103 protein-coding genes, 1 tRNA gene and 1 riboswitch (2 of these 105 cut by a window edge) are annotated in these 114598 nt (G+C 70.5%); of the genes, 44 read left to right on the plus strand and 60 right to left on the minus strand.

The annotated features are described in order from the left end of the window. Positions 1 to 1821: the 5' portion of an ABC transporter ATP-binding protein gene (locus tag ACTVCO_RS08725; protein WP_443728035.1), read on the minus strand. The gene continues 81 nt to the left of window position 1, outside the view; only the first 1821 of its 1902 coding nucleotides appear in the window; the start codon lies at positions 1819 to 1821; the stop codon falls past the left edge of the window. Positions 1822 to 1939: 118 nt separating this feature from the next. On the opposite strand from ACTVCO_RS08725, the gene coaE reads away from it, so the two are divergent. The 3 genes from coaE to ACTVCO_RS08740 all read left to right on the plus strand — a co-directional run bounded on the left by coaE (position 1940) and on the right by ACTVCO_RS08740 (position 6133). Further along, positions 1940 to 2578: a dephospho-CoA kinase gene (gene coaE / locus ACTVCO_RS08730; protein WP_443728036.1), complete on the plus strand. Its 639-nt coding sequence runs from the start codon at positions 1940 to 1942 to the stop codon at positions 2576 to 2578. Between the two features lie 162 nt (positions 2579 to 2740). Continuing rightward, positions 2741 to 4819 carry an excinuclease ABC subunit UvrB gene (gene uvrB / locus ACTVCO_RS08735; RefSeq protein ID WP_443728037.1) on the plus strand — a complete coding sequence of 693 codons (2079 nt, stop codon included), beginning with the start codon at positions 2741 to 2743 and terminating at the stop codon, positions 4817 to 4819. A 213-nt stretch (positions 4820 to 5032) separates the two neighbouring features. Then, the gene (locus ACTVCO_RS08740; protein ID WP_443728038.1) at positions 5033 to 6133 is read left to right on the plus strand and encodes a TerC family protein; all 1101 of its coding nucleotides are present in this window, start codon (positions 5033 to 5035) and stop codon (positions 6131 to 6133) included. A gap of 134 nt (positions 6134 to 6267) precedes the next feature. Here ACTVCO_RS08740 and ACTVCO_RS08745 read toward each other — a convergent pair whose 3' ends face one another. Continuing rightward, positions 6268 to 6552: a YciI family protein gene (locus ACTVCO_RS08745; RefSeq protein WP_443728039.1), complete on the minus strand. Its 285-nt coding sequence runs from the start codon at positions 6550 to 6552 to the stop codon at positions 6268 to 6270. A gap of 106 nt (positions 6553 to 6658) precedes the next feature. Here ACTVCO_RS08745 and uvrA point away from each other — a divergent pair, with 106 nt between their 5' ends. The 10 genes from uvrA to ACTVCO_RS08795 all read left to right on the plus strand — a co-directional run bounded on the left by uvrA (position 6659) and on the right by ACTVCO_RS08795 (position 18854). Further along, positions 6659 to 9718 carry an excinuclease ABC subunit UvrA gene (gene uvrA, locus ACTVCO_RS08750; protein WP_443728040.1) on the plus strand — a complete coding sequence of 1020 codons (3060 nt, stop codon included), beginning with the start codon at positions 6659 to 6661 and terminating at the stop codon, positions 9716 to 9718. 6 nt (positions 9719 to 9724) lie between these two features. Continuing rightward, positions 9725 to 11752, plus strand: a complete 2028-nt coding sequence (uvrC, locus tag ACTVCO_RS08755) for an excinuclease ABC subunit UvrC (RefSeq protein WP_443728041.1) — start codon at positions 9725 to 9727, stop codon at positions 11750 to 11752. A 34-nt stretch (positions 11753 to 11786) separates the two neighbouring features. Continuing rightward, positions 11787 to 12749, plus strand: a complete 963-nt coding sequence (gene rapZ, locus ACTVCO_RS08760) for an RNase adapter RapZ (protein ID WP_443728042.1) — start codon at positions 11787 to 11789, stop codon at positions 12747 to 12749. Continuing rightward, complete coding sequence (locus ACTVCO_RS08765; protein WP_443728043.1) at positions 12730 to 13731, plus strand: gluconeogenesis factor YvcK family protein; 1002 nt, start codon at positions 12730 to 12732, stop codon at positions 13729 to 13731. Before rapZ ends, ACTVCO_RS08765 begins: the two co-directional genes overlap by 20 nt. Positions 13732 to 13811: 80 nt before the next feature. Continuing rightward, positions 13812 to 14792 carry a DNA-binding protein WhiA gene (gene whiA / locus ACTVCO_RS08770; RefSeq protein WP_443728044.1) on the plus strand — a complete coding sequence of 327 codons (981 nt, stop codon included), beginning with the start codon at positions 13812 to 13814 and terminating at the stop codon, positions 14790 to 14792. 197 nt (positions 14793 to 14989) lie between these two features. Then, the gene (gene gap / locus ACTVCO_RS08775) at positions 14990 to 15994 is read left to right on the plus strand and encodes a type I glyceraldehyde-3-phosphate dehydrogenase (protein WP_443728045.1); all 1005 of its coding nucleotides are present in this window, start codon (positions 14990 to 14992) and stop codon (positions 15992 to 15994) included. Positions 15995 to 16080: 86 nt separating this feature from the next. Further along, positions 16081 to 17280 carry a phosphoglycerate kinase gene (locus ACTVCO_RS08780; RefSeq protein ID WP_443728046.1) on the plus strand — a complete coding sequence of 400 codons (1200 nt, stop codon included), beginning with the start codon at positions 16081 to 16083 and terminating at the stop codon, positions 17278 to 17280. A gap of 14 nt (positions 17281 to 17294) precedes the next feature. Beyond that, positions 17295 to 18080 carry a triose-phosphate isomerase gene (gene tpiA, locus ACTVCO_RS08785; RefSeq protein ID WP_443728301.1) on the plus strand — a complete coding sequence of 262 codons (786 nt, stop codon included), beginning with the start codon at positions 17295 to 17297 and terminating at the stop codon, positions 18078 to 18080. Between the two features lie 132 nt (positions 18081 to 18212). Further along, entirely contained in the window at positions 18213 to 18452 is a 240-nt protein-coding gene (secG, locus tag ACTVCO_RS08790; RefSeq protein ID WP_443728047.1) for a preprotein translocase subunit SecG, read from the plus strand. A 54-nt stretch (positions 18453 to 18506) separates the two neighbouring features. After that, on the plus strand, positions 18507 to 18854 hold the full coding sequence (locus ACTVCO_RS08795) for an RNA polymerase-binding protein RbpA (protein ID WP_443728048.1): 348 nt from the start codon (positions 18507 to 18509) through the stop codon (positions 18852 to 18854). A gap of 95 nt (positions 18855 to 18949) precedes the next feature. Here ACTVCO_RS08795 and pgl read toward each other — a convergent pair whose 3' ends face one another. The 5 genes from pgl to tkt form a co-directional block, all read right to left on the minus strand. Continuing rightward, on the minus strand, positions 18950 to 19729 hold the full coding sequence (gene pgl, locus ACTVCO_RS08800; RefSeq protein WP_443728049.1) for a 6-phosphogluconolactonase: 780 nt from the start codon (positions 19727 to 19729) through the stop codon (positions 18950 to 18952). Next, positions 19726 to 20637, minus strand: coding sequence for a glucose-6-phosphate dehydrogenase assembly protein OpcA (locus ACTVCO_RS08805; protein WP_443728050.1), 912 nt, complete (start codon positions 20635 to 20637; stop codon positions 19726 to 19728). Before ACTVCO_RS08805 ends, pgl begins: the two co-directional genes overlap by 4 nt. 61 nt (positions 20638 to 20698) lie before the next feature. After that, entirely contained in the window at positions 20699 to 22255 is a 1557-nt protein-coding gene (gene zwf, locus ACTVCO_RS08810; protein ID WP_443728051.1) for a glucose-6-phosphate dehydrogenase, read from the minus strand. Further along, a complete protein-coding gene (gene tal, locus ACTVCO_RS08815; RefSeq protein WP_443728052.1) occupies positions 22252 to 23391 on the minus strand; it encodes a transaldolase in 1140 nt (379 codons plus the stop codon). The genes zwf and tal overlap by 4 nt, the downstream gene beginning before the upstream one ends. A 152-nt stretch (positions 23392 to 23543) precedes the next feature. Further along, positions 23544 to 25658, minus strand: a complete 2115-nt coding sequence (gene tkt, locus ACTVCO_RS08820; RefSeq protein ID WP_443728053.1) for a transketolase — start codon at positions 25656 to 25658, stop codon at positions 23544 to 23546. A 224-nt stretch (positions 25659 to 25882) separates the two neighbouring features. Here tkt and ACTVCO_RS08825 point away from each other — a divergent pair, with 224 nt between their 5' ends. From ACTVCO_RS08825 to der, 9 genes are all read left to right on the plus strand, one after another. Then, positions 25883 to 26908: a heme o synthase gene (locus ACTVCO_RS08825; protein ID WP_443728054.1), complete on the plus strand. Its 1026-nt coding sequence runs from the start codon at positions 25883 to 25885 to the stop codon at positions 26906 to 26908. A gap of 34 nt (positions 26909 to 26942) precedes the next feature. After that, on the plus strand, positions 26943 to 27926 hold the full coding sequence (locus ACTVCO_RS08830; protein ID WP_443728055.1) for a tyrosine recombinase: 984 nt from the start codon (positions 26943 to 26945) through the stop codon (positions 27924 to 27926). A gap of 150 nt (positions 27927 to 28076) precedes the next feature. After that, positions 28077 to 28892: a ParA family protein gene (locus ACTVCO_RS08835; protein ID WP_443728302.1), complete on the plus strand. Its 816-nt coding sequence runs from the start codon at positions 28077 to 28079 to the stop codon at positions 28890 to 28892. A 5-nt stretch (positions 28893 to 28897) separates the two neighbouring features. Further along, on the plus strand, positions 28898 to 29893 hold the full coding sequence (locus ACTVCO_RS08840; protein ID WP_443728056.1) for a segregation and condensation protein A: 996 nt from the start codon (positions 28898 to 28900) through the stop codon (positions 29891 to 29893). A gap of 2 nt (positions 29894 to 29895) precedes the next feature. Next, positions 29896 to 30579: an SMC-Scp complex subunit ScpB gene (gene scpB / locus ACTVCO_RS08845; protein WP_443728303.1), complete on the plus strand. Its 684-nt coding sequence runs from the start codon at positions 29896 to 29898 to the stop codon at positions 30577 to 30579. Further along, complete coding sequence (locus tag ACTVCO_RS08850) at positions 30576 to 31730, plus strand: pseudouridine synthase (RefSeq protein ID WP_443728057.1); 1155 nt, start codon at positions 30576 to 30578, stop codon at positions 31728 to 31730. The genes scpB and ACTVCO_RS08850 overlap by 4 nt, the downstream gene beginning before the upstream one ends. A 62-nt stretch (positions 31731 to 31792) precedes the next feature. After that, positions 31793 to 32509, plus strand: a complete 717-nt coding sequence (gene cmk, locus ACTVCO_RS08855) for a (d)CMP kinase (protein WP_443728058.1) — start codon at positions 31793 to 31795, stop codon at positions 32507 to 32509. A gap of 20 nt (positions 32510 to 32529) precedes the next feature. After that, positions 32530 to 33216: a lysophospholipid acyltransferase family protein gene (locus ACTVCO_RS08860; RefSeq protein WP_443728059.1), complete on the plus strand. Its 687-nt coding sequence runs from the start codon at positions 32530 to 32532 to the stop codon at positions 33214 to 33216. A gap of 78 nt (positions 33217 to 33294) precedes the next feature. Next, complete coding sequence (gene der, locus ACTVCO_RS08865) at positions 33295 to 34818, plus strand: ribosome biogenesis GTPase Der (RefSeq protein WP_443728060.1); 1524 nt, start codon at positions 33295 to 33297, stop codon at positions 34816 to 34818. A gap of 113 nt (positions 34819 to 34931) precedes the next feature. Here der and ACTVCO_RS08870 read toward each other — a convergent pair whose 3' ends face one another. After that, on the minus strand, positions 34932 to 36161 hold the full coding sequence (locus tag ACTVCO_RS08870; RefSeq protein WP_443728061.1) for an NAD(P)/FAD-dependent oxidoreductase: 1230 nt from the start codon (positions 36159 to 36161) through the stop codon (positions 34932 to 34934). Between the two features lie 125 nt (positions 36162 to 36286). On the opposite strand from ACTVCO_RS08870, the gene ACTVCO_RS08875 reads away from it, so the two are divergent. Both ACTVCO_RS08875 and ACTVCO_RS08880 read left to right on the plus strand, forming a co-directional pair. Then, entirely contained in the window at positions 36287 to 37624 is a 1338-nt protein-coding gene (locus ACTVCO_RS08875) for an MFS transporter (protein WP_443728062.1), read from the plus strand. An 88-nt stretch (positions 37625 to 37712) separates the two neighbouring features. Then, a tRNA-Pro gene (locus ACTVCO_RS08880) sits at positions 37713 to 37786 on the plus strand. Between the two features lie 46 nt (positions 37787 to 37832). Here the strand turns inward: ACTVCO_RS08880 and ACTVCO_RS08885 are convergent. From ACTVCO_RS08885 to ACTVCO_RS08900, 4 genes are all read right to left on the minus strand, one after another. After that, positions 37833 to 38003 (minus strand): hypothetical protein, encoded by a 171-nt coding sequence (locus ACTVCO_RS08885; protein WP_443728063.1) that lies wholly within the window; start codon positions 38001 to 38003, stop codon positions 37833 to 37835. A 71-nt stretch (positions 38004 to 38074) separates the two neighbouring features. Then, complete coding sequence (locus ACTVCO_RS08890) at positions 38075 to 39763, minus strand: lipase family protein (RefSeq protein ID WP_443728064.1); 1689 nt, start codon at positions 39761 to 39763, stop codon at positions 38075 to 38077. A gap of 131 nt (positions 39764 to 39894) precedes the next feature. Beyond that, positions 39895 to 41031: a hypothetical protein gene (locus tag ACTVCO_RS08895; RefSeq protein ID WP_443728065.1), complete on the minus strand. Its 1137-nt coding sequence runs from the start codon at positions 41029 to 41031 to the stop codon at positions 39895 to 39897. A gap of 3 nt (positions 41032 to 41034) precedes the next feature. Beyond that, on the minus strand, positions 41035 to 42156 hold the full coding sequence (locus ACTVCO_RS08900; protein WP_443728066.1) for an SPFH domain-containing protein: 1122 nt from the start codon (positions 42154 to 42156) through the stop codon (positions 41035 to 41037). Between the two features lie 188 nt (positions 42157 to 42344). Between ACTVCO_RS08900 and ACTVCO_RS08905 the strand changes: the two genes are divergently transcribed. The 3 genes from ACTVCO_RS08905 to ACTVCO_RS08915 are packed head-to-tail and all read left to right on the plus strand — an operon-like array spanning position 42345 to position 44856. Then, on the plus strand, positions 42345 to 43262 hold the full coding sequence (locus ACTVCO_RS08905; RefSeq protein WP_443728304.1) for a metal ABC transporter solute-binding protein, Zn/Mn family: 918 nt from the start codon (positions 42345 to 42347) through the stop codon (positions 43260 to 43262). Then, positions 43259 to 44005 carry a metal ABC transporter ATP-binding protein gene (locus ACTVCO_RS08910; RefSeq protein ID WP_443728067.1) on the plus strand — a complete coding sequence of 249 codons (747 nt, stop codon included), beginning with the start codon at positions 43259 to 43261 and terminating at the stop codon, positions 44003 to 44005. Before ACTVCO_RS08905 ends, ACTVCO_RS08910 begins: the two co-directional genes overlap by 4 nt. Next, entirely contained in the window at positions 44002 to 44856 is an 855-nt protein-coding gene (locus ACTVCO_RS08915) for a metal ABC transporter permease (protein WP_443728068.1), read from the plus strand. Before ACTVCO_RS08910 ends, ACTVCO_RS08915 begins: the two co-directional genes overlap by 4 nt. A gap of 72 nt (positions 44857 to 44928) precedes the next feature. Here the strand turns inward: ACTVCO_RS08915 and ACTVCO_RS08920 are convergent, their stop codons facing one another. From ACTVCO_RS08920 to ACTVCO_RS08940, 5 genes are all read right to left on the minus strand, one after another. Continuing rightward, positions 44929 to 45144, minus strand: coding sequence for a hypothetical protein (locus ACTVCO_RS08920; RefSeq protein ID WP_443728069.1), 216 nt, complete (start codon positions 45142 to 45144; stop codon positions 44929 to 44931). A gap of 102 nt (positions 45145 to 45246) precedes the next feature. After that, entirely contained in the window at positions 45247 to 45867 is a 621-nt protein-coding gene (locus ACTVCO_RS08925) for an FMN reductase (protein ID WP_443728070.1), read from the minus strand. Next, on the minus strand, positions 45864 to 46385 hold the full coding sequence (locus ACTVCO_RS08930; protein ID WP_443728071.1) for a MarR family winged helix-turn-helix transcriptional regulator: 522 nt from the start codon (positions 46383 to 46385) through the stop codon (positions 45864 to 45866). The genes ACTVCO_RS08925 and ACTVCO_RS08930 overlap by 4 nt, the downstream gene beginning before the upstream one ends. Continuing rightward, positions 46382 to 47530, minus strand: coding sequence for an LLM class flavin-dependent oxidoreductase (locus tag ACTVCO_RS08935; protein ID WP_443728305.1), 1149 nt, complete (start codon positions 47528 to 47530; stop codon positions 46382 to 46384). The genes ACTVCO_RS08930 and ACTVCO_RS08935 overlap by 4 nt, the downstream gene beginning before the upstream one ends. Before the next feature lie 233 nt (positions 47531 to 47763). Further along, positions 47764 to 50232 carry a glycogen/starch/alpha-glucan phosphorylase gene (locus ACTVCO_RS08940; protein ID WP_443728072.1) on the minus strand — a complete coding sequence of 823 codons (2469 nt, stop codon included), beginning with the start codon at positions 50230 to 50232 and terminating at the stop codon, positions 47764 to 47766. A gap of 276 nt (positions 50233 to 50508) precedes the next feature. Between ACTVCO_RS08940 and ACTVCO_RS08945 the strand changes: the two genes are divergently transcribed. After that, positions 50509 to 50892, plus strand: a complete 384-nt coding sequence (locus tag ACTVCO_RS08945) for a hypothetical protein (protein ID WP_443728073.1) — start codon at positions 50509 to 50511, stop codon at positions 50890 to 50892. On the opposite strand, the gene ACTVCO_RS08950 is transcribed toward ACTVCO_RS08945, so the two are convergent. From ACTVCO_RS08950 to ACTVCO_RS08975, 6 genes are all read right to left on the minus strand, one after another. Then, positions 50867 to 51346: a hypothetical protein gene (locus tag ACTVCO_RS08950; RefSeq protein ID WP_443728074.1), complete on the minus strand. Its 480-nt coding sequence runs from the start codon at positions 51344 to 51346 to the stop codon at positions 50867 to 50869. The genes ACTVCO_RS08945 and ACTVCO_RS08950 overlap by 26 nt on opposite strands. Positions 51347 to 51444: 98 nt before the next feature. Continuing rightward, the gene (locus ACTVCO_RS08955; protein WP_443728075.1) at positions 51445 to 52752 is read right to left on the minus strand and encodes a DUF58 domain-containing protein; all 1308 of its coding nucleotides are present in this window, start codon (positions 52750 to 52752) and stop codon (positions 51445 to 51447) included. Beyond that, a complete protein-coding gene (locus tag ACTVCO_RS08960; RefSeq protein ID WP_443728076.1) occupies positions 52749 to 53744 on the minus strand; it encodes an AAA family ATPase in 996 nt (331 codons plus the stop codon). The genes ACTVCO_RS08955 and ACTVCO_RS08960 overlap by 4 nt, the downstream gene beginning before the upstream one ends. Then, positions 53741 to 54268, minus strand: a complete 528-nt coding sequence (locus tag ACTVCO_RS08965; RefSeq protein WP_443728077.1) for a hypothetical protein — start codon at positions 54266 to 54268, stop codon at positions 53741 to 53743. The genes ACTVCO_RS08960 and ACTVCO_RS08965 overlap by 4 nt, the downstream gene beginning before the upstream one ends. Next, positions 54265 to 55005: a DUF4129 domain-containing protein gene (locus ACTVCO_RS08970; RefSeq protein WP_443728078.1), complete on the minus strand. Its 741-nt coding sequence runs from the start codon at positions 55003 to 55005 to the stop codon at positions 54265 to 54267. Before ACTVCO_RS08970 ends, ACTVCO_RS08965 begins: the two co-directional genes overlap by 4 nt. 19 nt (positions 55006 to 55024) lie before the next feature. After that, positions 55025 to 56158: a DUF3866 family protein gene (locus ACTVCO_RS08975; RefSeq protein WP_443728079.1), complete on the minus strand. Its 1134-nt coding sequence runs from the start codon at positions 56156 to 56158 to the stop codon at positions 55025 to 55027. A 32-nt stretch (positions 56159 to 56190) separates the two neighbouring features. On the opposite strand from ACTVCO_RS08975, the gene ACTVCO_RS08980 reads away from it, so the two are divergent. From ACTVCO_RS08980 to ACTVCO_RS09025, 10 genes are all read left to right on the plus strand, one after another. Next, a complete protein-coding gene (locus ACTVCO_RS08980; RefSeq protein ID WP_443728080.1) occupies positions 56191 to 57210 on the plus strand; it encodes a helix-turn-helix transcriptional regulator in 1020 nt (339 codons plus the stop codon). After that, the gene (locus ACTVCO_RS08985; protein WP_443728081.1) at positions 57203 to 58192 is read left to right on the plus strand and encodes a helix-turn-helix transcriptional regulator; all 990 of its coding nucleotides are present in this window, start codon (positions 57203 to 57205) and stop codon (positions 58190 to 58192) included. Before ACTVCO_RS08980 ends, ACTVCO_RS08985 begins: the two co-directional genes overlap by 8 nt. Positions 58193 to 58201: 9 nt before the next feature. Continuing rightward, on the plus strand, positions 58202 to 58522 hold the full coding sequence (locus ACTVCO_RS08990) for a hypothetical protein (RefSeq protein ID WP_443728082.1): 321 nt from the start codon (positions 58202 to 58204) through the stop codon (positions 58520 to 58522). Between the two features lie 74 nt (positions 58523 to 58596). After that, positions 58597 to 58839 (plus strand): twin-arginine translocase TatA/TatE family subunit, encoded by a 243-nt coding sequence (locus tag ACTVCO_RS08995; protein WP_443728083.1) that lies wholly within the window; start codon positions 58597 to 58599, stop codon positions 58837 to 58839. Positions 58840 to 58842: 3 nt separating this feature from the next. Continuing rightward, on the plus strand, positions 58843 to 59628 hold the full coding sequence (gene tatC / locus ACTVCO_RS09000) for a twin-arginine translocase subunit TatC (protein ID WP_443728084.1): 786 nt from the start codon (positions 58843 to 58845) through the stop codon (positions 59626 to 59628). Beyond that, positions 59625 to 60566 (plus strand): diacylglycerol/lipid kinase family protein, encoded by a 942-nt coding sequence (locus ACTVCO_RS09005; RefSeq protein ID WP_443728085.1) that lies wholly within the window; start codon positions 59625 to 59627, stop codon positions 60564 to 60566. The genes tatC and ACTVCO_RS09005 overlap by 4 nt, the downstream gene beginning before the upstream one ends. Before the next feature lie 21 nt (positions 60567 to 60587). Further along, positions 60588 to 63413, plus strand: coding sequence for a DEAD/DEAH box helicase (locus ACTVCO_RS09010; protein ID WP_443728086.1), 2826 nt, complete (start codon positions 60588 to 60590; stop codon positions 63411 to 63413). Positions 63414 to 63464: 51 nt separating this feature from the next. Then, on the plus strand, positions 63465 to 65081 hold the full coding sequence (locus ACTVCO_RS09015; protein ID WP_443728087.1) for an amidohydrolase: 1617 nt from the start codon (positions 63465 to 63467) through the stop codon (positions 65079 to 65081). Then, the gene (lnt, locus tag ACTVCO_RS09020) at positions 65078 to 66727 is read left to right on the plus strand and encodes an apolipoprotein N-acyltransferase (RefSeq protein ID WP_443728088.1); all 1650 of its coding nucleotides are present in this window, start codon (positions 65078 to 65080) and stop codon (positions 66725 to 66727) included. The genes ACTVCO_RS09015 and lnt overlap by 4 nt, the downstream gene beginning before the upstream one ends. 2 nt (positions 66728 to 66729) lie before the next feature. After that, positions 66730 to 67542, plus strand: a complete 813-nt coding sequence (locus tag ACTVCO_RS09025; protein WP_443728089.1) for a polyprenol monophosphomannose synthase — start codon at positions 66730 to 66732, stop codon at positions 67540 to 67542. Positions 67543 to 67728: 186 nt separating this feature from the next. On the opposite strand, the gene ACTVCO_RS09030 is transcribed toward ACTVCO_RS09025, so the two are convergent. Further along, the gene (locus tag ACTVCO_RS09030) at positions 67729 to 68073 is read right to left on the minus strand and encodes an RNA polymerase-binding protein RbpA (protein WP_443728090.1); all 345 of its coding nucleotides are present in this window, start codon (positions 68071 to 68073) and stop codon (positions 67729 to 67731) included. 406 nt (positions 68074 to 68479) lie between these two features. Here ACTVCO_RS09030 and ACTVCO_RS09035 point away from each other — a divergent pair, with 406 nt between their 5' ends. The 4 genes from ACTVCO_RS09035 (at position 68480) to ACTVCO_RS09050 (ending at position 74357) form a co-directional block, all read left to right on the plus strand. Continuing rightward, a complete protein-coding gene (locus ACTVCO_RS09035) occupies positions 68480 to 70840 on the plus strand; it encodes an ATP-binding cassette domain-containing protein (RefSeq protein WP_443728091.1) in 2361 nt (786 codons plus the stop codon). Between the two features lie 175 nt (positions 70841 to 71015). Continuing rightward, positions 71016 to 71714, plus strand: a complete 699-nt coding sequence (locus tag ACTVCO_RS09040) for a hypothetical protein (protein ID WP_443728092.1) — start codon at positions 71016 to 71018, stop codon at positions 71712 to 71714. Positions 71715 to 71801: 87 nt separating this feature from the next. Then, positions 71802 to 73106, plus strand: coding sequence for an MFS transporter (locus ACTVCO_RS09045; RefSeq protein ID WP_443728093.1), 1305 nt, complete (start codon positions 71802 to 71804; stop codon positions 73104 to 73106). A gap of 9 nt (positions 73107 to 73115) precedes the next feature. Next, a complete protein-coding gene (locus ACTVCO_RS09050; protein ID WP_443728094.1) occupies positions 73116 to 74357 on the plus strand; it encodes a phospholipase D-like domain-containing protein in 1242 nt (413 codons plus the stop codon). A 60-nt stretch (positions 74358 to 74417) separates the two neighbouring features. On the opposite strand, the gene ACTVCO_RS09055 is transcribed toward ACTVCO_RS09050, so the two are convergent. The 7 genes from ACTVCO_RS09055 to ACTVCO_RS09085 all read right to left on the minus strand — a co-directional run bounded on the left by ACTVCO_RS09055 (position 74418) and on the right by ACTVCO_RS09085 (position 78717). Next, positions 74418 to 74567: a hypothetical protein gene (locus tag ACTVCO_RS09055; RefSeq protein ID WP_443728095.1), complete on the minus strand. Its 150-nt coding sequence runs from the start codon at positions 74565 to 74567 to the stop codon at positions 74418 to 74420. 3 nt (positions 74568 to 74570) lie between these two features. Beyond that, the gene (locus tag ACTVCO_RS09060) at positions 74571 to 75155 is read right to left on the minus strand and encodes a MerR family transcriptional regulator (protein WP_443728096.1); all 585 of its coding nucleotides are present in this window, start codon (positions 75153 to 75155) and stop codon (positions 74571 to 74573) included. A gap of 175 nt (positions 75156 to 75330) precedes the next feature. After that, the gene (gene ftsR / locus ACTVCO_RS09065) at positions 75331 to 76107 is read right to left on the minus strand and encodes a transcriptional regulator FtsR (RefSeq protein ID WP_443728097.1); all 777 of its coding nucleotides are present in this window, start codon (positions 76105 to 76107) and stop codon (positions 75331 to 75333) included. Next, complete coding sequence (locus ACTVCO_RS09070) at positions 76104 to 76574, minus strand: FHA domain-containing protein (protein WP_443728098.1); 471 nt, start codon at positions 76572 to 76574, stop codon at positions 76104 to 76106. The genes ftsR and ACTVCO_RS09070 overlap by 4 nt, the downstream gene beginning before the upstream one ends. Positions 76575 to 76668: 94 nt before the next feature. Further along, positions 76669 to 77475 carry a DUF881 domain-containing protein gene (locus tag ACTVCO_RS09075; protein ID WP_443728099.1) on the minus strand — a complete coding sequence of 269 codons (807 nt, stop codon included), beginning with the start codon at positions 77473 to 77475 and terminating at the stop codon, positions 76669 to 76671. A 2-nt stretch (positions 77476 to 77477) separates the two neighbouring features. Then, positions 77478 to 77810: a small basic family protein gene (locus ACTVCO_RS09080; protein ID WP_443728100.1), complete on the minus strand. Its 333-nt coding sequence runs from the start codon at positions 77808 to 77810 to the stop codon at positions 77478 to 77480. A gap of 16 nt (positions 77811 to 77826) precedes the next feature. Then, a complete protein-coding gene (locus ACTVCO_RS09085) occupies positions 77827 to 78717 on the minus strand; it encodes a DUF881 domain-containing protein (RefSeq protein WP_443728101.1) in 891 nt (296 codons plus the stop codon). 83 nt (positions 78718 to 78800) lie between these two features. Between ACTVCO_RS09085 and ACTVCO_RS09090 the strand changes: the two genes are divergently transcribed. Further along, positions 78801 to 79388, plus strand: coding sequence for a DUF4126 domain-containing protein (locus ACTVCO_RS09090; protein WP_443728102.1), 588 nt, complete (start codon positions 78801 to 78803; stop codon positions 79386 to 79388). A 226-nt stretch (positions 79389 to 79614) separates the two neighbouring features. Next, entirely contained in the window at positions 79615 to 81516 is a 1902-nt protein-coding gene (locus tag ACTVCO_RS09095) for a DEAD/DEAH box helicase (RefSeq protein WP_443728103.1), read from the plus strand. A gap of 124 nt (positions 81517 to 81640) precedes the next feature. Here the strand turns inward: ACTVCO_RS09095 and ACTVCO_RS09100 are convergent, their stop codons facing one another. The 29 genes from ACTVCO_RS09100 to ACTVCO_RS09240 form a co-directional block, all read right to left on the minus strand. Further along, positions 81641 to 82108 (minus strand): PH domain-containing protein, encoded by a 468-nt coding sequence (locus tag ACTVCO_RS09100; protein ID WP_443728104.1) that lies wholly within the window; start codon positions 82106 to 82108, stop codon positions 81641 to 81643. 5 nt (positions 82109 to 82113) lie between these two features. Next, entirely contained in the window at positions 82114 to 82965 is an 852-nt protein-coding gene (gene hisG / locus ACTVCO_RS09105; RefSeq protein WP_443728105.1) for an ATP phosphoribosyltransferase, read from the minus strand. Between the two features lie 93 nt (positions 82966 to 83058). Continuing rightward, a complete protein-coding gene (locus ACTVCO_RS09110; RefSeq protein ID WP_443728106.1) occupies positions 83059 to 83322 on the minus strand; it encodes a phosphoribosyl-ATP diphosphatase in 264 nt (87 codons plus the stop codon). A 95-nt stretch (positions 83323 to 83417) separates the two neighbouring features. Further along, a complete protein-coding gene (ribH, locus tag ACTVCO_RS09115) occupies positions 83418 to 83885 on the minus strand; it encodes a 6,7-dimethyl-8-ribityllumazine synthase (RefSeq protein WP_443728107.1) in 468 nt (155 codons plus the stop codon). Further along, complete coding sequence (gene ribB / locus ACTVCO_RS09120) at positions 83882 to 85174, minus strand: 3,4-dihydroxy-2-butanone-4-phosphate synthase (protein ID WP_443728108.1); 1293 nt, start codon at positions 85172 to 85174, stop codon at positions 83882 to 83884. Before ribB ends, ribH begins: the two co-directional genes overlap by 4 nt. Beyond that, positions 85171 to 85770 carry a riboflavin synthase gene (locus ACTVCO_RS09125; protein WP_443728109.1) on the minus strand — a complete coding sequence of 200 codons (600 nt, stop codon included), beginning with the start codon at positions 85768 to 85770 and terminating at the stop codon, positions 85171 to 85173. The genes ribB and ACTVCO_RS09125 overlap by 4 nt, the downstream gene beginning before the upstream one ends. Next, positions 85770 to 86912: a bifunctional diaminohydroxyphosphoribosylaminopyrimidine deaminase/5-amino-6-(5-phosphoribosylamino)uracil reductase RibD gene (gene ribD / locus ACTVCO_RS09130; protein WP_443728110.1), complete on the minus strand. Its 1143-nt coding sequence runs from the start codon at positions 86910 to 86912 to the stop codon at positions 85770 to 85772. Before ribD ends, ACTVCO_RS09125 begins: the two co-directional genes overlap by 1 nt. A gap of 100 nt (positions 86913 to 87012) precedes the next feature. Then, a riboswitch (FMN riboswitch) is annotated at positions 87013 to 87154 on the minus strand. Between the two features lie 79 nt (positions 87155 to 87233). Further along, a complete protein-coding gene (rpe, locus tag ACTVCO_RS09135; RefSeq protein WP_443728111.1) occupies positions 87234 to 87899 on the minus strand; it encodes a ribulose-phosphate 3-epimerase in 666 nt (221 codons plus the stop codon). Between the two features lie 39 nt (positions 87900 to 87938). Beyond that, positions 87939 to 89459, minus strand: coding sequence for an RsmB/NOP family class I SAM-dependent RNA methyltransferase (locus ACTVCO_RS09140; protein ID WP_443728112.1), 1521 nt, complete (start codon positions 89457 to 89459; stop codon positions 87939 to 87941). Beyond that, positions 89456 to 90406, minus strand: coding sequence for a methionyl-tRNA formyltransferase (gene fmt / locus ACTVCO_RS09145; protein ID WP_443728113.1), 951 nt, complete (start codon positions 90404 to 90406; stop codon positions 89456 to 89458). The genes ACTVCO_RS09140 and fmt overlap by 4 nt, the downstream gene beginning before the upstream one ends. A gap of 73 nt (positions 90407 to 90479) precedes the next feature. Further along, on the minus strand, positions 90480 to 92285 hold the full coding sequence (locus ACTVCO_RS09150; RefSeq protein ID WP_443728114.1) for a hypothetical protein: 1806 nt from the start codon (positions 92283 to 92285) through the stop codon (positions 90480 to 90482). Positions 92286 to 92516: 231 nt separating this feature from the next. Next, on the minus strand, positions 92517 to 94670 hold the full coding sequence (locus tag ACTVCO_RS09155; protein WP_443728115.1) for an acyltransferase family protein: 2154 nt from the start codon (positions 94668 to 94670) through the stop codon (positions 92517 to 92519). A gap of 138 nt (positions 94671 to 94808) precedes the next feature. Further along, positions 94809 to 97016 (minus strand): primosomal protein N', encoded by a 2208-nt coding sequence (locus tag ACTVCO_RS09160; protein ID WP_443728116.1) that lies wholly within the window; start codon positions 97014 to 97016, stop codon positions 94809 to 94811. 2 nt (positions 97017 to 97018) lie between these two features. Continuing rightward, positions 97019 to 98221 (minus strand): methionine adenosyltransferase, encoded by a 1203-nt coding sequence (metK, locus tag ACTVCO_RS09165; protein ID WP_443728117.1) that lies wholly within the window; start codon positions 98219 to 98221, stop codon positions 97019 to 97021. Between the two features lie 30 nt (positions 98222 to 98251). Continuing rightward, entirely contained in the window at positions 98252 to 99004 is a 753-nt protein-coding gene (locus tag ACTVCO_RS09170; protein ID WP_443728118.1) for a 4'-phosphopantetheinyl transferase family protein, read from the minus strand. Then, positions 99001 to 100194 carry a bifunctional phosphopantothenoylcysteine decarboxylase/phosphopantothenate--cysteine ligase CoaBC gene (gene coaBC / locus ACTVCO_RS09175; protein WP_443728119.1) on the minus strand — a complete coding sequence of 398 codons (1194 nt, stop codon included), beginning with the start codon at positions 100192 to 100194 and terminating at the stop codon, positions 99001 to 99003. Before coaBC ends, ACTVCO_RS09170 begins: the two co-directional genes overlap by 4 nt. A gap of 32 nt (positions 100195 to 100226) precedes the next feature. Next, complete coding sequence (gene rpoZ, locus ACTVCO_RS09180; RefSeq protein ID WP_443728306.1) at positions 100227 to 100499, minus strand: DNA-directed RNA polymerase subunit omega; 273 nt, start codon at positions 100497 to 100499, stop codon at positions 100227 to 100229. A 70-nt stretch (positions 100500 to 100569) separates the two neighbouring features. Next, positions 100570 to 101205, minus strand: a complete 636-nt coding sequence (gene gmk / locus ACTVCO_RS09185; RefSeq protein ID WP_443728120.1) for a guanylate kinase — start codon at positions 101203 to 101205, stop codon at positions 100570 to 100572. Beyond that, positions 101198 to 101509 carry an integration host factor, actinobacterial type gene (gene mihF, locus ACTVCO_RS09190; RefSeq protein ID WP_443728121.1) on the minus strand — a complete coding sequence of 104 codons (312 nt, stop codon included), beginning with the start codon at positions 101507 to 101509 and terminating at the stop codon, positions 101198 to 101200. The genes gmk and mihF overlap by 8 nt, the downstream gene beginning before the upstream one ends. Positions 101510 to 101668: 159 nt before the next feature. Beyond that, positions 101669 to 102529, minus strand: a complete 861-nt coding sequence (pyrF, locus tag ACTVCO_RS09195) for an orotidine-5'-phosphate decarboxylase (protein ID WP_443728122.1) — start codon at positions 102527 to 102529, stop codon at positions 101669 to 101671. Further along, the gene (gene carB / locus ACTVCO_RS09200; RefSeq protein ID WP_443728123.1) at positions 102526 to 105870 is read right to left on the minus strand and encodes a carbamoyl-phosphate synthase large subunit; all 3345 of its coding nucleotides are present in this window, start codon (positions 105868 to 105870) and stop codon (positions 102526 to 102528) included. The genes pyrF and carB overlap by 4 nt, the downstream gene beginning before the upstream one ends. Before the next feature lie 3 nt (positions 105871 to 105873). Next, on the minus strand, positions 105874 to 107148 hold the full coding sequence (gene carA / locus ACTVCO_RS09205; RefSeq protein ID WP_443728124.1) for a glutamine-hydrolyzing carbamoyl-phosphate synthase small subunit: 1275 nt from the start codon (positions 107146 to 107148) through the stop codon (positions 105874 to 105876). After that, on the minus strand, positions 107145 to 107687 hold the full coding sequence (locus ACTVCO_RS09210) for a PH-like domain-containing protein (RefSeq protein ID WP_443728125.1): 543 nt from the start codon (positions 107685 to 107687) through the stop codon (positions 107145 to 107147). The genes carA and ACTVCO_RS09210 overlap by 4 nt, the downstream gene beginning before the upstream one ends. After that, the gene (locus tag ACTVCO_RS09215) at positions 107684 to 109033 is read right to left on the minus strand and encodes a dihydroorotase (protein WP_443728126.1); all 1350 of its coding nucleotides are present in this window, start codon (positions 109031 to 109033) and stop codon (positions 107684 to 107686) included. The genes ACTVCO_RS09210 and ACTVCO_RS09215 overlap by 4 nt, the downstream gene beginning before the upstream one ends. Beyond that, positions 109030 to 110049 (minus strand): aspartate carbamoyltransferase catalytic subunit, encoded by a 1020-nt coding sequence (locus ACTVCO_RS09220; RefSeq protein WP_443728127.1) that lies wholly within the window; start codon positions 110047 to 110049, stop codon positions 109030 to 109032. The genes ACTVCO_RS09215 and ACTVCO_RS09220 overlap by 4 nt, the downstream gene beginning before the upstream one ends. After that, positions 110046 to 110609, minus strand: a complete 564-nt coding sequence (gene pyrR, locus ACTVCO_RS09225; RefSeq protein ID WP_443728307.1) for a bifunctional pyr operon transcriptional regulator/uracil phosphoribosyltransferase PyrR — start codon at positions 110607 to 110609, stop codon at positions 110046 to 110048. Before pyrR ends, ACTVCO_RS09220 begins: the two co-directional genes overlap by 4 nt. Before the next feature lie 289 nt (positions 110610 to 110898). Next, positions 110899 to 111321 (minus strand): class Ib ribonucleoside-diphosphate reductase assembly flavoprotein NrdI, encoded by a 423-nt coding sequence (nrdI, locus tag ACTVCO_RS09230; protein ID WP_443728128.1) that lies wholly within the window; start codon positions 111319 to 111321, stop codon positions 110899 to 110901. 369 nt (positions 111322 to 111690) lie between these two features. Next, positions 111691 to 112557, minus strand: coding sequence for a DUF559 domain-containing protein (locus tag ACTVCO_RS09235; protein WP_443728129.1), 867 nt, complete (start codon positions 112555 to 112557; stop codon positions 111691 to 111693). A gap of 357 nt (positions 112558 to 112914) precedes the next feature. Next, on the minus strand, positions 112915 to 114598 hold the 3' portion of the coding sequence (locus ACTVCO_RS09240; RefSeq protein ID WP_443728130.1) for an AMP-binding protein. Its footprint extends 56 nt past the window's final position; the window shows 1684 of its 1740 coding nt (coding positions 57-1740); its start codon lies beyond the right edge, outside the window; the stop codon is at positions 112915 to 112917.

Raw genomic sequence — 114598 nt, forward strand, 5'->3', positions numbered from 1 at the left:
GGCGTGGGTGCCGTGAGCAACGATGTGCCCGGCGTCCACGACGAGGATGGCGTCGGCGTCACGCACCGTCGAGAGGCGGTGAGCGATGACCAGCGCGGTCCGGCCTTCGAGAGCGCGGTCGAAGGCCCGCTGGACGGCAGCTTCCGACTCGGAGTCGAGGTGTGCCGTCGCCTCGTCGAGAATGACGACGGCGGGTGCCTTGAGCAGGAGCCGAGCGATGGCGAGGCGTTGGCGTTCGCCACCCGAGAGCCGGTAGCCACGGTCGCCGACGACGGTGTGGATCCCGTCGGGCAGGGACTCGACGAGGTCGAGGACGTGGGCAGCCCGGAGTGCGTCGATGATCTGTGCGTCTGTCGCTCCCGGCCGTGCGTAGCGGAGGTTGCCCGCGATCGTGTCGTGGAACATGTGGGAGTCCTGAGGGACTGTTCCGACGGCGGCGCGGAGCGAGGCCAGGCTCACGTCGCGCAGGTCCTCGCCCGCGATGCGCACGGCGCCTCGCGTCGGGTCGTACATGCGGGTGACGAGGTGCGTGAGGGTGGTCTTGCCTGCGCCCGACGGCCCGACGATCGCAACGGTCTGGCCTGGCTCGACCCGGAACGTCATGTCCGTGAGGGTGTCGGCCTCGGGGTCGTTCGTCAGCGTCGCGACGGACTCGAGCGAGGCGAGCGAGACCTCGGACGCTGTCGGGTACCGGAACGTGACGCCGTCAAGCTCGACCGAGGCGCCGTGGGTCGCGAGCGAGGCGGCGAGATCTCGTGGGTTCTCCGAGTCGCGCACGCTCGGCTCGAGGTCGAGGACCTCGAGCACGCGCTCAAAGCTCACGAGAGCGGTGAGCACGTCGACCTGGACGTTCGACAGCGAGGTGAGCGGCCCGTAGAGGCGTGTGAGGTAGCTCGTGAGGGCGACGAGGACTCCCACCGTGAGGGAGCCTGAGATCGTGGCGAGGCCGCCGGCCGCGTAGACGACGGCGACCGCGACGGCCGCGACGGTGACGAGCGAGACGCGGAAGATCGTGTTGTACATCGCGAGCCGCACACCGATGTCGCGCACCCGTGACGCCTGCTCGCGGTACGTGCGCGACTCGTCGTCGGGCCGGCCGTAGATCTTGGCGAGCTGTGCACCCGCGACGTTGAAGCGTTCCGTCATCGTCTGGGCGGCGTCCGCGTTGAGGGCGTACGACTCGCGGGTGATACGCGCGATGCGCGGGCCGATCCACCGCGCGGGCACGATGAAGGCCGGAAGGAGGGCGAGCGAGACGAGCGTGAGCTGCCACGACATCGTCAACATCGCCGCGAGGACGAAGACGACGGTGAGCACGTTGGAGACGACGTTCTGAAGCGTCGACGTGAAGGCCTGCTGCGCGCCGAGGACGTCGCCGTTGAGTCGTTGCACGAGCGCGCCGGTGCGGGTCCGTGAGAAGAAGGCGAGCGGCATCGACTGGACGTGGTCGAAGACTGCTGACCGGAGGTCGAGGATGAGCCCCTCTCCGATGCTCGAGGAGAGCCAGCGCTGGACGAGGACGAGGGCTCCGGAGAGGAGGGCGACGACGCCTACTCCCGCGGAGAACCAGATGACCAGGTCGCGGCGTCCCGGTGTGATGCCGTCGTCGATGATCGCCCGGTAGAGGAGCGGTGTGAGGGCGCCAAGCGCTGCGTCGACCGCGATGATGCCGAGGAAGATGGCGAGCCGTCCCCGGTAGGGGCGCGCGAACGCGAGGATCCTGCGGAACGTACCCCTGTGCAGCTTGACCCTGCGGACCGAGTCGTCCTGCCGGAACGAGCGGAACTGGCCGCCTCCCATCCCTGGGTGCATCCCTGCCATGACGCCTCCTGTTCGTGCGAGCGCTGTCGGCCCACGTGTCTGACCCTAGTCCCGGGACCTGCCCGCGCCGTGCACGGTGGCGGTTGCCGCCCGGTGCCCGCGGGGGCAGGATGTCGGCATGACACGCATCGGACTCACGGGCGGTATCGCAGCGGGCAAGTCGGTTGTCGCAGCCCGCCTGCGGGAGCACGGCGCCGTCGTCATCGACCACGATGTCATCGCGCGGCGCGTCGTCGAGCCCGGGACCGTGGGGCTCGCAGCGGTCGTCGACCGCTTCGGCGAGGACGTCCTTGACGCCGAGGGCGCGTTGGACCGCGGCGCACTGGGCCACATCGTGTTCAACGATCCTGGGGCGCGCGCCGATCTCGAGTCGATCCTTCACCCTGAGATCGCGCGCGTGGCGGCAGAGGACGAGGCTCGTGCGATGACCGCCGACCATAGCGCGGTCATCGTGCACGACGTCCCGCTTCTCGTCGAGACCGGGCAGGCCGAGGACTTCCATGTGCTCGTCGTTGTCCATGCGCCCGCGGACCTGCGGATCGCGCGGCTCGTCGAGGGCCGCGGGGCCACTCTTCCGGAGGCGCGGCGCCGCCTCGCGGCTCAGGCGTCCGACGAGACGCGGCTCGCCGCGGCCGACGTCGTGCTTGACGGGTCGGGCAGCATCGCGAACTTGCGCGAGCAGGTCGATGCGCTGTGGGAGCGGCTCCGCGCCCAGGCGGTCGACGAGGAGGAGTCCGAGCGCGTCAGCACCGACTGACGAGCATGCGCGGGGCGCCGGCCGACGGGACCGCGTGAGACATCCGACGCGACGCGCGTCGTCGGTCCGCCCTCGGGGAAGCCGAGTCTGGGACCGCGGCCCGAGCCTTCAGTGCCATTGCCACCGAGCGGGAATGTCGGTGCCTCGGCGTACCGTACACGTATGCGCCCCGACACCGACCTCATCAGGACCGCGGCTCCGTTCGAGGTGATCTCTGAGTACACGCCCGCGGGTGACCAGCCCACCGCGATCGCCGAGCTCACCGCGCGCCTGGGGGCAGGTGAGAAGGACATCGTCCTGCTCGGTGCGACCGGAACAGGCAAGAGCGCCACGACGGCGTGGCTCATCGAGCAGGTGCAGCGGCCCACGCTCGTCATGGCGCCCAACAAGACGCTCGCGGCGCAGCTCGCCACGGAGTTCCGGGAGCTCCTGCCCAACAATGCGGTCGAGTATTTCGTGTCGTATTACGACTACTACCAGCCTGAGGCGTACATCGCTCAGACGGACACCTACATCGAGAAGGACTCCGCGATCAATGACGAGGTCGAGCGGCTGCGCCACTCGGCCACGAACAGCCTGCTCACGCGACGCGACGTCGTTGTCGTCGCATCCGTGTCCTGCATCTACGGTCTCGGCACCCCGCAGGAGTATGTCGACCGCATGCAACGGCTCGACATCGGCGACCAGGTCGACCGAGACAGCCTGCTGCGCCGCTTCGTCGAGATGCAGTACACGCGTAACGACCTCGCGTTCACGCGCGGGACCTTCCGGGTACGCGGCGACACCGTCGAGATCATCCCCGTGTATGAGGAGCTCGCGATCCGCATCGAGTTCTTCGGTGACGAGATCGAGGCGCTGCATACCCTGCACCCACTCACGGGCGACATCGTCTCGACCGTGACCTCGATCCACATCTTCCCCGCGACCCACTACGTGGCCGGGCCAGAGCGCATGGAGCGCGCGATCACGGGGATCGAGGCGGAGCTTGAGGCTCGGCTCGCCGACCTCGAAAGGCAGGGAAAGCTGCTCGAGGCGCAGCGACTTCGCATGCGCACGACATATGACGTCGAGATGATGCGACAGGTCGGGAGCTGCTCGGGCATCGAGAACTACTCGCGTCACATCGATGGCCGCGAACCGGGAACGCCTCCTCACACGCTGCTCGACTACTTCCCGGACGACTTCCTCCTCGTCATCGACGAGTCGCACGTCACTGTTCCGCAGATCGGCGCGATGTATGAGGGCGACATGTCGCGCAAGCGCAACCTCGTCGACTTCGGGTTCCGCCTTCCGAGTGCGATGGACAACCGCCCGCTGCGGTGGGAGGAGTTCGTCGAGCGCATCGGGCAGACCGTCTACCTCTCGGCCACGCCGGGGGACTACGAGCTCGGGTTGTCGGACGGCACGGTCGAGCAGATCATCCGGCCGACGGGGCTCATCGACCCCGAAGTGATCGTCAAGCCCACGAAGGGCCAGATCGACGACCTCCTCGAAGAGATCCGGACGCGCGTCGAAAAGCAGGAGCGCGTCCTCGTGACAACCCTGACCAAGAAGATGTCAGAGGACCTCACGGACTACTTCCTCGACAAGGGCGTCCGCGTGCGCTACCTCCACTCGGAGGTCGACACGCTCGCGCGGGTCGAGCTGCTGCGCGACCTGCGGCTCGGCGTCTATGACGTCCTCGTCGGCATCAACCTCCTGCGTGAGGGCCTCGACCTGCCCGAGGTCTCGCTCGTCGCGATCCTCGACGCCGACAAGGAGGGCTTCCTCAGGTCGGCCAAGTCGCTCATCCAGACCATCGGTCGCGCGGCCCGTAACGTCTCCGGACAGGTCCACATGTACGCGGACAAGGTGACGGCCGCGATGCAGACGGCGCTCGACGAGACCGAGCGTCGCCGCGAGAAGCAGATCGCCTACAACACGGAGCGCGGGATCGACCCCCAGCCTCTGCGCAAGAAGATCGCCGACGTGACCGACATGCTCGCACGCGAGGACCTCGACACCGCCGAGCTGCTCGCCGGCGGCTACCGCAAGACACCCGCGGGACGGTCGGGCAGGGCCCCGGCGGGGGAGCGGGCCGTCGTCGCAGCAGCGGGTGATCTCGCAGAGCTCGTGCAAGAGCTGACGGACCAGATGCACGCTGCCGCGGCGGAGCTCCAGTTCGAGCTCGCGGGGCGGCTCCGTGACGAGATCTCAGGGCTCAAGAAGGAGCTGCGCCAGATGCGGGCGGCCACGGAGTGAGGCGCGCCACGCGGGCCACGGGCTGCTTGCTGCCGCGCGCACGGCACATCTCCGGTTAGCATGGGACGGTTGGAGGGGAGTATCCCCATCACGATGGTGTCGTCATCACGGCGGGCTCCGTAGCCTTCCCGGTGCCATCGGTCCGGCCTCGCGTGACGCGACGGGCGGGAGAGACCTCCGGTACACCATGCTCTGTACCGGAGGGAATACTCGGTGCTCGACATTCACTTGTCCGTGTGGCTCATCTCAGCCGCAGCGGTCCTCGGACTCATCATCTTCGACTTCTACGCGCACGTGCGGACGCCGCATGCGCCTACGTTCAAGGAGTCGGCGATCTGGTCGGCGGTCTACATCGCCCTCGCGATCGTCTTCGGCGTCGTCTTCATGATCGCGGTGGGCCCAGCCCACGGCGGCGAGTTCTTCGCCGGGTACATCACCGAGAAGAGCCTGTCGGTCGACAACCTCTTCGTCTTCCTCCTCATCATGACCTCCTTCCGCGTGCCGCGAGAGAACCAGCAGAAGGTTCTGCTCGTCGGCGTGGCGATCGCGCTCATCATGCGCACGATCTTCATCCTGCTCGGCGCCGCGGCGCTCAACGCGTGGTCGTGGGTCTTCTACCTCTTCGGTGCGATTCTCCTGTGGACCGCGTGGAAGCAGGTCCAGCCCGAGTCCGAGCACGAGGACAAGGTCCCCGGCGGCGCGATCGTCGCGCTGTTCAAGAAGATGGTCCCGACCGTCGACGAGTACAACTCCGACAAGCTCACGGTGAAGAAGAACGGCAAGCGCTTCCTCACGCCGATGTTCCTCGTCATGCTGGCGATCGGGTTCACCGACCTGCTCTTCGCGCTCGACTCGATCCCCGCGATCTACGGCCTCACTCAGGAGCCGTACGTCGTCTTCATGGCGAACGCGCTCGCCCTGCTCGGCCTGCGCCAGCTCTACTTCCTCATCGGCGGCCTGCTGGACCGGCTCGTCTACCTGGCCCAGGGCCTCGGCGTCATCCTCGCCTTCATCGGCTTCAAGCTCATCTTCCACGCGATGCACGTCAACGAGCTGTCGTTCGTCAACGGCGGCAAGGCCATCGAGTGGGCACCTGAGATCGGGATCGCGACGTCGCTCTCCGTCATCATCGGGACCCTCGTCATCGTGACGATCGCAAGCCTCTGGAAGACGCGTCGTGACGCAGCCAGGGCGGGCGACGCACCTGACGACCAACCGCACCTGCCCGAGCCCGTCCGCGAGGAGGAGCTCGAGCCGCTCACGACGGAGGCCGGAACGCCCAACAGCGTCGACGGCGAGCGCTCGGGCCAGTAGCCCGGCGCACGCATTGCGGGACGCTCCCGCACAACGGAGGGGCAGCGGCGACGAGCCGCTGCCCCTCCGTCGTCGTTCTCGACGCGCCCTGGGCGCAAGTGACAGGCCTGTGCCCTGGGCGCGAGCGACGACCCTCAGACGAGCGCAGCCCAGGGGCCGATGACGGGCTTCCACTCGGCGACGTCGACCGTCTTGAGCACGCCGGCCGCGGCGAACGGGTCGCCGCCGAGGAGCACGTCGAGCTCGGGTCGACCCTCGACGTTGAGGAGGAGGAGCGCGCGCCCGCCCTCGAGGGGTCCTGAGGCGAGCAAGGTGCCTGCCTCGAGCCGTGAACGCAGGTACGCCCGGTGCTCGGGGCGGACGGCGTCGAGCGTCGCGGTGTCGTCGGTGTACGTGTACTGCACGGAGTAGACGGTCATGGTCCCATCGTGGCAGGACGCGCTGCGGCGCGTCGGGACGGTCCACGCCATGTCGACACGTCGAACACATGTGCGAAGGGGTGCTGGTCTGCACTACGATGACCGGGTGAGTGATCGACTCGTTATCCAGGGCGCCCGTGAGCACAATCTTCGGGGCGTCGACCTTGACCTACCTCGCGACCGCCTCATCGTCTTCACAGGCTTGTCGGGGTCCGGCAAGTCGTCCCTTGCGTTCGACACCATCTTCGCGGAAGGGCAGCGGCGCTACGTCGAGTCGCTGTCCGCATACGCGCGCCAGTTCCTCGGGCAGATGGACAAGCCTGACGTCGACTTCATCGAAGGGCTCTCGCCCGCGGTGTCGATCGACCAGAAGTCGACCAACCGCAACCCGCGCTCGACGGTCGGCACGATCACCGAGGTCTACGACTACCTCCGTCTGCTGTTCGCCCGGGCAGGCACGCAGCACTGCCCCGTCTGCGGCGAGCGGGTCGCCTCGCAGACACCCCAGCAGATCGTCGACCGGCTCCTCGAGCTTCCGGAGGGTACCCGGTATCAGGTCCTCGCCCCCGTAGTGCGCGGGCGCAAGGGGGAGTACGCAGAGCTCTTCAAGGAGCTGCAAACCAAGGGCTTCGCACGCGCGCGCGTCGACAACGAGGTCGTGCAGCTCGCAGATCCGCCGCAGCTTGAGAAGAAGCTCAAGCACTCGATCGAGGTCGTCGTCGACCGCCTCGTCTCGCGCGAGGGTGTCCAGCGTCGCCTCACGGACTCGATCGAGACGGCGCTCGGTCTCGCAGGCGGTCTCGTCGTCGTCGAGCTGGTCGACCTTCCTGAGGACGACCCCGAGCGTGAACGACGGTTCTCCGAGCACAGGGCCTGCCCCAACGATCACGTCCTCACGCTCGACGAGATCGAGCCTCGGACCTTTTCGTTCAATGCGCCGTACGGCGCCTGCCCGGAGTGCACCGGCATCGGGGTCCGCCTGGAGACCGACCCTGAGCTCGTCGTGCCAGACGAGGAGCGCACGCTCCGCGAGGGCGCGGTCGCGCCGTGGTCCCAGACGTCCTCGGAGTACTTCGAACGAGTGCTCACGGCTCTTGCCGAGGAGCTCGGGTTCTCGATGGACGTCCCGTGGCGCGCCCTCCCCGAGCGCGCCCGCGAGGCGATCCTGCACGGACGCAACCACAACGTGCACGTCCGCTACAAGAACCGCTGGGGTCGCGAGCGGCAGTACTCCACAGGCTTCGAAGGGGTCATGACGTTCCTCGAACGTCGGCACTCCGAGACCGAGTCCGAGTGGTCGAAGGAGAAGTACGAGGCCTACATGCGCGAGGTCCCGTGCCCTACGTGCGCGGGCACGCGGCTCAAGCCTGAGGTCCTCGCAGTCAAGGTCGACGGGCGCTCGATCGCCGAGGTGTGCTCGATGTCCTTGCGCGAGGCGCACGCATTCCTTTCGCACCTCGAGCTCGGCCAGCGCGAACGGGTCATCGCGGGGCAGGTCCTCAAGGAGATCGACGCGCGTCTCGGCTTCCTGCTCGACGTCGGTCTCGACTACCTCACCCTCGCCCGGGCCGCCGGCTCGCTCTCGGGTGGTGAGGCCCAGCGCATCCGGCTCGCGACCCAGATCGGCTCCGGTCTCGTCGGCGTGCTCTACGTCCTCGACGAGCCCAGCATCGGACTGCACCAGCGCGACAACCGTCGCCTCATCGAGACCCTCACGCGACTGCGTGACCTCGGCAACACGCTCATCGTCGTCGAGCACGACGAGGACACGATCCGCATGGCGGACTGGATCGTCGACATCGGCCCGGGTGCCGGCGAGCACGGCGGACGGGTCGTTCACTCGGGTGACTATGCGGGCCTGCTCGCTTCACCCGAGTCCGTCACCGGTGCCTACCTCTCTGGCCGACGGAGCATCCCCATGCCCGCGACCCGGCGGCGCACCGACACCGACCGGCAGCTCACGGTCGTCGGCGCGCGCGAGAACAACCTGCGCAACATCGACGTCACTTTCCCCCTCGGTGTGCTCACGGCCGTGACGGGTGTCTCGGGTTCCGGCAAGTCGACGCTCGTCAACGCGATCCTCCACACGGTGCTGGCCAACGAGCTCAACGGCGCGCGTCGCGTCGCCGGCTACCACACGCGAGTCACGGGGCTCGAGCACCTCGACAAGGTCGTCCACGTCGACCAGGCGCCGATCGGCCGCACGCCGCGGTCCAACCCCGCGACCTACACGGGTGTCTGGGACCACGTCCGGAAGCTCTTTGCGCAGACGACCGAGGCCAAGGTCCGCGGCTACGGACCGGGTCGCTTCTCCTTCAACGTCAAGGGCGGGCGCTGCGAGGCGTGCTCGGGCGACGGGACGCTCAAGATCGAGATGAACTTCCTGCCCGACGTCTATGTCCCGTGCGAGGTGTGCGGCGGGTCGCGCTACAACCGGGAGACGCTCGAGGTCCGCTACAAGAACCGCACTGTCGCCGAGGTGCTCGACATGCCTATCGAGGAGGCCGCGGAGTTCTTCGCCGCCGTCCCCGCGATCGCACGCCACCTCACGACCCTCGTCTCGGTCGGTCTCGGCTACGTCCGGCTCGGGCAGCCCGCGACGACGCTCTCGGGTGGCGAGGCGCAGCGCGTCAAGCTCGCCACCGAGCTTCAGCGTCGTTCGACCGGTCGCACGATCTACGTGCTCGACGAGCCGACGACGGGACTCCACTTCGAGGACATCCGTCGACTTCTCGCAGTGCTGCAGTCGCTCGTCGACAAGGGCAACACCGTTCTTGTCATCGAGCACAACCTCGACGTCATCAAGAACGCCGACTGGGTCATCGACATGGGTCCCGAGGGCGGCTCAGGCGGCGGGCTCGTCATCGCCGAGGGCACGCCCGAGGCGATCGCGGGCGCGCCCGAGAGCCACACCGGCCGGTTCCTCGCCGAGGTGCTCGGGGAGGGCGTGCCGCTGGCACCCGTTCCTGCTCCCGCCAAGGCGGCGACCGCAACGAAGGGGACGACGAAGAAGGCCGCAGCGAAGAAGACGCCCGCGAAGAAGACGCCCGCGAAGTCCGCTGCGTCGCGGTCGACGACGCCGCGCGTGGACGCTGGCGCGACACCTTCTGCGTCCGATCCGGGACTCGCGACCGGAACGACGTCGACCACGACGCCCGAGGTCTAGCGCATCGTGGCTGATCCGTCGAGCTACCGACCGCGACCGGGGGAGATCCCGACCGAGCCTGGTGTCTACCGGTTCCGTGACGAGCACGGACGCGTCATCTATGTCGGTAAGGCCAAGAACCTCCGGCAGCGGCTCGCCAACTATTTCCAGCCGCTCCCGTCGCTCCACCCGCGGACGCAGCAGATGGTGACGACGGCCTCGAGCGTGCAGTGGACCGTCGTGCGCACCGAGGTCGAGGCGCTCGCGCTCGAGTACTCGTGGATCAAGGAGTTCGACCCGCGCTTCAACGTCAAGTACCGGGACGACAAGTCCTACCCCTATCTCGCGGTCACGCTCGGTGAGGCGGTACCGCGAGCCCAGGTGCTCCGCGGTGCCAAGCGGCCCGGCACTCGGTACTTCGGGCCGTTCGGCCACGCGTGGGCCATTCGCGAGACACTCGATCTGCTGCTGCGGGTCTTTCCCGTGCGGACGTGCTCGGCCGGTGTCTACCGGCGGGCCGAGCAGTCGGGTCGGCCGTGCTTGCTCGGCTACATCGACAAGTGTGCCGCTCCGTGCGTCGGCCGGATCAGCCAGGCGGACCACCACGAGCTCGCCGAGGACCTCTGCGCCTTCATGGCGGGTGACGCGGCGCGGTTCATCGTCCCGCTCACCGAGGAGATGCACGCTGCCTCCGCCGCGCTCGAGTATGAGCGTGCGGCGCGCCTGCGTGACGACATCGCGGCGCTCGAAAAGGTCGTCGAGCGCAATGCGGTCGTCCTCGACGACGGCACGGACGCTGACATCTTTGCCTTGGCGGGTGACGAGCTCGAGGCTGCGGTCCAAGTGTTCCACGTGCGCGGCGGACGCATCCGCGGTCAGCGCGGGTGGGTGGTCGAGAAGGTCGAGGAGATCAGCGACACAGGGCTCGTCGCGCAGCTGCTCGCGCAGGTCTACGGCGAGGCGGCTGAGGTCGACGACCGCGAGGTGCGACGCGCGGCAGTCCCGCGCGAGGTGCTCGTGCCGGTACTGCCCGACGGAGCCGGCGAGCTCGCTCAGTGGCTCACGGAACTGCGCGGGGCGAAGGTCGAGATCCGGGTTCCGAGGCGGGGGGACAAGGCAACGCTCGCCGAGACGGTCCTCAAGAATGCCGAGCACGCCCTCGTCCTGCACCGCACGCGCCGCACGGGAGACCTCACGACGCGGTCGCAGGCCCTCCGCGAGATCCAGGAGGCGCTCGAGCTCGACTCGGCGCCCCTGCGCATCGAGTGCTTCGACATCTCGACGACCATGGGAACTCACCAGGTGGCGTCCATGGTCGTGTTCGAGGACGGCCTTGCCCGCAAGAGCGAGTACCGCACCTTCGCGATCAAGGGCCCCGACGGCAACGGCGTGCCCGACGATACGGCAGCGATGTACGAGGCGATCACGCGTCGGTTCCGGCGCTACCTCGCCGATCGCGCTCGGATGAGCGAGCCCGAGCTCGCGACGGGGTCGCTCGACGACGACGAGCTCGCCCCCACGGACGAGCACAAGCGCTTCGCCTACCCCCCGAACCTCGTCGTCGTCGACGGCGGGCAACCTCAGGTGGCGGCCGCGCGGCGGGCGCTCGACGACCTCGGCGTCACCGACGTCGCGCTGTGTGGCCTCGCCAAGCGGCTCGAGGAGGTGTGGCTGCCCGACGACAGCTACCCCGTCATCATGGAGCGGACGTCCGAGGGTCTGTACCTCCTGCAGCGGGTCCGCGACGAGGCGCACCGGTTCGCGATCACCGCGCACCGCCGCCGACGGGGACGGGCCATGACGGCGTCCGTCCTCGACGACGTGCCCGGGGTCGGCCCGGCCCGTGCGGCCAAGCTCCTCACGCACTTCGGCTCGGTCAAACGGCTCCGAGCCGCAAGCGTCGAGGAGATCGCGACGGTCCCGGGCATGGGCCCGCGGACCGCAGAAGCCGTCGTCGCAGCGCTCCTCGCGAGCGCACCCGCCCGATCGGCTGAGGCAGCGCCCGTCGAGAGCCCTGGCTCCGGCCCAGCGACAACCGGTGAGGCGGGTTCGTGACGTCGTCGTGATCACCGACTGGCATGCTGGGGGCATGAGCACCGACGGTCACGACACGCCCGCCGACACGACAACCCCGCTGAGCGTCCCCGAGGACGTCCCAGCGCTCGAGGCGTCCGCGCACGCGCCCCGGCTCGAGCAGACCCAGGTCGTCATCATCACGGGGATGTCGGGGGCTGGTCGTTCCCGGGCGGCAGCTGAGCTCGAGGACCTCGGCTGGTACGTCGTCGACAACATGCCGCCGCAGATGCTCCGGCCCCTCATCGAGATGTCCGCGCACGCGGGTGACACGCTCTCGCGCTTCGCCGCCGTCGTCGATGTGCGCGGGCGCCAGTTCTTCGATCATCTCGAGGCCTTCCTCACCGACGTGAAGAAGCTCGACGTCGACTACCGCGTGATGTTCCTCGACGCGTCCGACGAGGTCCTCGTGCGCCGTTACGAGTCTGTGCGGCGGCCCCACCCGGTCCAGGGCGACGGCAGGCTCACCGACGGCATCGCGCAGGAGCGCGAGATGCTGCGCTCCCTGCGCGCGGACGCCGACATCGTCATCGACACGAGCGAGCTCTCCGTCCATGACCTGGGGCGCGAGGTGCGGCAGGCCATTCACGTCGGCGTCGAGCATCAGCTGCGCATTCACATCGTCTCGTTCGGCTTCAAGTACGGACTTCCTCTCGACGCCGACCAGGTGGTCGACATGCGCTTCCTCCCCAATCCGTTCTGGGTGACGGAGCTGCGCTCGCTCACGGGCCGCGACGCGCCCGTGCGCGACTACGTCCTCACCCAGCCGGCCGCCGAGACATTCATCGAACGCTACGTCTCGGCGCTCGAGCCCGTCCTTGCCGGATACCTCGGTGAGGAGAAGACCTACGCGACGATCGCTGTCGGGTGCACGGGTGGCAAGCACCGCTCGGTCGCCGTGTCGGAGGAGATCGGGCGTCGTCTGCGTCAGGCGGGGCACAGGGTGGTGGTGACGGCTCGTGACCTCGGCAAGGAGTGAGGGACGGTCCCGTTCCACGCGCACCCCGCACGGCCCTCGCATCGTCGCCCTGGGTGGCGGGCACGGTCTGTCGGCAAGCCTCGGCGCGCTGCGCCTCATGTCCGAGGAGCTCACGGCGGTCGTCACGGTCGCGGACGATGGCGGCTCGTCGGGCAGGCTGCGGCACGAGCTAGGTGTCCTGCCACCCGGTGACCTGCGCATGGCTCTCGCGGCGCTCTGCGACGAGTCCGAGTGGGGACGCACGTGGCGCGACGTTCTCCAGCACCGGTTCGTCTCTGCGGGCGACCTCGACCGCCACGCGGTGGGCAACCTGCTCATCGCCGCGGTGTGGGACATCCTCGGTGACACGGTTGATGGCCTCGACTGGGTCGGGCGTCTTCTCGGCGCCCGGGGGCGAGTGCTCCCCATGGCGTCGGTGCCGCTCGCGATCGAGGCCGACGTGAGGCGGCCGGACGGCGACCTCGAGCTCGTCTCGGGGCAGTCGCACGTCGCGGTTGCTCCGGGCCGCATCGAACAGGTGCGTCTCGCACCGCCTGACCCGCCCGCGTGCCCCGAGGCCGTTGCTGCTGTGCACGCGGCCGACTGGGTCGTGCTCGGACCGGGCTCCTGGTTCACGTCAGTCATGCCGCACCTGCTCGTGCCGGAGCTCTCCGAAGCGCTCCACACGACGAACGCCCGACGCTGCGTGACCCTCAACCTTGCGGCGGAGGCGGGGGAGACCGAAGGCCTCACCGCGACCGACCACCTCACCGTCCTCCACCAGCATGCGCCCGACCTCCGTGTCGACGTCGTGCTCGCTGACCCGTCGTCGGTCGAGGACGTCGCGCAGCTGACTGCGGTCGCGGGGGCTATGGGTGCCCGCACGGTCATGCGCCAGGTGCGCGTGGGTGACGGCAGCCCTCATCACGACACGCTGCGGCTTGCGGCGGCCTACCGCGACGTGTTCGACGACGTCCTGGGTGATGTGCCGCTGCGTCCCTGAGTCCTGACTCTCTGCCTGCCCCGTTGTCGTGCTCGCGGCACCCGGTCCATGGAGCGTGCGGCAGATGGCAGGATGGGCGCATGGCACTGACCGCACAGGTGAAGGACGAGCTCGCGCGGCTCCGGGTCGACAAGACGACGTGCCGCAAGGCCGAGGTGTCGTCATTGCTCCGGTTCGCGGGCGGGCTCCACATCGTCTCGGGGCGCATCGTCGTCGAGGCTGAGATCGACACGGGGGTCGTGGCCCGGCGCCTCAAGACCTCGATCGCCGAGGTCTACGGCCACCAGAGCGAGGTCGTCGTCATCGCCCCCGGCGGCTTGCGACGGAGTCAGCGCTACGTCGTCCGCGTCGTGCGCGAGGGTGAGTCGCTCGCGCGGCAGGCAGGGCTGCTCGACAACCGGGGTCGCCCGGTGCGCGGGCTGCCTCCCCAGGTCGTTGCTGGCGGCACCGAGGAGTCCGCGGCCGCATGGCGCGGGGCCTTCCTTGCGCACGGCTCGCTCACCGAGCCTGGACGGTCGTCGTCGCTCGAGATCACGTGCCCCGGTCCCGAGGCCGCGCTTGCGCTCGTCGGGGCGGCACGGCGGCTGGGCGTGCAGTCCAAGGCGCGCGAGGTGCGCGGCGTCGACCGGGTCGTCGTGCGCGATGGCGAGGCGATCTCGCAGCTCCTTGTCGCCATGGGCGCTCCCGAGACAGCACGGGTGTGGGACGAGCGGCGCGCGCGACGCGAGGTGCGAGGGACGGCCAACCGTCTCGCGAACTTCGACGATGCGAACCTGCGCCGTTCGGCGCGGGCCGCGGTCGCTGCAGGGGCACGCGTCGAGCGTGCGTTCGAGATCCTGGCCGAGGACCTGCCCGAGCATCTGCGTGAGGCCGGCGAGCTGCGTCTGGCTCACAAGCAGGCGTCGCTCGAGGAGCTGGGCCAGCTTGCGGACCCGCCGCTCACGAAGGACGCCGTGGCCGGTCGGATCCGGCGGCTGCTCGCGACCGCCGACAAGCGGGCTCAGGACCTCGGCATTCCCGACACCGAGGCGGGGCTTGCCCCGGAGCTGCTCGATCCGTGAGGGCACGCGTGTCCGCTCGGACGTTCGTCCCATCGAAGGACCACCGAACGGTATAGGCTAGACCCGTTCGGTGATGCGGTCCGTGTGCCTCGACCACGAGGTGCCTGGTTCGTGTCTCATCGCGTACATCGACGTACGTACAGTTCGTCAACAACCGTGTGCGTCGGTGTCAGCCGACGCGCCCCGAGGAGGGCAACGTGACCATCCGCGTCGGCATTAACGGCTTCGGCCGCATCGGCCGCAACTTTTTCCGCGCCATCATCGAGTCGGGCGCAGACATCGAGATCGTCGGTGTCAACGACCTGACTGACAACCACACCCTGGCGCACCTGCTCAAGTACGACACCGTGCTGGGCCGTTTCCCGCTGTCGGTCGACTACTCCGACGACGCCATCATCGTTGACGGCAAGGCCATCCGTGCCCTTGCTGAGCGCGACCCGAAGAACCTCCCGTGGGGCGAGCTCGGTGCCGACATCGTCATCGAGTCGACCGGCTTCTTCACGGACGCCACGAAGGCCGCTGCGCACATCGAGGCCGGCGCCAAGAAGGTCATCATCTCCGCTCCGGCGAAGAACGAGGACGCGACGTTCGTCGTGGGTGTCAACCACGAGCAGTACGACCCCGCCGCGCACCACATCATCTCGAACGCGTCGTGCACCACGAACTGCCTCGCCCCGATGGCCAAGGCCCTCAACGACGCAGTCGGCATCGAGCGTGGCCTCATGACGACGATCCACGCCTACACGGGTGACCAGAACCTCCAGGACGGCCCCCACAAGGACCTCCGCCGCGCCCGCGCCGCCGCGCAGAACATCGTTCCGACGTCGACCGGTGCAGCCAAGGCTGTTGCGCTCGTCCTCCCGGAGCTCAAGGGCAAGCTCGACGGTTTCGCCATGCGCGTGCCGACGATCACCGGCTCGGCCACGGACCTCACGTTCACCGCTTCGCGCGAGGTCACGGTCGACGAGGTCAACGCCGCGGTCAAGGCCGCTGCTGAGGGCCCGCTCAAGGGTGTTCTCAAGTACGTCGAGGACGACATCGTCTCCTCCGACATCATCACCGACCCGCACACGTCGATCTTCGACTCGAAGCTCACCAAGGTGAGCGGCGACCTCGTCAAGGTCGTGGCGTGGTACGACAACGAGTGGGGCTACTCGAGCTCGCTCGTCTCCCTCACGCAGTACGTGGGCGCGCGTCTCTGACGCTCGCTGCGCACGCGGACGTTCTTGTTGGGCGGCCCTGCGTGCAGTCCGGTACATCTCCATCCAGCACGAATCAGGAGCCCCTGGTGAAGACCATCGCTGACCTCGGCGACCTGCGCGGCAAGCGCGTCCTCGTCCGTTCCGACTTCAACGTGCCGCTCGACGGCACGACCATCACCGACGACGGGCGCATTCGCGCCGCGCTGCCGACTCTCCAGCGTCTCGTCGACGCCGGCGCGAAGGTCGTCGTCACGGCCCACCTCGGTCGCCCCAAGGGTGCACCCGAGGACAAGTACTCGCTCGCGCCCGTCGCCGCCCGCCTGGGTGAGCTTCTTGGCGCGAAGGTGACGCTCGCGTCCGACACTGTCGGCGAGGGCGCGAAGGCAGCCGTCGCCGCCCTCGCCGAGGGCGAGGTCGTTCTCCTCGAGAACATCCGCTTCGACGCTCGCGAGACCTCGAAGGTCGACGCGGAGCGCCAGGCGCTCGCCGCGGACCTTGCTGAGCTCGCGGACGCGTACGTGTCCGACGGCTTCGGCGTCGTGCACCGCAAGCAGGCCTCGGTCTACGACATCGCGCAGGTTCTTCCGGCAACGGTGGGCGAGCTCGTCCTCAAGGAGGTCGACTCCCTCAAGAAGGCGACCGAGGACCCCGCTCGTCCGTACGCGGTCGTGCTCGGCGGCTCGAAGGTCTCCGACAAGCTCGGTGTCATCGCGAACCTCCTCGAGAAGGCGGACCGCCTGCTCATCGGTGGCGGCATGGTCTTCACGTTCCTCGCGGCCCAGGGCCACTCCGTCGGCAAGTCGCTCCTCGAGGCCGACCAGATCGACACCGTCAAGGGCTACCTCGCGACTGCCGCCGAGCGCGGCGTCGAGATCGTCCTCCCCGTTGACATCATCGCGGCCGACGGCTTCGCCGCCGACGCCCCGCACGACGTCGTCGCGGCTGATGCGATCCCGGACGAGCGCATGGGCCTCGACATCGGCCCCGAGTCGCAGAAGCTCTTCGCCTCGAAGCTCGCTGACGCGAAGACGATCGTCTGGAACGGCCCCATGGGCGTGTTCGAGTTCGACGCATTCGCCGGAGGCACGCGTGCCGTCGCCCAGGCGATGGTCGACGCGACCGCGACGGGCGCGTTCTCGATCGTCGGCGGCGGCGACTCTGCCGCGGCCGTCCGCATCCTCGGCTTCGACGAGGCCGGTTTCTCCCACATCTCGACCGGTGGTGGCGCGAGCCTCGAGTTCCTCGAGGGCAAGTCACTTCCCGGTATCGCCGTTCTCGACGCCTGACCACAAGGAGACACATCGTGGCTACCCGTACCCCGCTCATCGCGGGCAACTGGAAGATGAACAAGGACCACCTCGAGGGAATCGACCTGGTCCAGAAGCTCGACTGGCACCTCAAGGACGGTAAGCACGACTTCGCCGCAGCCGAGGTCACCGTGCTCGTCCCGTTCACGGACCTGCGCTCTGTCCAGACCTTCGTCGACGCTGAGAAGTCGGGCCTCACGTATGGCGCCCAGGACGTCTCCGCGCACGTCTCGGGCGCCTACACGGGCGAGATCTCGCCCGTGTTCCTCGCTCGCCTCGGCGTGACGTACGTGGCGATCGGGCACTCCGAGCGTCGTCAGTTCCACGGCGAGGACGACGCCCTCGTCAACGCCAAGACGAAGAACGCGCTCGCGCACGGCCTCGTGCCGATCGTGTGCGTCGGTGAGGGCCTCGACGTCCGCAAGGCCGGCGAGCAGGTGTCCTACACGCTCGCACAGGTCGATGGCGCGTTCGCCGGGCTCTCGGCCGAGGACGCCGCGAAGGTCGTCGTCGCGTACGAGCCCGTGTGGGCCATCGGCACGGGCGAGGTTGCGACCCCGGCTGACGCCCAGGAGGTCAACGGCGCGATCCGTGCTCGTCTCGCCGAGCTGTACTCGGCCGAGGTCGCTGACGCTGTCCGCGTCCTCTACGGCGGTTCGGTAAAGTCGAGCTCGATCGTCGAGCTCATGGCTGAGAAGGACGTCGACGGCGCGCTCGTCGGAGGCGCCTCGCTCGACCCCGAAGAGTTCGCGAAGATCGCACGCTTCCAGCAGCTCTGAGCTGTGGCCCAAGGACGCCAGCGTCCCGCCCTGCGGCGGGGCGTTGGCGTCCTTGGGACCCGCTGGCCTACTCTTGTCCTCGGTGGCAGACGTCACCGGACTGCCGCATCGATGAACAGGAACATCCCGCTCGTGGACACTCTCAAGATCATTCTCCAGGTTCTCCTGGTCATCACGAGCCTCGCGAACGTCATGCTCGTCCTCATGCACAAGGGCAAGGGCGGCGGACTCTCCGACATGTTCGGTGGCGGGATGTCAGCGAACGTCGGCAGCTCCGGGGTTGCTGAGCGCAACCTCAACCGCCTCACGGTCGGGTTCGTCGTCGTCTGGGTTCTGACGATCGTCGCGCTCGGCCTGCTGGCCACGATCTGATCCGAGCCGTCCACTGGGGCGGCGGGCAGCACCACGACGACAGGGGAGTCACACGTGGCAAGTGGAAGTGCGATTCGCGGATCGCGCGTCGGCGCAGGGCCGATGGGCGAAGCCGAACGGGGAGATTTCGCTGATCGACGGACCGTGACGTACTGGTGTGCCAACGGGCACCAGACGCGCGCGACGTTCGCCGTCACCCCGACCTCCGAGGCACCTGCGCAGTGGGACTGCCCGAAGTGCGGGTTCCCCGCGGGTCTCGATGCTGACGCGCCCCCGGCGCCTGTGCGGCACGAGCCCTATAAGACGCATCTGGCGTACGTGAAGGAACGGCGGAGCGACGAGGACGGTAGCGCCCTTCTCGACGAGGCGCTTGCCGCTCTGCGCGCACGTCGCGGCCGCTAGAGCTTTCGCACACGACGAAGGCCGGTTCCCTCTTGCGAGAGGGAACCGGCCTTCGTCGTCGGGAGGGAGCCGCGGTGCGCGCTCGACGTGGGCGCCTATGCGCCCGCAGCGGCTCCGGGGGCGAGGCCGACGCCGGAGGCAGCGGCCGCGGCGTCGATGAGCCAGAGGGTGCGCTCGGTCCCGTGGACGTGCGCCGCGGACGAGACCGGGTCGTTCGCAAGGCTCGCCGCGACGGCGTCGGCCTTCTCCGCGCCCGCGGCCACGACCCACACCTCACGCGCCCGGTTGATCGCGTCGAACGTGAGCGAGACTCGCAGGGGCGGGGGCTTGGGGGAGTCGTGGACTCCGACCGTGGCGACGCCCGCGGTGTCGCGTGCCGGGTGGCCCGGGAAGAGCGAGGCCACGTGCATGTCGGGTCCCATGCCGAGCAGCACGACGTCGAACTCGGGCGTCGAGGCTCCCGCAGGGGCGAAGCGCGCGAGCTCGGCGGCATGCTCGGACGCGGCCTCGTCAGGCCCGAACGCGGGCGCGTCGCCTCGTGCGGCGGGCATCTCGTGGATGTTCGCCTCGGGAAGCGGGAGGGCGTCGAGGAGCGCCTCCCGTGCCTGACGTGCGTTCCGGTCGCCGTCGAACGCGTCGACGAAGCGTTCGTCGCCCCACCAGACGTGCACGCCCGCCCAGTCGACCAGGTCGCGCACGGGGTTGGCTGCGGCCTCGGCGAGCAGCTGGATGCCGACGGTGCCGCCCGTGAGAACGACGTGAACGGGGCTGCGGACGGCTTGCGCGTCAACGATGTGCAGGAGCAGCCGCGCTCCCGTCGTCATGGCGAGCGCTCGCGCATCGGGGTGCACCACGACGGTGCGTGTGGCGGTCATCGCGCCACCCGTGCCAGACCCCGCGTGAGAACCTCGCCGTACATCTCGTCCTCGTCGAGGCGGCGCAGCTCTTCTGCGATGCACTCGTGCAGCTGACGGACGGGCAGCGCGATGCGGTGATCGGGCTGGTCGGGCTGAGAGAGCACCGCGACCTTGCCCGAGGGGCGGGCGAGCGTGACGTCACCCGAGGGTCGCGTGAGCGTCACTGACGTGACCGCCTGGGCGCCCGGGGTCCGCACGACGTCAACCTCGCAGTCGAGCTCCTCGCCCAGCCAGGCGCCGAGCAGGTCGAGCGAGCTGTGGTCGTCCTGGCCCGCGACCGTGACTCGCGTGACGGGCTCGAAGGGTGGCTGATCGAGCGTCGAGGCGAGAAGGCCGCGCCAGATCGTCGTGCGAGTCCACGCGAGGTCCGTGTCGCCCGCACGGTAGCTCTCGGCGAGCGCTCGGATGGCCGTGCGCGGGTCGGCTGACCGGTAGGAGTCGGTGATGCGACGGTGGGCCATCGCGCCGATGACGTCCGCGCCCGGGTTGGCTGGGGCCTCACGGGGCCACCACGCGACGATCGGCGCATCCGGCAGCAGGAGCGGCATGACGAGCGTGTCCGCGTGCGCGAACGCCTCTGGGGGCGCGGTGAGGATGATGACCTCGCTCGCACCCGCGTCGCCGCCGATGCGGATCTCTGCGTCGACACCGTGGTTGGTCTGGCCCGTCGCGAGCACGATGATGCGGCACGGGTGCTCGCGGGAGGCGACGTTCGCGGCGTCGATCGCCTCGGTCGTGGAGTTCGTGTCCGTGACGATGACGAGCGTGAGGACACGACCGAGCGCGACGGCTCCGCCTTCCTGACGCAGCTTGATGAGCTTCTTGGCGACGGCGGTCGTCGTCGTCGCCGGCAGGTCGATGATCACGCGGTGCGCTCCTCGGTCGGGGCGCACCCGGCGCCCGGGGTCATGGGGGTGATCACGAGGGTCATGGACGCCTCCAGACGCGCCCGTCGCGGGCGAGCATCTCGTCGGCCGAGGCGGGGCCCCACGTGCCCGAACGGTAGGCCTCGGGGCTGCCCTCTGCGGCCCAGCGCGCCGTGATGGGGTCGAGGATCCGCCAGGACAACTCGACCTCCTCGTGCCGGGGGAACAGCGGCGGCTCGCCGAGCAGAACCGAGAGGATGAGGCGCTCGTACGCCTCGGGGGAGGACTGCGTGAAGGCGTGGCCGTAGCCGAAGTCCATCGTCACGTCGCGCACCTCCATCGCGGTTCCGGGGACCTTGGCTCCGAAGCGGATCGTCACGCCCTCGTCGGGCTGGACGCGGATGACGATCGCGTTGTTGCCGAGGTCGCTCGTCTCGCTCGAGTCGAAGGGCAGGTGCGGGGCCGCCTTGAAGACCACGGCGATCTCGGTGACGCGTCGTCCCAGCCGCTTGCCGGCACGAAGATAGAAGGGCACACCAGCCCAGCGACGGTTGTCGATGTCGACGCGGATCGCCGCGTACGTCTCCGTCGTCGAGGCCGGGTCGGTTCCGTCCTCGTCGAGGTAGCCCTTGACCTCCTCGCCCGCCTGCGAGCCGGCCGCGTACTGACCACGTGCGGTGTGCGCGTCGAGGTCCTCGGGCACCCGGCACGCCGAGAGCACCTTGATCTTCTCGGCGACGAGGTCGTCCGCGGCGAACGACGCGGGCTCTTCCATCGCGGTGAGCGCGAGCAGCTGGAGCAGGTGGTTCTGGATGACGTCGCGTGCAGCGCCGATGCCGTCGTAGTAGCCGGCGCGGCCGCCGATGCCGATGTCCTCGGCCATCGTGATCTGGACGTGGTCGACGTAGTGGTTGTTCCAGATGGGCTCGTACATCTGGTTGGCGAAGCGCAGGGCGAGGAGGTTGAGAACCGTCTCCTTGCCGAGGTAGTGGTCGATGCGGAACACCGACGACTGGTCGAAGACCTCGGAGACCACCTCGTTGAGCTCACGAGCCGACGTGAGGTCGTGGCCGAACGGCTTCTCGATGACGACGCGCCGCCACGGCTTGATCTCCTCGCTCGTGTCCTGCGACCGCGAGAGACCGGACTTGGCAAGCTGGCGACACACGGTCGGGAAGGCGCTCGGCGGCACCGAGAGGTAGAACGCGTGGTTGCCGCGGGTCCCTCGCTCGACGTCGAGCTCGCTCACCGTGCGTGCGAGCTCCTCGAACGCAGACTCGTCGTCGAAGGATCCCTGGACGAAGCGGATGCCCTCGGCGAGCTGCTGCCACGCCTCTTCGCGGAACGGCGTGCGTGCGTACTGCTTGACGGCGTCGTGGACGACCTGCGTGAAGTCCTGGTCGTCCCAGTCGCGGCGGGCGAAGCCCGTGAGAGCGAAGCCGGGCGGAAGGAGGCCGCGGTTCGAGAGGTCGTACACGGCAGGCATGAGCTTCTTGCGGGCAAGGTCGCCCGTGACGCCGAAGATGACGAGGCTGCACGGACCAGCGATGTGAGGCAGGCGCAGGTCGCGGCTGTCGCGCAGCGGGTTGTGCTCGGCGGTGACCTCGGTCGGGCTCACTGGGGGTCCTCCTGGGATGGTGCGGTACGGGAGAGCTGAGCCGCGACGGTCTCGAGCAGGTCGTCCCAGCTCGCGACGAACTTGGCGACGCCCTCGGCCTCGAGGGTGGCGGTGACGTGGTCGAGGTCGATCCCGATCTCACGCAGGAGCGCGAGGCGATCGAGAGCGTCGCCGATGGCTGGGGTGATCGTGTCGGTCGTGCCGCTCGCGGTCGTGCCGTGGTCGGCGACCGCGTCGAGCGTTGCGCGCGGCATCGTGTTGACGGTTCCCTCGGCGACGAGCGCGTCGACATAGAGAGTGTCGGGCAGCGCGGGGTCCTTGACGCCCGTCGAGGCCCACAGCGGCCGCTGCGGGTGCGCGCCTGAGGCTGCGAGCGCGGTCCACCGCTCGGACGCGAGCGTGTCGAGGTGCACCTGGTAGGCATGACGCGCATTGGCGAGCGCGATCGTGCCGCGCAGGCCTGCGGCGCGCGGGTCGTCGCTCGCGTCGAGCAGCGGGTCGACCGCGGAGTCGACGCGGGAGACGAAGAAGGACGCGACCGAGCGGATCTCGGCGAGATCGTGACCTGCCTCGCGGGCCTTCTCGAGTCCCGTGAGGTACGCATCGATGACGGCGCGGTAGCGCTCGATCGAGAAGATCAGGGTGACGTTGACGGAGATGCCGGCCGCGATGGTTGCCTCGATGGCAGCGAGGCCTTCGACCGTCGCCGGGATCTTGACGAGCAGGCCGCGCCGGTCGACGGTTGCGGAGAGCTCGGCGGCCTGGGCGATCGTCTGGGCGGTGTCGCGTGCAAGACGCGGGTCGACCTCGATCGAGACGCGCCCGTCGCGGCCGCCCGTGCTCTCGAGCACGGGCGCGAAGACGTCGAGAGCAGAGCGCACGTCGTCGGTCGTGAGCTTGGTGATCGCGGCCTCGGCGCCCGTGCCTGCGGCCGCGAGCGTCGCGAGGTCGGCCGCGTAGGCCTCGGACCCGGAGATCGCGCCGGCGAAGATCGTGGGGTTGGTCGTCACACCGACGACGGAGCGTTCGCTCACGAGGTCGGCGAGGCCGCCGCTGGTGAGGAGTGGGCGCGAGAGGTCATCGAGCCAGATGGCGACGCCGGACGCGGACAAGTGGTGGAGAGGGGATGCGCTCATGGCTGCTCCTCGAAAGTTGCGACGTGTACCCGACGTCGCGGGTCGGCCTGGGCGCAGCGGCCGGGTCTGCGTGGCACGCTCCGCGTCGCGGAGGTGCTGAGACCCGGTGCGCGACCGTGGGGGTCGCGCACCGGGCTGGGGTGGTGCAGGTGTCAGCGCGTGGCTGCCGCGATCGACTCGCGTGCCTTGGCGACGACGTTCTCCGCGGTGAAGCCGAACTCCTCGAAGAGCTTCTCGGCGGAGGCCGAGGCCCCGTAGTGCTCGAGCGAGACCGCGCGCCCGGCATCGCCGAGGTAGCGGTACCAGCTGAGGGCGATGCCGGCCTCGACCGAGACGCGGGCGCGCACGGCAGCGGGGAGAACCGACTCGCGGTACGCCTCGTCCTGCTCGTCGAACCACTCGAGGCAGGGTGCCGAGACGACACGCGTCGGCGTGCCCTCGGCTTCGAGAATCTCGCGAGCGGCGACGGCGAGGTGAACCTCGGAGCCGGTTGCGAGAAGCACGACCTCGGGTGCGCCCCCCGTCGCGTCGCGGAGCGTGTACGCGCCTCGTGCGAGCCCGTCGGCCGGAGCGAAGCCGTCGGTCCCGCGGGGGAACGTCGGGACGTTCTGGCGCGTGAGGATGAGGCCGACCGGCCCGTTGTCACGCTCGAGGATCGCCTGCCATGCGGCAGCGGTCTCGTTGGCGTCCGCGGGGCGGACGATCGAGAGGCCCGGGATGGCGCGGGTTGCGGCAAGGTGCTCGACGGGCTGGTGCGTCGGGCCGTCCTCGCCGAGACCGATCGAGTCGTGCGTCCACACGTACGTGGGGGAGCACTGCGCCATCGTTCCCATGAGGGACGCCAGGCGCACCGCGCCACGCATGTAGTCGGAGAACTGGAAGAACGTTCCGCCGTAGGGACGCGTGAGGCCGTAGAGGGAGATGCCCGCGAGGATCGCACCCATGCCGTGCTCACGGATGCCGAAGTGCAGCGTGCGCCCGTAGGAGTCGCCCGCGAACTCGTGGCTCGAGCGGTGGGCCGGGAGGAACGACGACTCGCCAGACATCGTCGTGTTGTTCGAGCCCGCGAGGTCGGCCGAGCCGCCCCAGAGCTCGGGCAGCACGCCAGCGAGCGCGGTGAGAACCTTGCCCGATGCGGCGCGGGTCGCGACGCTCGTGCCGGCCTCGAAGACCGGGAGCGACGTGGCCCAGTCCTCAGGGAGCACGCGTGAGGACAGGCGGTCGAGAAGGGCCGCGCGGTCGGGGTTGGCAGCGCGCCACTCGGCGAGCTGCGCGTCCCAGGCAGCGTGGTCCTCGGCTCCGCGCGCGCGCAGGGCGCGCGAGTGCTCGATGACCTCGGCCTCGACGTCGAAGGCACGCTCGGTCGGGAAGCCCAGGAGCTCCTTGAGCGAGGCGATCTCGGCCGTGCCGAGCTTTGAACCGTGCGAGGCGTGGTCGCCCTGCTTGGTCGGAGACGGCCACGCGATGATCGTGCGCAGACGGATGAACGACGGGCGCGTCGTCTCGGCAACCGCGGCAGCGATCGCAGCATTGAGCGCGTCGACGTCCTCGCGGTACTCGCCTCCGGCGGTCCAGTCGACGTCCTGCACGTGCCAGCCGTAGGCCTCGTAGCGCGCTGCGACGTCCTCGGTGAACGCGATCGACGTGTCGCCCTCGATCGAGATCCGGTTGTCGTCCCAGACGACGACGAGGTTGCCGAGCTCCTGCGTGCCCGCGATCGAGCTCGCCTCGCTCGTCACACCCTCCTGGAGGTCGCCGTCCGAGGCGATGACGAAGACGCGCTGGTCGAAGAGGCTCTCACCCGGGGCAGCCTCGGGGTCGAGGAGACCCCGGACGCGGCGCTGGGCCATGGCCATGCCGACCGCGGACGCGAGGCCCTGGCCGAGCGGCCCGGTCGTGATCTCGACGCCCTTCGTGTGGCCGACCTCGGGGTGGCCCGGCGTGAGGGAGCCCCACGTGCGGAGCGACTCGAGGTCCTCGATCTCGAGGCCGAAGCCGCCGAGGTAGAGCTGGATGTACTGCGTGAGGCTCGAGTGACCGGCCGAGAGCACGAAGCGGTCGCGGCCGAGCCAGGTCGTGTCTGCGGGGTCGTGACGCAGCCAGTTCTGGTAGAGCAGATAGGCGACCGGGGCGAGCGAGATGGCGGTGCCGGGGTGCCCGTTGCCGACCTTCTCGACCGCGTCGGCGGCGAGGACGCGCGCCGTGTCGACGGCGCGTCGGTCAAGGTCGTTCCACGCGAAGGGGTGGGCGGGGGTGAACGCGTTCACCGGACCTCTTTCCTGTGGCACGCGTGAGCGCGCCACATCATCGTGACGGTGGTGGTCTTGGGCTCGACGTGTCCAGCCTAGTTCCCTCGAGCGCGTCGGGCGGTCGATGATCCGTACCGTGGGCACCTGCGTCGTGCCGGGCGGACGCCCACGGGGCGCGGTTGCCGCGCTGTGGCGCATCTGACGTGGGTGGGCACCACCCAGCGAGGCTGCTCGGGACTAGCATGGGGGCCACCACCGACACCGGGACCATCGGCCCCGCGATCCCGCGACTGCCCCTCGGTGTGGACGACGACGAACGGACTCGATCCCGCGTGCACTCCCCGACCCCGGCCACCACCGCCGTTCCTGCGACGTCGCAGGGGACCTGGCGCGGAACGGTCGGCGCGTACGTCGCACTGACGAAGCCGCGGATCATCGAGCTCCTCCTCGTCACGACGATCCCGACGCTCTTCTTGGCGCAGCGCGGTGTCCCGGACCTGCTGCTCGCGTTCAACACCCTCTTCGGCGGAACGCTCGCTGCTGCGAGCGCGAACGTCTACAACTGCATCATCGACCGCGACATCGACGCGGTCATGACGCGGACGAAGAAGCGTCCGCTCGTCACCGGTCAGGCATCGGTCCTGGGTGCTCAGATCTTCGCTGCCGCCCTCGGGATCCTCTCGTTCGTGTGGCTCGCGGCGTTCGTCAACCTGCTCTCGGCGGCGCTCGGCCTCGGGGCGATCCTGCTCTACGTCGTCTTCTACACGCTCATCCTCAAGCGGCGCACGTCCCAGAACATCGTCTGGGGCGGGGTCGCGGGCTGCATGCCCGTCCTCATCGGATGGTCAGCGGTGACGAACAGCCTCAGCTGGGCGCCGTTCCTGCTCTTCGGCGTCGTGTTCTTCTGGACGCCGCCGCACTACTGGCCGCTGTCGATGAAGTTCCGCAAGGACTACGCGAACGCGGGGGTTCCCATGCTTCCCGTCGTCGCGAGCGATCGTCGCGTCGCGACGGAGATGGTCCTCTACACGCTCGCGATGATCGCCTGCTCGGTCGCGCTGTGGCCCGTGGGCGGGCTCTCGTTCGTCTACGGCATCTCGTCGATCGTGCTGGGTGCGTGGTTCCTTCTCGAGTGCGTGATGCTGCTGCGCCGTCTCAACGACCCGAACCTCGGCAAGCCACGCGCCATGCGTGTCTTCCACGCGTCGATCACGTACCTCACCCTGATCTCGGTGGCGATCGTCGCCGACGTCCTCCTGCCTTTCTGACGTGCACGCGGACGGTGCCGCGTAGCCTGGGACGATGCACAGTGCGCACGGCTCCGATGCGACGCCCGAGGGCGTTGACGTCCCGCGTGGCCTTGCTGGGCCGCTCGCTGGCTACCTGGCGCACCTCCGGGTCGAGCGTGGCCTGACGGCCAACACGCTGGGCGCCTACGGGCGCGACCTCGAGCGCTTCGCCGCGCACGTCGCGAGCCAGGGCGTGTCCGGTCCCGCCGAGCTCACCCGCGAGGTGGTCGAGGGCTACGTCGAGGTGGTCCGGACCGGAGCCGATGGTCGTGCGCCGCTGGCCGCGTCGTCGACGGCTCGGGCCGTCGCCTCGGTGCGCGGGTGGATGCGCTTCTGCGAGGCCGAGGGGCTCATGGCGACTGATCCGGCGTCGGGTCTCACACCCCCCGCCCGGCCGCGCCGGCTCCCGCGCGCGATCCCCGTCGACGACGTGCTCGCGATCCTCGAGGCCGCGGGCGCCGGGGAGGGCGAGCGGCCGCTGCGTGACCGCGCGCTGCTCGAGTTTCTGTATGCGACCGGTGCGCGCATCTCGGAGGCCGTCGGCCTCGATCTCGACGACATCGACCTCGACGACCGCGGCTCGTCGGTCCGGCTCTTCGGCAAGGGGCGCAAGGAGCGGGTCGTTCCGCTGGGTTCTTACGCACGGGACGCGATCGAGGCCTACCTCGTGCGTTCCCGCCCGCTGTTCGCAGATCGTGGCGAGGGGACGCCCGCGCTCTTCCTCAACGCGCGGGGCAAGCGCCTCTCACGGCAGAGCGCGTGGACCGTGCTTCGCGAGGCGACGGAGCGCGCGGGTCTCGCACAGGCCCATGAGATCTCGCCGCACACCCTGCGGCACTCGTTCGCGACGCACGTGCTGCAGGGCGGTGCCGACGTCCGCGTCGTCCAGGAGCTGCTCGGACATGCCTCGGTGACGACGACGCAGGTCTATACGCTCGTCACGCCCGACGCTCTTCGCGAGATGTACCTCACGTCGCATCCGCGCGCGCTCGCCTAGGCGGCGGCCAGATCACGTGAGCCGATGGCGCAGCGGGCCGCGTGGCACCGTTCTTGGTGGCCATCACTGCGTTACCGTGGTCCCGTGAGCAGCCAGGAACCCGCGACCAGCACGACGACGACCGACGCGACGGACGCCGTCGGACGGCCCATGCCACGGTTCCCCGAGCCTGCGGTGCTCTTCGGTCACGGCCCTGCGCGCATCATCGCGATGTGCAATCAGAAGGGTGGCGTCGGCAAGACGACGACGACCATCAATCTCGGTGCGTCCCTCGCAGAGCTGGGCCGCCGGGTCCTCGTCGTCGATTTCGACCCGCAGGGGGCCGCCTCGGTGGGCCTGGGCGTCAACGCGAACGAGCTCGACCGCACGATCTACAACCTCCTCATGGAGCGGTCGGCGGACATCACGGAGATCATCCGGACGACGTCCGTCCCCGACCTCGACGTGCTCCCCGCGAACATCGATCTCTCAGCAGCCGAGGTCCAGCTCGTCGGTGAGGTGGCGCGCGAGTCTGTCCTCTCGCGCGTGCTGCGGCCCGTGCTGGACGACTACGACGTCATCCTCGTGGACTGCCAGCCGTCCCTCGGGCTGCTCACCGTCAACGCCCTCACGGCCGCTCACGGTGTGCTCATCCCGCTCGAGTGCGAGTTCTTCGCGTTGCGTGGTGTGGCGCTTCTCATCGAGACGATCGAGAAGGTCCGGGACCGCCTCAACCCGCGTCTCGAGGTCGACGGCATCGTCGCGACGATGTTCGACGCGCGCACGCTCCACGCGCGCGAGGTCATCGAGCGCGTCCACGAAGCGTTCGGCGACGACCTCCTGCACACGGTGATCTCGCGGACGGTGAAGTTCCCCGACGCGTCGGTCGCGGCGGAGCCCATCACGACGTATGCGCCCTCGCACGCGGGTGCGCACGCCTACCGGCAGCTGGCGCGCGAGCTCATCGCGCGCGGCGACGCCGCCTGAGTCGCGTGACGCCCCACGCGGTGGCGGGCGGCGCAGACGCGACGCTCACGGGTGAGGGAGCACCGGCGATCGGGCTGCCTGAAGGTGGCGATCAGGGCGATGGTGCCTTCCACGTCCGTCTCGACAACTTCGAGGGGCCGTTCGATCTCCTGCTGTCGCTCATCTCGAAGCACCGCCTCGACATCACCGAGGTCGCGCTCGCACGCGTGACGGACGAGTTCATCGCGTATATCCGCGCTCAGGATGCCGCGGTCCGTGCCTCCGAGATCGAGGGACGTACCGTTCGCGGCTGGGACCTGTCGACCGCGTCGGAGTTCCTCGTCGTCGCAGCGACGCTGCTCGACCTCAAGGCCGCGCGGCTCCTGCCGGCGGGGGAGGTCGACGATGCCGAAGATCTCGACCTGCTCGAGGCCCGGGATCTCCTGTTCGCTCGCCTGCTGCAGTACCGCGCGTACAAGGACGTGTCGCGGACCTTTGCCGAGCGGCTGGCGCGCGAGGCGCTGAGCGTCCCGCGCGCCGTCGGGCTCGAACCCGTGCACGCAGCGCTGCTGCCCGACCTGGTCTGGACGCTCGGACCCGAGGATCTTGCTCTCCTCGCCGCGCGAGCGCTCACGCCCAAGGCGCCCGCCGTGGGCGTCGACACCTCGCACCTGCACGGCTCAGTCGTGTCGGTGCGCGACCAGGCTGCCGCGCTTGTCGAGCGGTTGCGTCGGGCGGGAACAGTCTCGTTCCGGACGCTCACGCATGACGCGGAGAGCACGCTCGTCGTCGTCGTGCGGTTTCTCGCCTTGCTCGAGCTGTTCCGGGACGGTGCTGTCGCGCTCGACCAGGCGGGTGCGCTGGGCGAGCTCACGGCGCGCTGGCTCGGGGGGAGGGACGAGCGTGCGGCCGAGGAGGCCGTCGCCTCGATCGCCTTCGACGAGTGGGATGGCGTGTCCGCACCTGGCATCGACCCGTCTGGCGCGGCTGTCGTCGTCCTCGCTGAAGGAGCGCCCACGTGACCATGCCCCCGCAGCCTGAGACCGCTCCGGCCGCCGAGGACGACGCGGAACTCGGCCCCGCGGTCGACGTCCGCACCCTCCCGGGAGGGCCGCGTGCGGCACTCGAGGCTGTGCTCATGGTCGTCGAGACGCCGGTGAGCACAGTGAGGCTCGCCACTGCGACGGGACTGCCGGTCGCCGAGGTGGCGAGCCTGCTCGAGGCCCTCGTGGCCGAGTACGGCGACCCTGCCGCCCCACGGGGTTTCGTCCTGCGCGAGGTCGCGGGAGGCTGGCGACTGTTCTCTTCGCCCGTGTTTGCCGACGTCGTGGGTCGCTTCGTGCTCGAGGGTCAGTCGGCGCGCCTCAGCCAGGCTGCGCTCGAGACTCTGGCGATCGTGGCGTACCGGCAACCTGTCACTCGTGGCCAGGTCTCGGCGGTGCGTGGTGTGAACGTTGACGGCGTCATGCGTACCCTGGTAGCGCGAGGTCTCGTCGACGACGTCGGCACGGACCCCACGACGGGCGCTCATCTGTATGGGACGACCGGCTCCTTTTTGGAGCGTATGGGACTTACCTCGCTCGAGGATCTTTCGCCGCTCGCGCCCTTCTTGCCGGACCTTGATGGTCTCGACGAAGTGTGGGGCAGTGGCGCAGCGGCACACCAGGTCGGCAACGGGTCGACCATCCAGAACGAGGAGCAGCAGTGAGCAGCAGCAGCACGGGTCGCGGCGGACGCGGCAACACCGGCGGTGCCGGGGGTGGCCGCGGAGCAGGTCGCGGCCAGGGCGGCGGCCAGGCAGGGCGCGGAGGCGCGTCGGACGGTCGCGGAGGCGGCCGCGGCGGTGCGTCGGGCGGCGGACCCCAGGGCGGTCGCGGAGGCCAGCCCGCGGGACGCGGCGGAGCGCCTGCCGGGCGCGGCGGTGCACCTGCGGGACGTGGCGGTGCGCCCGCCGGGCGCGGCGGGGCGCCTGCCGGGCGTGGCGGTCGGCCGGGGGAGCGGACCGGGCAACAGGGCGGACGCCCGGGTCGTCCGAGCTCTCCGGCACGCGGCCAGCGCAACGCGGCTCCCGTCGGCGAGCGCAGGGCGCCGGTCGAACGGGTGCGTCCCGCACCCGTGAGCGACGTGCACGTCGCTGACGGCATCCGCCTCCAGAAGGTCCTCGCGGACGCCGGCCTCGGCTCGCGACGCGCGTGCGAACGCCTCATCGAAGACGGCCGCGTCGAGGTCGACGGCCAGATCGTCCTCGAGCTCGGGGTGCGCATCGACCCTGCCCACCAGTCCGTGCACGTCGACGGACTGCGGCTGGAGCTCGACACCGAGAAGGTGACGATCGTCTTCAACAAGCCCAAGCACGTCGTCTCCTCGATGGACGACCCCGAGGGGCGTCGCAGCCTTGCGGAGTTCTTCGGCAACCGGTCCGAACGGCTCTTCCACGTCGGTCGTCTCGACTACGACTCCGAAGGGCTCCTGCTCCTCACGAACGACGGCGAGCTCGCCAACCGCCTCACGCATCCGCGCTACGGCGTCGACAAGACGTACGTCGTCGAGGTTCAGGGGCGGATCACCCCCAAGATCGGGGAGTCCCTCGTCCACGGGGTCGACCTCGAAGACGGCTTCGCCCGTTTCGATCGTTTCCAGGTGCTCGACTCGACACCTCAGGCAAGCCTCGTCGAGGTCGTTCTGCACGAGGGGCGCAACCGCATCGTGCGCCGCATGCTCGACGTGGCCGGGTTCCCCGTCACGCGCCTCGTGCGCACCCAGATGGGCCCGATCCGTCTGGGCGACCTGCCGCCGGGGCGTCACCGCATCCTCGGTCAGGTCGAGCTCGGCACCCTCATGAAGGCCGTCGGGCTCTGACCCGTCCTGCGCCGCCCACCGCATCGCCTGGCGAGCCGCCAGCACCACCTTTGGAGTGCATCGTGCCTCAGTTCGTCGTCATCGCCATCGACGGCCCTTCCGGTTCCGGCAAGTCGAGCGTGTCCCGGGAGGTGGCGCGACGCCTCGGCCTCGCGTACCTCGACACGGGCGCGATGTACCGCGCCGCGACGTGGTGGTGCCTGCGGTCAGAGATCGACCTCGCGGACGCTGACGCGGTCGCCCAGGCGGTGCGGGCCATGCCGATCGCGCAGGGCGTCGACCCGACGGTCGAGCAGCTCGCGGTCGACGGTGCCGACGTGCGCGCCGACATCCGCGAGACGTGGATCTCTGAGCGCGTGAGCGCCGTCGCGACGAACCTCGAGGTCCGCGAGGAGCTGCGTCGGCTGCAGCGTGACGCGATCGCCGCGCAGGCTTCTCCCGACGCGTTCTCCGCGGGCCGCGGCATCGTCGCGGAGGGCCGCGACATCACGACGGTCGTCGCCCCCGACGCCGACGTGCGGATCCTGCTCACCGCGAGCGAGGAAGCACGCCTGGCGCGGCGCGCGACGGAGCTTCACGGCGAGGCCGGCGCGGACGCGATCGAGGCGACCCGTGACCAGGTCCTGCGCCGCGACCGTGACGACTCGACCGTCGTCGAGTTCCAGGTCGCTGCCGATGGCGTCGTCACGGTCGATTCCTCGGATCTCGACTTCGAGCAGACGATCGAGGCGGTGCTGGACGTCGTCGCACGCCTCACCGGCACCCGTCCCGCGGCATGAGCGCGAGCGGGACGCCGGACGTGACCCTGGCGGGAGATGCACGCAAGGCAGGGCTGCTGGGCTGGCTCATCGCACGTGTTCTGTGGGCGGCTGACGTGAGCGGGGCCCATCACGTGCCGCAGGAGGGGCCGGTCATCCTCGCGTCGAACCACCTCGGCGTGCTCGACGGTCCGCTGCTCTTCGGGACCTCGCCCCGTCCCACGTACCTGCTCGTCAAGGAGGCCGCGTTCCGCGGGCTCAGCGGCGCCGTGCTGCGCGCAGCCGGGCAGATTCCCGTCGACACCGTGGGTGGCCGGGCCGCGCTCGCCCTGGCGCGTGCGCGGCTCGCCCGCGGCGACGTCGTCGGGATCTTCCCCGAGGGTCGCCGCGGACGCGGTGACGTCGGTGAGCTGCGCGGAGGAGCGGTGTGGCTCGCGCTCGCGTCGGGCGCGCCCGTCGTCCCCGTGGCGATCCTGGGGACCCGCCGGACGGGGCGTGGGACCGGCTCGCTCCCACGCCTGCGGTCGCGGCTCGTCGTCGAGATGGGAGCACCCCTCACAGTGACGCGCGAGCCGGGCATGAGCGGTCGCGCGGCGCTCGATGCGGGCTCGCTGCTCGTGGCCGACGCGCTCCGGGCGACGCTCGAGCGCGCCATGGAGCGCACCGGGATGTCACTCCCGGACGACGACCCGGTGCGGCCCGAGCTCCCTCGACACACCCCGGAATAGCCCTCTCGGGTGACCGTGTGGTGAGCCCGACGTTCCACACGGTCGTGCAAGGGCGCCGAGCCTGGGACAATAGGTGTCATGACCACTCCCGAGCACACGCTGCCCGACCCCGACGACGCCCCGCAGGAGGAGATCGCCTCTGAGCTCGTGGGTGACGTCGAGGACGACGCCCAGCGCGCCCACGCCCTGCGCGCAGGGCTCGAGGAGTACGACCTTGGCGAGGAGGACCTCTCCCTTCTCGGCCTCGACGACTCCGACCTCGAAGCGATCCAGGCTGCCAAGGCGCTGCCCGTGCTCGCGGTCGTGGGGCGTCCGAACGTCGGCAAGTCGACGCTCGTCAACCGCATCCTCGGCCGTCGCGAGGCCGTCGTCGAGGACAAGCCGGGCGTGACGCGTGACCGCGTCAGCTACGAGGCCGAGTGGTCCGGGCGGCAGTTCACGCTCGTCGACACAGGCGGGTGGGAGACCGACGTCGCGGGCATCGACGCAGCCGTGGCACGTCAGGCCGAGGTCGCCGTCGACCTTGCCGACGCCGTGATCTTCGTCGTCGATGCGTCCGTGGGTGCGACGGCAACCGACGAGCACGTCGTGCGCCTGCTCCGCCGGGCCGGCAAGCCCGTGGTGCTCGCGGCCAACAAGGTCGACGGCCCGCGTGCCGAGGCCGACGCGGCTGCGCTGTGGAGCCTGGGGCTCGGGGAGCCCCACTCGGTCTCGGCCCTGCACGGGCGCGGCACGGGCGACCTGCTCGACGCCGCGATGCGCAAGCTTCCCCGCGAGACCCAGCACGGTGTCGCGCGTCCCGACGGGCCGCGCCGTGTCGCCCTCGTCGGGCGTCCGAACGTCGGCAAGTCCTCGCTGCTCAACAAGGTGGCCGGGAGCCACCGCGTGGTGGTCGACGAGACCGCTGGCACGACGCGTGACCCGGTCGACGAGCTCATCGAGCTCAAGGGCCGCACGTGGTGGTTCATCGACACCGCGGGCATCCGCCGTCGCGTCCACCAGACGCAGGGCGCCGACTTCTACGCGTCGCTGCGCACGCAGGCAGCGATCGAGAAGGCCGAGGTCGCGGTCGTCCTCATGGACGCTTCCGTCGAGATGTCCGAGCAGGACATCCGCGTCGTCCAGCAGGTCATCGATGCTGGACGCGCGCTCGTCATCGCGTACAACAAGTGGGACCTCATGGAGGACGAGCGCCGCAAGTATCTTGAGCGTGAGATCGAGCGCGACCTCGTTCAGGTGCCGTGGGCGCCGCGCGTCAACATCTCGGCGAAGACCGGCTGGCACGCCGAGAAGCTCGTGCCGGCGCTCGAGACCGCGCTGAGCAGCTGGGACCGTCGCATCCCGACGGGGCGCCTCAACGCGTTCCTCGGCGAGCTCGTCGCCGCTCACCCGCACCCATTGCGTGGTGGCAAGCAGCCGCGCGTGCTGTTCGCTACGCAGGTCTCGACGCGCCCGCCGCGCTTCGTCATCTTCGCGTCGGGCTTCATCGAGGCGGGCTACCGCCGTTACATCGAACGTCGTCTGCGTGAGACGTTCGGGTTCGAGGGCACGCCGATCGAGATTTCGGTGCGCGTGCGCGAGAAGCGCAAGCACACGCACTGACCCTTCGATGGGGCTCGAGGCCGGCGGCTGCATCTGCAGCCGCCGGCCTCGCACGTTGTCAGGTCGCCCTGGGGCGCCGGGGGCGCTGTGGGGCACCGCCCCACGCGGGAGCGTCAGTCTGTCGTGGCGATGCGGCCGCGGAGCGTCTCGGGGTCGTTCACGGCGCCCGGCGTGCCCAGCTCGGCGAGGAGCGCGGTCGCGCGTTCGACGCGGCCCCAGACCTTCCACAGCAGGATGCCCCGGAGCGCTCCGTCGTCCGCAACGTAGTAGACGACGCCGGCGTCGCCCGGTGTGCCCGGCGCCCAGTCCTCGACGAGTGTGAGGCGCGAGTCGAGCGTTCCGACGGCCTCCCAGCCGTCGTCGAACCAGTCCGAGTAGAAGAACGGTGTGTGCGTGTAGGGCTCGGGCTCACGGCCAAGGTGTTCAGCCGCGTTGGCCCGGCCCGCGCTGCGTCCGGTCGTGTTCGCGTTGTCGACGTGCTCGATGCGCACGTCGCCGAGGATCTGGTCGGGGTAGCGGGCCACGTCGCCTGCCGCACGGATCAACGGGTCCGACGTACGGAGCGTCGCATCGACGACGATGCCGTCGTCGACCCGGAGGCCTGCGGCGCGCGCGACGCCATCGGTCGGGGTGACGCCGAGCCCGACGACGATGACGTCGGACTCGACCCATGCGGCGTCGTCGAGGACGAGCACGGGGCCTGCATCCTGGGCCCCGGCCTCGGTCGTCACAGCGCGGCGGTGCGCGATGACGTCGACGCCGCGGGAGCGTAGGCCGTCCTCGAGGCGCCGCGCGAGGAGGTCGGGGACGATCTGCGCGCCAGGGCGTTCCTGGGAGATGACGAGAGTGACCTGCGCGGGGGAGTCAGCGAGGCTGCACGCGAGCTCTAGACCGATGAACCCGCCTCCGACGAGCACGACGTGCTGACCGGCGTCGGCCACGGCGCGGACGCGTCGGTAGTCCGCGAGCGAGCGGAACGTCAGCACACCCGGGACGGGTGCGGGCGTGAGCGTGCGGGGTGTCCCGCCGGTCGCGATGATGAGTCGCTCGTACCCGATGACGGTGTCGTCGTCGGTCGTCACGGTCCGTGCACCCGTGTCGATCGCGACGACGGTGCGCCCGGTGCGGACGACGGCGCCGGTGTCGCGGGCCGTGCCGAGGTCGATCGAGTCCGGCGGCTGGGGGCGCCAGAGGTCCTTGGTCAGCGGAGGGCGGTCGTACGGCTCGTCGCCCTCTGGGCCGATGAGGCAGATGGTCGCGTCGGCGTCCACCTCCCTGATCCCGCGTGCCGCCGCGTCAGCGGCCACACCCGCGCCCATGATGACGTGATCAAACCTCTCCACCGTGCACCTCCGTCAGATCGTCACTTCTCGTCACGGTACGCCTGACCTGCGCCGCCTGCACTCACACGTGACGTGCCCCACTCCGGGCCCAACGGTGCGATCCACAGCAGGCAGCGGGTGGGAGCATGAAGGACGTGCCTGGCACTCCTCAACGTAGCCTCCTCCACCACCCCGACTTTCGGCGCCTGTGGGCCGCTGACGCCCTCGCGCAGGTCGGCGCGCAGCTGACCGCCCTGGCGTTGCCGGTGTACGCGGTGACGACGCTCGGTGCGAGCGCCCTCGAGATGGGCTACCTCACCTCCGCCCAGACGGCGGCGTTCCTCGTCGTCGGGCTGCCCGCGGGCGCGTGGGTCGATCGGATGCGCAAGCGGTCGGTGCTCATCTGGGCGGACGTCGTGCGCGGGCTCGTGCTCGCAGCCGTCGTCGTCCTCGCAAGCGTCGGGCTCGGGTCGATGCCGCTCCTGTACGCCGCGGGCCTCGTCATCTCCGTGGCGACCGTCTTCTTCGACGTCGCGCACCTCTCCTACGTCCCAGGGCTCGTCGGGCTGTCCCAGGTTTCCGAGGGCAACACGAAGCTTCAGGCGACCTACTCGGTCGCGGCGGTCGCGGTGCCCGCCGTCGGGGGAGCCCTGCTCAAGATCGTCGCGGCTCCGGCGCTCATCGCCATCAACGTCGTCACGTACGCGCTCTCGGTCGGCTTTCTCGGCCGCATCCGCAAGGTCGAGGTGCTCCCCGACACGGACTCCCACCTGCCGCTCGGCCCCGCGATCGCCGAGGGCCTGCGCTTCATCACGCGCACGCCGCTGCTCAACCGGCTCGTCTACTCAACGGGCGTGAGCGCGCTGTTCTCGACGATGGGGTGGTCGATGATCATCTACTACGTCGTGACGACCCTGGGGCTCGGCGCCGATGCGATCGGCGTCGTCATGTCGGCGAGCGCCGTCGGCGGGATCCTCGGCGCCGTGACCTCCCGCAAAGCCACCGACGTCATCGGCGAAGGTCGCATCATCGCGTTCTCGGCGTTCTTCACGCCGTTCCTCTTCGCGGCGATCCCTGCGGCTGCCTGGGTGCAGGACGCGGGTGTCGATGCCCGGATCCCGCTCATCGTGGGCGGGTTCCTCATGCAGGTGACGCAGACATGGTTCAACGTCTCGCAGGTGAGCTTCCGCCAACGCCTGTGCCCGCCTCACCTGCTGGGCCGCATGAACGCGTCGTTCCGGTTCATCGTGTGGGGAGGCATGCCGATCGCGGGCGTGGTCGGAGGGCTCATCGCCGACCACTTCGGCGTCGTCGCCATGCTCTGGGTCGTCGTCGTGGGGGAGATCCTCGCGGCTCTGCCGCTCATGCTCTCGCCATTCCGGACGATGCGGCTGCTGCCGGGGAGCCGCGCGCTCAGCACAATCGAGGACGAGTCCGACGCGGAGCAAGGCACCAACGCGCCCGACGACGACGCACGTCTGTGACGTGGCGCGACGTGGCGAGCGAGCCCTCAAAACTGGGGTAGTATTTCTGACGGCCCGCAAGGGCTGCGGAGGTCCGCACGCGGACCTACGGGCTGTGGCGCAGCTTGGTAGCGCACTTGACTGGGGGTCAAGGGGTCGCAGGTTCAAATCCTGTCAGCCCGACAGAAAAGTCCTGATGAGAAGTGATTCTCATCAGGACTTTGTCGTGTCAGCGGTCGCACTCGCAGACGAGGTTCCATTCGACGACTTCCTCGTCGGGCTGCGCCCACGCCTCAGCCTCAGCGCGGTCGCGGAACGAACGCGGGGCAAGGCGGCCATTGGCCATGAGCACTCCGACCGCGATCTGCTCTCGTGGATCGACCCACGTGATGTCGGCCATCGGTAGACCTCCCGTCGTGATCTCGTCCCTCCATCGTGCCACGCTGTGCGGGGCCTGCGGAGTCTCGTGCGTCACCCGCAGTCGCGGGGCTCGCCTGACGCGAGCACCTCGTCGGACCATGCGAGCAGGTCTCCCACGAGTGGCGACCCCGGCTGTACGACGTCGAGGTGACCAAGGCCTGCATACTCGCGCACCGTGACGGGGGCCGTGCCCGCGCACACCCGCGCGGCGAGGGTGCGCTGCATCGAGACCGGCACGACAGTGTCTGTGTCGCCCTGGGCGAGGAGCAGCGGCACGCCCACGTCGCCCGACGCCGCGTTCTCGACCAGACGTCGCTTGACGTCCGCATCGTCGACAGTGAAGAGCGTCCGATCGAGCCTCGTCGCCGCCGTCGCCAGGACCGTGACGAGCGTGCCCGGGTCAGCCGTGCAGCGTGACGAAGCCGCATCGAGGAAGGCGATACCCGCCGGGTCGACAAGTTCCGCCCGGGTCAGCTCCTCATACGCCTCCGTGTAGGAGTCGAGCACGAAGGCCACAGCGAGCGCTGCGAAGCCCGTCGGACCCGAACGCGTTGTGTGCGCGGCCATGGCCGCAGGGTCGTGCGCAGCCGAGAGTGCCGCGACGCCGCGGAGGTCCAGCTCGGGGGCGTAAGAGTCGGCCAGCTGGCCGGCCCAGAGCGTGGCATGGCCACCCTGGGAATGCCCCCACAGCATGAGCGGTCCGGGCGCGCGCCCCGCGTCCACCTGCTGCGCCGCACGCACAGCGTCGAGCGTCGCCCGGCCTTCGTCGGCGCCCACGAGGTACGTCGCAGGGCCTGCGACGCCGAGCCCCGGATAGTCGAGCGCGACAAGACCCCAGCCGCGTGCGAGAGCGGCCCGGGCGCCTGGGACGTTCGTGTCGGCAAGCGCGTCGTCCGTGAGGCTCGGCGCGCAGCGCACATCCGTGCCGAGTGTCCCGTGCTGCCACGCGACCATCGTGCGCGGACCTTCGCCGACAGGCAGGGCGACCAGCGCACTCGCCACAGTGGGGGAGCCATCACCGCGAGTCGTCGTGTACAGGATGCGCGAGCCTGCGACACCGCTCGGCAGGTCACCGTCGTAACGTTCAGCACGGAGGAGTTGTCCTGGCTCCGCTGGAACCTCGCCAGGCCGCTCGTAGAACGCGGTCGGCACAGGTGCCACGGGCGCCAGCTGCGCGTTCAGCCACCACGCCGAGCCGACGAGGCTGAGGACGAGAACCGACGCAACAGTCGTGCGCCACGAACCAAACCACCGCATACGGCCGTCGTCCAGCTCGGCTACTGCACGAGGTGCTCTCGGCGCCCGCAGCACAGCGAGACCCGAGCCCGCGACGACAGCAAGGGCGACGGCCCACGCGAGCCCGAGCGTCGCCACGTCGGGCCAGCGCAGCGCAAGAAGAACGCCGCTCCCGCCGGCCACGACCGCGGTCATGCGGCGCATACGGCTGCCGGGGGCATGCGGGAACAGCGCGCACACCGCGCAGGCCAGAGCCCAGGCCGCCGCAACAAGATGGGCGGCTCCTGACAGGCGCGACGCCACGGCCACGAGTGCGACCGCCACAAGAAGAAGCAGAGCACCCTGCCAGAGGCGGCGCTGACGGGCCAGCATGATTCCGCGCGCGCCAAGGACGACGACCGACGCTGCCCACGCCCCCGTGAGCGACGTCAGCGGAAAGGCAAGCAATGCCACGCCCGCGACGACGAGCACGACACCCGCGCTGCGTCGCCACGGCAGCGGCACGCTCGCTGAGGTCCTGAGAGCCCAGGCTCGCACGTACTGCCCGGGAGTGCGCGGTGCACGCGGGCCCGAACCTGTGGCGGCTGGTGGGCGAGCCTGTGCGGTGCCCCGCAACGCGCGCGGACTCAAGCCGCTCAGGATCGTGTCTTCATGTAGAGGAAGAACGCGAGTGCCAGCGCAACGAGGCTCGCGACGATCGTGAGTACGACCTTGATGACACTCACCGGGTGCTTACCGGTGACCTTGCCTGTCGAGGCGTTGATGACGACCTGCCACTGCTTGCCCGCGTACATATATGTCGCGATCCAGAACGGCATGAGGACGAGCTTGAACATCACCGCGGCATATGCGGTACGGATCTCGGCGACCCGCTGACGGTCGCCGCCGATGTCACGTTCGACGTCCGACCGGATCGTGCGCGCCATGACTCGCTTTGCCGTCTCGAGCGCCTGCGGCGGGTCGACGTCGTAGCGGACGGTCGAGAACCCGGCCACGTACTCGGGCCGGTAAGGCTCCGCCTTGTCGAGGTCCGCGCGACCGGCACCGCGAGACTCCCGCGTCGTCAGCTGCTCCGAACCGTCGACGACGATGTCGTCGAAGAACCGTTCGACGCGCCCGGACCGATGCGACCAGCGGGTGCGGGTCTCGGTGTGGTCGTCGTCGATCCGCACGGTGTAGTCGTCGCCGCGCTGACCCTCGTAGTCGCTCGTCGTGTGGGCGTCGAAGGTCCAGTACGGCAGATACGTTCCGCGCAGCGACTCTTCGGCATCGACGTCCTTGAGCGAGTTCGGACCGAAGAAGCGGGAGGTGACCCAGCGCGTGAACGCGGCGCGAGCCGCAGCGTTGTCGAGCGCGAACGGCACGACGGCCTCGGGCGCGACGACACCCTCGGTGGGCGTGATGCCCACGAGATGCCCGCCGCAGAACTGGCACGACGTCGAGAGCGCGGTCGATTCGGTCGTCGAGCCGCAGCCGTCGCACTTCATCACGTGGCCGCCAAGGCTCGCGACCGTACGCCCAGCGTTCGTCGCGGCCCACTCCGCGTAGTCGTGCTCGTCGACCGCGGCGTCCGGGGTGCGCCCGATCTCCGCGACGTAACCGCATGTGACACAGCGCAACGAGGACGTCCCCGCGGCGAAGCCGAGCTGGGACCCGCAACCGGGGCAGCGCGTCGAGAGCAGCTCCTCAGGAACGGGCTGAGGGGGAGGCGCGCCCGGTCCGCGCGGCTGCGGGACGTGGCCCGGCGGAAGGGGCGGGGGAGGCATGGTCATCGATCACACCCCCGGGAGTGCGGGCGGAAGCGGCGGCGGAACCGCGCCGAAGATCGACGCAGCCGCCGGCACGGAACCCGCGGGGGTCCACGCGGCCATGCCGTCCTGCCAGATGAGCGTCTCGCGAGTGACGGTTCCGGCAGCCGCAAGGCGCGCCAGGTCGTCGAGGGAGGTCGGGCCGGACTGGGCTCCCCCTGCCGCGTGGAACCACGGGGACGACGCGGGCAAGGGTGGCGGGGCCGCCGGAGCAGCGGGTGCGGGCGCAGACTGCCCGCCCGCGAGGACCTGGCCCATCTGCTGGCCCATCGCGAGGCCGAGACCCATCGTCATGCCCTCGCTGCCGCCGCCGGGGTTGCCCGCTGCGGTCTCGATCGCGTTCGCAGCCTGGAACTGCGTGTACTGCTGCATGTCACCGACGATCGCCATCTGCGTGCGCTTGTCGAGGACCGCTTCGACCTCGGGTGGGAACGAGATGTTCTCGATGACGAAGCGTGTGATCGCGACTCCGTACTCGGCGAGGCTCGTCGTGAGCTCTGTCGCGAGGCGTCCGGCGATCTGGTGCTGGTTGGCAGCGAGGTCGAGCGCCGCGACGTTGGCCTGAGCGAGGGCAGGGCCGAGGGCGCCGACGATGTTCTGGCGGAAGAACTCGCCGATCTCGTCGGTGCGGAAGTTGGGGTCGGTGCCGACGAGCTGGCGCAGCATGACCGCCGCGTCGGTCACCTGGAGCGAATACGTTCCGAACCCCCGTAGACGGACGGCGCCAAACTCGGGGTCGCGCAGCATGATGGGGTTCTGCGTGCCCCACTTGAAGTCCGTGAACTGCCGGGTCGCGACGAAGTAGACCTCGGCCTTCCACGGCGAGTTGAAGCCGTGCTTCCAGCCCTTGAGGGTCGAGAGGATCGGCAAGTTCTGCGTCGAGAGCGTGTACGTGCCGGGCCCGAAGACGTCGGCGAGGCGACCTTCGTTGACGAAGACGGCGACCTGGCCCTCGCGCACGACGAGCTTGGCCTCGTTCTTGATCTCGTTGCCCTGCCGCGGGAACCGCCAGACGATCGTGTCCCGTGAGTTGTCGAGGAACTCGATGATGTCGATGAGCTGCCCGCGCAGCTTGTCCATGAAGCTCATGCCGCTCCCGTACCCCCTTGCTCCGGCGATCTGCCGTTGAACGCGGTCCGTGCGACGGCGCCCTCGCCGATGCTACACATCCGGGCTCCGTGGTGCATCGGCCCAGTCATGATTCGGCAAAGAGGCCTGACGGGCAGTGAGGTCGATTTGAAGTTCGGTGACCCGAAACTTAAGTTCGAGTCATGGGAATGATCCGGGTGCTGTGCCGAGCCAGTGTTGCCCTCGTCGCGACGCTGGGGCTCACAGCGTGCGGCGGCACGACGCTCGCTCAGCCGCACGACGACCGCCCGCTCGTCCTCACGACGTTCACCGTCATCGCCGACATCGCCAGAACTGTGGCGGGGGAGGACCTCCGGGTCGCGTCGATCACGAAGCTCGGTGCAGAGATCCACGGCTACGACCCGACACCCGGCGACTTGCGCCGGGCCGCGGGTGCGGACCTCATCCTTGACAACGGACTGGGGCTCGAGGCCTGGTTCGCACGTTTCGTCGACGGCCTCGACGTCCCGCGCGTCACGTTGAGCGAGGGGACCCCGACGATCCCGGTCACGCGCGGCGACGCCACGGGAGCGGCCAACCCTCACGCGTGGATGAGCCCGACGGCAGGTGCCGCCTACGCGCTCCGTGCCGCCGACGCCTTTGCCGAGCTCGACCCACCCCGGGCGGCGAGCTACCGCGCGCGAGCGAGCGCCTACGCGAACCAGCTCGAGACCCTGCGCGGGCAGCTCGTCCACCAGCTGGCGTCCGTCCCCCCGGCCGCCCGCGCGCTCGTCACGTGCGAAGGGGCGTTCTCCTACCTCGCCGCAGACGTCGGCCTCGAGGAGCACTACCTCTGGGCGGTCAACGCCGAGCAGCAGGCCACCCCGCAGCAGGTCGCCAGCGTCGAGGCCGTCGTCCGGGAGCGGGGCATCCGCGCGGTGTTCTGCGAGTCGACCGTCAACCCGGCGACCATGCAGCGTCTCGCCGACGCGACCGGCGCGCGCTACGTCGGGCACCTGTACGTCGACTCGCTCTCGGCGCCGGACGGACCCGTGCCGACCTACCTCGATCTCCTCGAGCACGACGTCGACCTCATCGTCGCGGGCCTGACGGGAGGCGCCACGTGACGTCTGCACCACTGCTCGCGCTCGACGTCGCAGGCCTCACGGTCGACCGCGCCGACGTCCGCGCGCTCGACCACGTCTCGCTCTCGGTCGCGCCCGGTACGGTCACGGCGCTGGTTGGCCCCAACGGCTCAGGCAAGTCGACGCTGTTTGCCGCGATCACGGGCGGAGCCCGCGTGAGCGCGGGCTCGATCCGCGTCGGAGGAACAACGCCGGAGGCCGCGCGGCGCGCGCGCACGATCGCGTTCGTCGGGCAGGAGGACAGCGTCGACCGCGCCTTCCCGCTCACGGTGACGGACGTCGTCATGCAGGGGCGCCCTGCGCCGCGTGGCGCCCTGGGGCGGCGCAGCCGGGCCGACCACGACGCGGTTGCCGAGGCGCTCGACCGGCTCGGCCTCGCCGACGTCGCGAGACGGCCCATCGGCGCACTCTCGGGAGGCCAACGCCGCCGCGCCCTCGTCGCACGCGCGCTCGTCCACGACGCACGTCTCCTTCTTCTCGACGAACCCCTCGCGGGCATCGACGTCGTCTCGGCGTCGCTCCTCGTCGCCGTCGTGCGCTCCCAGGCACGCAAGGGCGCGGGCGTCCTGGTCTCGACGCACGATCTCGCCGGTGTCGCCGATCTCGCTGACAACGTCGTCCTGCTCGCCGGGCGAGTCGTCGCGCACGGCCCCGTCACCACGACCCTCACACCTGCCGCTCTCGCCGAGACCTTTGGGCTGCGCACGGGAGAGGCGCCTCGATGACGCTTCTCGACCTGCTCGTTGACCCTCTTGCACACGAGTTCATGCTGCGAGCACTCGCCGTCATCACGGTCTCGAGCGCCGTGTGCGCGGTGCTCTCGTGCTGGCTCGTCCTTGTCGGCTGGTCGCTCATGGGTGATGCGGTCTCGCACGCCGTCCTGCCCGGCGTCGTCCTCGCGTATCTGAGCGGCCTGCCCTTTGCGCTCGGCGCCGCCGTCTTCGCGCTCGCTGCGGTCGGTCTCGTCAGCGCGGTCCGCGCGACGGGCCGCACCAAGGAGGACGCCGCCATCGGCATCGTCTTCACGACTCTCTTCGCGCTCGGGCTCGTGCTCGTGTCGGTGACGCCGAGCCAGACCGACCTCATGCACGTGATCTTCGGGAACGTCCTCGGCGTCTCCCGGAGCGAGCTCGTCCAGGTGGCCGTGCTCGCCGGCGTCGTCCTCGTGGCCGCGTTCGCACGGCGCCACGACCTCACGTTGTTGGCGTTCGACGCCGTTCAGCTGCGGGTCCTCGGGCGCTCGCCCGGGCGCGTCGGCGCGCTCCTGCTCGTCCTGCTCGCGCTCACGTCCGTCACGGCCATCCAGTCGGTGGGCGTCGTCCTCATCGTCGCGCTGCTCGTCATCCCCGGCGCGACCGCGCACCTCCTGAGCGACCGGCTCTCCCACATGCTCGTCATCGCGCCAGCGATCGCCGTCGGTTGCGGGATCGTGGGCGTCTACGTCTCGTACTACGCGGACCTCGCGACCGGGGCGACCGTCGTCCTCGTGCAGGGTCTCACCTACCTGCTCGCGGCCGTGGCCGCGCCTCGGCGCGGCCTCGTTGCCCGCCGACGGCCGCGCCCGACGGCCGCCTGACAGCGCCCGGACAGCCCGCACGACGATGGCGGCGCCCCCGGAAACCCGGGAGCGCCGCCGTCGTGGAGAACGTCAGTCCTGTCGGACGCCGAGCGCGAGTCCGACGGCCGCGCACGACCCCAGCAGTCCGCCGCTGAAGATCCATGGGTTGTGCTGGGCGATGCCCTCGCCCATCGCCCACATGCCGAAGACGAAGATCGCCATGACGACGACGAAGATCAGTGCGTTGACGGCAACCGGCCGGCCGTCCAGGTGCGCCTCTGCGGGCTCGGTGTCGAACGTTTCCATCGCTCCTCCAACGGCTCTGGTAGCGCGTGCGCGCCTCACGACGAGACTACCCGGCTTCGCCCGGGCCGCGTGCTCATCATCGACGCGCTCTCACGCGAGCGGTCAGAGTCCCAGCTGCTCGGCGAACGGCACGACGTCCACGAAGAGATCCGCCTCGGGTGCGCCGCCGTAGGCCTCGACCTTGCTCGCAAGCTCCCGGCCGGCGCGCTCGATGCGGGCCTGAAGCTTGCCCGCGGTGTCGTACGCCCCGCCGGTGGCACCCCAGTCGTCGGTCGCGGCGAAGACTGCCGTGCCCGCGACGTCGGCGTGCAGGTAGCTGAACAACGGGCGCAGTGCATGCTCGAGAGCGAGCGAGTGGCGCGGCGTCCCGGCCGTCGCACCGAGCGCGACCGGCACACCGGAGAGAGCATCGGGCTCCACGACGTCGAGGAACGACTTGAACAGACCCGAGTACGACCCGGAGAAGATCGGCGTGACCGCGACCAGGCCGTCGGCCGTCCGGACCTGCTCGAGCACCGCGGCGAGGCGCGGCGGGGCGAACCCGGTGAGGAGCATGTCCGTCACGTCGCGTGCGTAGTCACGCAGCTCGACGACCGTGACGTCGTGCGCGACCCCGCGCCCCTCGAGAGCTGACGACGTCGCGGCGAGCAGGCGGTCGGCGAGCAGCCGTGTGGACGACGGCTGCGAGAGGCCCGCGCTGAGGGCGACAAGGTGACGGGTCATGACAGGTCCTCCTGGATAGGTGCGAGGGGCGTTGCCCCCACGGGTCCGACGTGTGCGCGCAGTCGGTCGCAGAGCTCGGCGAGGGTCGAGAGCTCGGCGGGGGTGAGCACGCCGCCCATCGCCGCGTCGATCGATCCGACGTGGCGGCGCCCGACGCGTCGTTGAAGCGCGCGGCCCTCGTTCGTGAGGACGACTCGGGTGCCGCGGAGATCGTCGACGACGGCTTCGCGAGCGACGAGGCCGCGGACCGCGAGGCGATCGACGAGCCTTGAGAGCGACGGCTGCGAGAGCAGCACCTCGGAGTTGAGGTCCTTGAGCCGCAGTCCTTCTGCTGGGCCGCGCGAGAGGGTGAAGAGCACGTCGTACTCCTTCATGCTGATCTCGTCCCACACGTCATCGTGCGCGAGCTGACGCACGATGGCGACCTGCGCGCGGAAGAGCGATTCCCACGCCGCCGCGCTCGCCGCCGCGCTCGCCGCCTCGCGCGACGACCTGCGGGGCTGGGCGACGGTGCTCATCGGGCGTCCGACGTCGGAGAAGCACCCGTGACATCGTCTGCGTCCGCGTAGACGGTCGAGTCGTGGCCGCCGCCTGCAGCGGCGACGCGCGTCGCGTGGGTGGGGGCGTCGGGCACGTCGGCAGGGCGACCGACGGCCATCTCCTTGCGCAGCACGGGGACGACCTCCTCGCCCAGGATGTCGAGCTGCTCGAGGACGGTCTTGAGCGGAAGTCCCGCGTGATCGATGAGGAAGAGCTGGCGCTGGTAGTCACCGACGTGGTCGCGCATCGCGGCGTAGCGGTCGATGACCTCCTGCGGCGAGCCGATCGTCAGGGGTGTCTGCTCGGAGAAGTCCTCCATCGTCGGGCCGTGGCCGTAGACGGGGGCGTTGTCGAAGTACGGACGGAACTCGCGCTTGGCGTCCTGGGAGTTCTTCCGCATGAAGACCTGGCCGCCGAGGCCGACGATCGCCTGGTGGGCCTGACCGTGACCGTAGTGCTCGAAGCGACGGCGGTAGAGCTGGACCATCTGCTTGGTGTGACTGAGCGGCCAGAAGATGTTGTTGTGGAAGAAGCCGTCGCCGTAGTAGGCAGCCTGCTCCGCAATCTCGGGGGTGCGGATCGATCCGTGCCAGACGAAAGGCGCTACGCCGTCGAGCGGGCGGGGCACCGAGGTGAAGCTCTGCAGGGGCGTGCGGAAGCGGCCCTTCCAGTCGACGACGTCCTTGGTCCACAGCTCGCGCAGCAGCGCGTAGTTCTCGACTGCGAGCTCGACGCCCTGGCGAATGTCCTTGCCGAACCACGGGTAGACGGGGCCCGTGTTGCCGCGGCCCATCATGAGGTCCATCCGCCCGTCGGCGAGGTGCTGGAGGTAGGCGTAGTCCTCGGCGAGGCGGACGGGGTCGTTCGTCGTGATGAGCGTCGTCGACGTCGACAGGATGATGCGCGTGGTCTGGGCGGCGACGTGTGCGAGCAGGACCGTCGGGTTGGCGGGGGCGGCGAACGGCGGGTTGTGGTGCTCGCCGGTGGCGAAGACGTCGAGCCCTACCTCTTCGGCCTTCTTGGCGATCGCGACGGTTGCCTTGATGCGCTCGTGCTCCGTGGGGGTGCGGCCCGTCGTCGGGTCGGTGGTCACATCGCCGACGGTGAAGATTCCGAACTGCATCATCGTGCGCTCCTTCATGCGGCCTCGACCGCTGCTCCAAAGTTCATGCATCTGCATCTACTTTACTCTTCAACTAGATGCAGTGTCGAGGTGTTCCCGGTTGGGCGTGGCGTCCATCACGCTGTCCGTCCGCAGACGCGCGAACGGGCTCCGTCAACTCGCGAGAGAAGACGAAGCCCGTTCGTTCGAACGCTCAGCTACGGGGACGCGTCAGCCGACGCGATCCCGAACTGTCACGCGAGCGGCTGTGCCGGAGCGTGCCAGATGCGGTCGAGGTAGTCCTGGATCGACCGGTCCGAGGTGAAGAAGCCGGTGCGAGCGACGTTGAGGATCGCCGAGCGCGTCCAGGCCTCCTGGTCGCCGTAGGCAACCTCGACGCGGTCCTGAGCGTCGACGTAGGAGCGGTAGTCCGCAAGAACCATGAACCGGTCCTTGTACAGCAGGTCGGAGATGACGTACTCGAACGCCGTCCGGTCTCCGTCGGAGAACAGGCCCGACGAGATGAGGTCGATCGCACCGCGCAGCGACGCGTCCACCTCGTAGAAGGACGTCGGGTTGTACCCGCGGTCCTCGAGGGTCTGGACAGCAGGCTCGTCCATGCCGAAGAGGAAGAAGTTGTCGTCACCCACGAGCTCACGGATCTCGACGTTGGCGCCGTCGTCCGTCCCGATCGTCAGCGCGCCGTTGAGGGCGAACTTCATGTTGCCCGTACCCGAGGCCTCCTTACCCGCGAGCGAGATCTGCTCGGAGAGGTCGGCGGCCGGGATGAGGCGCTCGGCAAGAGTGACGTTGTAGTTCGCCGGGAAGGCGATCCGCAGACGACCCTCGAGCTCGGGAGCAGAGTTGACGACCGCAGCCACCCGGTTGATGAGGTGGATGATCTCCTTGGCCATCTTGTAACCGGGGGCAGCCTTCGCACCGAAGACGACGACGCGCGGCTGCAGGTCGGACGCCTTGACCTCGCCCTTGAGGACGCGGTCGTACAGCGTGACGACGTGCAGCAGCTTGAGCATCTGACGCTTGTACTCGTGAAGCCGCTTGACCATGACGTCGTACAGCGCGTCCGCGGGGAGCTCGATGCCGTCACGCTGAGCGAGCAGCTCGACGAAGCGGTTCTTGTTCGCCTGCTTCACCGCGCGGAACTCCGCGCGGAAGGACGCGTCGTCCGCGAACGGCTCGAGCAGCGAGAGCTGCGAGAGGTCGTTCGTCCAGCCGGTCCCGATGGCCTCGTCAAGGAGTCCGGAGAGGCCGGGGTTGGACAGGCGCATGAAGCGACGCGGGGTCACACCGTTGGTGACGTTCGTGAACTTCTCGGGCCACAGGGCCGAGAAGTCGTCGAGCACCTTGTCGGCGAGGAGCTGCGAGTGCAGCGCGGCAACTCCGTTGACCTTCGTCGACGCGACCGTCGCGAGGAACGCCATGCGCACCGCGCGCTCGGGGCGCTCCTGGATGATCGACATGCGGCGCACGCGCAGCTCGTCGCCGGGGTAGGCCTCGCGCACGACGCTGAGGAACGCCTCGTTGATCGTGTAGATGATCTCGAGGTGGCGGGGGAGCAGACGGCCGAGCAGCTCAACCGACCAGACCTCGAGGGCCTCGGGAAGCAGCGTGTGGCACGTGTAGTTGAACGTGCGGCGCGTGATGTCCCACGCGGCGTCCCAACCGAGGCCACGCTCGTCCATGAGGATGCGCATGAGCTCGGGAACCGCGATGACCGGGTGCGTGTCGTTGAGCTGGAAGACGACGCGGTCCGGGAGCGTCGCGAGGTCGGCGTCACGCAGCACGGTGTCGAGGTAGTCGCGCAGCGATGCGGCGACGAAGAAGTACTGCTGCTTGAGGCGCAGCTCCTTGCCCTGGGGCGTCGAGTCCTCGGGGTAGAGAACCTTCGAGATGTTCTCGGCAACCGTCTGTCGACGCACGGCGGACTCGTAGTCACCCGAGTTGAAGATCTGCAGGTCGAAGGCGTCGGTCGCCTTCGCGCTCCACAGGCGCAGCGTGTTGACGTTGCGGGTCTCGTAGCCGGGAACCATGTAGTTGTAGGGCACGGCGAGAACCTGCTCGGCGGGCACCCAACGGGTGCGCGTGGCGCCGGCCTCATCCGTGTACTGCTCGGTGTGGCCGCCGAAGTTCACGGTCACAGCGTTCTCGGGCTGCGCGAGCTCCCACGGGGAGCCCTTCGCGAGCCAGCGGTCGGGCTGCTCAACCTGGCGGCCTTCGACGAACGTCTGGCGGAAGATCCCGTACTCATAGCGAATGCCGTAGCCGATCGCGGGGATCGACTTGGCCGCGAGCGAGTCGATGAAGCAGGCGGCGAGGCGGCCGAGGCCACCGTTGCCAAGCCCGGGCTCGGTCTCGTAGGCGGTGAGCTCATCGAGGTCGAGCTCGAGCTCGGTCAGAGCCGTGCGCGCAACCTCGGTGAGGGCGGTGGAAAGAAGTGCGTTCTCAAGCTGCGGTCCCATAAGGAACTCGGCCGACAGGTAGGCGACGGTCTTCGCCTGCGCCGCGCGGTGCGCGGCCTGCGTGGCGATCCAGCCGTCGACCATGGCCGAGCGGACAGTCCGCGCGAGCGCCTGGTACAGGTCCTCCGTGCGAGCGTCGACCAGGTCGACGCCCTGCTCGTAACGGAGCTGACGGCAGAACTCGCTCTTGAACGACTCCACGGTCGTGGGGGAGGAGATGAACCTCTCGGTGTTCTCAGTCACGAGTTGCACGCTACCTGTCGCTGGCCAGTCTCGCCATGACCTAGGGCCCTCGCGTTGCAACGCGTACAGCGCGACGAGAGCCTGATTCCATGCCGACGTGGTGCTGCTTGTCGCGCCGCAGCCGCGCGAACATGCGGTTTCCGTGAATCTGTTGTAGTGCGGGACGCGCCGAGTGTGTTCTGCAAGGCATTCATGTTGTTGCAGAAACGTTGCAGAGTCATGGGATGACGCAGCACCACCCTTCCGCGAAGAAGAGCCGATATCTACGATGTCCTCATGGCCTCGACGACGAGGAGGGGAGGGCTCATGGACATCCTCATCACCACGGCCGCCCTCACCGTCATGGCGGCCGGGTGGATGGTCGCGGCAGCACGACGCCGCGCCGCCGCCCTCGGGCCCGACCCGTTCCGAGCGCTCGACATCCAGCTCCGGCTCGCACGGCTCACGCTCGAGATCCGACGCATCGACGACGATCGCACGATGCTCGCGCGCGCCCACCACCTGCGCTCGGCGCTCGAGGCCTATGACGTCCTGCTCGCCGAGGCCTGCACGCTCGCCGACGGAGCCCCGCGCGAGACGATCCCCCTCGGCACGACCACACCCGCCGACATCCGCCTCGACCGCGAGCTTCTGCTCAGCGCCCGCGGCTGGAGCTGGTGACCCGGACCGCAGCGAACCCCGCCCCGACAACCCCGAGGACAGCGAGCACCCCCACCCAGCCGGGCAGCTCGACGTTGAGGACCGACACGAGCACGACGACCGGCCCGAGCACAGCAGCGATCACACCCGTCGAGCGCAGGGACCGCAGCACGAGCCGCACGTCGACCTTCGCCTCACGCACGTCCGAACGGCCCGCCGCATCCGCGAGGAGGGACAGGTGCACCGCGAGCGGCAGGGCGATCATCTGCACGATCGCAGGCCAGCCCGGCTCTGCCGACGCGAGCGACACTCCGACGAGCGCGACGACGACAAGGACCGCCCACGTCCCTCCCGCTACCAACGAGGCCGCGAGCAGGGGACCGACGATGAACCACGCGATGACAGCGGGGCCCAGGCTGACGAACGCCGCCGCGACGAGCGTGACGACGACGCACCGCAGAGCGAACGCCGACACGGTCCGCAGGCCCTCGAGCGCGACCCGCGGCGGACGCTCTGGACCAGGGTGCCTCAGAAAGGCACGACGCACGCGGCTGCGCACGGACGCCGCGCGGCTCATCGCCGACCCCCCGGACGTACGCGCGACATCATGCGCAGGCGCTGCTCGGGCGACGGACCGGGTACGACGCGCGACGGCCCGGACCAGTCGACGATCGTGATGCCGGCCGCAGCGAGCCGCTCGAGACGCAGGGCGCGCTCGAGCCGCAGCACGCGCCACGCCAGGCCTGACGCCCCGTCGTCGAGCACGCCACCGACGGGGGGAAGCACGTCGACCGCCCAGACCTCATGGCCGCGGGCGACCCACACGAGCGCGGCATCGACCGCGTCGTCGTCGAGAAAGGTCGAGAGCAGCACGACCGTCGCACCCGCAGCGAGCGCGGGGGCGCGCGTGCGCCCGACCCCGCCGTCGTCCGGACGCGCGAGCGCAAGCGCGTGCGTGATGCGGCGCAGGTGCCGCTCGCCGGCGCCCGGGCGCAGCTGGGCACGGCTGCGGCCCAGGTCCACGAGGCCGACACGGTCGCCGCGCTGCAGGAAGGTCGTCGCGAGCGAGACGCCCGCTGAGCGGGCCACGTCGAGCGAACCCGGACGGTCAGGCCGTGCCTCGCCGAAGCCGGTCCAGGTCGCGATGTCCTGGCTCATGTCATCGCGTGAGTCGAGAACGAGGATGACGTGGGCCTCCGACGTCGCGTGCGTACGCCTCACGTAGATCTCGTCAAGACCGGGGGAGCGCCGCGCTGTCGCGCGCCAGTCGATGCCCCGCATGCGGTCGCCCGGAGCGAACGGATGGACGTCACGGAGGTCACCGCCCGACCCCGGACGGCGCGAGCCGTGCGGGCCCGAGAGCCCACGCAAGCGCCGCGGCACGGGAGTCTCTCTCAGGCGCTGAGCGACGGGCAGGACGATCGCGTCCGCAGTCGCGCGCGTCTCGAGACGCGTGACCTCGTCCAGCGTCTCGTTCCAGGCGATCGCCGACACCGCAAAGCCCGGGACACGGCCGGTGCGAGCAAGCGGCAGCGCAGCCTGCACGGTGCGCGACCCGTCGACCTCGACGAGCGCGACCCGTGGCGCAGAACCCGGGCTCGAGACGCGCACGAGCGTGGCCGCAGGAAGGTCCGACGCGAGGACGAGCCGAGCGACGAGGCGGCGATCACCCTGATCGTCGCGGGTCACCGGCTCCCCGAGCTCGAGCGAGACGTCCAGAGGACCTCGTCGCGCAAGGAAGAGCGCCCCCGCCACGGCCGCACCCACGAGCACGACGTCCGGACGGCTGAGCACGAGTCCCGCCAGAGCGACGACGAGCCCCGGCGCCAGACGCGCGGTCGCGCCGGTCGCGCGCTGCGCCTGCGGAATGGGCACGCTCACGCCCTACGGTCGCGCCCGGCCGACGACGGCGTCGCAACCGAGGCGAGCGCCTGCTCGACGACCACGCTGGGCGACAGATCCGTCGCCCACGCCTGCGGCGTGAGAGTCAGCCTGTGCGCGAGCGCAGGAATCGCAACGGCCTTGACGTCGTCGGGCGTCACCCATGAGCGGCCGTCGAGAACCGCCAGACCACGGGCGACGAGAACGAGCGCCTGGGTCCCGCGCGGGCTCGCCCCGATCTCGACACCCGGGTGGTTGCGCGTCGCCGCGACGAGCGCCACGGCGTACGCCACGACGTCGGCAGCCACGTCCACGGCTTCGGTCCCGGCCTGCATGGCCGAGAGAAGCGCAGGATCGACGATGGGCGCGACCGAGACGTCCTCGCGACGACGCGCGAGCCGGCGTCGGATGATCTCGGACTCGCCCGCGGCGTCCGGGTGACCCACGGCAAGACGCAGCATGAACCGGTCGAGCTGAGCCTCCGGGAGCGGGTAGGTGCCCTCATACTCGACGGGGTTCGACGTGGCGACGACGTGGAACGGGAGCGCGAGAGGGTAGGACACGCCCTCGACCGTCACCTGCCGCTCGGCCATGGCCTCGAGGAGCGCCGACTGCGTCTTGGGGGAGGTGCGGTTGATCTCGTCGGCGAGGAACAGACCCGTGAAGACGGGCCCCGGACGAAACTCGAACTCGCGCGTCGCTGGATCGTAGACGTTGGACCCGGTGATGTCTGCGGGCAGGAGGTCCGGGGTGCACTGCAGCCGGCGGAAGTCGAGGCCGAGCGCCGAGGCGAGCGAGCGTGAGGCGAGCGTCTTGCCCAGCCCGGGCACGTCCTCGAAGAGCACATGCCCGCCCGCGAGGATCGTCGCGAGCGCGAGCCGCAGCGAGGACTCCATGCCGACGATCGCACCGCCCACGGCCTCGAGGACCTGCGCGCCGAGCCGGGCGACCTCGGCGACGGGAAGCGGGCTCGTGGTGCTGGGCTGGGTCATCGGGATCCTCCGGTGCGTAGGGCGGTCGGTCGGTCGGTCGGGTCGAGCGACTCGAGCGCCGTGAGGCACCGGTCGAGGTCGCGCGGGTGGGTCTCGGTGCGCTGGTCAGCGTCGAGAAGAACGGCGGCGCCAGCGCCGAGCAGGGTGCGGACGCGGTCGACGTCCGCGGGGGCGACGACGAGAGGGAAGCCTCCGTCGCTCGCAACTCCGTGGTGCGCGAGCAACCGGGCGGCGAGGTCCCCGACGCGTCGCATCGTGCGCGGGGGGACACGGCCCGAGCGTGAGCGCATCGCCCACACGAGCGCCGACATCTCGTCGCGGCGCCCCGCGCCCTGCGTGAGGCGGTCGGCAGCGATGATCGGCTCGTCCGGCGTCGCGAGGCTGCGCACGACGAGCATGAGAGGGAGGGGCAGCGCCGCCAACACGAGGGCGTGGGTCCATTCGAGCGTCACGAGGCCCACGACGAGCACGACGGCTGAGATCACCGAGCCCACGATGATGCGCGCGCGGGGGAGCGGCTTCATCCGTTCTCCTTCACGTCGTCGCGCATCGAGACGAGGATCGCCTCGAGCGCGCCCCGCGCGGTACGGACGTCGGCGCGCGAAGCGCCCGCCGAGCCGTACCGCACCGCCTCGTACGTGCGCAGGAGCGTGCGTGTGGCGTCTGCGGGCGCATGCGTCGCGTGCAGGACCTCGGCCGTGAGCTCTGCCTGAGTCTGGGCCGCCTCACGGACGATGCCCTCGCGGGCAACCGCCTCCTCGAGCGCGAGCCACGCGTGGACGACTGCATCGGCCGCGTCGGGCGTCCCGTCGAGCCGCGCGAGCGCGTCAGCGACCGCGTCAGCGACGACCTCCCGCGTCGGGACGACCTGACCGGGCATCGCGTCGACCGTGAGCGGCGCCTCGGGAACCGGGCGGGGACGGCGCGACCACCATGCGCGAACGACGCGCGCTGCGACGACGGTGAGGATCGCGAGGACGACGAGGCCCAGCCCGATGACGATCCAGAGCACGACGTCGTTGTTGGCGACGTCGACCGGTTGAGGGTCCGCGGTCGGAGGCGGCGTCGTCGGGTCGTTCGCCGGGGGCAGCGCGATCGAGAAGTCCGGGTTCCACCGCACCTGCCACGGCGCCCAGGCCATCGCGCCGACGACGAGGAGTGCGAGCGAGCCGAGCGCCACGAGCCTGGTCGTGCGCACTTCCGCCCGCGCCCGCGCGGGATCCGCCGCACGCGGGGCCGTCGTCATGTCGTCGCTGATCATCAGGGTCAGCGTACGGGTGTCAGCGCACGTCCTCGCGCACCGCCACGACGTGAGCCGCATGCACTCCCGCCGCAGCTGCGGCAAGGAACGGCCACGGGTCCGTGTCGAGGTCGCGGCCCATCGTCGACATGTGCACGGGTGACGTCCGCACCGCGTGGAGGAGCCCGGCATCGGCGGGCACGTCGACGAGGGTGTGTCGGCCCGCCGCGAGCGTCGTGCGTGCCTGCGCAAGCGAGGCACGCAGCGCGTCGGCGCCCCCCGGGACGGTGACGTCGTCACCGACGACAGGCATGACGACGTCGGACGGCGCGAGCGCGACGCGGCCGACGGCCGTGAGCGAGTGGTGCGAGACCCCTCGGTGCCGAGCCCGCGCATCGGTCGTCGAGACGCGCAACGCCGCGATCCCGCGTCCTCCGAGGACTGCGGCCGCGTTGAGAGCCTCGCCCGCGGCCACGCCAGAGAATCCCCAGCGCGTCCCCGTGCCCAGGTTGCCCGGTCCCTGGGTGACCACGACGACGTCCGCCTTCAGGACCAGTCGCGCCGCGAGCAGGCCCGAATGGAGGCTCACGGCCTCGAGATCGCCGCCGAAGGCCTGGCCGACCGTGACCGACGCGTCGAGCCACCCGGCCTCGCGCAGGCCCGCGACCGTGCGCGAGAACGCGAGGGGGAGCGCACCGCCATCGCTCATCACGTAGACGAGGCGCGGCGGCTGCGAGCCGCGCCACGCCTCGCGGACCCCGGCCAGGATCGCGGGAAGCGCCGAGTGCAGGTCCGCGACCACGACGGGAAGGCCCGCCAGATCGTCAGCATCGCGCAGCGTCGCGTGATGCTCGGAGTCTTGTTCGTCAACGCCCAGCACCATCGTCTGCAGCGGCGTGTACCGCGCCTTGACGAGATGGCCCGGGCCGGCGGGAGCATCCGCGGGGAGAGCGTCCGGCAGCGCGACGATGAGCGCGTACCCGCCCGTCCCGAGGCCGCGCTCGAGCGCGGTCGCGTTGAGAAGCACAGCGTCGCCGACGCGCGGCATGCCCACGAGATCGGGGTACGCGAGCGCCCGCACCTCACCGCCGGATGCCGTACGGACCGTCGCCTCGCACGCACCGGGCCACGATCGACCGAGCGACACCACCACGCCATCACGCCAACTCATCACAATGACACGCTACCGGCGATAGGTTGGCCTCGATGTCCACACGAACCCGAGCCGACGAACGGCTCCTCAACCTCGTCATCGCCCTCGTGAACTCCGGGCACGGAATGACGCGCGCCCACATCCGCGACACCGTCGAGGGCTACGGCGACCCCAAGAACGACGCGGCCTTCGAGAAGCTCTTCGAGCGGGACAAGGCGACGCTGCGCGAGCTCGGGTTCCCGCTCAAGGTGTCGGAGGACACCTACCAGGACTCGATCCGCTACTGGCTCGACATGCAGTCCTACGACATGCCGCCGCTGCATCTCACTGCCTCCCAGCTCGGCGTGCTCACGGTCGCGGCCGAGCTGTGGCGCGACGGAGCGCTCGGCTCGGAGTCCCGGCGGGCCGTGACGAAGCTGCGCGCGATGGGGGACACCGAGATCGGTCCCTCGGCTCTCGGCGCCTTCGCGTTGCGCGTGGGCGCCGCGGGGGACGCCTATGGCCCGCTCCTTGACGCGATCGACTCGCGCACCGCCGTCACCTTCCTCTACCGCGCCGCGAGCACGGGCGCCGTCGCGGTCCGCACCGTCGAGCCGTGGCGGCTCGCTGTGCGTCGCGGCGGCTGGTACCTCCTTGCCCACGACCGCGACCGCGGAGCGACGCGGGCCTTCCGGCTCTCGCGGATCGCGGGGACGGTCACGCCCGTGGGTGAAGGCGACACCTACGACATCCCCGAGAGCGTCGACGTCGACGCTGTGCTCGGTCTGCGCGGCGCCCCCGTCAAGGCACTCCTCGCGATCTCACCCGGCCGCGCGGCCGGGCTGCGCGCGCAGTGCACCCCGTCGGCGCTCACCGAGGCACCCGGCAGGGCTGAGGGGCGCGACCTCTTCGACCTCACGCTCGACGACCTCGAGCAGGGGGCCCGGCTCGTCGCCGCGCACGGCGATGCGGTCGTCGTTCTTGAGCCGGCCGAGCTGCGAGAGGCCGTCGCCAGGCGCCTGCGCGCCGCCACCATGATCGCGCTCGGCGCGCCCGCACCGGCCGTGCCCGACGAGGAGGCTTCACATGGCTGAGAACGCACCCGATCGCCTCGTGCGGATGCTCGGGCTGCTCGCCTTCCTCGGACGCCACGACGTTACCGAGACGGGCTATGCCTCGTGGCGGCTCGACGAGCTCGCAGAGCGCTTCGAGGTGACGCCACGGCGCATCCTCGCGGACATCAACCTGCTCTTCGTCGCGGGCCTTCCGGGGCATGGCCCCGAGGACCTCATCGACTTCGACCTCGATGAGGAGGACGGCTACGTCGCGCTGCGTGAGCCGCACGGCATGGCGCGACCGCTGCGGCTGAGCACACGCGAGGCGGTCGCCCTCGTCGCGGCGCTGCGCACGCTCGCCGCCAACCTCGACCCCGAGGTTCAGCCGCGGGAGGCGGCCGAGGTCGCCTCGACGCTCGAGGTGCTCACGGCTGCGGCAGGTGCCGCGGCACACACGGCGTCCCTCGTCGATGTCGATCTCGGCGCGCCCGCACCACTCCTCGTGCGCTCGGCCGTCGTACGCGCGCTCGAGGAGCGGCGTCGGCTTCGGCTGCGTTACGTCTCCGCGTCCGACGTCGTCTCGGTCCGCGACGTCGATCCCGTGCGACTCCTCACGGAGGACTCCCACGGCTACCTCGTCGCTTTCTGCCAGCGTGAGCAGGCGGGTCGCAGCTTCCGCCTCGATCGGATCCTCGAGGCCGAGGTCCTCGCGGAACTCGCCGACCCGCACCCGGAGCTCGCCGACGTTCCGACCTTCCGCCCCGCGCCGGGCAACGGCACCGTTCTCGCGACGATCGTCCTGCGGAGCCCCGCGCGGTGGGTCGCCGAGAGCGTTCCGGTCGAGGAGGTGCGCGAGCTCGAGGACGGCGCCTTCGAGCTCGACCTCGTCGTGCGGGACCTCGGCTGGTTCGCGAGGCTCGTGCTCGAGGAGGCTGAGAACGTCGTCTCGGTCGCACCCGCCGAGCTCCACACCGCGGTCGTCGACGCGGCCACCGCAGCCCTCGCGGCGTACGACGGCTAGCCTGACCCTGTGCTCTGGACCATCGTGTGGACGGCTCTCGCGCTCGGCGCGCTCGCAGCCGGGTTCCTTGCTTGGCGTCACGTGTGGCGTCGCGGCAAGGGCCTGCTCCGGCAGCTGGCGGCCTCGGCGGACGACCTCGGCGACGTCATCGATGCCGCTCAGGACCGCATCGACGCTCGGCTCGAGGCTCTCGTCCCCGCACACATCACCGTGGGGGAGGACCCTGCGCCGCTCCGCCGCGCGATCGAGCAGCGGCGGGCTCGCGCCCGGCTCCGCCACAGGCGGGCTCGCCCCGAGGTCTGGGAACGCTGGGCACAGGTCTGGCGCTAGACCGGACGGACGTCGTCGCACTGGTCGTCCCAGCCTAGGATGGGTGCACCTGCCGACGTCTGGAGAACGACCCCATGTACCTCAAGGAGCACCCGCTCGCCATCGTGGTCATCCTGCTGCTCATCCTCCTGCTCTTCGGGTCGAGCAAGCTGCCGGACCTCGCGCGCAACCTCGGCCGGTCGATGCGGATCGTCAAGAAGGAGGTCCGCGACATGCGGACCGACGACGAGACCCCGACCACCCCGGCGCCGTCCTCGACGCCGGCGACGCCGGCCACACCGGCCGACCAGGCCGGGGACGAGACGCCTCGAGGCTGAGTCGTGGCCCGTCCCGACCGCCCGCGCGACGGGCGGATGCCCTTGCGCGCCCATCTGGTCGAGGCGCGCAACCGGATCGTCCTCGCGGGGCTCGGGGTCCTTCTCGGAGCGATCGCGGGCTGGTTCCTCTACCCGAGCGTCTTCGACCTGCTCCAGGCGCCCATCCTCGAGGTCGCTGACACCGAGGGGCGCACCGTCGCGCTCAACTTCGCCGGCGCATTCACCGCGCTCGACCTCCAGATCAAGCTCGCGGTGTGGCTCGGGCTCATTCTCTCGAGCCCCTGGTGGCTCTACCAGGCCTGGGCGTTCGTCGTCCCGGGTCTCACCCGCAAGGAGAAGTGGGGCACCGCTGCCTTCGTGTGCTCGGGGGTTCCGCTCTTCCTCGCCGGCGCAGGCCTGGCCTGGTGGTTCCTGCCCCGTGCTGTCGTCCTCCTCGTGCAGTTCGTGCCGGCAGGCGCGACCAATCTGCAGGACGCCCAGTCCTACCTTCTGTTCGTCACGCAGTTCATCCTCGCGTTCGGGCTCGTCTTCTTGCTGCCCGTCGTCATGGTGGCGCTCGACCTCGTCGGCATCGTCCGTGGACGGACGTGGCTTCGTGGCTGGCGGTGGGCCACCGTCCTCGCGTTCACCTTCGCCGCGATGATGACGCCGACGCCCGACCTGCTCACGATGTTCCTCATGACCCTGCCGCTCCTCTTCCTCTACGCCGTTGCGGTGGGGATCGCGCTGTTGCATGACCGCCGCGTCGATCGTCGACGCGCCCTCGCCGAGGAGGCCGACAACCTGTGAGCACCCACGACACTCTCATCGGCGTCGTCGTCAATCCCACCTCGGGGCGCGGCCGTGGCGCGCGCGCAGGCGAGCGCACGCGCACCCTCCTGCGCGAGGCCGGCCACACCGTCGTCGACCTCTCCGGGACGAGCCTGCTCGACGCGGTCCACCGCGCCCGCCAGGGTGTCTCCGACGGTCTCGCGGCCCTCGTCGTCGTCGGAGGTGACGGTATGGTCCACCTCGGCTTCAACGCTGTGGCGACGACGCGCACGCCGCTCGGGATCGTCGCGGTCGGCTCGGGCAACGACTTCGCGCGCGCGGCCGAGCTCCCGCTGCACAAGGTCGATGCCGCCGTGCACGTCATCCTCGAGGCGCTGGCGGCGGGCACTTCACGCGCTGTCGATGCCGCGCACGTCACCCAGCCGGGTTCGCTCGACGGCCGGTGGTACGCGGGCGTCCTGTCCGCGGGGCTCGACGCCGCGGTCAACGCTCGTGCCAACCGGCTCACGTTCCCGCGCGGTCATCTCAAGTACCTGCGTGCGGTCGTCGGTGAGCTCGGGGCGTTCTTGCCGTTCGGCTACCGCGTCTTCGCGCACCGGCCCGACGGCAGCACGGACGAATGGCTCTCGGCGGGGACGCTCGTCGCCGTCGCCAACTCCTCGATGTTCGGGGGCGGCCTCACGATCGCACCCGACGCTCGGATCGATGACGGCGAGCTTGACCTCGTCACCGCCGGTCCGTTGAAGCGCATGCAGGCCGTGCGGCTCTTCCCACGGCTGTACCGGGGGACGCACGGCCGTCACAGGTCCGTCTCGATGTCGCGCGCGACGACGATCACGGTCGAGCCTGCCGACCTTGGGCGCACACCTCCCGTCGCGATGGCCGACGGCGAGGAAATTGGTCCGCTTCCGTTGCAGATCGAGATCCACCGCGGTTCCGTGACGCTCCTTGTCTGACGCCCCGCCTACGCTGGTGGCATGACTGGTCCGGAGGAGCTCTCACCCGCGGAGCGCTATGCGCTCTCCCGTGCTCGTGCTGCTGAGGCGGCCACGGCGTTCGGCCGGTTCCGGGCACACCTCGGCTTCGAACCCGACGACTTCCAGATCGAGGCGTGCCACGCGCTCGAGGCCGGCCAGGGGGTGCTCGTCGCCGCGCCGACCGGTGCGGGCAAGACCGTCGTCGGCGAGTTCGCGGTCCACCTCGCGCTCGAACAAGGCCGCAAGGCGTTCTACACGACACCGATCAAGGCCCTCTCCAACCAGAAGTACACGGACCTCGTCCGACGTCACGGCCACGAGAAGGTCGGGCTGCTCACGGGCGACGTGTCGATCAACGGTGATGCCGACGTCGTCGTCATGACGACCGAGGTCCTGCGCAACATGCTCTACGCGGGCTCGCCCGCGCTCGCGCGGCTCGGCCACGTCGTCATGGACGAGGTCCACTACCTCGCCGACCGCTTCCGTGGCCCGGTGTGGGAAGAGGTGATCATCCACCTGCCCGCGGACGTGCACGTGACGTCGCTGTCCGCCACGGTCTCGAACGCCGAGGAGTTCGGTGACTGGCTCGCGACGGTCAGGGGCGCGACCGCCGTCATCGTCTCGGAGCAGCGGCCGGTCCCGTTGTGGCAGCACGTCATGCTGCGCGCACGCCTGGGCGACGACGAGCCGCGACGGGGCCGCCGCGCGGAGATCCTCGACCTCTACGCGGGACACGTCGATCCGACGGACCCCGGGGCCAACCCGCCGATCAACCCGGATCTCGCTCAGGCGATGCGTCGGCTCGAGCCGGGGACGGGACCGCGCCGCGGACGTGGACGGCCCGAGCCTCGACGTCGTGGGCCTCACGGCAGTAGGCAGGTCTCGCGGGCCGCGTCGGTCGACACGCTCGACGCGGCCCGGCTCCTGCCCGCGATCCACTTCATCTTCTCGCGCGCAGGGTGCGAGGCGGCGCTTGCGCAGTGCCTCGGCCTAGGGCTCAGCCTCACGTCGCGTGAGGAGGAGGTGCGGATCAGGCACCTCGCGCACGAGCGATGCGCGGACCTGCCCGCTGAGGACTTGGGCGTGCTCGGGTATGCGTCGTGGGTCGAGGGCCTCTCCCGCGGCTTCGCGACACATCACGCAGGCATGCTCCCGCTGTTCAAGCAGACGGTCGAGGAACTCTTCGCGGCCGGGCTGCTCAAGGTGGTCTTCGCGACAGAGACCCTCGCTCTCGGGATCAACATGCCCGCGCGCACGGTCGTCCTCGAGAAGCTCGTCAAGTGGGACGGCCGCGGCCATGCCGACCTCACGGCGGGGGAGTACACGCAGCTGACCGGCCGTGCGGGGCGCCGGGGGATCGACGTCGAGGGTCACGCGGTCGTGCTCGACCACCCTGGCCTCGATCCCGTCGCCCTCGCGGGTCTCGCCTCACGCCGCACGTACCCGTTGCGTTCGAGCTTCCGCCCGACGTACAACATGGCGGTCAACCTCGTCGGGACCGTCGGGCGGGCTCGCACGCGCGAGGTCCTCGAGACGAGCTTTGCCCAGTTCCAGGCGGACCGCGGCGCGGTCGGCCTCGCGACACAGGCACGCAAGCAGTCCGAGGCGCTCGACGGCTATGCGGACGCCATGACGTGCCACCTCGGCGACTTCTCCGAGTACTCGCGCATCCGCCAACGCATCGCGCAGCGTGAGGGCGCGCTCCGCAAGGTCGACGCGGGTGCCCGCCGACGCGCGGTCGTCGACTCGCTCGGGGCGCTCCGGCGCGGCGATGTCATCGCCGCGGGGCACGGACGCCGCGCGTCCCACGCCGTCGTCGTCGCAGGCCTGAGCCCTGAGCGGTTCGGCCCCGGCCAGCCCGTCGTCCTCACGGAGCAGGGCAAGGTGCGTCGCATCGACCCCGCGGACCTCCTCGATCCGGTCGACGTGGTCGCGACGGTGCGCATACCTGCGGGCTTCGACGAACGACGCCCAGCAGATCGTCGCGACCTGGCCTCGGCCTTGCGCTCTCGTGTCGCCGGGCTCGAGCCGGGACCCTCGCGTGCCGAGCGCGCCCGGTCCGCGGCAGCCGACGACGCGGAGCTCGAGGATCTCCGCCGCTCTCTGCGTGCACACCCGTGTCACCGCTGCCCGGACCGCGAGCAGCACGCACGGTGGGCCGAGCGGCACGCGCGCCTGACGAAGGACCACGCCAACCTCGTCCGGCGCATCGCCGGTCGCACGGGGACGATCGCCCGTCAGTTCGACCGCGTGTGCGACCTCCTCGTCGAGCTTGGCTACCTGGCTCCTTCGTCCGAGGATCCCCAGGACCTCGAGGTCACAGCGCCCGGCCGTGCGCTGCAGCACCTCTACGCCGAGAAGGACCTTCTCGTTGCTGAGTGCCTGCGCAAGGGCGCGTGGAAGGGCCTTGACGCCCCCGGGCTCGCGGCCGTGGTCACCGCGATCGTGCACGAGCCCAGGGGGGAGGAGGTCGGCGAGCCGCACCTTCCCGGAGGCCCCGGTGGTCCGCTCGCGCTCGCGCTCGATGCGACGGTCCGCGCGTGGTCCCACCTCGAGGAGCTCGAGACGTCGCACCGTCTCGATGCGACGTCTCCGCCCTCGCTCCAGCTCGTCGAGGCGGTCTTCCGGTGGGCTGCCGGACGCAGCCTCGAGCACGTCCTGCGCGGAGCAGACCTCGCGGCGGGTGACTTTGTGCGGATCTGCAAGCAGGTGATCGACGTCCTCGATCAGCTTGCGATCGCCGCGGACGATCCGCACGTGCAGAAGGTGGCACGGCAGGCGGTCGACGCGGTGAGACGGGGTGTTGTCGCTCACGCCGGGGTGTGAACCGGCTCGGTGGTGCGGGCTGGCCTCCTCACGTGGCATATCGTCAACCGTGTGAGCTCGATCCTCTTCCGCAATGGCGTGGTGCACTCGCCAGCCGATCCGTTCGCCGAGGCAGTGCTTGTCGAGGACGGTGTCGTCGCGTGGCTCGGTGCCAACGACACCGCCGACGGCTTTGCGCGACGCGCCGAACGCGTCGTCGACCTTGACGGCGCGCTCGTCACACCCGGGTTCGTCGACTCCCACGTCCACCTGCTGCGCACGGGCGAGCAGCTCGACGGTCTCGACCTGCAGGGCGCGCGTTCCGCTCGCGACCTCGTCCAGCTCGTACCCGCGCGCGCCACCCTCGACGAGGGCACGGTCGGGGGGCACGGCTGGGACGAGACCGGGTGGGACACTGCCGAGACTCCCTCTCGCGAGGCGCTCGACGCGGCAGCGGGGGAGCGCGCGGTCGCGCTCGTCCGTGCCGACCAGCACTCGAGCCTCGTCTCGACTGCACTCGCCCGCGAGCTCGGTCTCGCTGACCTCCCGGGCTGGAGCCACGACGGTCCTGTGACGGGGGCGGCTCATGCCGCGGTCTCGGCACACCTCACGCAGCAGGCGCAGGCGCGGCACGACGAGCTGACGACGCTCGCCCTGCGCACGGCCGCGGAGCGCGGGATCGTCGCCGTCCACGAGATGTCCCTCCCGTCGATGGACACGCGCGCGGGGCTCGCCGACCTGATCGCCCGGACGGCGGACCCCGCCTCCGGGCTGCCGCTCGTCGTCGGTTACCGGGGCGAGCTGTGCGAGACGACGTCGGACGTCACGGCGCTTCGTGAAGCGATCCCGGGCCTCACCGGTGTCGGCGGGGACCTGGCCGTCGACGGATCGCTCGGTTCACGGACGGCAGCGCTCAACGTGCCGTACGCGGACGACCCGGATGGTGGCGCGGGCACGTTGCACCTCAGCACCGAGCAGATCACCACCCACGTGCTCGCGGCGACCCGCGCGGGCGTGCAGGCAGGCTTCCACGCGATCGGCGACCGTGCGCTCCAGGAGGTCCTGCTCGGATTCGAGACCGCAGCCGACCTCGAAGGTCTCGCCGCGGTCCGTGCCCGAGGACACCGCATCGAGCACGCGCTCATGGTGGGGGCGCCCGCACTGGCAGCGCTCGTCCTGCTCGGGTTGCGCCTGTCCGTCCAGCCTGCGTTCGACGCGCGCTGGGGCGGCCCCTCGAGCATGTACGCGGCCCGCCTGGGTGCGACGCGTGCGGCCGACACGACACCGCTCGCTGACCTCGCCGGGGCAGGTGTCCCGCTCGCCCTCGGCTCTGACACGCCCGTGACACCCTTCGACCCGTGGGGCGCGGTGGCGGGTGCGCTCCTGCTGCGCTCGGCCGACCAGCGCATCTCGGCGCGCGCGGCGTTCCGCGCTCACACTCGCGGCGGTTGGCGCCTCGCGGGGCTCGACCACACGGGTTCCGGCGAGATCCGTCTGGGCGCACCCGCGCACCTCGCGGTGTGGCGCACCGAGCATCTCGCGGTCGAGGGGCCGCACGCGCCAGGTTCGGCCTGGAGCACGGATGCCCGTGCCGGCACCCCGCTGCTGCCCGCGCTCGGTCCCGACGAGCCGTCTCCCACGTGTCACATGACGATGCGGGACGGCGTCGTGCTCTACGAGCAGTGGTGACGGCCCACCAGGGCGTGAGGACCGCCCAGACCTCCCGGGCGTCCAGGACGGCGCGCACACCTCGACCCGCGCCGACCGAAGCGGCACGTCCGCGGCGCGTTTCGCTCGTCCTCGCGCTCGCCGTCGCTGCGGGCGGCGGCTGGGTGACGAACCTCGGGTTCCCCGACACCGATACGTGGTGGCTCGCGATCGCGGGCGTCGCGATGCTCGTCGTCGGGCTGGGCGCGACGGGACTCGGGGGTCGGGCCGCATGGCGAGCCGCCGGGCTCGGCCTCGCGTGGGGGCTGGCCTTCTTCCTGCCGCACCTCGTGTGGGCGGACGTGTCGGTGGGTGCCGTGCCGTGGCTCGCCCTGTCGGGCGCGCAGGCGGGCATGGTGGCGCTCGCGTGCGCCGTCTACACGTGGGTACGGCGCGCCTCGTGGCTCCAGACCCGACCCTGGCTCGAACCTGTCGCGTTCGCGGTCGTCTGGACCGCCGTCGAGCTCGTGCGGTCCCACTATCCGTTCGGAGGATTCCCGTGGGGGCGCCTCGCGTTCTCGCAGGCCGACTCCCCACTCGGGCGGCTCGCATGGCTTGGTGGAGTGCCTCTCGTCTCGGCGGCGACCGCGCTCGTCGCAGGTCTCGTCGCGTACGTCCTGCTCAGCCTCGTCCGGCTGCGCCTCCTTGGCGCTGCGGCGGCGGTCATCGTCGCGGCGGCCGTGACGGCCTCGGGGATGTTCGTTCCGATCGCTGCGCGTGCCGAGGCGGGCACGCTGCGCGTCGGAGCTGTTCAGGGCAACGTCTCCGAGCCGGGCTCCGGCTCGTTCGGGCATCAGCTCGAAGTGACAGGGAACCACGTCGCGGGAACGCTGGCGGTCCTCGAGCGCGCAGACGAAAGGGGCGTCGACCTCGTCGTGTGGCCCGAGAACGCCTCGGACGTCGACCCTCGCGTCAACCCTGAGGGACGCGAGCTCATCGTGGAGGCGGTCGAGGCCGCGGGTGTTCCCCTGCTGTTCGGCACACAGGAGTATGTGGACACCGGCCGCTACAACCAGTCGGTCCTGTGGGTCCCGGGCGAAGGGATCACGCACGTCTACGCGAAGCAGGTCCCGGCTGCGTTCGCCGAGTACATCCCGTGGCGCTCGTTCTTCGAGAGGCTCTCGGACAAGGTCGCGCTCGTGCGCACGGACATGCTCCCCGGCGGTGAGGTCAGCGCGATCCCCGTGCCCATCACGCGGCTCGACCGCGACGTCACGGTCGCGTCGATCATCTGCTTCGAGGTCGCCTACGACTTCGTCGCACGCGACGCCGTCAAGGGTGGGGCCGAGGTGCTCTTCGTCCCGACGAACAACTCCAACTTCGGGTACACCGCCGAGTCGACGCAGCAGCTGGCGATGACGCGTCTGCGCGCGATCGAGACGGGCCGGGCCGCCGTCCAGATCTCGACCGTCGGCGTGAGCGGTGTCGTCGATCCCGCGGGGCGCGTCCTTGAACGCACGGGTCTCTTCACTGCAGAGCAGCTGCTCACCGATCTTCCGCTGCGCACGTCGACGACTCCGGCGGTCTCGTTGGGCGCCGGCGTCGAGATCTTCTTCGCTGCGTTCGCATCTGTCCTGCTCGGACTTGGTATCGTCTCCCGTGCTCGTTCCCGTTCGCTAAGGAAGTGACGATGTCCGCCAACGATGGCGCTCGGCCCGGGGACGCTCCGCGTACCCTCGTCGTTGTCCCCACCTATGACGAGTCGCTCACGCTCCCGGGCACGCTCGGGCGGCTGAGGGACGCCGTGCCCTGGGCTGACGTCCTCGTCGTGGACGACGGCAGCCCCGACGGCACAGGAGCGCTCGCCGATGCGATGGCCGAGGCGGATCCGGCGATCCATGTGATGCACCGTGAGGGCAAGCAGGGCCTCGGTACCGCGTACGTCGCGGGATTCGGCTGGGCCCTCGAGCGAGGCTACGAGATCGTGTGCGAGATGGATGCCGACGGGTCGCACCGTCCCGAACAGATGCCCGCGCTGCTCGCCCGGATCGTGGCCGAGCCGTCCGTCGATCTTGTCATCGGATCGCGGTGGGTCCCGGGGGGCGAGGTCGAGAACTGGCCGCTGCACCGCGAGGTTCTCTCGCGGGGAGCCAACCTCTACACGCGCGTCATGCTCGGCATGCACGTGGGCGACGCCACCGCGGGGTTCCGTGCGTTCCGGGCGACCATGCTCGAGAAGCTGGACCTCGAGAAGGTCGCGTCCCAGGGCTACTGCTTCCAGGTGGACATGACGCGGCGCGTTGTCGCTGCCGGCGGGCAGGTCGCCGAGGTGCCGATCACGTTCGTGGAGCGTGAGGCCGGTGTCTCGAAGATGAGTCGCCACATCATCGTCGAGGCGCTGGGCCGAGTCACGGTGTGGGGAGTCGAGAAGCGAGGGCGTCAGCTGCGCAGCCTCGTCTCGCGTCGGTCCCGCTCGGAGCAGGGCGCACCGTCCTCTCTGTGAGCCCTGCGGGCCCCACACCGGCACGACGCCCTCACTGCACCTGACCATGCCCTCGTCAGGGCACGACGAAGGGGCCCCGACCTCACGGTCGAAGCCCCTTCGGGTTCCTGGGCGGGCTCGGGGGGTGCCGACCCAGGAAGTGTCGGTGCTCGGCCGAGCGGGGTGGTGCCGGGCCGGGCGGAGAAACTACGCGGAGCGGCGGAGCTTGCCCGCGCGCAGGAGGCTGAGACGCTCGTCGAGCAGCTCTTCGAGCTCGGAGATCGTGCGGCGCTCGAGCAGCATGTCCCAGTGGGTGCGGACCGGCTTGGTCGCCTTGGGTTCGGGCTTGTCCGCGTCACGCAGGAGCGCGGTCTCGCCGCAGCGGCACTCCCACTCGACCGGAACCTCAGCCTCGGTGGAGAACGGGAGAATGATCGTGTGCCCGTTGGGGCAGTCGTAGTGCGCCTGGAAACGCGGGGCGAAGTCAACGCCCTCGTCGTTCTCCATGCTCTTGGCGCCGATGCTCATTCCACGCAACGACCGGTCGGCCATCTCGTCCTCCAAAAGGCTGTTGTCCAGCGGGGTGTCCTGTGAGGTCAACGTCGTGACGTCCGCGGTCGTTCCCCGGGGCCGTGAAGGTCCGGTGAAACGCGGTGCGGGGTCAGCGGGCTCACCGTGATCGGTGGGGTACGCACCGGTCGGACATGCAGGGGAGCCGCTCTGCGCGGCGATGCTAAGGGCGGGCCCACCGTGAGGTGGGTCCGGCCAGGCGGGTGCACGGGACTTTTCGTCCTGTCTCACGAATTGTGCCGTGGAAAACCTCACCGGGCCAGGGGAGACTCTATCCCGTAGAGCGTCCGCTCGGGGTGAGCGTGCCGGTGACGATGCTCACGCGCGGACGGGTCCGGCTGCCGGGGCGTGTGAAGATGACGGAGCCGGCACAACGTGGAGGTTGACGATGACTCATGGTGAGCACCCTGCCGATGCGCACGACCTCATTCGGGTGCGCGGGGCGCGCGAGAACAACTTGCGCGGCGTGTCGGTCGACATCCCGAAACGTCGGCTCACTGTCTTCACGGGAGTCTCGGGCTCGGGCAAGAGCTCACTCGTCTTCGACACGGTCGCTGCTGAGTCGCAACGGATGATCAACGAGACCTACTCGGCGTTCCTCCAGGGCTTCATGCCGACGCTCGCGCGTCCCGAGGTCGATCAGCTCGACGGGCTGACGACGGCGATCATCGTCGACCAGGAGCGGCTCGGCGCAAACCCGCGTTCGACGGTCGGCACCGTGACGGACGTCAACGCCCTGCTGCGCCTGCTGTTCTCGCGCCTCGGCACGCCGCACGTGGGCGGACCGAACGCGTACTCGTTCAACGTCCCCACCGTCCACGCGAGCGGCGCGCTGACGGTCGACAAGCCTCATGCCACGGCCGTGCGGACGACCTTCTCGCAGACGGGTGGCATGTGCCCTCGGTGCGAGGGGCGGGGGCGGGTCAACGACATCGATCTTGCCGAGGTGCTCGACGAGTCTCTTTCGCTGCGCGGGGGAGCGATCAAGGTGCCCGGATACGTCGCAGACGGATGGTATGTGAAGATCTTCTCGGAGTCGGGGTTGCTCGACGGCGACAAGCCTGTGGGGGAGTACACCGCACGCGAGCGCCACGACTTCCTCTACAAGGAGCCCGTCAAGATCAAGGTCGGGGGGACCAACTTCACCTACGAAGGCCTCATCCCCAAGATCCAGAAGTCGATGCTCGCCAAGGATCCCGAAGCGATGCAGCCGCACGTGCGGGCGTTCGTCGAGCGCGCGGTCACGTTCCAGACGTGCCCGGAGTGCGAGGGAACACGCCTCACGTCAGCCGCGCGCGGCTCGACGATCGCCGGGCTCTCGATCGCTGACGTGTGCGCGCTGCAAATCAGCGACGCGCTCGAGTGGACACGCCAGGTCTCCGACGTGAGCGTCGCGCCGATCGTCGACGGGCTGCGCGCCGCGCTCGGACACTTCGTCGAGATCGGGCTGGGCTACCTCTCGCTCGACCGGTCGTCGGGGACCCTGTCGGGCGGCGAGGCACAGCGGACCAAGCTCGTCCGCCACCTGGGATCAGCCCTGACGGACGTCACGTACGTCTTCGACGAACCGTCGGTCGGCCTGCACCCGCACGACGTGCAGCGCATGAACACGCTCCTCGAAGAGCTGCGCGACAAGGGCAACACGGTGCTCGTCGTCGAGCACAAGCCCGAGACGATCGCGGTCGCCGACCATGTCATCGACCTGGGCCCGGGGGCAGGTTCAGCGGGCGGCACGATCACGTTCGAGGGCTCGGTCGACGAGCTGCGCGCGTCCGACACGCTCACGGGACGACACCTGTCCTACCGAGCAGCGGTCAAGGACGTGGCACGCACCCCGTCGGGGGTGCTGCAGATTCGCGGGGCAAGCCTCCACAACCTCAAGGATGTCGACGTCGACGTACCGCTCGGTGTGCTCACCGTCGTCACGGGCGTGGCCGGGTCGGGCAAGAGTTCTCTCGTGCACGGGTCGATCGCCAAGCGCGACGGCGTCGTCGTCGTGGACCAGGGCGCGATCAAGGGATCACGACGGTCGAACCCTGCGACGTACACGGGGCTGCTCGAGCCCGTGCGCAAGGCGTTCGCGAAGGCGAACGGCGTCAAGCCGGCGCTGTTCTCGGCCAACTCCGAAGGTGCGTGCCCCGCGTGCAACGGTGCGGGCGTCATCTACACGGATCTCGGCATGATGGCCGGCGTGACGACGACCTGCATGGAGTGCGAAGGCCGACGTTTTCAGGCGGACGTCCTTGAATACCGGCTCGGCGGGCTCAACATCGCCGAGGTGCTTGCGCTTCCTGTGGCCGAGGCTGCGGAATATCTCGCGGCCAAGGAGTCGCGCGTTCTTGCCGCGCGCTCGATTGCCGAGCGGCTCGTCCAGGTCGGGCTCGGGTACGTGACGCTCGGTCAGCCGCTCACGACGCTCTCGGGCGGCGAGCGCCAGCGGCTCAAGCTCGCGACGCACCTCGCGGAGTCGGGCGGGATCATCGTCCTCGACGAACCGACGAGCGGGCTGCACCTCGCGGACGTCGCCCAGCTGCTCGGCTTGCTCGACTCGATGGTCGACGCGGGCCGGACTGTCATCGTCGTCGAGCATCACCAGGCCGTCATGGCCCACGCGGACCACATCATCGACCTCGGGCCCGGCGCAGGGCACGCCGGCGGCGAGATCGTCTTCTCAGGGACGCCCGCAGAGCTTGTTGCTCAGCGCTCGACCATCACGGGAGAGCACCTCGCGCGCTACGTCGACGCGTAGCGCGCAACCGCCGCGGCTCCGGTGTGTCGCCGGAGCGCGTGGCTCTGGTCATTCGGCGATCCCACCGTGCGCCGATAAGGTACATTATGTCAGATGGAGGTGGCGACACCCTCCCCGGAGGCTCTGGCACGTCGACCCCCTGCCGCAGCCGACTCGCCCGCGATACCGTCGCGCTGTGAGCAGTCCCGTCCAGAACGGCCACCCCGTCGGCGGCCCCGGCCGCGCCGAGCGCGGCACGGCCGCGCGCGCGTTCCACGCGGCGGTCGTCGTCGCGTTCCTCGGCGCACCGCTCGGGCTCGCCGGCTGCGCGTCACCGTCGGCGGCGCCTCCGCGCGCTGCGCCTTCCGCAGCGCACCAGGACGAGCTTCGCGCGGCCGACGGCAGGCCGTGCCCGGCCGAGCTGCCGCTCGGTGAAGATCCCGGCGGATACGGGTTCGGGATCGAACGTGGCGCGACCGAACGTCCACGCGTCCAGGAACCGCAGTCTGCCTGGGTGTGCCGCTATGAACAGACAACGCTGCAAGCCCCCGATGTCGGGCATGCACCGTTCGCGTGGATCCTGACCGACGGCCCGACGGAGCTCGAGGCAGAGCACCTCGGACCGCTCACGAGCGCGCTCAACGACCTCGCACCGTTCGCGTCCGACGACGTCTCGTGCACCGCTGACCTCGGCCCCCGCTGGATGGTCGTCACGTCCCACGAAGGCGATCTCACCGCGGTCGTCGTCGACGACTTCGGCTGCCACATGACGCGACTGAGCGACAACCCGCAGACGACCCCGCCGGGAGCCGCCGGCCACGGTGGCGCCGTCGGCGGCGTCCTCGACGGCGGCACTGCGATCCTCGCGGCGATCCAGGCCGAACTGCACCGCTAGCGCCCCGCCCCTGCACCGCGCAGAGGATCGATACGATGAGGCTCTGGCCGCGGGTCCACCCGCAACCGCTCCACCGCAAGGGATCCCGTGTACGCACTGCTTCTCGCCATCATCTACGTCGCCTTCGTCAGCCTCGGGCTCCCCGACTCGATGATCGGCGCCGGCTGGCCTGCGATGCACGCCGACCTTGGCGTACCCCTGTCAGCAGCCGGCCTCCTCACGATGATCATCGCGGTCGGAACGATCGTCTCGAGCCTCCTCTCCGAACGCCTCACCCGGCGCCTCGGGACCGGCCTCGTCACGGCCACGAGCGTCGGCATGACAGCCGCTGCCCTCTTCGGCTTCGCTTCCGCCGACGCCTTCTGGGTGCTGTGCCTGTGGGCCATCCCCTACGGCCTCGGCGCGGGAGCCGTCGACGCCGCGCTCAACAACTACGTCGCGCTGCACTTTGCCGCCCGTCATATGAATTGGCTCCACAGTTTCTGGGGCGTCGGCGCCTCGATCAGCCCGTTCATCATGAGCTTTGCGCTCTCGTCGGGCTCAGGATGGCCCAGCGCCTACCTGTCCGTCGGGATCGTCCAGGCCGTCCTCACGCTCGCGCTGCTCAGCACGCTCCCCCTGTGGGGCCGCGTGAGCACGACGTCCTTGCTGCCCGACGCGTCGCCCGGGCCCGACGCCTCTGCCGAGACGGACGCCGTTGGCCCAACGGCGGCGCAGGACGCGGCTCCCGGACGCGGGCACGTGCCCCTCGGCGTCGCGCTCCGCACACCGGGAGTGCTCTTCGTCCTCACCGCGTTCTTCGCCTACTGCGGTCTTGAGTCGACCGCCATGCTGTGGTCCGCGAGCTACCTCGTCGCTGAGCACGCCGTCTCCCCCGCAACCGCCGCCGCCTTCGGCTCACTGTTCCTGCTCGGCGTCACGGCGGGCCGGTTCGCCTCAGGCTTCGTCGCCGACGCCGTGGGCGACACCGTCCTCATCCGGGGTGGATTTCTCACTGTAGGCGCGGGCGCGCTCCTCATCGCTCTTCCTGTCCCGACCTCGGCCCTCGCACTGACGGGCCTCGTCCTCGCGGGGCTCGGGTCGGCCCCCATCTACCCCGCCATCATCCACTCGACGCCGGCGAACTTCGGCCGTCACAGGTCGCACGCGATCATCGGCATCCAGATGGCCGCCGCGTACACGGGCACGACCCTCATCCCGCCGCTCTTCGGCATCCTCGCCACGTGGCTCGGCATGTGGTTGCTCCCGTTCTTCATCCTCGTCTTCGTCGTCCTCGGCATCGTCATGTCCGAGCGTCTCAACCGGATGGTCGCACTGCGCCGCACGGCGCAGGCCTCCGCAGCACTCCCCCACGACGCTCCCGCACTGCCGGGTGAACCGACCGACGGATAGGGTTGCCCCGTGCCCTTGTCTGAGACCGTCCGCCGCAACCTGCTGCGGACAACAGCGATCGCCATCGCGACCCCCTTCACGCTCGCCGCGGCCCTCGTCGTCGCGGAAGCGATCAAGACGTACCGCCACGGGCGCACACCGGCACGCTTCCCGCACCTGCCCCCACTCGACGCGAGCATCGGCACGACGCGATCGACCGTCTACACCTACGGTGAAGACGTCTACGCCGCGATGCTCGACGCGATCCGGGGTGCCAAGCGCACGGTCCTGCTCGAGTCCTACATCTGGAAGCAGGACGAGCTCGGCGAGGAGTTCAAGGCAGCCCTCATCGAGGCCGCGGAACGCGGCGTCGAGGTCTACGTCATCTACGACGGCTTCGCCAACTTGGTCGTGCCGCGTGCATTCTTCGACCTGCCCGCACCGATCCACGTGCTGCGCTATCCGTTCTTCCACCTCCGGGTGCTCACGCTCAACATCCGCCACATGGGCCGCGACCACCGCAAGATCCTCGTCGTCGACGACGAGATCGGCTTCGTCGGAGGCTTCAACATCGGCGCGCTCTACGCGACCGAGTGGCGCGACACGCACGTGCGGCTCGTCGGCCCCGCCACATGGGACCTGCGCAACGCGTTCGTCGACTTCTGGAACACGGCCCGCAAGCCGCACCAGCCGATCTTGCCGGACCCGGGATCAGACGTGTGGGACCCTCATGTCCGTCCTGCGCGCAACGTTCCGGCGCACATGCTCTTCCCCATCCGCGGGATCTACCTGCAGGCGATCGACCGCGCACGGCACCACATCTACATCACGCAGGCGTACTTCATCCCCGACGAAGAGCTGCTCGCTGGGCTTCTCGCGGCGGCACGCCGCGGCGTTGACGTCCGCATCATCGTGCCAGCCGCCTCGAACCACGTCGTGACCGACTGGCTGTCCCGCGGGTTCTACACGAGCCTGCTCACCGGCGGCGTGACGATCTGGATGTTCGAGAACGCGATGGTCCACGCGAAGACCGCGACGATCGACGGGCAGTGGACGACGATCGGCACGGCGAACATCGACCGGCTGAGCCTCACGGGCAACTACGAGATCAACCTCGAGATCTTCGACCGCGACGTGGCTGCGCAGATGGAACGCGTCTTCGCGACGGATCTGTCGAACTGCCACGAGCTGACGCTCGATGAGTGGGCACAACGCCCGTGGTACTCCCGGCTCGGCGAGCGGATCCTCGCTCCCCTACGCCCGCTCCTCTAGTGCGCGCGCTCGTCCCACGCGTCGTTCACGACACGGGACGGCCTGCGGGACCACGCGCACTCAGGAGTCGCGTGTCGCGTCGGCGATGTCTTCTTCGGGTCGAGGCGGAACTGTCTCGTCATCCTCGAGAAGCGGAACCTCGGCAAACTCGGGGTGGGCCGCCCGCAGCTGAGCAGCGACGTCGTGAGGGTCGGGCCCGGGGCCGGTCACGGGTCAGCCGACGTTCCGCGCGCGTCGTCGCGCAGCCAGCTCGTCGACGGGCGACGCAGCCTGCTCGTCCTCCGAGAGCCGCTCGGTCGGGAGAGCGGCGAGCGTTCCCTCGATCTCGCGCCACACACGGCCGACGGCGATGCCGAAGACACCCTGGCCACCCTGGACGAGATCGATGACCTCGTCGGCGCTCGTGCACTCGTACACCGAGGCCCCGTCGCTCATGAGGGTGATCTGTGCGAGGTCGTCGACGCCGCGCTCGCGCAGGTGCCCGACCGCGGTGCGGATCTGCTGGAGGGAGACACCCGTGTCGAGCAGCCGCTTGACGACCTTGAGCACGAGGATGTCGCGGAAGCTGTAGAGGCGGTGCGTCCCCGAGCCCGTCGCGGGGCGCACGGTCGGCTCGACGAGCCCTGTGCGCGCCCAATAGTCGAGCTGGCGGTAGGTGATGCCTGCGGCGCGGCACGCGGTCGGCCCGCGATAGCCCGTGAGGCTGTCCGACTCGGCGAGGTCCTCGCCGAAGAGGAGGCCCTGCGACGCGATACCCGCGCGCGCTGGTCCCTCGTTCGTCTCTCCGGTGACGCTCACTGTGCCTCCTGATGGCGTGGTCCGCCCCCTTGCGAGGACGGGCTCGATGTCTACCGCTACGCTACGGTCCGCCTCTGACAGCGTCAACGACATCGCCCCCAACACGCCTTCGGCGTGTCGCGGTTCGAACCTTGACCTTCAACTACAACTTGAGGGTCGTCGTGCGCGACGCGGATCAGCCCAGATCGAGGCGCGAGACCGACTGGCGCAGCATGGCCGCGTGCAGCTGCGTGAACGACTCCCCCAGCTCGACGGCAGCAGCCTCCGCGCGCGCCCGCGCCGAACGCGCCACCTTGGCGCGCGACGGGGCCACGACCTGCTCGACCAGGCCGACCTCGCGGTCGACCGCAGTCCGCAGGACACGGAGGTGACGCGGCTCGACGCCGTGCGCAGCGAGCGCCGAAGCGTGCAAGATGATCTGACGCGCCCATGCGTCCATCCCGCCCCGCTCGTCGAGCCGGACGATGCCCGCCTCGACGAGGTCGACGACAAAACCCTCGTCGACGTCGAGATCTGCCGCAAGCGACGCCGCAGTCTCACGATCGGCCGCACGCAACGGCGCGTACACGACGCCCTCCGGAACGGCACGCGGCCCCGCCACGACCTCGCTCAGCCCGGCATCGAGCTCGGCTAGCTGCTCCTTGATGACACGCAACGGCAGGTAGGCGTCACGCTGCTGCGCGAGCGCGTACCGCAGCCGCTCGACATGAGCCTGCGAGTACTGGCGGTAGCCCGCGGGCGTCCGCACCGGCTCGACGAGGCCCTGCTCCTCGAGAAAACGCAGCTTGGAGTGCGTGAGCGCCGGAAACTCCGGCTTGAGCGCCGAGAGCACGTCAGAGATGCGCATCGTCGCGACGGTCGGCGCGCCCGGCGGCCAGGCGCGCACGAGGTCAAGCTGAGGCGCCTCGTCGGCAGCGTCCGCCGAAACCTGCGGCAACTGCCGCGGCGTCACGCAGAGGCCCCGGGCTGGCGTCGGCTCGGGAAGTAGACCATACGGAACTTGCCGATCTGGACCTCGTCACCCGTGCGGAGAGACGCCGTGTCGACGCGTTCGCGATTGACATAGGTGCCATTGAGCGAGCCCGAGTCGCGCACCGCGTAGCCCGCGCCGTCGCGCACGAAGGTCGCGTGCTTGCGGGAGACCGTGACGTCGTCGAGGAAGATGTCCGACCGCTCGGAACGCCCGACGTGGACCGTGTCGGAGTCGAGCAGGAAGCGCGAGCCTGAGCCGGGCCCGCGGAGCGTGACGAGGAGAGCGCTGCCCGCGGGCAGCGCGGCGATCGCGGCCTCGTCCTGCAAGCCCGGCCGTTCGACGGGTTCGTCGCTCACGACCTCGGCCGGAATGGCCCCGAAGACGAGAGTCTGGTCGACGTTGAACCGGGCGTCGTCGCTCGGCGTGGAACCAGTTGCGTGCGTCATGGGCCCTCCTCGCTGCGTGAACTCCACCGGGTCGACCGGCGTCCCACCATCCTAGGTGACCTGGGCCGCGACGTCGCACGTCGAGGCGCGCGCGTCAGCCAGCGGCCTCAGCCGCGACCGGGGTCGCCCACGTCGTCGCAGGCGCCTCGTGGACCGCGGTGATGTCGAGGTCGCCCTGCGCCACGATCTCACCGGTCGCGCCCGCGTTGCGGACCTGGGCCATCGCTCCGCCGGGAATCTCGAGCGCGGGAACGATCGTGTCGGCCGCCCCGATGACGCGCCACTCGACCGGCCCGGTGAGAACGGTCCCGTCGAGCAGGACGCCCTGCGCCGTATCGACGAACGACGAGCTCGCCACGATGCGCACATCGTTCACCTGGATGACCTCGGCACCCGCGTTGCGCAGCTCCTCAAGGATTGCGCGATAGACGGTCGAGCGCAGCTGCTCGATCCCCTCGGTGACGGAGATCGTCACGCCTGGGCCCGACGCCGGGAGGCGACCGGAGAGGATTCCCTGGACCGCCGCGCGATCACGCGCGACCTCCAGCAGCGCCTCCTGGTCGGCATGGCCCGACTCGAGGTCGCTCAGCTGGGAGCGAAGTGAGTCTGCCTGGCGCGAGAGCTCGTTGCCGCGCCGCGTCGTGTCGTCGAGGATCCGCACGAGCTCGTTCTGCCGCAGACCTGTGAGCGGCTTCTCACGCGTCGACGTCACCTGGACGACGATCGCAAACCCGAGCAGCCCGCACAGCAGAGCCGCCACCAGCTGGGTCCGGCTCAAGCGAGGTGCCGCCGCCCCCGCGAGGACGCGCCACGCATTGCGGGCCGGGCGGACAGGGCGCGCATGCTCGGCGACGTGTGTCGCGTCGTCATGCTCGCTCGAGCGCGTCTCGTCGTCGCTCATCGTTACGCCTTGAACAAGTGACGGCGGATCGCCGCAGCGTTGGAGAAGATACGGATCCCGAGGACGACGACGACGCCCGTCGAGAGCTGCGTCCCGACACCGAGCTGGTCACCGAGGAAGACGATGAGCGCTGCGACGACGACGTTCGACAGGAACGAGACGAGGAAGACCTTGTCGTCGAAGATGCCGTCGAGAAGAGCGCGCAGACCGCCGAAGAGCGCGTCGAGCGCAGCAACCACGGCGATCGGCAGGTAGGGCTGGAGCACCACCGGGACATCGGGCTGGAAGTACAGGCCGAGCAGCGCACCTGCGAGCAGGCCGAGCACGGGAATCACGGGCGTCCTCCTGAGGTCATCGTGTCGGCAGGCCGTCAGGCCGTTGCTGCGACTCGTTCGAGCCTATCGGCTCGTCGGGCCGCGCGAGCAGCGTCTCGGCGATGCGTCCGGCCGGGAGGACGAGCTCAGCCTCACGCCCCACATCCGAGGAGATCGCATACCGCGACCCCAGGACCGAGAGGTGCTGCTGGCCCACCGAGCGGGCGAAGTAGCCGGGCAGCGTCGCCGGGTCTCCGATCGCCTCGATCGTGTACGGCCCCGTGAGCCCCACGAGGTCGACGAGGATCGCTTCTCCCGCGCTACGGATCGCGCTCGTCGCCGTGAGGCGGTGCCCGTTGACCGCGATCGCCTGGGCACCGGAACCCCACAGCGCATTGACGACCACCTGGAGGTCATAGTCGAGAACTCGTTTGGACTCGTCCTCCGCCTCCCCCAGGAGCGGAACCGCATCACGCATCGTCACGGTGAGCCCCGGGCCCTTGACGGCGACCGTGCCGGCGGCGGCAGCGTCTCGCGCCGTGCGGTCGAGAAGCGCTGGGTAGGCCTCCGCAAGTCCCGCGTTCTGCAACGCATCGATGCGGCCGTCGAGCTCGAGGATGGCGCGCGCGTCCGCATCCGCAGCAGCGCTGCGCTCGAGGATCTCCTCCTCGAGAACCGAACGCGCGGTGAGAACCGAGTCACGGGGCTGGAGCGCGACCGCGGCCGTCGCGGTCCCCATCCCGAGAAGGACCGCCAGGATCGTCAGGACTGCGGTCCGCCGACGCCCCCGGATCGCACCACCCGTCTTGCGCCGCGCCGTGGCCTCCGCGTAGCCGGGATCGAGGGGGCGACGCATGACCTCGTCGAGCAGCACCATCGAGGCGTCGGGCCGCGTAGGCCGCGGACGCGCGTCGGGAGCAGCTTTCACGGGTCGTTCCTCCTGATTCCGGTGCGCCTGTCATCCTAGGGTGCAGGCCATACCCGCCGCATCACTGCGACCGAAGGACCACGATGATCGAGCTGCTCACGGGAACGAGTCTCGCGACCGCCGCAGGGCTCAACGCCTACGTGCCCCTCGTCGTGCTCGGACTCGCCGACAGGTTCACCACCGTGCTCGAGCTCCCAGGGGCGTGGTCGTGGCTGTCGAGCTGGCCTGCTCTGGCGATCCTCACCGTCCTCCTCGTCGTCGAGATGGTCGCTGACAAGGTCCCCGCGATCGACTCCGTCAACGACGTCCTGCAGACCGTCGTGCGCCCCACCGCGGGAGGCCTCGTCGTCGGCGCCGGAACCGCGGCCGAGCACGTCGTCGACGGCGGAGCCTGGAGCGGGACGAACGGGTGGGCCGTCGCCCTGGGCGTCCTCATCGCCCTCGTCGTCCACCTGCTCAAGTCATCCGTCCGTCCTGTGCTCAACGCCGCGACCCTCGGGGTGGCCGCACCCGTCGTCTCGACGGTCGAGGACGCGTCCTCGGTCGCGCTCTCGGTCCTCGCGATCCTTGTCCCCGTGCTCGCGGCCCTCGGCGTCCTCGCCATCGTGGTCGTGCTCGTCCGGCTTCGACGACGGCGACGTACCGCACCCGCGTCGGCACCGACGCTCTGAGCGCGCCCCGCCCCTGTGGCCGACCTCACCGGCCTGCCTCCTCCCCTGCCCTGTGGGCGACAGGCTAGGCTGGGGGCTCACGCTAGGAGCGTGTCGCGCGTCCCGCGTGTGAGTCAGGTGGTCACCTCACGGTGATCGTGTGGGTTGTTTCGGGAGTTGCGACCGCGGTGGATCAGACGTCCGCTGCACTGGCTCCGCACCCGAAAAGAAAACCGGTCCCTCTCGCATGTCGACGTCCGAGCAGGGTGCGCCTTCGCGCGCCCTTGACGCCCAGCCCACCCCCACCTTCGCCGATCTCGGCCTGCCCGACGCCCTCATGGCGGCGGTCGCCGACCTTGGCTTCCAGACGCCGTCGGCCATCCAGGTCGAAGCCATCCCGTCGCTCCTCAGCGGCCGCGACATCACGGGCATCGCCCAGACCGGAACCGGCAAGACCGCCGCATTCGGCCTCCCGATGCTCGCCGCCGTTGACCCGAACCTCCGCGCGACCCAGGCGCTCGTCCTCACCCCGACGCGCGAGCTCGCGATGCAGGTGGCCGACGCCATCGCATCGTTCGCGACGCACCTTCCCGGGCTCGAGGTCCTCGCTGTCTACGGCGGCTCCCCCTACATCCCCCAGCAGCGTGCGCTCCAGCGCGGCGCGCAGGTCGTCGTCGGGACCCCCGGCCGAGTCATCGACCACATGGAGCGCGGCGCGCTCGTCATGGACGGCATCCGCTTCCTCGTCCTCGACGAGGCCGACGAGATGCTCCGCATGGGATTCGCCGAGGACGTCGACACCGTCTTCGCCCGCGCGCCCCGCGAGCGTCAGGTCGCCCTCTTCTCGGCCACCATGCCCCCGCAGATCCGTCGCGTCGCCTCAGAGCACCTCACCAACCCCGTCGAGATCGCCGTCGCCCGCCAGGCCTCGACCGTGACCTCGGTCGTCCAGGAGTACGCTGTCGTCCCGTTCCGTCACAAGGTCGGAGCTCTCAGCCGCGTGCTCGCCACGTCCGACGCCGACGCTGCGATCGTCTTCTGCCGCACGCGTGGTGCCGCCGAGGAGGTCGGCTCGGAGCTCGTCGCCAAGGGCATCTCGGCGGCAACCATCTCGGGTGACGTCGCTCAGAAGGAGCGCGAGCGCATCGTCGAGCGTCTGCGAGGCGGTCAGCTCGACGTCCTCGTCGCGACCGACGTCGCGGCTCGCGGCCTCGACGTCGAGCGCATCGGCCTCGTCGTGAACTTCGACCTCCCGGGCGAGCCCGAGGCATACGTCCACCGCATCGGCCGGACGGGCCGTGCCGGACGCACGGGCCGTGCCCTGTCGTTCGTCACCCCGAACGAGCGCGGCCGCCTGCGCGGCATCGAGCGCACGACGCGCACGCCGCTCACGCTCATCGAGATCCCGACGCCCGCAGACGTCTCGGCGCACCGCGCCCGGAGCGTTCTCACGCAGGTCCCCGCGCGCATCGAGTCGGGTCGCCTCGACCTCTACCGCGGTCTGCTCTCGTCGTTCGCAGCCGAGTCCGGGACGGACCCGCTCGAGATCGCTGCGGCGCTCGTCGCCCTCCACGTCGGAGACGACGGCCCCAGCGCGTACGCCGAGCAGATGGCGGCCGAGGCCGAGCGTGACGAGGCCCGTCGCCTCGAGCAGCGCGCCAAGGAGCGCACCTCCGAGCGTGGTGGACGCAGCGACGACCGTCGCTTCGAGGACCGCCGTGACGACCGTCGCAACGACGGCCGCATCGCACGGCGCGAGCCCGGTGTCGCCGGGACCCGCTACCGCATTGCCGTCGGTCGCAACCACGGCATCCAGCCGCGCGGCATCGTCGGTGCGCTCACGAACGAGGGCGGCCTCTCGGGCTCGGACCTCGGCAAGATCGACATCTTCGGCAGCTTCTCGCTCGTCGAGATCACCTCGACGCTCGACGACCAGACGATCGAGCGCATCTCGCGCTCGCGCGTCGGCGGCAAGGCGCTGCGGATGACGCTCGACGAGGGCGCGCCGCCCGCACGTGGTGGCCGCGAGGAGCGTCCGACGTACGGCCGCCGCGACGAGCGTGGCCCGCGTCGTGACGAGCGTGGCCCCCGCCGCGACGACCGTCACCGCTCGGCCGACGCCCCGCGCACGACGCGCTGGGCTCGCTGACCGCAAGCAGACGCCGGTGGCCGGGAACCCCCGGCCGGCACCCCTCGCGGGGTGCCGGCCACCGGCGTCTGTGCCTGACCGCACGTGGCTCCCGGCATCCCGACGCGTCAGTTGCCGGACGCGCTCAGCGTTCGGGTTCGGTCGCCTCGCCGTACCGTTCGACGAGGGTGGCGAGCCGCACGGCTTCGGAGCGCCCGTAGGCGCCGTCAGACGACTGCACGGCCATGACCGCTGTCGTCGTGCCGTCGGTGAGGTCGAGCGTCACCCAGGGCTGCCCAGAGGCAAGCCGCACGGCCTCGACCTGCGCCCACTCGAGCGATCGCGTCCGCACGAGGTTGCGCACGACGATCCCCTCGGGGCTCACGAGAGCGAGCACCCCCGCGTGCCGCACGAGCAGCCAGACGGCGAACCCGACGACGAGCACGAACGCCCCCATGTTGAGCGGGTCGTAGCCCGGGCCGGGATGTCCGGGAGAGACGAGCAGGATGAACGCCGCTCCCACGACGATGGCCGCGGCTAGCACGCGCCCGACGATGCGCGCCCCTCGGGGCCGGAAGGGCTCGAAGAGCGACGCGTCGTCGGTGGCAGCCATGAGCGCTACAGACGGCTCGCGAGGATCGAGGTGACGATGATCGCGCGTGCGCCCACCTCGTAGAGGTCGTCCATGACGCGGTTCGTCTGCTTGCGTCGAACCATGGCGCGCACGGCGGCCCACTCACGGTCGTGGAGCGGCGAGACGGTCGGCGACTCGAGGCCGGGCGTGATCGCCACGGCGGCGTCGACCTTGCCGACCGGGACGTCGTAGTCCATGAGGACGTACTCGCGGGCCGTGAGCACGCCCTGGAGGCGCCGGGCGAGCGTCGCCAGTCCCGCGGGGTCGGTCTCACGCCCCGCGCACTTGATGAGCACTGCCTCCGAGCGCAGGATCGGCTCGGCGAAGATCTCGAGACCCGCGGCGCGCAGCGTGGTTCCGGTCTCGACCACGTCGGCGATGACGTCGGCGACGCCGAGGCGCACCGACGACTCGACCGCGCCATCGAGGTGGACGATCGCGGAGGGCTCAACACCCTGCGCGGCGAGGTGGTCGGCGACGAGGCGGTTGTAGGAGGTCGCGACGCGCTTGCCCGCGATCTCAGCGACCGTCGTCATCGAGCCCGCGGGAGCCGCGTAGCGGAACGTCGAGCCGGCGAAGCCGAGCGGCAGGTGCTCGACGGCGTGAGCGCCGGAGTCAAGAAGGAGGTCACGGCCGGTGATCCCCGCGTCGACCGTGCCGGAGCCGACGTACACCGCGACGTCGCGGGGACGCAGGAAGAAGAACTCGGCGTCGTTGTCGGGATCGGCAAGCACGAGCTCGCGCGAGTCGCGGCGCTGGCGGTAGCCGGCCTCGCGCAGCATCTCGACGGCGGGTTCTGACAGGGAACCCTTGTTAGGGACGGCGATACGGAGCACTGGGGGTCCTTCGGGTTGGCCCCGAGGCGGTCACAGCCGCGTCGGGCGGAGTATCGGCAAGACGGGGCGAGGCAACGGACTGGTCCGCGGCTCTCAGAGGTAGGAGTAGACGTCCTCGAGGGTCAGGCCCTTGGCGACCATGAGCACCTGGAGGTGATAGAGCAGCTGGGAGATCTCTTCCGAGAGCTCGGCGGGACTCTGATACTCCGCGGCCATCCATACCTCGGCCGCTTCCTCAACGATCTTCTTGCCGATGGCATGCACGCCCGCGTCAAGCTCCTTGACGGTGCCCGATCCCTCGGGACGTTCCACGGCCTTGCGGCCCAGCTCGGCGAACAGCGTGTCGAAGGTCTTCACGATCTGGCAGCCTAGCGCGGAGACGGCCGTGGCCGGTGCTCGTCCCGAGGGACGGGCACCTGCCACAGCCGTCGTCACACCATGGCCGCTCGACGTCAGAGCGCGCGCAGCGCGACGACCGTCGCGATCGCCGCCTCGACGGCCTCGGCGCCCTTGTCCTCGCTCGACCCCTCAAGGCCCGCACGCTCGCGCGCCTGCTCGACCGTGTCGACCGTGAGCACCCCGAAGCCGACGGGCACACCCGTGCGCACGGCGACGTCGGTGAGCCCCGCCGTCACGCCCTGGCAGACGTACTCGAAGTGCGGGGTGCCCCCGCGCACGACGACGCCGAGGGCCACGACGAGGTCGTAGCCCGCCGATGCGGCGCGGCTCGCGACAACCGGAAGCTCCATCGAGCCCGGAACGCGGATCTCGGTGACGTCCGTGAGATGCGCGGCCGCGAACGCTCGACGCGCCCCGGCCACGAGCCCGTCCATGATCTCGGTGTGCCAGCTCGCGGCGACCAGCACCGCCCGCAGGCCCGTGCCGTCCGTGTTGACGTGGGGTGCTCCCTCTCCGCTCATCGCGGGTCCTCCTCGGTAGTCGTCGTGGTGCTCGTCACGCGGTCGATCGTGTCGAGCACGTGACCCATCGCGAGCTTCTTTGTCAGCAGGTAGGCGTGATTGTGAGCCGTGTGCCCCACTTCGAGGCGCCGCGTGCTCGCGACGTCGATCCCGTTGGCTGTGAGCCCCGAGGTCTTCGCCGGGTTGTTCGTGAGGAGCTCGATGTGGTCGAGCCCGAGGTCGCCCAGGATCGCGGCCGCCGCGCCGTACTCACGCCGGTCGGCTGGCCACCCGAGCTCGATGTTGGCCTCGACCGTGTCGAGGCCGCGGTCCTGAAGCTCGTACGCGGCGATCTTGGCGACGAGGCCGATGCCACGACCCTCGTGCCCCCGCAGGTAGATGACCGCGCCACCCTCGTGCGCGACCGCGGCCATCGCGGCATGCAGCTGAGGACCACAGTCACAGCGCGCCGACCCGAACGCATCGCCCGTCAGACACTCCGAGTGCACGCGGACGACGGGACGCTCCCCCGGGGTCGCGGGTGCCGCCGCCGGCACGAGCGCGACGTGCTCGGCGCCGGTGCGCAGGTCGCGGTACCCGTGGATCCGGAAGTTCCCGTGCTCGGTCGGCAGGTCGGCGACGCCCGTGGGCGCGACCCGCTGGGTGTCGGCCAGGTGGCCGGGCTCCTCGGGGGTCACCGGGTCATTCGCCCGGCGCCACTCCTGGAGGTCCGCGATCGTGAGGACGACGAGATCCTCGCGCTCGGCGAGCTCCATGACGGCCGGCAGGCGCATCATCGTGCCGTCGTCGTGCACGAGCTCCGCGATCGCGCCCACCTCGCCGAGCCCGGCGAGACGCACGAGGTCGACTGCGGCCTCCGTGTGACCACCACGGTGGAGCACGCCGCCCGCAACCGCGCGCAGCGGCAGGACGTGGCCCGGACGGATGAGGTCGATCGGCCCTGAGACCGGGTCGGCGAGGACCCGCAGGGTGCGCGTCCGGTCGGCGGCCGAGATCCCTGTCGTCACACCCGTCGCCGCGTCGACGGTCACCGTGTAGGCGGTGCGCCGCGGATCCTGGGACTGGGGAACCATGAGGGGCAGCTCGAGCGCATCAGCGCGCGGACCTGGCATCGGGGCGCACAAGTACCCCGACGAGTGGCGGATCGTCCACGCGACCCACGCGTCGGTCGCGTTCGAGGCCGCGAGGATGACGTCAGCCTCGTTCTCGCGGTCCGGGTTGTCGGCGACGAGGACGGGGCGTCCGAGCCGGAGCTGGTCGAGGGCCTCCTCGACGGTTGCCAGCCTCATGCCTGCGCCCCCACGAGACGCTCCACGTACTTCGCGACGACGTCGACCTCGAGGTTGACCGGGTCGCCCGGCACCAGCGCGCCGAGCGTCGTGAGCGCGAGAGTCGTCGGGATGAGAGAGATCCCGAAGGAGTCCTCGTCGACGGTCGTCACCGTGAGCGACACGCCGCTCACGGTGATCGAGCCCTTGCGCACGACGTACCGCAGGACGTCGGCCGGAGCCTCGATGACGAGGTCGTCCCACCGCTCCCCCGGCGTGCGCGACCGCAGCCGCCCCACCGCGTCGACATGCCCCTGGACGATGTGACCGTCGAGGCGCCCGCCCACGAGCGCGGCGCGCTCGAGGTTGACGGCGTCACCCGGCTCGAGCTCGCCGAGCTGCGTGTGACGCAGCGTCTCAGGCATGACGTCCGCCTCGAAGGTGCCCGCGGCGGCGTCGAGCGTCGTCACGGTCAGGCAGACGCCGTTGACCGCGATCGAGTCGCCGTGGGCCGCGCTCGAGGTGACGAGCGCGCCACGGATGGTCAGACGTGCGTCGGTTCCGAGGTTCTCGGAGGCGATGACTTCGCCCTGTTCCTCGACGATGCCGGTGAACATCAGCTCTCCTTCGTAGGGATCGGGTTCTCAGCGTCGGTCGACGCACGCCGAGGGCGGGACACGATGAGGACGTCGGGACCGAGGACCTCGACGGACACTGGTTCGAGACGCAGGGCCTGCGAGATGGACGTCACGCCGAGGTCGGCGACCGCGCCCCGGCCCGCACCCAGGATGACGGGCGCGACATAGGCATGGACCTCGTCGACGAGGCCCGCCCGCAGGAACTGCGCGGCGACGCGCGGACCGCCCTCGACGAGGACGTGCCGGACATCGAGCGCCGCGAGCTCGGTGAGCGCCTCGTGGACGTCGTGCGTCTTGAGGAGGACGAGCCGACCGCCCGGGACGCGTCGGAGGCGGGCCTCGCGCGGGATCTCGGTCCGGCCGAGGACGACGCGCAGCGGCTGGTGGACGGACTCGACCGTGCCCTCGGCGCCGGGCATCGGCTCGATGCGGGCCGTGAGCGCGGGATCGTCTGCGAGTGCCGTTCCGGTGCCGACGAGGATCGCGTCGACCTCGGCGCGATGCGCGTGCGCCCGGTGGCGCGCGGCCTGCGACGTCACCCAGCGGCTCGTGCCGTCGGCGGCCGCGACGCGGCCGTCGAGCGTCGTGGCCATCTTCAGGGTCACGTACGGCCGGCCGGTGACGACGGAGTGCAGCCACGCGCGCACGAGATCGTGACCCGAGCCCTCGGCTGCCTCGACGGGTCCGACGACCGTGACTCCCGCGTCCGCGAGGCGCTGGCCTCCGCCGTGGGCGGCGGCGCTCAGGTCGGCGACCGCGTAGGTGACGTCCGCGATGCCCGCTGCGATGAGCGCGTCCGCGCACGGACCGGTCCGGCCCGTGTGCGCGCACGGTTCGAGACTGACGAAGACGGACGCGCCCGCGACATCGATCCCCGCGGCGTCCGCCGTCGCGAGGGCGGCAGCCTCTGCGTGGGGCGTGCCCGCGCCACGGTGGTAGCCGGTCGCGAGGACCCGACGAGGGTCAGTGCCCTCGCCCGCGGCCAGGATGACGCAGCCGACGCGCGGGTTGGGGCCCGCGGCGGGACCGCGCGCCGCGATCTCGATGGCGTGCGCGAGCGCCTCGCGCGGTGTGAGGTACTCCGGGTGAGGCGCGGTGCCCAGGGGGGCGTCGACGTGCATGGTCGCTCCAAGACTGTCGGCCCCGGGGCGACGGACGGACGTCCGCGACGACGCGAATCACCGTGCCACCGACCGGTCGCACGCATGACAACGCCTTCGACACGTACGCCTCCCATCCGGACTTTGACCGTCGGTCCCGGAGTTCCACCGGATCAGCCGAGGGCAGACCACCGGCGGTGGCTGCGACCCGGTTCGCGGACTATGACCGCCGGCTCGGATTTTCACCGACCCCGGAGCACGTGCTCACCCCCAACAATGCCACACGTCCGCGGTTCATTCCCGCACGTCGCAGTGATGTCCGTCGCTCGGACGTCACACCGTTCAGTGCGCGCACGCAGCCGTGCCGAGCGACCGCAGCACCTCGATCTCACCCGCGATGTCCTCGGCGCCGTAGACGGCCGAGCCCGCGACGAAGACATCCGCGCCGGCCTCGGCCGCCCGCTCGATCGTCGTGCGCGAGACGCCGCCGTCGATCTGGAGGCGCACCTCGAGGCCCGAGGCGTCGATCGCCGTGCGCGCGCGAGCGATCTTGGCGAGGGTCGCATCGATGAAGGACTGACCGCCGAAGCCCGGTTCGACCGTCATGATGAGGATCATGTCGAGCTCGGGAAGCAGGTCGATGAACGGCTCGATCGGCGTGGCCGGTCGAAGCGCGAGCGCCGCACGCGCACCGAGGCGCCGGATCTCGCGGGCGAGGCGGACGGGAGCCGCGGCCGCCTCCGCATGGAACGTCACGGATGCCGCCCCGGCCTCCGCGTACGCGGGGGCCCAACGATCCGGGTCCGCGATCATGAGGTGCGTGTCAACGGGCACCGGGCAGACCTGGACGATCCGCTCGACGATCGGAAGACCGAGCGTGAGGTTCGGGACGAAGTGGTTGTCCATGACGTCGACGTGAGCAGCGTCAGCGGACGAGATGGCTTCGAGGTCACGCTGCAGGTTGACGAAGTCGGCCGACAGGATGCTGGGGTGGATGGCGATGCCCATGCCTCGAACCCTACCGGCGGCCGGAGCCTGCCGACCCGCTCAGAGCGTGCGTCGGAGCAGCGTGAGATGCATCGCGTCGGTCCCGTGGACGTGCGGCCACAGCTGCACGTCGAGGCCGGGCGCGAGCTGGGGTGCCTCGATCGAGACGGAGGCCACCGCCGCGGCGGCGTCGGCACGCTCGACGTCGGAACGCCCCGCAAGAACGTCGTCGACGACGAGAGTCGTCTCCGCACGGTGCGGCGAGCACGTCACGTAGGCGATGAGCCCGCCCGGGCGCGTCGCGTCGATCGCAGCGCCAAGCAGCTCGCGCTGCAGCTTCGCGAGCGCCGGAACGTCCGACGGTTCGCGACGCCACCGCGACTCGGGGCGACGGCGCAGCGCACCGAGCCCCGTGCACGGGGCGTCGACCATGACACGGTCGAAGCCGCCCGGCACGCGGTCGAGGATGGTGCGACCGTCGCCCACGACGACGTCCTCGACCGCCTCGGCCGGGACGGCGCGCAGAGCCTGCTCGACGAGACGCGCGCGGTGCGGCTGAGACTCGTTCGCGAGCAAGGTTGCACCGCGCTCGCCCGCGAGAGCCGCGAGCAGCCCCGCCTTGCCCCCCGGCCCCGCGCACAGGTCGAGCCAGCGTTCGTCCGGACCCTCGAGAGGTGCAGCGGCGAGCGCGAGCGTGACGAGCTGCGAGCCCTCGTCCTGGACAGCGGCCGCACCCGCGCGTACGGCGGGGATCCCCGCAGGGTCCCCGCCCATGAGCACAGCTGCGGTCGGCGCGTAGCGACCGGCCACGGCGCGCGCGTCGTCGTCACCCAGCTCCTCAGCGACCTCCTGGGCGAGCTCAGCGACGTCGAGAAGGCCCGGACGCGCGACGAGCGTCACGCGCGGAGCCGCATTGTTCGCCGCGAGCAACGCCTCGATCTCCGAGGCGTCGCGGCCATGGGCGACGAGTGCCTCGCGGAGCGCGCGCACGATCCACCCGGGGTGCGAGCCGAGAGCAGCCAGGCGTGCGTCGTCGTCGGGCGCCTGTGCCGTGAGCAGCTCCTCCCACTCCGCGACGCTCCGCTCCGAGACCCGCCGAAGGACCGCGTTGACGAAGCGCGAGGACCCCGTGCCGGCATGCTCGCGAGCCAGCCCGACGGTCTCGGACACGGCAGCGTGCGTCGCGACCCGCATGCCGAGCACCTGGTGCGCACCGAGGCGCAGAAGGTCTCGCACGAGCGGATCGACCTGCGTGAGCGGACGATCGATGCAGTGGCCGATGATCGCGTCGTACCGGCCCGCAAGGCGCAACGTGCCGTACGCGAGCTCGGTCGCGAAGGCCGCGTCCCGTCCGCGCAGCCGCGCGTGCTTGAGCGCGGGCGGCAGCACGAGGTTCGCGTACGCGTCAGAGCCGTCCACCGCGCGCAGGACCTCGAGGGCCACCTCACGCGGGGTGTCGGACCCCCGACGCCGCGCCGAGGGAGCGAGCGCCGAGCGCTCGTCGGCCGTGCGCACCTTGCCGCGCTCGCGGCCCTGCGCATTGCGCCGTGCGCCCTGGCCGCGCCCCTCGACCCCGCTCATGCCGCACCCAGGATCGTGCCGTCGACGATCGCCGACCCGTCGGCCGACCGAGCACCGCGTGCCCAGTCCGCTGCCGCCATGAGCTTCTTGCCGACGGGCTGAACCTCACCAAGACGGACCGCATGCGTGGCCGTGCCCACGTGCACCTCACGCTTCGTGATGCGCAGCGCACCCGGGGCAAGGTCCGTGACCTCGGGGTCGGGGACGACGGGGCCGACGCCGAGCCGGACCCCGTCCGGGAGCGTGGTCCACGCACCCGGCTCGGGCGTGCACCCGCGGATGCGGCGGTCGATCGCGAGGGCGGGAAGAGTCCAGTCGACGCGTGCGTCGGCCACCTCGATCTTCGCGGCGTGCGAGATTCCGTCGGTGGGCTGCGGCTCGGGTACGAGCTTGCCCTCGGCAAGCGCGTCCATCGTCGCGACCATGAGCGGCGCGCCAGCCTGCGCGAGACGCCCGAGCAGGTCGCCCGCGGTGTCGCGCGCACGCACCGTCTCCGTGAGGGTTCCCAGGACCGGACCCGTGTCGAGCCCTTCCTCGATGACGAACGTCGACGCGCCCGTCACCTCGTCGCCCGCCATGAGGGCGCGCTGCACGGGCGCTGCGCCACGCCACGCGGGAAGGATCGAGAAGTGAAGGTTGACCCAGCCGAGCGGCGGGATCGCCAGAGCCTCGGGGCGCAGGATCTCGCCGTAGGCGACGACGGCGGCCGCGTCGGGAGCCAGTTCGCGCAGTCGCTCAAGTGTCTCGGGGTCACGCGGACGTCCCGTGAGGACCTCGAGGCCGAGCTCCTCGGCACGCACCCGCACAGGGCTCGGGGTGAGTCGCTTGCCACGCCCGGCGGGGGCATCGGCACGCGTGAGGACACCCACGATGTCGTGCGGGGAGGCGACGAGCGCCTCAAGGGTGGGGACCGCGACCTCGGGGGTCCCGGCGAAGAGGATGCGCATGGTGACCCAGTCTAGGCGTGGGCGAGCCCCCGACGACGCAGTCGTCGGGGGCTCACCCGTCCAGAGATGCGACTCACGCCTCCTGACGGCGTCGGCCCCCCACCCCCGCTGCCGCTGCGGCGATCGCAAGAGCCGCGAGCACACCACCGCCCGCAGCAAGCTGCTTCGTCGGGCTGGACTCGACCTGCGTGCGCAGGTCGACGGTTCCGGCTGCGACCTGGCCCGTTCCCGCGGCGAGCGTCGTGGCACCCTCCGCGAGCTGCGTGGCACCCGTCGCGAGGTCGCCCGCGCCGGTCGCGAGCGTCCCGGCTCCGGTCGCCAGCTCACCCGCACCATCGGCGAGCGAACCTGCCCCGTCGGCGAGGGCGTGGGCACCCGTGTCGGCCTCGACGAGGCCGTCACGCAGCTCCGTCGAACCCGTCGCGAGCAGGCCCGTGCCCTCGGCAAGCGCCGAGGCACCCGTGGCGAGGTCGCGGGTTCCGGCCGAGATGCGTGTCGCGCCCGTGGCGAGCTCGCCCGAGCCCGCCTTGAGGTCGCGGCTGCCCGTGGCGAGCGCACCCGCTCCGGTGGCCAGCTCCTTGGTCCCGGAGGCGAGCGTCTTCGTGCCCACGCTCAAGGTGCGTGCCCCGGTGGCGAGGTCAGCCGCCCCCGTGGCGAGGGCGGTGGAGCCCGTAGTGAGCAGTGCCGCGCCGTCGACGAGCGCGTCGGTGCCTTCCGCGAGCGTTGCGCTTCCGGTCCGCAGCTCTGCGCTTCCCTTGACGAGAGGGCTCAGGGCGTCGGTCGAGAACGTGGCGGCGCCCGCCGCCACGGCGGCGGAGCCGTCGCGCGCGGCGGTGAGGCGTGCCGTGAGGCCCTCCGTCGGGTCGTCCACCATCGTGGCCGCGCCGGCTGCCTTGGCCCCGAGCGTCCTCGTCCCGTCGGCGATCGCGTCGACGGTCCCGAGCAGACGAGCCTTGTCGGGTCCGGCGAGATCGGTGTTGGCGTCGATGAGTGCCCTCAGGCCCGCCATGTGCGTGGTGAGGTCTCCGGCGCCCTCGCTCAGATCCGTGAAGCCCGCGGAGATGGCTTGCGCCTTCTCGGGTGCGGAGCTGAGGCCCGCTGCGAGCTGCTGCGCGCCGGGAAGGAGCCCGGGCGCGGCAGGGTCCGTGCTCGTGAAGGCACCGTACGCCGTGGCGAGGCCGGTTGCGAGGCTCTGAGCGCCCGCACTCACGAGGTCCGCGCCGCCGTCGGCTGCAGTGATCCCGGCGGCGAGGTCGCGTGCACCGTCGCGCAGGTCGGCTGCGCCGTCCTTGAGGGCGCCGGCTCCCGTCGCTAGCTCCCCCGCGCCGTCGCGTACCGCGACCGCACCCGACGAGGCGCTCTTCGCGCCGTCGCGGAGCGTTCTGGCGCCCGTGGCGAGGCTCGAGGCGCCCGTCGCGAGCGAGGACGCGCCCTGGGCGAGCTGCGCCGACCCGGTGCGCAGGTCGCTCGCACCGATCGAGAGCCTGCCCGCGCCGCCGTTCGCGTCGGCCAGGCCTGCCGCGAGGGTGGTGGCTCCTGTGCCGAGCTTCGTCGTGCCCTCGGCGAGCGTTGCCGCACCGTCTTTGAGGCTGCTGGCGCCCGTGCTCAGGGCGCCTGCGCCCGTGTGGAGGGTGCTCGCGCCGTCGGACACCTGGGTGGCGCCCTGGGCCGCCGTACCCGCGCCGGTCGCGAGCTGGGCTGCCCCGTCGTCGACCTTGCCCGATCCCTCGGCCAGGCGCTGGGACCCCGCGTGGACGCGGCCGTAGAAGATGAGAAGGAAGGCGATGAGAACGATCGCTGTGATGAGCAGCAGGGTGTGGCCGACGACGTGAGCCGCCGTCGACCGGGGGGCTCTGACACCGTGAGAGGTGAGACTCATCCGGACTCCTTTGTCGCGGGACGCACGGGGTGCGCCGTGGCTGTGAGCATGCGCGGCTGAGCAGTCGCGTCATGGTGGCGAGATCCAGCCCGCGTCGTCGGGGACTGGCATGCGTTACCTGAAACGTGTCGTATCAGGTACTTGCTGGTGCAAGATTACACGATGTCGTGATCCATGTCACAGAACTGCTGCGGACCGGGCGCGGCGGAAGGTCAGCCGACCATCGGAACGTCAGCCGCGAACCGCCAGGTAGGCGTCGACAATCGTGCGCGCGTACAACGCGCCCCCGTCCTTCGTCGGGTGGATGCCGTCAGCCGCGAGGTACTCGCCGTGCGACTTCACAGCCCCGTGCCAGTCGGCGACGCTCACCTGCTCGTGGTCGCGTGCGGCCTTCGCGATGACCGCGTTCGTCGCCTTGATCCAGCTGCGCGACCCGTAGGCATTGACGAAGACGACGCGCCGCTCAGGGCCCACCGCCGCAAGCACGTCGTCCACCGTCGACTGCCGCAGCGTCGTGTTCGTCGCGAGCGCGAGCACGACGACGTCCGGCAGATCACCCTGCGCCTCCAGCTGTGCCAGGATCCCCGGCGCGACGAGCATCGACCGCGACACCGCGGCATCGATCCGAACATCGGGCACGAGCGCGCGCACCTGCTTCGCCGCAGCGAGCGTCACCGAGTCCCCGACGACGACTAGGTCGGCGCCCGTGGGCGCCTCGGCCTTCTCGGCGGGCTCCGGGTCGGGCGACGTGCTCGCGTCGTCGGACGGTGCGGGACTGCTCGAGCCGGTCGGCTCGGCGACGCCAGGCGACGGCGACGCCGTGCCCGTCGGCGCGGACGACGTGTCGCCACCCGACGCGTCGCCACCCGGCGTGTCCGACGGCGCCCCGGGCGTCGACGGCGCGTCCGTCGGCGCGGGCGCCACGGAGAGCTCCTCGTCCAGGCCGGGCCCGTTCTCCTCGATGCCCGCAGCGATCTCTTGCTCGATCGAGGAGACGTGCGGCGCCGTCGCGATCGCAAAGCCCGTGAGCACGAGGCACGCGACGACAGCGCCGCCGAGGATGGGCGCGCGCAGACCGCGTGACGGCGCCTGCGCCGTGGGCCGCAACCACGCAAGAAGCCGCTCGAGGCAGACGAGAATGCCGTCGCGCATGACCGGCCGCTCGACGAATCGGTAGGAGGCCGCCGCCAGCGCGAACGTCACGACGACCGTGACGACCCACACGAGCGCAACGCCCGTGCCCTCGACATACTGCTTCGCGAAGATCTGCGTGAGCAGCACGAAGACGGGCCAGTGCCACAGGTAGAGGCCATAGCTCCGCTCCCCGATCCACCGCAGCGCCGGGTGCTCGAGGGCACGACGCACCGGTGAGTCATGGAGCATCGTCGTCACGAGCAACGCCGCCGCGAGCGACAGCACGAACAGTCCACCTCGGTACGTCACCGGGGAGTCCCACGTGACGAGGGCCGAGAACGCACCGACGACGGCGAGGCAGACGACGGCGATGAGCCCGGGCTGACGGCGCTTGAGCGCCCGCACAAGCCGGGCACCACGTCCCACGGGCGCCATGGCCGCGGGCCACGGCGCCGGGTGGCCCGTCCGCACCGTTCCGAAGTACCAGAACGCGAGCAACGCGCCGAGCATCATGCCGAACACGTGCGTGTCAGTTCCGTAGTAGACCCGGGTCGGGTCCTCGCCGACGCGGAAGACCGTAGCCATGACCACGGCCGAGCCGAGCGCGAGACCACCGGCCACGACGATCCCGACCCGCCGAGCACGCGCGAGCAGCATGATCCCGACGACGACGAACGGCCACACGAGGTAGAACTGCTCCTCGACCGCGAGCGACCACAAGTTGGCGAACACCTGGGGCACGAGCGCCGAGAAGTAGCTGTCCTCCGCTGCGATCGACACCCAGTTGCTCGAGAACGTCATCGCCCCGAAGATCTGCCGGTCAAGATGGACCCTCACATCCCCGCCGATGAGCAACGCCACGGGCGAGCACACAGCGACGACCAGAAGCAGCGCAGGAAGGAGCCTGCGCACGCGCTTCGTCCAGAAGTGCACGAGGTTCACGCGTCCGTCGCGCGCCTTCTCGCGCAGCAGCCCCATCGTGATGAGGAAGCCCGAGATGACGAAGAAGACGTCGACCCCGACGAAGCCGCCGGGAACGACACCGGGCGCGAGGTGGAACGCGAGGACGAGCAAGACCGCGACGGCACGGATGCCGTCAATGCCGGGGATCCGGCGCGGGGTCGGACGACGCTGCACGCCGTCCGCCACACCGGGCTCGGCGTTCCTGGCCGCTGTCACCACGGCGTCGCCGGACTCCCCGTCCGCCTCCGCCGCCGCCTGGACCGCAAGATCTGTCGTCCGTCCTGCCACTGCTCGCACTGCCTCCGTGTGCCCGTTCCGACCCCCTACTGTGCCACGCACCCGACCCCCGCAGGGACATGCGCCGCGCCGGTCACGCAGAGCGTGAGGAGACCCACCCTTCCCCTCTGCAGAAACCGACGCTCGCCCTCACACGAGGTCCACCACGTCCATCTGCAGGCGCACCGCACCCGCCCCGCGCCGCGAGCCGCGTCCCGCCACCGCCCCACGCAGAGCGCGCGCGAGCGCACGCCCCTGAGAGCGCGGCGCACGCACGATCGCACGGACATCTCCGAGCTCACCGCCGAGAACCGCCACGTCATCCTGCGCCGGGGCGATCGGCACAGGCCCCAGCACCGACGACCCGGCGGGCAGCTGAGCCTCGGCCAAGATCGCCTCGACCGCCTGCCGCGGGCCCGTCAACGACCCGACGCGCACCGCAGGCGGCAGGTCCAGCTCGACGCGCTCATCGAGCTCACGCGAGGCGAGGCCCGCAGGATCCCACCGGACGAGCGCCCCGGTCACCACCTCGTCACCGTCGCCCACGATGCCCACGACACCCCCCGCGGAAGCGGGTCGCACCAGGCTGGCCGCCGTCAACCACCGCCGCGCGGCATCCTGCCGCGTGCGCAGCGACGTGCCCGCCGTCGCGACGCCCGCGTCCAGCAGGAGCGCCGCCGCGTAACCGCCCGCCGCGACCGGCTCAGCACCCGGTGTCGCGACCACGAGCGCACTCGCTCCCGAGACGGTCGCGAGCACACCGCCCGCCGACCGCGCCCCCGAGACCCGCACGGGGACGTTCGCGAAGCCCCTCCCCAGCTCTTCGGCCGTCCGCTCCGACCCCACATGGACGGACCTCAGCGTCCCGCCGTGGCACTGCGGGCACGACCACCCCACCGCAAGGCGGCCGCACCACCGGCACTGCGGGGCCGCCGCACCCGAGGCCAGACCCAACGGGCCATGACAGGCACCGCAACGCGCAACCTCACGGCACGTCGCGCACGCAGTCACGGGCACATAGCCCGCGCGGGGCACCTGGACGAGCACCGGGCCGTGGGCGAGCCCTTCGCGCACGAGACGCCACGCGGCAGACGGAATCCGCGCGACGGCCGCCGGCCCTTCGCGCGCGACCTCGAGCCGCGTGAGCGCCCGCACACGCGGCGCTCGCTCCCTCACGACGGCGCGCGCGGATCCGATCTCGTGCGCCCACCCACCGCGCACGAGCGCCTGCGCCTCGATCGACCGCCCGTGCCCCGCGATGAGCAGCGCACACCCCTCGCTCTCCGAGCGCAGCGCAAGAACGTCCCGCACATGGGGGTAGGGCGCACGCTGCTCCGCGTGCAGCGGATCGTCGTCCTCCCACACGACCGCGAGACCAAGATCGGCGAGGGGCGCGAACGCCGCAGCGCGCGTGCCCACGACGATCCGCACATGACCGCGCAGCGCAGCAAGGAACGCCCGGTAGCGCTGGGAGGGCCCGTCCTCAGCCAGCAGGCGGACGTACCCGGGCGCGCGGCCCTCAGCATCCGGAAGCGTCCGGCCCGTCGCCGTCGCATCGCGCGCGCCCACCTCGTCGAGCGCACGACACAGGCGCTCGACATCCCGGGCGTCGGGCAGCACGACGAGGGCTCCCCGTCCGGCGTCACGCACGACGCGCACCGCCCGCGCCAGCATGAGCTCCCAGCCCTCGTCAGCGAGAACCGAACCCCCCTCGGCCCAGCGACCCGGAAGAGCCGACCACACCCCACGGACCGCGGCACCCGCGGCAGCATGGCGGAGGAACGCCTCGCCCCCGGCGAGCGACGCCCACGCGCCCGGCGCGACACGATCGTCCGGGGCGCTCGCGGACGGCGCCGGGTCCTCGGGCCACTCCCCGAGCGCCTCGTCCTCGGTCCGTGCGTGGCGAGGCGGGACTGCGAGACGCACGACGTCGCTCATGGACCCGGCACCGTGCTCGGCGACGGCGCGGCACAGCTGCGCCGAGGCTTCCGGCAGCACGGCCTCGCGCGAGACGAGCCGGCGCAAAGGGCGCAGCGTCCCTTCATGCTCCGTGGTCGCGAGGCGTTCGAGCACGTAGCCGTCGACGTCCTGGGCGCCGAACCGCACCTTGACGCGCACGCCCGGGGCGACCCCGTCCGCCATGGACACGGGAACGAGGTAGTCGAAGGTGTGGTCGAGGCGCAGGACGGGGACCTCGACAACGACGCGCGCGACCGGGAGGTCGTCCGCGGCCGTGACGGCCGCGGCGCCCGGCGCGGTCCGCCGCTTGGGCGCGGGCATGCCCGGAAGCTCCAGCTGGTCGGGCTCCGTGCCCCCGTGCTCGGACGCGGCGGGCGTCGTGCCCGCCGTCCCGGTCATCGTCAGACGGCGGACCGCAGCGCATCCACGCGGTCCGTGCGCTCCCACGTAAAGTCAGGCAGCTCACGACCGAAGTGGCCGTACGCGGCAGTCGCCCGGTAGATCGGACGCAGCAGGTCGAGGTCGCGGACGATCGCGCCGGGGCGCAGGTCGAAGACCTCGTGGATCGCGGCAGTGAGTCGCTGCAGCGGGACCGTCTCGGTTCCGAAGGTCTCGACGTAGACCCCGACGGGGTGGGCGCGGCCGATCGCGTACGCGACCTGAACCTCGCAGCGGTCGGCAAGCCCGGCGGCGACAACGTTCTTCGCCACCCACCGTGTCGCGTAGGCGGCCGACCGGTCGACCTTCGACGGGTCCTTGCCCGAGAAGGCGCCGCCGCCGTGGCGCGCCATGCCGCCGTAGGTGTCGACGATGATCTTGCGGCCCGTGAGGCCGGCATCGCCCATGGGACCGCCGACGACGAAAAGCCCGGTCGGGTTGACGTGGACCGTCGTGCTCCGCGCGTCGAGCTCAAGCTCAGCTGCCTCAAGGACGGGCGCGATGACGAGGTCGCGCACCGCAGCCGTCAGCGCGGCGTGCGTGATGTCCGGGTCGTGCTGGGTCGAGACGACGACCGTGTCGAGGGAGACCGCGCGATCGCCGTCGTAGCCGATCGTCACCTGGGTCTTGCCGTCGGGCCGCAGGCCCGCGACCTCTCCCGACCGGCGCACCGCAGCGAGGCGCTCAGCGAGGCGGTGCGCAAGCCACCCGGGAAGCGGCATGAGCTCAGCCGTGTCGGAGCACGCGTAGCCGAACATCAGGCCCTGGTCACCTGCGCCCTGCAGGTCGAGCGGGTCAACCTCGCCGGACTCGCTCGTCCGCGTCTCTTCGGACGTGTCGACGCCCTGCGCGATGTCGGGCGACTGCTGACCGATCGAGACCGAGACGCCGCACGAGTCACCGTCGAAGCCGATCGCCGAGGACGTGTACCCGATCTCGCGCACCACGGAGCGGATGATCTGCGGGATCTCGACGTAGGCGGACGTCGTCACCTCACCGGCGACGTGCACGAGGCCCGTCGTCACCATCGTCTCGACAGCCACGCGCGCCGTGGTGTCCTGCTCGAGGATCGCGTCAAGGATCGCGTCGGAGATCTGGTCACAGACCTTGTCCGGGTGGCCCTCGGTGACGGACTCGGAGGTGAACAGGCGAAGGTGGTCGGTCATGGTCGCCAAGTCTAGACGTCGACGCACCGCTCACAGCCCCCGGGTCGGGGCATGAGACGGCGCCCATTCGCCTGTGGTCAGGCTGATCCGCTCGGGTGCGGCGACCGCCCCGAGGATGAGCGTGACGGTGCTCACGTCCGCGTCGTGATCGACGCGGACGACGCCCTCGACCGAGCGCTCCGGCGCGAGCGCGACCGCGATCCGCGAGACCGCGTGGTCCCGCTCCCCCGGTGCGCGGATCCCCCGCTGCCCGACGACCTCGCGACGCACCTGGTCCGCCAGGTCGCCCTCACCCGCCTTGACGAGCGACTCCTTGACACCCCACGCCTCGAGAAACGCGCGATCAGGTCGCGAAGACGCCCGGACAAGCTCCGCCTCGGCCGGGCTGAGCACGCGTTCAACGACGCGGCGTGGCACGGGGCGTCCGTCGTTGCGCTCGATGTCGATCCCGCACGGCGCGCCGGCGACGACGACCGCGACAGCGCCTCGCGTGTGCGCCCACGCGATGTGGACGTCGGGCTCGCCCACGACGGTGGGCCGACCGTGGGACTCACCGCACGCGGCGCAGCTCTGCTGGGGCACGAGCGCACCGTCGGGTGTGTCCGTGGCCAGCGCGAGCGCCCGCCGCGCAAGCAGGTGCGCGGCGCGGAAGTCGTGAGCGTCATCGGCGCGCACCATGCGCTGCGCGCGCGCTTCTTCAGCAGCGCTCAGGTGGACGTGCGCGAGCGCGGCGTGCACGTCCCGGCTCGTAGCAACGATGACGAGCGGGCGGACGACGCTCATCTGCGGGCGAGCAGCACAGCGTCCCAGACCGCGTGCGCGACGTCGGCCTTTGACCCCGCTGCGGTCGCCACGGTGGCGCCCTCGCGGTCGAGGATCGTCACGGCGTTCTCGCTCGAGCCGAACGTCACCCCGCCCGAGACGTCGTTCGCGACCAGCAAGTCGGCGCCCTTGCGCACCGCCTTGGCGCGCGCATGGTCAAGCACTGATTTCTGGGCGTCGCCCGTCTCGGCGGCGAAGCCCACGATCGTCTGGTCGCTGCGGGCGCGCTCGCGGACGAGCCCGGCGAGGATGTCGGGATTCTCGACGAGGTGGATCGAGGGCGGCCCGCCACCCTCGGTCTTCTTCATCTTGCTGGCGGCGACCGCCTCAGGCCGGAAGTCGGCGACCGCGGCGGCCATGACGAGGACGTCAGCGACGGCCGCGGCCTCACGCATCGCGGCCTGCATGTCGAGGGCGCTCGGGGCGCTCGTCACTCTCACTCCGGCAGGTGCGGGCACCTCGACGCGTCCGGTCACGAGGTGCACGGACGCACCCCGGGCGTGGGCGGCGCGCGCGAGCTCGACGCCCTGGCGGCCCGAGGAGTGGTTGCTGAGGTAGCGCACGGGATCGATCGCCTCGACCGTGCCGCCAGCGCTCACGACGACCGAGAGGCCGGCGAGGTCGCGGGGCCGGACGAGCCCGAGGGCTGCGTCCGCGATGACGCCGGGCTCAGGCAGGCGCCCGGGGCCGGAGTCGGCGCCCGTGAGACGACCTGAGTCGGGGTCGAGCACCGTGATCCCGCGACTGCGGAGAAGGGCGACATTGGCTTGCGTCGCCGCGTGGTGCCACATCTCGGTGTGCATCGCGGGTGCGAGCAGGACGGGGCACGTCGCCGTGAGCAGGGTCGTCGTCAGCAGGTCGTCAGCGCGGCCGGAGCTCGCGCGAGCGAGAAGGTCGGCCGTGGCCGGCGCGACGACGACGAGGTCGGCCCCACGTCCTAGGCGGACGTGCGCGACCTCGTCGACGTCGTCGAAGATCTCATGCGTTGCGGGCTCACCCGAGAGCGCCTCCCACGTCGCACGCCCCACGAAGTTGAGGCTTGCTTCGGTCGGGATGACGCGCACAGCGTGCCCCGCCTCGGTCAGGAGGCGGAGCAGCAGGGCACTCTTGTAGGCGGCGATGCCGCCACCGACGCCAAGGATGATCCGCACCGCGCGCTCCGTGGAGTAGGTGAGGCGGGGCGTCAGGCCCCGGTGTCCTCGTTCTCGGTCAGTTCGAGAAGGCTCTGGTTGATCTCGCGCATCGCGATCGAGAGCGGCTTCTCCTGAACACGGGTCTCGACCAGGGGGCCGACGTGCTCGAGGAGGCCCTCGGACAGCTGCGAGTAGTACGCGTTGATCTGGCGGGCACGCTTCGCCGAGTAGACGACGAGCGCGTACTTCGAGCTTGCGTGCTCGAGCAGGTCGTCGATGGGCGGGTCGGTGATGCCCGTCGGCTGGGCAACGGTTCCGGACAAGATCGTCTCCGCAACGTTTGATCGGTGGTGGAGGCCCGGCGCGGAGCGCACGGACCGAAGGGTCATCCTATCAGTGTGACGTCGTGGCCCCGGCGACCGGCTCAGCCGGGCGCGGCGCAAGGCCGATGACGCTCACGAGCTCGTCGGTCGCGCGGGCCACCGTGTCGTTGACGATGACGTGGTCGAACTCGGCCTCGGCCGCAAGCTCGACGCGAGCCGTAGCCAGTCGGCGCTCACGCTCTTCAGGGCCTTCGGTGCCACGCCCGACGAGCCTGCGCTCGAGCTCGTCCCAGCTGGGCGGGGCGAGAAACACGAAGCGGGCGCCCGGCATGGACTCACGCACCTGGCGTGCCCCTTGAAGGTCGATCTCGAGCAGGACGGGCACGCCCGTCGCCAGCCGCTCCTCGACAGGGCCGCGCAGCGTCCCGTAGCGGTTCTGGCCGTGCACGACGGCCGTCTCGAGGAACTCCCCCGCGGCCAGTCGCCGATCGAAGTCCTCGGTGCTGAGGAAGCGGTAGTGCACTCCGTCGATCTCACCGGGACGTGGCGTCCGTGTCGTCGCCGACACGGACAGCCACACCTCGGGATAGCGAGTGCGGAGATCCGCCGAGACTGTGCCCTTACCGACCGCCGTTGGTCCAGCGAGAACCGTCAGTCGTGCTGGGACGGGGTCGTGCGGGGCGTCTGGAGCGGAGATGTCAGCCAAACCTCTCGATGAGGGCCCGGGCCTGGTGTGGGCCGAGACCGCGGACACGACGCGACTGCGCGATCCCGACCTCGTCCATGATCACTTGCGCCTTGACCTTGCCAACCCCCGGCAACGACTCGAGCAACGCGGTGACCTTCATCTTGCCGATGATGTCGTCCGTCCTGCCCGTCTCGATGACGGAGGAGAGTGAACCCTGAGAATACTTCAACCTGTTCTTGATCTCGGCGCGCACGCGTCGTGCCTCGGCGGCCTTCTCGAGAGCGGCTGCTCGCTGCTCGGGTGTCAACGGTGGGAGTGCCACGTTCATCACCTTCCTCGCTGGGAGTGGTTACTGTGAACCTAAGCACATCTCCGCTGGTCGGCAACTACTAGACGGAGCATGCGCGTGCCCGGCCGATGCTGCGAGGGGCCCAGCCGCAGGCTGCGGCCCCTCGCACGTGCCGGGTGAATCTGCCGCAGATCAGGCGCGCAGAGCGCGTGCCGCATCGGCTGCGGCCCCCATCGCCGCAGCCCGGAGCGATGCCACGTCCGGCCCCGCGCGCAGCACCCCGCGCGAGGACGACGCGAGAACGGCCCGTCGCGCGTCACCGAACACAGCGCGCAGCTCGTCGGGCCCAGCGCCCTGGGCTCCGACGCCCGGCGCGAGCAGAGGGCCATTGACGGCCATGAGATCCGTCCCCGTCCCCCGTACCGCGTCACCGATCGTCGCGCCCACGACGAGACCCACCGACCCGAGCGGGTTCGCGCCCGCGTTCGCCTCGGCAGCCGCGGCCGCAATCGACGCCGCAACCGTCGCCGTGCCGGCGCCCGCACCGCGGCGCGCATGCTGAACCGACGCACCTTCAGGGTTCGACGTGAGGCACAAGACGAACAGGCCGCGCCCCGTCGCGGCCGCGAGCTCGGCCGCGGGCGCGAGCGAGCCGAAGCCGAGGAACGGCGAGACGGTGAGCGCGTCGCCCGCGAGCGGCGAGCCGTCACGCAGGAACGCATCGGCGTACGCACCCATGGTCGAGCCGATGTCGCCGCGCTTCGCGTCGACGATCGTCAACGTCCCGGTCTCGCGGGCCGCCGCGAGCAGGTCCTCAAGAACCTTGACGCCAGCGGAGCCATGACGTTCGAAGAACGCAGCCTGCGGCTTGATCGCCGCCACCCGTCCCGCGACAGCCTCGAGCACGCGCTGGGAGAACTCAGCGAGCCCCGCGGGGCTGTCGGGCAGCCCCCACGCCTCGAGCAACGAGACGTGGGGGTCGACACCGACGCACAGCGGACCGTGCGCGTCCATCGCCTCGACGAGGCGCGCACCGAACGGAGCACGACTCACGAGACGACCGCCGCGGTCGGGAGGTTGGAGGCCGCGAGAGCCACCATGTGCTCCTGGAGCGAGGTGACCTCGAACGGCCCTTCGAGAATCGCCTCGATCGCCTGGACGGCTGCCGCGAGCTGCTGCGTCGTCGTGACGATCGCGCGGTCCGCGGCCGTCGTCGCAGCACGGATCTCGTAACCGTCGGCACGCGACCCCTGACCCGAGGGTGTGTTGATGACGAGGTCGATCTCGCCCGCGGTGATGAGGTCGACGATCGTCGGCTCCCCCGCGTCGCCGCGACCTTCGGAGTGCTTGCGCACGATGCGGGTCGCGATGCCGTTGCGCTCGAGCACGGTTGCCGTGCCCGACGTCGAGAGGATCTCGAACCCGAGCTCGACGAGCCGCTTGACGGGGAAGACGATGTCCCGCTTGTCGCGGTCAGCGACCGAGACGAAGGCCGTGCCCGAGGTCGGCAGACCACCGAAGGCCGCCGCCTGCGACTTCGCGAACGCAGTCGGGAAGCGCTGCGACAGGCCCATGACCTCGCCCGTCGAGCGCATCTCCGGGCCGAGCACCGTGTCGACCGCGACGCCGTCGGCGGTGCGGAAGCGCTTGAACGGAAGCACAGCCTCCTTGACGGCGATCGGCTGGGAGAGCTCGATGACCGCAGCATCACCCTCGATCGGCAGGATGCCGCTCGCCCGCAGGTCCGCGATCGTCTCGCCCGCCATGACCTTCGCCGCAGCCTTGGCGAGCGAGACACCCGTCGCCTTCGACACGAACGGGACGGTGCGCGACGCACGCGGGTTCGCCTCGAGCACGTAGAGGACGTCGCTCACGAGCGCGTACTGGACGTTGAGCAGTCCGTGAACGCCCACACCGCGAGCGATCGCCTCGGTCGACGTCCGGATGCGGTCGAGCTCGGCCTGGCTGAGCGAGACCGGCGGCAGCACGCACGCCGAGTCGCCCGAGTGGATACCGGCCTCCTCGATGTGCTCCATGACGCCACCGAGGTAGAGCTCCGTCCCGTCGTAGAGCGCATCGACGTCAATCTCGAGCGCGTCGTCGAGGAAGCGGTCGATGAGGATCGGCGCCACACGCTCACCCTGCTCGGCCGCCGAGCCGAGCGCACGCTCGACGTAGCCCGTGAGCTGCTCCTCGGAATACACGATCTCCATGCCACGGCCACCCAGGACGTAGGACGGCCGCACGAGCACGGGGTAGCCGATGCGGGCGGCGATCTGCCGTGCCTGCGGGAGCGTCGTCGCGGTGCCGAACGCGGGGGCCGGAAGCCCGGCCTCCTCGAGGACCCGGCCGAAGACCGCGCGGTCCTCAGCGGCGTCGATCGCCTCGGGCTGCGTGCCGAGGATCGGAAGTCCCGCATCCGCGAGCCGCTGCGCGAGGCTCAGGGGCGTCTGCCCGCCCAGCGTGACGATGATGCCCTTGATCGGCCCGGCGGCGAGCTCGGCCTCGTAGACCTCGAGGACGTCCTCAAACGTCAGCGGCTCGAAGTACAGGCGGTCCGACGTGTCGTAGTCGGTCGAGACCGTCTCCGGGTTGCAGTTCACCATGATGGTCTCGTACTTGTCGGCGAGCGCGAGGGTCGCGTGGACGCACGAGTAGTCGAACTCGATGCCCTGGCCGATGCGGTTCGGGCCCGAGCCGAGGATGATGACCGCCTCGCGCTCGCGCGGCCGAACCTCGGTCTCCTCGTCGTACGTCGAGTAGTGGTACGGCGTCGTGGCAGCGAACTCCGCGGCGCACGTGTCGACCGTCTTGAAGACCGGGCGGACGCCGAGCGCACGCCGGACCTCACGGACCGTCGACTCCCCCGCCGGCCCACGAATTCCGCGGAGCGCCGCGACCTGGACGTCGGAGAGCCCGTGGCGCTTTGCGAGCGCAAGGACGTCGCGCGTGAGCGCGGGAGCTGCGGCGACGTCGGCAGCGATCTCGTTGATGAGCTCGATCTGGTCGAGGAACCACCGGTCGATCTTCGTCGCCTCGAAGACGCGCTCGACACCGGCACCGGCGCGCAGCGCCTGCTGGACCTGGACGAGGCGCTGCTCCGTGGGCCGCGCGATCGTCTCGAGAAGCGCGTCGAGCTCGGCACCAGCGACGGGCTCGCCGTCCCAATGGAACGTCGTGCCGGGCTTGTCGATCGACCGCAGGGCCTTGCCGAGCGCCTCCGTGAAGTTGCGGCCGAGCGCCATCGCCTCACCGACCGACTTCATGGTCGTCGTGAGAGTGTCGTCGGCGGCCGGGAACTTCTCGAACGCGAAGCGCGGAATCTTCACGACGACGTAGTCGAGCGTCGGCTCGAACGACGCGGGCGTCGTGCCCGTGATGTCGTTCGTGATCTCGTCGAGCGTGTAGCCGACCGCGAGCTTCGCCGCGATCTTGGCGATCGGGTAGCCCGTCGCCTTGGACGCGAGCGCCGAGGAACGCGAGACGCGCGGGTTCATCTCGATGACGACGACGCGACCCGTCTCGGGGTGGATCGCAAACTGGATGTTGCAGCCACCGGTGTCGACGCCGACCTCACGGATGATCGCGATGCCGATGTCGCGCAGGTTCTGGAACTCACGGTCCGTGAGCGTGAGCGACGGCGCCACGGTGACCGAGTCGCCGGTGTGCACGCCGACCGGGTCGACGTTCTCGATCGAGCAGATGACGACGACGTTGTCCGCCCGATCGCGCATGAGCTCGAGCTCGAACTCCTTCCAGCCGAGGATCGACTCCTCGAGAAGGACCTCGGTCGTCGGCGAGTAGTGCAAGCCCTGGCCTGCGATACGCCGCAGGTCGACCTCGTCGTACGCGATGCCCGAGCCGAGGCCACCCATCGTGAAGGACGGGCGCACGACGAGCGGGTAGCCGAGGTCCTCGGCAGCCACGAGCGCCTCGTCGATCGTGTGGACGATGTGCGAGCGCGCCGACTCGCCGCCACAGACAGCGACGACGTCGCGGAACTGCTCGCGGTCCTCGCCCTTCTGGATCGCGGGGATGTTCGCACCGATGAGCTCGACGCCGTACTCCTCGAGGACACCCGCCTCGTCAAGAGCGATCGCGGCATTGAGGGCTGTCTGGCCACCGAGCGTCGCAAGGACCGCGTCGGGGCGCTCCTTGGCGATGATCGACGTGAGGACCTCGGTCGTGATCGGCTCGACGTAGGTCGCGTCCGCGAAGCCGGGGTCGGTCATGATCGTGGCAGGGTTGGAGTTGAGGAGGATGACGCGCAGGCCCTCCTCCTTGAGCACGCGGCAGGCCTGCGTACCCGAGTAGTCGAACTCGCAGGCTTGTCCGATGACGATCGGGCCGGAGCCGATGACCAGGACGCTCTGGATGTCGTTGCGACGAGGCACGGGTCAGTTCTCCTTGCTCGCGGCCGGCGCGGAGCCGGACGGGACGGTGGTCGCACGCGCTGCAGCCGAGAGGCCTGCAGCGTTCGATGCGCCTGAGTTCATGAGGTCGATGAAGCGGTCGAAGAGGTAAGAGGCGTCGTGCGGGCCTGCCGCAGCCTCGGGGTGGTACTGAACCGAGAACGCGGGCACGTCGAGGCACTCGAGGCCCTCGACGACGTTGTCGTTGAGGCCGACGTGGCTCACGACGACGCGGCCGTAACGGCCGTCCTCATGCGGCGCGGTCGCGGTCTCACCGATCGGCGCGTCAACCGCGAAGCCGTGGTTGTGCGACGTGATCTCGACCTTGCCCGTCGCGAGATCCATGACGGGCTGGTTGATGCCGCGGTGACCGTAAGCGAGCTTGTAGGTCCCGAAGCCGAGCGCACGCCCGAGGAGCTGGTTGCCGAAGCAGATACCGAAGTACGGCACCTTGGCGTCGAGCACCTCGCGCAGGAGCGCGATCGGCCCGGTGGCCGTCGCGGGGTCGCCGGGGCCGTTGGAGAAGAACACCCCGTCGGGTGAGACCGCCATGAGCTCGTCGAACGTCGTGCCCGCGGGCACGACGTGGACGCGCACGCCGCGCTCAGAGAGACGCTGCGGCGTCATCGACTTGATGCCCAGGTCGAGCGCGACGACGGTCGCGACCGGCTCCTTGCCCGCGAAGGCGCCCGCGGGCTCAACCGTGTACGCGGTGTCGGTCGACACCTCGGCCGCGAGGTCGGCGCCCGTCATCTGGGGGCTCGCGAGGATCTCCTCGACGAGCGAGCCGATGCGGCGCGGGTGGCCGTCGGACAGCAACGAGGCGCCCGAGAAAATGCCACCGCGCATGACGCCGCGCTCCCGCAGGTGGCGCGTGAGGGCTCGCGTGTCGATGTCAGAGATGCCGACGACGCCCTGCTCGGCGAGCTCGACGGAGAGGTCGCCCTCGGAACGCCAGTTGGAGGCGCGCCTGGCCGCGTCGCGGACGACGAAGCCTGCGACCCAGATCTGGACCGACTCCGGGTCTTCGCTGTTGACGCCCGTGTTGCCGATGTGGGGCGCCGTCATGACGACGATCTGGCGGTGGTAGGAGGGATCTGTGAGCGTCTCCTGGTAGCCGGACATGCCGGTGTTGAAGACGATCTCGCCGAGCGTGGTGCCGACCGCGCCGTAGGCGCGCCCGACGAAGGCACATCCGTCCTCAAGGACGAGCACGGCGGCGTCGTCGTTCAGGGGCACGAGGTCAAGGGGCTGGTTCACTGCTGCTCCTTCGGTGCGGGGGCTGAGCTAAAGATCGAACGCACGGCCTCGTCGAGGATCTCGCGTTCGGTTGAGCGGTCGGGGCGGAGCCCCGTGTCGAGAAGGACCTCATGGCCCTCGGCTGCGATGGTCGCCCAGGTGACGACGACGATCGAGGCATCGGCGACGAACTTGCCGACCATGCCCGACGAGCGGGTCACGGCGCGCAGCGCCGTGCCCGGCAGAACGAGATCGGGGGCGCCGTTGCGGGCGATGACGAGCGCGTGCTCGTGGACCGTCACGGTGGCGCGGCCGCGGATGCCGAGGCCGTGCGCGGTCACCCGCTCGAGCCACCTCTCGTGGAACGTCGTCGCGACGTACGCCGCGGCGATCGGTCCAGCGAGAACCGCGCCAAGGTCTGCGGTCGCGTCGGGCAGGACGCCGGCGGCGCTGCCCGTGCGAGCAGTGCTGCGCCGCCAGCCGACGGCCATGCCGACGAGCACCCCCACGACGAGGAAGCCGATGACCGTGAACGTCACCCAGGGAGGAATGCCGATCACCGACCCACCTCCTGGGGGGCGCGGGCACCCGCGGGTGCGAGCGCCTCCCCCTCGAGGACCGTGGCGCGGCCGCGCAGGAAGGTCGCGACGACCTGCCCGGGCAGCTGCCGTCCTGCGAAGGGCGAGTTACGGCTCATCGTGCCGTGCAACGCCGGGTCGACCAGGCGGCGCACGGTGGGGTCGACGAGAGTGACGTTGGCCGGCTCGCCCACGGCGATCGGGCGACCGTGACGGTCATCGACGCGGCCGATACGCGCGGGATTCGTCGACATGACGCGCGCGACGTCGTCCCAACCGAGGCGGCCGGTCTCGACCATCGTCTCGATGACGACAGCGAGGGCCGTCTCGAGACCCGTCATACCGAAGGCTGCAGCATCCCACTCGCAGTCCTTGGCCTCGACCGGGTGCGGGGCGTGGTCGGTCGCGACGATGTCGATCGTCCCGTCGGCCAGACCCGCGCGCACCGCCTCGATGTCCGCGGCGGTGCGCAGCGGCGGGTTGACCTTGAACACGGGGTCGTAGCCACGCGCGAGCTCATCCGTGAGGTAGAGGTGGTGCGGGGTGACCTCGGCGGTCACGGGCAGGCCGCGCGACTTCGCCCAGCGCACGATCTCGACCGAACCTGCCGTCGAGAGGTGGCAGACGTGCAGGCGCGATCCGACGTGCTCGGCGAGGAGGACGTCGCGGGCGATGATCGCCTCTTCCGCGACCGCGGGCCAGCCGCGCAGGCCGATCTCAGCCGAGACGACACCCTCGTGCATCTGTGAGCCCTCGGTGAGGCGCGGCTCCTGCGCGTGCTGCGCGACCACGCCGTCGAACGACTTGACGTACTCGAGCGCGCGGCGCATGAGCACGGGGTCGTGGACGCAGAGACCGTCGTCCGAGAAGACGCGCACGCGCGCCGCAGAAGACGCCATCGCACCCAGCTCGGCGAGCTGCGTCCCGCCGAGTCCCACGGAGACGGCGCCGACCGGGAAGACGTCGACCCAGCCCGCGTCGTGACCAAGGCGCGCAACCTGCTCGACGACACCCGCGGTGTCGGCGACGGGGGTCGTGTTCGCCATCGCGTGGACGGCGGTGAACCCGCCGAGCGCCGCCGCGCGCGTGCCCGTGAGCACCGTCTCGGCATCCTCACGGCCAGGCTCGCGCAGGTGCGTGTGAAGGTCGACGAGGCCGGGCAGGAGCACCTTGCCGGTCGCGTCGATCGTCAGCGCGCCCTCGGGTGCCTCGAGGGTGCCCGCCGGCGCGATCGACGCGATGATCCCGTCCGCGAGGAGAACGTCCTGGGGATCACCCCCGAGGATGCTGGCCGCCGTGAGCAGGACGGGTCGTGCCTGGGCGGTCATGCGAGCTCCTTCGAGGGGACGGGTGCCGCGGTGCCAGAGCCCGCGAGCGTGAGATAGAGGACGGCCATGCGCACCGCGACACCGTTGGAGACCTGCTCGACGATGACGGAGCGGGCCGCGTCGGCGGCGTGCGCGGAGATCTCGAGCCCGCGGTTCATGGGACCGGGGTGCATGATGATCGCGTGCTCGGCCAGGCCCGTGAACCGGCGCTGGTCGAGACCGTAGAGACGCGCGTACTCGAGCGGGCTCGGGAAGTACCCGCCGCCCACCGCGTTCATGCGTTCGCGCTGGACGCGGAGCATCATCACGGCGTCGGGCTGGGTCTCGAGCGTCGCGTCGAGGTCATAGCTCACGTCGCACGGCCAGGCCTCGACGCCCACAGGCACGAGCGTCGGCGGCGCGACCAGGGTGACGTGCGCGCCGAGCGTCGTGAGCAGGCTGACGTTCGAGCGGGCGACGCGGGAGTGCAGGACGTCGCCGACGATCGCGACCTTGAGGCCGGCAAGGTCGCGGCCGACCCCGGCGTGCGCGTCGAAGCCCGCTCCCGAGCCCGCTGCCCCGCGGTCTGCGAGGTGACGGCGGATCGTGAAGGCGTCGAGCAGCGCCTGGGTGGGGTGCTGGTGCGTCCCGTCACCCGCGTTGACGACGGCGGCGTCGACCCACCCCGCGTGCGCGAGCAGATGCGGAGCGCCCGAGGAGTGGTGACGGACGACGATCCCGTCCGCGCCCATCGCCTGCAGGGTGAGCGCAGTGTCCTTGAGGGACTCGCCCTTGGAGACGCTCGAGCCCTTGGCCGAGAAGTTGATGACGTCGGCGCTCAGACGCTTGGCCGCGGTCTCGAACGAGATCCGCGTCCGGGTCGAGTCCTCGAAGAAGAGGTTGACGACGGTGCGCCCCCGCAGGGTCGGGAGCTTCTTGATCTCGCGGGACTGCGTCGCAGCCATCTCGGCGGCCGTGTCGAGCAGGTGGACCGCGTCGGCCAGCGTGAGGTCTGCGGTGTCGAGAAGGTGCCTCATGCGCCGACCTCCCCTGCGGTGATCGTCACGGCGTCGACCCCATCGATCTCGTCGACGAGCACTGCGACGCGCTCGCTCAAGGACGTCGGCAGGTTCTTGCCGACGAAGTCGGGGCGGATCGGCAGCTCGCGGTGCCCACGGTCGACGAGCGTCGCCAACTGAACAGCACGCGGGCGACCCAAGTCCTTGATCGCGTCGAGTGCGGCACGGATCGTGCGGCCCGAGAAGAGGACGTCATCGACGAGGACGACGATCTTGTCGTCGATCCCACCCGCCGGGAGCGTCGTCGTCCCGATCGGCCGAGTCGGATGCCGGTGCAGGTCGTCGCGATACATCGTGATGTCGAGCTCACCGACGAGCGATCCAGCGACGAGCGAGGGCTCGACCGAGGCGAGCCGTTGGGCCAGCCGGTGCGCGAGAGGAAGGCCTCGCGTCGGGATGCCCAGGAGGACGACGTCGTCGCCGCCCTTGTTCCGCTCAAGAATCTCGTGAGCGATCCGGGTCAGGGCCCGGCCGATCTCCGGGGCTCCAAGGACCGTGGTCCCCGAGCCGTCGGGCATGGGTGCGCCAAGCACGTGGCGACCTCCTTCTCCGCCTCGCTGGACGGTCTGTTAAAGGAATGCCTGTCGAACGCCGACTCTACGCCCGCACGAAGTCGGCCCGCGGGATCGTCCACGGAGCGGAAGGCACGTCGCACGAGGCCTGCGTCCCGCTGCGCGGGGTGGTGCGGTGCGGGGTGGCGCTATGCGGGGTGGCGCTGCGCGGGGTGGCGCTATGCGGGTGGCGCTATGCAGGGTGAAGTTGCGCGGGGTGGCGCCGTGCCGCCGCGTCGGGCGCAACGCTGGGTTCTCAGCGCTCGTGCGCGCGGTCGAGCGCAACCTCGAGCTCGTCGAGAATCTCGCGGGCCTCCGCAACGTCCCACTGCGTACCTTGCAGCTCAAACTCGTAGAGCACGGGCCGGCCAGAGATCTTCGCGATCGTGCGCGCGGCTGCCTGGTAGTGACTGCCGAAGTTCCGGTTGCCCGAGCCCATGATGCCGACGAGGCGGCGGCGCGTGAGCGGATCGCGCAGGAAGCGGCGAACCGGCTCCGGGATCGTGTCGTTGTCCGGGTTGCCGGTCTTGTAGGACGGGGTGATGAGCACCCACGGCCCGTCGGGCACGGATCGTCGGACCTCACGGTCGCCGAGGTCGCGCGCCGGGCGGCCCAGCCGCTCGGCGAACTGACGCACCATCCCCGACGAGCTGGACGTGTAATAGATGTCGATCATCATGCCCTCCTCCCCCACCCTCACCCTGGCGACGCGGAACACCCCGGGACAAAGGTCCCGGGCCACCCCGACCCCACCCGATTCCCTGCGTCCACGCACCCCCACGGGGTGCGCAGGCGCAACCAACCCGGCTTGCTTCGCCTAGGTCCGTTCCCCGACGAAGGGGCTCACCAGACAACTGGGACGGCGCGACCCATGGGGCTCCGACTCCCTGCGTCCAGGCACCCCCACGGGGTGCCTGGAAGCAGCCAGCCGGATTCGCGCGGGCCACCAGGCTCGCACACGCCCACCCGGGCCACCCCGACCCGTCCCGATTCCTTGCGACTACGCACCCCCGCTCGGTGCGCACGCGCAACCAACCATGTTCGGGAGCTAGCGCCGGGCTGCACGAAGGCGCACCAGCTCCTTGCGCACCTGCCCGACGAAGCGAGCGGGACGATTGACGAGGTCGTCCCACGTGAAGGTGAGGACGGTGCACCCGGCACCGACGAGTCGATTACGTCGACGGCTGTCGGCGACGATCGTGTGTTGATGCACCGCGACCCCATCGATCTCGATGACCAGGCGCACCTCCGCAAAGAACAGATCGACGACGCCGATGACGCCCTGCGCGTCGTCGATCCGGACGCCAGCTTCCCACCCCGCGATGCCCGCATCGATGAGCAGGCCATGCGCCCGGCGCTCCGCCTCACTCACCGCACCCGTCGCACCCCACGCGAGAATCTCCTTGAGGCGGCGGTTGCCGTGACGACCTGGATGAGTCTCGACATCCTCGCGCAGCCCCTCAAGCGAGAGGCCGTTGCGCGTCGTCACCCACGCCCAGAGATTCTCCGAGTCTCGTCGCGGAAGTTCGGCGAGCGCTTGGACATAGGCACGTCTCGCGGAGACCACACTCCAGCTCGATGTCCGCAGCACCTCATCAGGCGGAACGTCAATGAAGCGTGGTCGCAGGCCGCGAAACGTGCGCGTCGTCGGGACGCCCCCTGCGACGTCAATGACCTTCGGGAGCGGAATGGGTGCGCCATGAAACGCGGCGGCGGCCGGGCCGACGACGATGCCGTGCGGCCACGTCAGGAGCGCAGCGCCCACAAGCATGGCCCCGTTGACCGGATCGTCGCGGTGCCGGTAGGCCGCGCCCGCGACATGGATCCACGTTCCGGACGCGACCCGGCGGCGGACCTGGCCCCGTGATGCGCCAGCGTCGGCCGCCTGGGCGCGGGTGAAAACGCGACCGGTCATCACCGCGACTCGGGGAACCCACTGAAGATCATCTGAAGCGCGCATTCCCGCATCGTCGCGAGACACGTCGCTGAGCGCGAGACGTCAGAGCAATCTGTGCACAACCCCGCACGGGCTGGTTGCGCGTAGGCACCCCGCAGGGGTGCGTGGGCGCAACCAGGCCGGAAGCGGAGCCGGGGCGCACGCTGCGCGGGCGAGGGCCGGGCGAGGGCCGCGCGAGCCGCGCCCGGGGCGCGCAGCGCGAGACCGCACGGGCTGGTTGCGCGTAGGCACCCCGCAGGGGTGCGTGGGCGCAACCAGGCCGGAGGAGGCGCCGGGGCGCAAGCGGGCCGGACTGGAGTCTCGCCCGGACTCGGGCTACGGCTGCTTGCGGGCGAGGATATCGTCGCGGACCACGCGGCGCAGGACCTTGCCGATCTGCGACCTCGGCAGCTCCGTGACGATCTCGAGCTGCTTCGGCAGGGCGTAGCGCGCAAGCTTTTCCTCGCCCCACGCGCGCACCTGCTCAAGGTCGATCGCGGACGCCACGTCGGTCGCGAGCACGATCGCCGCGACGACGCGCTCACCTAGGTCCCCTCCGGGAACACCCACGACCGCCACGTCCTCGATGCCCGGCATCTCACGCAGGCGGTCCTCCACCTGCGACGGGTACACCTTGAACCCGCCGGAGATGATCATCTCCTTCATGCGGTCGACGAGCTTGACGAAGCCGTCGGGCTGGACCACGACCACGTCGCCCGTGCGCACCCACGTGCGGCCGTCGATCTCGACGAGACTGTCGGCGGTCTCTTCAGGCCTGTTCCAGTAGCCCTGGAAGACCTGCGGGCCAGCGATGAGCAGCTCGCCGCGCTCACCTGCCGGCACGAGCACCGTGGGGTCTTCCTGGTCGGTCACGCGGATATACGTCGAAGGGAAGGGCACGCCGAGCATCCCGGGCTGGCGCTCCTCGGAGCACGGGGAGCCCAGGGCGACCGGCGACGTCTCCGTCATGCCGTACCCCTCGATCGCATACCCGCCCGTCGCCGACTCCCAGGCCGCGGCCACGTCCGACGGCAGCGGCATGGCGCCGCAGATCGCGAACTGGAACGACGACAGGTCGACGTCCGCGGCGGGAGCCGCCTTCGCGACACGGTCGAGCATGGGCGGCACCGCCGGAAGGACCGTGCCCGGCACACGCTTCTGCGCCGCAAGGAACTGCGCGACGTCGAACTTCGGCATGAGGACGAGCGTCGCGCCGATCCGCAAGGCGTACGACAGGCAGAGGGTGAGACCAAAGGCGTGGAAGAACGGCAGGACGCCGTAGACCACGTCGTCGGCGATCCCGCGGGTCGGGCCGCCTTCGATGTCGCGGCCGAGCTGCGTCCACTCCTGCCCCTGGATCGCGTTGGTGACGAGGTTGCGGTGCGTGAGCATCGCGGCCTTCGGAACGCCCGTCGTCCCGCCCGTGTACTGCAGGAGCGCGAGGTCAGACGACTGGGGGCTCGGGTAGCTGGCGGGCACGGGCCGCGCGTCGGCGAGGAGTTCCTCCCAGCGCGGCGTTCCCGCCGGGACGTTGCCGCGCATCTGGCCGCGCAGCGCGCGGGCGGCCGCGACGGGCAGCTTGAGTGCGAGTCGCTTGGCGCCCGGCAGGTCTCGCGTGAGGTCGACCGCGACGACGGTCTCGACACCGGACGCGGCCTGGACCGAGAGGAGACGGGCGGCCGTGGGCTCCCAGGCGATCGCAACCTTGGCGCCCGCGTCAGCGATCTGGTGCGCGAGCTCGTCGCGCGTGTACGTCGGGTTGCACTCGACGACGACGCCGCCGACGCGCAGGACCGCGTAGAACGCGACGACGTGCGTCGGGCAGTTGGGCAGCGCGATCGCGACACGGTCCCCGGGCGCGACGCCGAGCCTCGTGAGAATGCCCGCCGCCTGGGCGACCTCGGTCGCGAGCTGGCGGTACGTCGTGCGTCGTCCCAGGAAGTCGAGCGCGATGCGGTCCGGGAACGCGGCTGCGTTGCGCTCGATCACTGCGTGAAGTGGCTCGTCGGGCACCTCGACG

Origin of the sequence: Sanguibacter sp. A247 (assembly GCF_052324925.1) — a bacterium.
Lineage (GTDB): Bacteria > Actinomycetota > Actinomycetes > Actinomycetales > Cellulomonadaceae > Flavimobilis.

What these genes read in the sequence shown, in the direction of transcription:
- coaE (WP_443728036.1), top strand. Translation starts at nt 1,940, where the DNA reads ATGACACGCATCGGACTCACGGGCGGTATCGCAGCGGGCAAGTCGGTT.
- uvrB (WP_443728037.1), top strand. Translation starts at nt 2,741, where the DNA reads ATGCGCCCCGACACCGACCTCATCAGGACCGCGGCTCCGTTCGAGGTG.
- ACTVCO_RS08745 (WP_443728039.1), bottom strand. Translation starts at nt 6,552, where the DNA reads ATGACCGTCTACTCCGTGCAGTACACGTACACCGACGACACCGCGACG.
- rapZ (WP_443728042.1), top strand. Translation starts at nt 11,787, where the DNA reads ATGAGCACCGACGGTCACGACACGCCCGCCGACACGACAACCCCGCTG.
- whiA (WP_443728044.1), top strand. Translation starts at nt 13,812, where the DNA reads ATGGCACTGACCGCACAGGTGAAGGACGAGCTCGCGCGGCTCCGGGTC.
- pgl (WP_443728049.1), bottom strand. Translation starts at nt 19,729, where the DNA reads ATGACCGCCACACGCACCGTCGTGGTGCACCCCGATGCGCGAGCGCTC.
- tal (WP_443728052.1), bottom strand. Translation starts at nt 23,391, where the DNA reads ATGAGCGCATCCCCTCTCCACCACTTGTCCGCGTCCGGCGTCGCCATC.
- ACTVCO_RS08825 (WP_443728054.1), top strand. Translation starts at nt 25,883, where the DNA reads ATGGGGGCCACCACCGACACCGGGACCATCGGCCCCGCGATCCCGCGA.
- ACTVCO_RS08830 (WP_443728055.1), top strand. Translation starts at nt 26,943, where the DNA reads ATGCACAGTGCGCACGGCTCCGATGCGACGCCCGAGGGCGTTGACGTC.
- ACTVCO_RS08835 (WP_443728302.1), top strand. Translation starts at nt 28,077, where the DNA reads ATGCCACGGTTCCCCGAGCCTGCGGTGCTCTTCGGTCACGGCCCTGCG.
- scpB (WP_443728303.1), top strand. Translation starts at nt 29,896, where the DNA reads ATGCCCCCGCAGCCTGAGACCGCTCCGGCCGCCGAGGACGACGCGGAA.
- der (WP_443728060.1), top strand. Translation starts at nt 33,295, where the DNA reads ATGACCACTCCCGAGCACACGCTGCCCGACCCCGACGACGCCCCGCAG.
- ACTVCO_RS08875 (WP_443728062.1), top strand. Translation starts at nt 36,287, where the DNA reads ATGAAGGACGTGCCTGGCACTCCTCAACGTAGCCTCCTCCACCACCCC.
- ACTVCO_RS08885 (WP_443728063.1), bottom strand. Translation starts at nt 38,003, where the DNA reads ATGGCCGACATCACGTGGGTCGATCCACGAGAGCAGATCGCGGTCGGA.
- ACTVCO_RS08895 (WP_443728065.1), bottom strand. Translation starts at nt 41,031, where the DNA reads ATGACCATGCCTCCCCCGCCCCTTCCGCCGGGCCACGTCCCGCAGCCG.
- ACTVCO_RS08900 (WP_443728066.1), bottom strand. Translation starts at nt 42,156, where the DNA reads ATGAGCTTCATGGACAAGCTGCGCGGGCAGCTCATCGACATCATCGAG.
- ACTVCO_RS08905 (WP_443728304.1), top strand. Translation starts at nt 42,345, where the DNA reads ATGATCCGGGTGCTGTGCCGAGCCAGTGTTGCCCTCGTCGCGACGCTG.
- ACTVCO_RS08915 (WP_443728068.1), top strand. Translation starts at nt 44,002, where the DNA reads ATGACGCTTCTCGACCTGCTCGTTGACCCTCTTGCACACGAGTTCATG.
- ACTVCO_RS08920 (WP_443728069.1), bottom strand. Translation starts at nt 45,144, where the DNA reads ATGGAAACGTTCGACACCGAGCCCGCAGAGGCGCACCTGGACGGCCGG.
- ACTVCO_RS08925 (WP_443728070.1), bottom strand. Translation starts at nt 45,867, where the DNA reads ATGACCCGTCACCTTGTCGCCCTCAGCGCGGGCCTCTCGCAGCCGTCG.
- ACTVCO_RS08930 (WP_443728071.1), bottom strand. Translation starts at nt 46,385, where the DNA reads ATGAGCACCGTCGCCCAGCCCCGCAGGTCGTCGCGCGAGGCGGCGAGC.
- ACTVCO_RS08935 (WP_443728305.1), bottom strand. Translation starts at nt 47,530, where the DNA reads ATGCAGTTCGGAATCTTCACCGTCGGCGATGTGACCACCGACCCGACG.
- ACTVCO_RS08945 (WP_443728073.1), top strand. Translation starts at nt 50,509, where the DNA reads ATGGCCTCGACGACGAGGAGGGGAGGGCTCATGGACATCCTCATCACC.
- ACTVCO_RS08960 (WP_443728076.1), bottom strand. Translation starts at nt 53,744, where the DNA reads ATGACCCAGCCCAGCACCACGAGCCCGCTTCCCGTCGCCGAGGTCGCC.
- ACTVCO_RS08965 (WP_443728077.1), bottom strand. Translation starts at nt 54,268, where the DNA reads ATGAAGCCGCTCCCCCGCGCGCGCATCATCGTGGGCTCGGTGATCTCA.
- ACTVCO_RS08970 (WP_443728078.1), bottom strand. Translation starts at nt 55,005, where the DNA reads ATGATCAGCGACGACATGACGACGGCCCCGCGTGCGGCGGATCCCGCG.
- ACTVCO_RS08980 (WP_443728080.1), top strand. Translation starts at nt 56,191, where the DNA reads ATGTCCACACGAACCCGAGCCGACGAACGGCTCCTCAACCTCGTCATC.
- ACTVCO_RS08985 (WP_443728081.1), top strand. Translation starts at nt 57,203, where the DNA reads ATGGCTGAGAACGCACCCGATCGCCTCGTGCGGATGCTCGGGCTGCTC.
- ACTVCO_RS08995 (WP_443728083.1), top strand. Translation starts at nt 58,597, where the DNA reads ATGTACCTCAAGGAGCACCCGCTCGCCATCGTGGTCATCCTGCTGCTC.
- ACTVCO_RS09010 (WP_443728086.1), top strand. Translation starts at nt 60,588, where the DNA reads ATGACTGGTCCGGAGGAGCTCTCACCCGCGGAGCGCTATGCGCTCTCC.
- ACTVCO_RS09025 (WP_443728089.1), top strand. Translation starts at nt 66,730, where the DNA reads ATGTCCGCCAACGATGGCGCTCGGCCCGGGGACGCTCCGCGTACCCTC.
- ACTVCO_RS09030 (WP_443728090.1), bottom strand. Translation starts at nt 68,073, where the DNA reads ATGGCCGACCGGTCGTTGCGTGGAATGAGCATCGGCGCCAAGAGCATG.
- ACTVCO_RS09035 (WP_443728091.1), top strand. Translation starts at nt 68,480, where the DNA reads ATGACTCATGGTGAGCACCCTGCCGATGCGCACGACCTCATTCGGGTG.
- ACTVCO_RS09070 (WP_443728098.1), bottom strand. Translation starts at nt 76,574, where the DNA reads ATGACGCACGCAACTGGTTCCACGCCGAGCGACGACGCCCGGTTCAAC.
- ACTVCO_RS09075 (WP_443728099.1), bottom strand. Translation starts at nt 77,475, where the DNA reads ATGAGCGACGACGAGACGCGCTCGAGCGAGCATGACGACGCGACACAC.
- ACTVCO_RS09090 (WP_443728102.1), top strand. Translation starts at nt 78,801, where the DNA reads ATGATCGAGCTGCTCACGGGAACGAGTCTCGCGACCGCCGCAGGGCTC.
- ACTVCO_RS09095 (WP_443728103.1), top strand. Translation starts at nt 79,615, where the DNA reads ATGTCGACGTCCGAGCAGGGTGCGCCTTCGCGCGCCCTTGACGCCCAG.
- ACTVCO_RS09100 (WP_443728104.1), bottom strand. Translation starts at nt 82,108, where the DNA reads ATGGCTGCCACCGACGACGCGTCGCTCTTCGAGCCCTTCCGGCCCCGA.
- ribH (WP_443728107.1), bottom strand. Translation starts at nt 83,885, where the DNA reads ATGAGCGGAGAGGGAGCACCCCACGTCAACACGGACGGCACGGGCCTG.
- ribB (WP_443728108.1), bottom strand. Translation starts at nt 85,174, where the DNA reads ATGAGGCTGGCAACCGTCGAGGAGGCCCTCGACCAGCTCCGGCTCGGA.
- ACTVCO_RS09125 (WP_443728109.1), bottom strand. Translation starts at nt 85,770, where the DNA reads ATGTTCACCGGCATCGTCGAGGAACAGGGCGAAGTCATCGCCTCCGAG.
- ribD (WP_443728110.1), bottom strand. Translation starts at nt 86,912, where the DNA reads ATGCACGTCGACGCCCCCCTGGGCACCGCGCCTCACCCGGAGTACCTC.
- rpe (WP_443728111.1), bottom strand. Translation starts at nt 87,899, where the DNA reads ATGGGCATCGCCATCCACCCCAGCATCCTGTCGGCCGACTTCGTCAAC.
- ACTVCO_RS09140 (WP_443728112.1), bottom strand. Translation starts at nt 89,459, where the DNA reads ATGAGCGGGGTCGAGGGGCGCGGCCAGGGCGCACGGCGCAATGCGCAG.
- fmt (WP_443728113.1), bottom strand. Translation starts at nt 90,406, where the DNA reads ATGCGCATCCTCTTCGCCGGGACCCCCGAGGTCGCGGTCCCCACCCTT.
- ACTVCO_RS09150 (WP_443728114.1), bottom strand. Translation starts at nt 92,285, where the DNA reads ATGAGTCTCACCTCTCACGGTGTCAGAGCCCCCCGGTCGACGGCGGCT.
- ACTVCO_RS09160 (WP_443728116.1), bottom strand. Translation starts at nt 97,016, where the DNA reads ATGACCGGGACGGCGGGCACGACGCCCGCCGCGTCCGAGCACGGGGGC.
- metK (WP_443728117.1), bottom strand. Translation starts at nt 98,221, where the DNA reads ATGACCGACCACCTTCGCCTGTTCACCTCCGAGTCCGTCACCGAGGGC.
- ACTVCO_RS09170 (WP_443728118.1), bottom strand. Translation starts at nt 99,004, where the DNA reads ATGAGCGTCGTCCGCCCGCTCGTCATCGTTGCTACGAGCCGGGACGTG.
- ACTVCO_RS09215 (WP_443728126.1), bottom strand. Translation starts at nt 109,033, where the DNA reads ATGACCGCCCAGGCACGACCCGTCCTGCTCACGGCGGCCAGCATCCTC.
- ACTVCO_RS09220 (WP_443728127.1), bottom strand. Translation starts at nt 110,049, where the DNA reads ATGAGGCACCTTCTCGACACCGCAGACCTCACGCTGGCCGACGCGGTC.
- pyrR (WP_443728307.1), bottom strand. Translation starts at nt 110,609, where the DNA reads ATGCCCGACGGCTCGGGGACCACGGTCCTTGGAGCCCCGGAGATCGGC.
- nrdI (WP_443728128.1), bottom strand. Translation starts at nt 111,321, where the DNA reads ATGATGATCGACATCTATTACACGTCCAGCTCGTCGGGGATGGTGCGT.
- ACTVCO_RS09235 (WP_443728129.1), bottom strand. Translation starts at nt 112,557, where the DNA reads ATGACCGGTCGCGTTTTCACCCGCGCCCAGGCGGCCGACGCTGGCGCA.